General features: G+C 69.8%; 102 protein-coding genes and 1 pseudogene (2 of these 103 only partly in view). 28 read left to right on the top strand and 75 right to left on the bottom strand.

All coding sequences use genetic code 11. The features are described from left to right. The 11 genes from ACOTKD_RS30465 to ACOTKD_RS30515 all read right to left on the bottom strand — a co-directional run. Positions 1–804 carry the 5' portion of a hypothetical protein gene (locus ACOTKD_RS30465; RefSeq protein ID WP_424892220.1) on the bottom strand. The gene continues 1,014 nt to the left of window position 1, outside the view, so 804 of the gene's 1,818 nt are visible here — the first part of the coding sequence; it begins with the start codon at positions 802–804; its stop codon lies beyond the left edge, outside the window. A 3-nt stretch (positions 805–807) separates the two neighbouring features. After that, positions 808–1,227 (bottom strand): hypothetical protein, encoded by a 420-nt coding sequence (locus ACOTKD_RS30470; protein WP_424892221.1) that lies wholly within the window; start codon positions 1,225–1,227, stop codon positions 808–810. A 15-nt stretch (positions 1,228–1,242) separates the two neighbouring features. Beyond that, the gene (locus ACOTKD_RS30475) at positions 1,243–1,737 is read right to left on the bottom strand and encodes a hypothetical protein (RefSeq protein WP_424892222.1); all 495 of its coding nucleotides are present in this window, start codon (positions 1,735–1,737) and stop codon (positions 1,243–1,245) included. Positions 1,738–2,666: 929 nt separating this feature from the next. After that, a complete protein-coding gene (cas3, locus tag ACOTKD_RS30480; protein WP_424892223.1) occupies positions 2,667–5,483 on the bottom strand; it encodes a CRISPR-associated helicase Cas3' in 2,817 nt (938 codons plus the stop codon). 2,101 nt (positions 5,484–7,584) lie between these two features. Then, the gene (gene cas6e, locus ACOTKD_RS30485) at positions 7,585–8,271 is read right to left on the bottom strand and encodes a type I-E CRISPR-associated protein Cas6/Cse3/CasE (protein WP_424892224.1); all 687 of its coding nucleotides are present in this window, start codon (positions 8,269–8,271) and stop codon (positions 7,585–7,587) included. A gap of 44 nt (positions 8,272–8,315) precedes the next feature. Next, on the bottom strand, positions 8,316–9,050 hold the full coding sequence (gene cas5e / locus ACOTKD_RS30490; RefSeq protein ID WP_424892225.1) for a type I-E CRISPR-associated protein Cas5/CasD: 735 nt from the start codon (positions 9,048–9,050) through the stop codon (positions 8,316–8,318). Then, the gene (cas7e, locus tag ACOTKD_RS30495) at positions 9,047–10,249 is read right to left on the bottom strand and encodes a type I-E CRISPR-associated protein Cas7/Cse4/CasC (RefSeq protein ID WP_424892226.1); all 1,203 of its coding nucleotides are present in this window, start codon (positions 10,247–10,249) and stop codon (positions 9,047–9,049) included. The genes cas5e and cas7e overlap by 4 nt, the downstream gene beginning before the upstream one ends. Further along, positions 10,246–10,920, bottom strand: a complete 675-nt coding sequence (gene casB, locus ACOTKD_RS30500; RefSeq protein WP_424892227.1) for a type I-E CRISPR-associated protein Cse2/CasB — start codon at positions 10,918–10,920, stop codon at positions 10,246–10,248. The genes cas7e and casB overlap by 4 nt, the downstream gene beginning before the upstream one ends. Continuing rightward, positions 10,917–12,377, bottom strand: a complete 1,461-nt coding sequence (gene casA / locus ACOTKD_RS30505) for a type I-E CRISPR-associated protein Cse1/CasA (protein ID WP_424892228.1) — start codon at positions 12,375–12,377, stop codon at positions 10,917–10,919. Before casA ends, casB begins: the two co-directional genes overlap by 4 nt. A 708-nt stretch (positions 12,378–13,085) precedes the next feature. Beyond that, on the bottom strand, positions 13,086–13,448 hold the full coding sequence (locus tag ACOTKD_RS30510) for a hypothetical protein (protein WP_424892229.1): 363 nt from the start codon (positions 13,446–13,448) through the stop codon (positions 13,086–13,088). Between the two features lie 333 nt (positions 13,449–13,781). Then, entirely contained in the window at positions 13,782–14,459 is a 678-nt protein-coding gene (locus tag ACOTKD_RS30515; protein WP_424892230.1) for a hypothetical protein, read from the bottom strand. 229 nt (positions 14,460–14,688) lie between these two features. Between ACOTKD_RS30515 and ACOTKD_RS30520 the strand changes: the two genes are divergently transcribed. Both ACOTKD_RS30520 and ACOTKD_RS30525 read left to right on the top strand, forming a co-directional pair. Continuing rightward, positions 14,689–14,904, top strand: a complete 216-nt coding sequence (locus ACOTKD_RS30520; protein WP_424892407.1) for an e9imm peptide — start codon at positions 14,689–14,691, stop codon at positions 14,902–14,904. Positions 14,905–15,332: 428 nt separating this feature from the next. After that, positions 15,333–15,593, top strand: coding sequence for a hypothetical protein (locus tag ACOTKD_RS30525; RefSeq protein WP_424892231.1), 261 nt, complete (start codon positions 15,333–15,335; stop codon positions 15,591–15,593). Positions 15,594–15,907: 314 nt separating this feature from the next. On the opposite strand, the gene ACOTKD_RS30530 is transcribed toward ACOTKD_RS30525, so the two are convergent. Together ACOTKD_RS30530 and ACOTKD_RS30535 are read right to left on the bottom strand one after the other, a co-directional pair. Then, positions 15,908–17,044 carry a hypothetical protein gene (locus tag ACOTKD_RS30530; protein WP_424892232.1) on the bottom strand — a complete coding sequence of 379 codons (1,137 nt, stop codon included), beginning with the start codon at positions 17,042–17,044 and terminating at the stop codon, positions 15,908–15,910. Positions 17,045–17,136: 92 nt separating this feature from the next. Continuing rightward, positions 17,137–17,544 (bottom strand): Imm63 family immunity protein, encoded by a 408-nt coding sequence (locus ACOTKD_RS30535; protein ID WP_424892233.1) that lies wholly within the window; start codon positions 17,542–17,544, stop codon positions 17,137–17,139. Between the two features lie 98 nt (positions 17,545–17,642). Here ACOTKD_RS30535 and ACOTKD_RS30540 point away from each other — a divergent pair, with 98 nt between their 5' ends. Continuing rightward, the gene (locus ACOTKD_RS30540) at positions 17,643–17,864 is read left to right on the top strand and encodes a hypothetical protein (protein WP_424892234.1); all 222 of its coding nucleotides are present in this window, start codon (positions 17,643–17,645) and stop codon (positions 17,862–17,864) included. Positions 17,865–18,341: 477 nt separating this feature from the next. Beyond that, positions 18,342–18,881: a hypothetical protein gene (locus ACOTKD_RS30545; protein ID WP_424892235.1), complete on the top strand. Its 540-nt coding sequence runs from the start codon at positions 18,342–18,344 to the stop codon at positions 18,879–18,881. A 28-nt stretch (positions 18,882–18,909) separates the two neighbouring features. Here ACOTKD_RS30545 and ACOTKD_RS30550 read toward each other — a convergent pair whose 3' ends face one another. Beyond that, on the bottom strand, positions 18,910–19,467 hold the full coding sequence (locus tag ACOTKD_RS30550; RefSeq protein WP_424892236.1) for a hypothetical protein: 558 nt from the start codon (positions 19,465–19,467) through the stop codon (positions 18,910–18,912). A gap of 788 nt (positions 19,468–20,255) precedes the next feature. On the opposite strand from ACOTKD_RS30550, the gene ACOTKD_RS30555 reads away from it, so the two are divergent. After that, complete coding sequence (locus tag ACOTKD_RS30555; RefSeq protein ID WP_424892237.1) at positions 20,256–20,573, top strand: Imm51 family immunity protein; 318 nt, start codon at positions 20,256–20,258, stop codon at positions 20,571–20,573. 150 nt (positions 20,574–20,723) lie between these two features. Then, on the top strand, positions 20,724–21,155 hold the full coding sequence (locus ACOTKD_RS30560; protein ID WP_424892238.1) for a hypothetical protein: 432 nt from the start codon (positions 20,724–20,726) through the stop codon (positions 21,153–21,155). Positions 21,156–21,277: 122 nt separating this feature from the next. Here ACOTKD_RS30560 and ACOTKD_RS30565 read toward each other — a convergent pair whose 3' ends face one another. The 5 genes from ACOTKD_RS30565 to ACOTKD_RS30585 all read right to left on the bottom strand — a co-directional run bounded on the left by ACOTKD_RS30565 (position 21,278) and on the right by ACOTKD_RS30585 (position 27,649). Next, complete coding sequence (locus ACOTKD_RS30565; protein WP_424892239.1) at positions 21,278–21,616, bottom strand: hypothetical protein; 339 nt, start codon at positions 21,614–21,616, stop codon at positions 21,278–21,280. 130 nt (positions 21,617–21,746) lie between these two features. Further along, positions 21,747–22,094 carry a hypothetical protein gene (locus ACOTKD_RS30570; RefSeq protein WP_424892240.1) on the bottom strand — a complete coding sequence of 116 codons (348 nt, stop codon included), beginning with the start codon at positions 22,092–22,094 and terminating at the stop codon, positions 21,747–21,749. Positions 22,095–22,370: 276 nt separating this feature from the next. Continuing rightward, positions 22,371–23,696, bottom strand: coding sequence for a hypothetical protein (locus tag ACOTKD_RS30575; protein WP_424892241.1), 1,326 nt, complete (start codon positions 23,694–23,696; stop codon positions 22,371–22,373). A gap of 339 nt (positions 23,697–24,035) precedes the next feature. Beyond that, the gene (locus ACOTKD_RS30580; protein WP_424892242.1) at positions 24,036–26,141 is read right to left on the bottom strand and encodes a hypothetical protein; all 2,106 of its coding nucleotides are present in this window, start codon (positions 26,139–26,141) and stop codon (positions 24,036–24,038) included. 365 nt (positions 26,142–26,506) lie between these two features. Next, complete coding sequence (locus ACOTKD_RS30585) at positions 26,507–27,649, bottom strand: hypothetical protein (RefSeq protein WP_424892243.1); 1,143 nt, start codon at positions 27,647–27,649, stop codon at positions 26,507–26,509. A gap of 294 nt (positions 27,650–27,943) precedes the next feature. Here ACOTKD_RS30585 and ACOTKD_RS30590 point away from each other — a divergent pair, with 294 nt between their 5' ends. Then, positions 27,944–28,375: a hypothetical protein gene (locus tag ACOTKD_RS30590; RefSeq protein WP_424892244.1), complete on the top strand. Its 432-nt coding sequence runs from the start codon at positions 27,944–27,946 to the stop codon at positions 28,373–28,375. 1,019 nt (positions 28,376–29,394) lie between these two features. Here ACOTKD_RS30590 and ACOTKD_RS30595 read toward each other — a convergent pair. The 3 genes from ACOTKD_RS30595 to ACOTKD_RS30605 all read right to left on the bottom strand — a co-directional run bounded on the left by ACOTKD_RS30595 (position 29,395) and on the right by ACOTKD_RS30605 (position 32,112). After that, the gene (locus tag ACOTKD_RS30595) at positions 29,395–29,844 is read right to left on the bottom strand and encodes a hypothetical protein (protein WP_424892245.1); all 450 of its coding nucleotides are present in this window, start codon (positions 29,842–29,844) and stop codon (positions 29,395–29,397) included. Between the two features lie 397 nt (positions 29,845–30,241). Next, complete coding sequence (locus ACOTKD_RS30600) at positions 30,242–30,688, bottom strand: hypothetical protein (RefSeq protein ID WP_424892246.1); 447 nt, start codon at positions 30,686–30,688, stop codon at positions 30,242–30,244. 563 nt (positions 30,689–31,251) lie between these two features. Beyond that, the gene (locus ACOTKD_RS30605) at positions 31,252–32,112 is read right to left on the bottom strand and encodes a ParA family protein (protein ID WP_424892247.1); all 861 of its coding nucleotides are present in this window, start codon (positions 32,110–32,112) and stop codon (positions 31,252–31,254) included. A 2,081-nt stretch (positions 32,113–34,193) separates the two neighbouring features. Between ACOTKD_RS30605 and ACOTKD_RS30610 the strand changes: the two genes are divergently transcribed. Further along, positions 34,194–34,436, top strand: coding sequence for an IMP dehydrogenase (locus tag ACOTKD_RS30610; RefSeq protein WP_424892248.1), 243 nt, complete (start codon positions 34,194–34,196; stop codon positions 34,434–34,436). Positions 34,437–34,674: 238 nt separating this feature from the next. On the opposite strand, the gene ACOTKD_RS30615 is transcribed toward ACOTKD_RS30610, so the two are convergent. From ACOTKD_RS30615 to ACOTKD_RS30655, 9 genes are all read right to left on the bottom strand, one after another. Next, a complete protein-coding gene (locus ACOTKD_RS30615) occupies positions 34,675–35,520 on the bottom strand; it encodes a phytanoyl-CoA dioxygenase family protein (protein ID WP_424892249.1) in 846 nt (281 codons plus the stop codon). Next, positions 35,517–37,652 carry a phosphoketolase gene (locus ACOTKD_RS30620; RefSeq protein ID WP_424892250.1) on the bottom strand — a complete coding sequence of 712 codons (2,136 nt, stop codon included), beginning with the start codon at positions 37,650–37,652 and terminating at the stop codon, positions 35,517–35,519. The genes ACOTKD_RS30615 and ACOTKD_RS30620 overlap by 4 nt, the downstream gene beginning before the upstream one ends. Further along, a complete protein-coding gene (locus ACOTKD_RS30625) occupies positions 37,642–38,304 on the bottom strand; it encodes an L-threonylcarbamoyladenylate synthase (RefSeq protein WP_424892251.1) in 663 nt (220 codons plus the stop codon). Before ACOTKD_RS30625 ends, ACOTKD_RS30620 begins: the two co-directional genes overlap by 11 nt. Before the next feature lie 13 nt (positions 38,305–38,317). Continuing rightward, a complete protein-coding gene (locus ACOTKD_RS30630; RefSeq protein ID WP_424892252.1) occupies positions 38,318–39,106 on the bottom strand; it encodes a phytanoyl-CoA dioxygenase family protein in 789 nt (262 codons plus the stop codon). A gap of 84 nt (positions 39,107–39,190) precedes the next feature. Beyond that, positions 39,191–39,973 (bottom strand): class I SAM-dependent methyltransferase, encoded by a 783-nt coding sequence (locus ACOTKD_RS30635; protein ID WP_424892253.1) that lies wholly within the window; start codon positions 39,971–39,973, stop codon positions 39,191–39,193. After that, complete coding sequence (locus ACOTKD_RS30640) at positions 39,970–40,662, bottom strand: HAD family hydrolase (RefSeq protein ID WP_424892254.1); 693 nt, start codon at positions 40,660–40,662, stop codon at positions 39,970–39,972. Before ACOTKD_RS30640 ends, ACOTKD_RS30635 begins: the two co-directional genes overlap by 4 nt. Continuing rightward, on the bottom strand, positions 40,659–41,105 hold the full coding sequence (locus ACOTKD_RS30645) for a hypothetical protein (protein ID WP_424892255.1): 447 nt from the start codon (positions 41,103–41,105) through the stop codon (positions 40,659–40,661). Before ACOTKD_RS30645 ends, ACOTKD_RS30640 begins: the two co-directional genes overlap by 4 nt. After that, positions 41,105–42,019 (bottom strand): enolase C-terminal domain-like protein, encoded by a 915-nt coding sequence (locus ACOTKD_RS30650; RefSeq protein WP_424892256.1) that lies wholly within the window; start codon positions 42,017–42,019, stop codon positions 41,105–41,107. The genes ACOTKD_RS30645 and ACOTKD_RS30650 overlap by 1 nt, the downstream gene beginning before the upstream one ends. A 118-nt stretch (positions 42,020–42,137) precedes the next feature. After that, positions 42,138–43,262, bottom strand: coding sequence for a hypothetical protein (locus ACOTKD_RS30655; protein ID WP_424892257.1), 1,125 nt, complete (start codon positions 43,260–43,262; stop codon positions 42,138–42,140). Positions 43,263–44,491: 1,229 nt separating this feature from the next. Between ACOTKD_RS30655 and ACOTKD_RS30660 the strand changes: the two genes are divergently transcribed. The 4 genes from ACOTKD_RS30660 to ACOTKD_RS30675 all read left to right on the top strand — a co-directional run bounded on the left by ACOTKD_RS30660 (position 44,492) and on the right by ACOTKD_RS30675 (position 46,699). Further along, entirely contained in the window at positions 44,492–45,361 is an 870-nt protein-coding gene (locus ACOTKD_RS30660) for a helix-turn-helix domain-containing protein (RefSeq protein ID WP_424892258.1), read from the top strand. Beyond that, on the top strand, positions 45,358–45,576 hold the full coding sequence (locus tag ACOTKD_RS30665) for a DUF397 domain-containing protein (protein ID WP_424892259.1): 219 nt from the start codon (positions 45,358–45,360) through the stop codon (positions 45,574–45,576). Before ACOTKD_RS30660 ends, ACOTKD_RS30665 begins: the two co-directional genes overlap by 4 nt. Before the next feature lie 123 nt (positions 45,577–45,699). Then, the gene (locus tag ACOTKD_RS30670) at positions 45,700–46,164 is read left to right on the top strand and encodes a GNAT family N-acetyltransferase (protein ID WP_424892260.1); all 465 of its coding nucleotides are present in this window, start codon (positions 45,700–45,702) and stop codon (positions 46,162–46,164) included. A gap of 109 nt (positions 46,165–46,273) precedes the next feature. Continuing rightward, a complete protein-coding gene (locus ACOTKD_RS30675; RefSeq protein WP_424892408.1) occupies positions 46,274–46,699 on the top strand; it encodes a hypothetical protein in 426 nt (141 codons plus the stop codon). 112 nt (positions 46,700–46,811) lie between these two features. Here ACOTKD_RS30675 and ACOTKD_RS30680 read toward each other — a convergent pair whose 3' ends face one another. The 15 genes from ACOTKD_RS30680 to ACOTKD_RS30750 form a co-directional block, all read right to left on the bottom strand. Further along, on the bottom strand, positions 46,812–47,150 hold the full coding sequence (locus tag ACOTKD_RS30680; RefSeq protein WP_424892261.1) for an HIT family protein: 339 nt from the start codon (positions 47,148–47,150) through the stop codon (positions 46,812–46,814). A 32-nt stretch (positions 47,151–47,182) separates the two neighbouring features. Then, positions 47,183–47,719 (bottom strand): AAA family ATPase, encoded by a 537-nt coding sequence (locus ACOTKD_RS30685; protein ID WP_424892262.1) that lies wholly within the window; start codon positions 47,717–47,719, stop codon positions 47,183–47,185. 144 nt (positions 47,720–47,863) lie between these two features. Further along, positions 47,864–48,982, bottom strand: a complete 1,119-nt coding sequence (locus tag ACOTKD_RS30690) for an NUDIX hydrolase (RefSeq protein WP_424892263.1) — start codon at positions 48,980–48,982, stop codon at positions 47,864–47,866. Positions 48,983–49,034: 52 nt separating this feature from the next. Next, complete coding sequence (gene hemC / locus ACOTKD_RS30695; RefSeq protein ID WP_424892264.1) at positions 49,035–49,988, bottom strand: hydroxymethylbilane synthase; 954 nt, start codon at positions 49,986–49,988, stop codon at positions 49,035–49,037. Beyond that, a complete protein-coding gene (locus tag ACOTKD_RS30700; RefSeq protein WP_424892265.1) occupies positions 49,985–51,325 on the bottom strand; it encodes an MFS transporter in 1,341 nt (446 codons plus the stop codon). The genes hemC and ACOTKD_RS30700 overlap by 4 nt, the downstream gene beginning before the upstream one ends. Continuing rightward, complete coding sequence (locus ACOTKD_RS30705) at positions 51,322–53,265, bottom strand: ATP-binding cassette domain-containing protein (protein ID WP_424892266.1); 1,944 nt, start codon at positions 53,263–53,265, stop codon at positions 51,322–51,324. Before ACOTKD_RS30705 ends, ACOTKD_RS30700 begins: the two co-directional genes overlap by 4 nt. Before the next feature lie 101 nt (positions 53,266–53,366). Continuing rightward, entirely contained in the window at positions 53,367–54,617 is a 1,251-nt protein-coding gene (locus ACOTKD_RS30710; RefSeq protein ID WP_424892267.1) for a protein-L-isoaspartate O-methyltransferase family protein, read from the bottom strand. Positions 54,618–54,680: 63 nt separating this feature from the next. Then, positions 54,681–55,169: an NUDIX hydrolase gene (locus ACOTKD_RS30715; protein WP_424892268.1), complete on the bottom strand. Its 489-nt coding sequence runs from the start codon at positions 55,167–55,169 to the stop codon at positions 54,681–54,683. A gap of 522 nt (positions 55,170–55,691) precedes the next feature. Further along, the gene (locus ACOTKD_RS30720) at positions 55,692–55,964 is read right to left on the bottom strand and encodes a hypothetical protein (protein WP_424892269.1); all 273 of its coding nucleotides are present in this window, start codon (positions 55,962–55,964) and stop codon (positions 55,692–55,694) included. 32 nt (positions 55,965–55,996) lie between these two features. Then, positions 55,997–58,141, bottom strand: coding sequence for a tetratricopeptide repeat protein (locus tag ACOTKD_RS30725; protein ID WP_424892270.1), 2,145 nt, complete (start codon positions 58,139–58,141; stop codon positions 55,997–55,999). Further along, the gene (locus tag ACOTKD_RS30730) at positions 58,138–58,647 is read right to left on the bottom strand and encodes a hypothetical protein (RefSeq protein ID WP_424892271.1); all 510 of its coding nucleotides are present in this window, start codon (positions 58,645–58,647) and stop codon (positions 58,138–58,140) included. Before ACOTKD_RS30730 ends, ACOTKD_RS30725 begins: the two co-directional genes overlap by 4 nt. Before the next feature lie 116 nt (positions 58,648–58,763). After that, positions 58,764–59,429: a class I SAM-dependent methyltransferase gene (locus ACOTKD_RS30735; protein WP_424892272.1), complete on the bottom strand. Its 666-nt coding sequence runs from the start codon at positions 59,427–59,429 to the stop codon at positions 58,764–58,766. A gap of 94 nt (positions 59,430–59,523) precedes the next feature. Further along, on the bottom strand, positions 59,524–60,192 hold the full coding sequence (locus ACOTKD_RS30740) for an HAD family hydrolase (protein WP_424892273.1): 669 nt from the start codon (positions 60,190–60,192) through the stop codon (positions 59,524–59,526). Positions 60,193–60,230: 38 nt separating this feature from the next. Then, positions 60,231–63,488 (bottom strand): lantibiotic dehydratase, encoded by a 3,258-nt coding sequence (locus tag ACOTKD_RS30745; protein ID WP_424892274.1) that lies wholly within the window; start codon positions 63,486–63,488, stop codon positions 60,231–60,233. Continuing rightward, on the bottom strand, positions 63,485–63,895 hold the full coding sequence (locus tag ACOTKD_RS30750; RefSeq protein WP_424892275.1) for a roadblock/LC7 domain-containing protein: 411 nt from the start codon (positions 63,893–63,895) through the stop codon (positions 63,485–63,487). The genes ACOTKD_RS30745 and ACOTKD_RS30750 overlap by 4 nt, the downstream gene beginning before the upstream one ends. A gap of 710 nt (positions 63,896–64,605) precedes the next feature. On the opposite strand from ACOTKD_RS30750, the gene ACOTKD_RS30755 reads away from it, so the two are divergent. The 5 genes from ACOTKD_RS30755 to ACOTKD_RS30775 all read left to right on the top strand — a co-directional run bounded on the left by ACOTKD_RS30755 (position 64,606) and on the right by ACOTKD_RS30775 (position 69,278). Beyond that, positions 64,606–65,055 (top strand): ATP-binding protein, encoded by a 450-nt coding sequence (locus ACOTKD_RS30755; RefSeq protein ID WP_424892276.1) that lies wholly within the window; start codon positions 64,606–64,608, stop codon positions 65,053–65,055. Next, positions 65,055–66,083: an aldo/keto reductase gene (locus ACOTKD_RS30760; RefSeq protein ID WP_424892277.1), complete on the top strand. Its 1,029-nt coding sequence runs from the start codon at positions 65,055–65,057 to the stop codon at positions 66,081–66,083. Before ACOTKD_RS30755 ends, ACOTKD_RS30760 begins: the two co-directional genes overlap by 1 nt. 98 nt (positions 66,084–66,181) lie before the next feature. Further along, positions 66,182–67,522, top strand: a complete 1,341-nt coding sequence (locus tag ACOTKD_RS30765; protein WP_424892278.1) for a B12-binding domain-containing radical SAM protein — start codon at positions 66,182–66,184, stop codon at positions 67,520–67,522. A 76-nt stretch (positions 67,523–67,598) separates the two neighbouring features. Beyond that, positions 67,599–68,726 (top strand): DNA glycosylase AlkZ-like family protein, encoded by a 1,128-nt coding sequence (locus ACOTKD_RS30770; RefSeq protein ID WP_424892279.1) that lies wholly within the window; start codon positions 67,599–67,601, stop codon positions 68,724–68,726. Between the two features lie 96 nt (positions 68,727–68,822). Next, positions 68,823–69,278, top strand: coding sequence for an NUDIX hydrolase (locus ACOTKD_RS30775; protein WP_424892280.1), 456 nt, complete (start codon positions 68,823–68,825; stop codon positions 69,276–69,278). Positions 69,279–69,363: 85 nt separating this feature from the next. Here the strand turns inward: ACOTKD_RS30775 and ACOTKD_RS30780 are convergent, their stop codons facing one another. The 5 genes from ACOTKD_RS30780 to ACOTKD_RS30800 form a co-directional block, all read right to left on the bottom strand. Beyond that, positions 69,364–70,071 (bottom strand): 2'-5' RNA ligase family protein, encoded by a 708-nt coding sequence (locus ACOTKD_RS30780; RefSeq protein WP_424892281.1) that lies wholly within the window; start codon positions 70,069–70,071, stop codon positions 69,364–69,366. Between the two features lie 33 nt (positions 70,072–70,104). Then, entirely contained in the window at positions 70,105–71,478 is a 1,374-nt protein-coding gene (locus ACOTKD_RS30785; RefSeq protein WP_424892282.1) for a hypothetical protein, read from the bottom strand. 12 nt (positions 71,479–71,490) lie between these two features. Further along, positions 71,491–71,973, bottom strand: a complete 483-nt coding sequence (locus ACOTKD_RS30790) for a PPC domain-containing DNA-binding protein (RefSeq protein WP_424892283.1) — start codon at positions 71,971–71,973, stop codon at positions 71,491–71,493. Positions 71,974–71,999: 26 nt separating this feature from the next. Next, positions 72,000–73,001: an asparaginase gene (locus tag ACOTKD_RS30795; RefSeq protein WP_424892284.1), complete on the bottom strand. Its 1,002-nt coding sequence runs from the start codon at positions 72,999–73,001 to the stop codon at positions 72,000–72,002. Between the two features lie 67 nt (positions 73,002–73,068). Further along, a complete protein-coding gene (locus ACOTKD_RS30800; RefSeq protein WP_424892285.1) occupies positions 73,069–74,571 on the bottom strand; it encodes a transcriptional regulator, XRE family protein in 1,503 nt (500 codons plus the stop codon). Between the two features lie 175 nt (positions 74,572–74,746). On the opposite strand from ACOTKD_RS30800, the gene ACOTKD_RS30805 reads away from it, so the two are divergent. From ACOTKD_RS30805 to ACOTKD_RS30815, 3 genes are read left to right on the top strand one after another with little or no spacing between them, the layout of a single operon-like run. Next, positions 74,747–75,679: a helix-turn-helix domain-containing protein gene (locus tag ACOTKD_RS30805; protein ID WP_424892286.1), complete on the top strand. Its 933-nt coding sequence runs from the start codon at positions 74,747–74,749 to the stop codon at positions 75,677–75,679. Further along, on the top strand, positions 75,676–75,906 hold the full coding sequence (locus tag ACOTKD_RS30810; RefSeq protein ID WP_424892287.1) for a DUF397 domain-containing protein: 231 nt from the start codon (positions 75,676–75,678) through the stop codon (positions 75,904–75,906). Before ACOTKD_RS30805 ends, ACOTKD_RS30810 begins: the two co-directional genes overlap by 4 nt. 31 nt (positions 75,907–75,937) lie before the next feature. Beyond that, on the top strand, positions 75,938–76,243 hold the full coding sequence (locus tag ACOTKD_RS30815; RefSeq protein WP_424892288.1) for a MazG nucleotide pyrophosphohydrolase domain-containing protein: 306 nt from the start codon (positions 75,938–75,940) through the stop codon (positions 76,241–76,243). A 252-nt stretch (positions 76,244–76,495) separates the two neighbouring features. Here ACOTKD_RS30815 and ACOTKD_RS30820 read toward each other — a convergent pair whose 3' ends face one another. Further along, positions 76,496–77,218, bottom strand: coding sequence for a prepilin peptidase (locus ACOTKD_RS30820; protein WP_424892289.1), 723 nt, complete (start codon positions 77,216–77,218; stop codon positions 76,496–76,498). A 449-nt stretch (positions 77,219–77,667) separates the two neighbouring features. On the opposite strand from ACOTKD_RS30820, the gene ACOTKD_RS30825 reads away from it, so the two are divergent. Continuing rightward, the gene (locus ACOTKD_RS30825) at positions 77,668–78,348 is read left to right on the top strand and encodes a hypothetical protein (RefSeq protein WP_424892290.1); all 681 of its coding nucleotides are present in this window, start codon (positions 77,668–77,670) and stop codon (positions 78,346–78,348) included. Between the two features lie 219 nt (positions 78,349–78,567). Here ACOTKD_RS30825 and ligA read toward each other — a convergent pair whose 3' ends face one another. The 4 genes from ligA to ACOTKD_RS30845 all read right to left on the bottom strand — a co-directional run bounded on the left by ligA (position 78,568) and on the right by ACOTKD_RS30845 (position 84,898). Continuing rightward, the gene (ligA, locus tag ACOTKD_RS30830) at positions 78,568–80,631 is read right to left on the bottom strand and encodes an NAD-dependent DNA ligase LigA (protein WP_424892291.1); all 2,064 of its coding nucleotides are present in this window, start codon (positions 80,629–80,631) and stop codon (positions 78,568–78,570) included. A gap of 258 nt (positions 80,632–80,889) precedes the next feature. Further along, a complete protein-coding gene (locus tag ACOTKD_RS30835) occupies positions 80,890–82,509 on the bottom strand; it encodes a hypothetical protein (protein WP_424892292.1) in 1,620 nt (539 codons plus the stop codon). Between the two features lie 9 nt (positions 82,510–82,518). Then, positions 82,519–83,721: a hypothetical protein gene (locus ACOTKD_RS30840; RefSeq protein WP_424892293.1), complete on the bottom strand. Its 1,203-nt coding sequence runs from the start codon at positions 83,719–83,721 to the stop codon at positions 82,519–82,521. After that, entirely contained in the window at positions 83,699–84,898 is a 1,200-nt protein-coding gene (locus ACOTKD_RS30845; RefSeq protein ID WP_424892294.1) for a hypothetical protein, read from the bottom strand. The genes ACOTKD_RS30840 and ACOTKD_RS30845 overlap by 23 nt, the downstream gene beginning before the upstream one ends. 715 nt (positions 84,899–85,613) lie before the next feature. Here ACOTKD_RS30845 and ACOTKD_RS30850 point away from each other — a divergent pair. Further along, positions 85,614–86,936, top strand: a complete 1,323-nt coding sequence (locus ACOTKD_RS30850) for a hypothetical protein (RefSeq protein WP_424892295.1) — start codon at positions 85,614–85,616, stop codon at positions 86,934–86,936. A gap of 862 nt (positions 86,937–87,798) precedes the next feature. Continuing rightward, the gene (locus tag ACOTKD_RS30855; protein ID WP_424892296.1) at positions 87,799–88,755 is read left to right on the top strand and encodes an immunity 49 family protein; all 957 of its coding nucleotides are present in this window, start codon (positions 87,799–87,801) and stop codon (positions 88,753–88,755) included. A gap of 871 nt (positions 88,756–89,626) precedes the next feature. Here the strand turns inward: ACOTKD_RS30855 and ACOTKD_RS30860 are convergent. From ACOTKD_RS30860 to ACOTKD_RS30925, 14 genes are all read right to left on the bottom strand, one after another. Next, on the bottom strand, positions 89,627–91,330 hold the full coding sequence (locus tag ACOTKD_RS30860) for a DUF2637 domain-containing protein (protein ID WP_424892297.1): 1,704 nt from the start codon (positions 91,328–91,330) through the stop codon (positions 89,627–89,629). A gap of 213 nt (positions 91,331–91,543) precedes the next feature. Next, positions 91,544–95,455, bottom strand: a complete 3,912-nt coding sequence (locus tag ACOTKD_RS30865; RefSeq protein WP_424892298.1) for a LysM peptidoglycan-binding domain-containing protein — start codon at positions 95,453–95,455, stop codon at positions 91,544–91,546. 5 nt (positions 95,456–95,460) lie between these two features. Continuing rightward, positions 95,461–95,910, bottom strand: a complete 450-nt coding sequence (locus ACOTKD_RS30870; protein ID WP_424892299.1) for a pilus assembly protein TadG-related protein — start codon at positions 95,908–95,910, stop codon at positions 95,461–95,463. 13 nt (positions 95,911–95,923) lie between these two features. Then, entirely contained in the window at positions 95,924–96,379 is a 456-nt protein-coding gene (locus ACOTKD_RS30875; RefSeq protein WP_424892300.1) for a TadE/TadG family type IV pilus assembly protein, read from the bottom strand. After that, the gene (locus tag ACOTKD_RS30880; protein WP_424892301.1) at positions 96,376–96,789 is read right to left on the bottom strand and encodes a TadE family protein; all 414 of its coding nucleotides are present in this window, start codon (positions 96,787–96,789) and stop codon (positions 96,376–96,378) included. Before ACOTKD_RS30880 ends, ACOTKD_RS30875 begins: the two co-directional genes overlap by 4 nt. Next, positions 96,786–96,986, bottom strand: a complete 201-nt coding sequence (locus ACOTKD_RS30885) for a hypothetical protein (RefSeq protein WP_424892302.1) — start codon at positions 96,984–96,986, stop codon at positions 96,786–96,788. Before ACOTKD_RS30885 ends, ACOTKD_RS30880 begins: the two co-directional genes overlap by 4 nt. Before the next feature lie 29 nt (positions 96,987–97,015). Further along, the gene (locus ACOTKD_RS30890; RefSeq protein WP_424892303.1) at positions 97,016–97,915 is read right to left on the bottom strand and encodes a type II secretion system F family protein; all 900 of its coding nucleotides are present in this window, start codon (positions 97,913–97,915) and stop codon (positions 97,016–97,018) included. Then, entirely contained in the window at positions 97,912–98,841 is a 930-nt protein-coding gene (locus ACOTKD_RS30895) for a type II secretion system F family protein (protein ID WP_424892304.1), read from the bottom strand. Before ACOTKD_RS30895 ends, ACOTKD_RS30890 begins: the two co-directional genes overlap by 4 nt. Further along, a complete protein-coding gene (locus ACOTKD_RS30900) occupies positions 98,838–100,418 on the bottom strand; it encodes a CpaF family protein (RefSeq protein WP_424892305.1) in 1,581 nt (526 codons plus the stop codon). Before ACOTKD_RS30900 ends, ACOTKD_RS30895 begins: the two co-directional genes overlap by 4 nt. 11 nt (positions 100,419–100,429) lie before the next feature. Further along, positions 100,430–101,242 (bottom strand): hypothetical protein, encoded by an 813-nt coding sequence (locus ACOTKD_RS30905; RefSeq protein ID WP_424892306.1) that lies wholly within the window; start codon positions 101,240–101,242, stop codon positions 100,430–100,432. Then, positions 101,242–101,955 (bottom strand): SAF domain-containing protein, encoded by a 714-nt coding sequence (locus tag ACOTKD_RS30910; RefSeq protein WP_424892307.1) that lies wholly within the window; start codon positions 101,953–101,955, stop codon positions 101,242–101,244. The genes ACOTKD_RS30905 and ACOTKD_RS30910 overlap by 1 nt, the downstream gene beginning before the upstream one ends. A 17-nt stretch (positions 101,956–101,972) precedes the next feature. Beyond that, on the bottom strand, positions 101,973–102,512 hold the full coding sequence (locus tag ACOTKD_RS30915) for an ATP/GTP-binding protein (protein ID WP_424892308.1): 540 nt from the start codon (positions 102,510–102,512) through the stop codon (positions 101,973–101,975). A gap of 410 nt (positions 102,513–102,922) precedes the next feature. Then, positions 102,923–103,537, bottom strand: coding sequence for a hypothetical protein (locus tag ACOTKD_RS30920; protein WP_424892309.1), 615 nt, complete (start codon positions 103,535–103,537; stop codon positions 102,923–102,925). Between the two features lie 148 nt (positions 103,538–103,685). Next, on the bottom strand, positions 103,686–104,138 hold the full coding sequence (locus ACOTKD_RS30925) for a helix-turn-helix transcriptional regulator (RefSeq protein ID WP_424892310.1): 453 nt from the start codon (positions 104,136–104,138) through the stop codon (positions 103,686–103,688). 1,540 nt (positions 104,139–105,678) lie between these two features. On the opposite strand from ACOTKD_RS30925, the gene ACOTKD_RS30930 reads away from it, so the two are divergent. The 4 genes and pseudogenes from ACOTKD_RS30930 to ACOTKD_RS30945 all read left to right on the top strand — a co-directional run. Then, complete coding sequence (locus tag ACOTKD_RS30930; RefSeq protein ID WP_424892311.1) at positions 105,679–106,029, top strand: hypothetical protein; 351 nt, start codon at positions 105,679–105,681, stop codon at positions 106,027–106,029. Between the two features lie 363 nt (positions 106,030–106,392). After that, a complete protein-coding gene (locus ACOTKD_RS30935) occupies positions 106,393–107,328 on the top strand; it encodes a DUF6192 family protein (RefSeq protein ID WP_424892312.1) in 936 nt (311 codons plus the stop codon). A 2-nt stretch (positions 107,329–107,330) separates the two neighbouring features. Further along, a complete protein-coding gene (locus tag ACOTKD_RS30940) occupies positions 107,331–107,738 on the top strand; it encodes a hypothetical protein (protein ID WP_424892314.1) in 408 nt (135 codons plus the stop codon). Between the two features lie 12 nt (positions 107,739–107,750). Next, positions 107,751–107,879 (top strand): annotated as a pseudogene (locus ACOTKD_RS30945) (transposase); the annotation flags it as partial. Between the two features lie 117 nt (positions 107,880–107,996). Here ACOTKD_RS30945 and ACOTKD_RS30950 read toward each other — a convergent pair. After that, positions 107,997–109,766 (bottom strand): reverse transcriptase domain-containing protein, encoded by a 1,770-nt coding sequence (locus ACOTKD_RS30950; protein ID WP_424892315.1) that lies wholly within the window; start codon positions 109,764–109,766, stop codon positions 107,997–107,999. A gap of 494 nt (positions 109,767–110,260) precedes the next feature. Here ACOTKD_RS30950 and ACOTKD_RS30955 point away from each other — a divergent pair, with 494 nt between their 5' ends. Beyond that, positions 110,261–111,073 (top strand): IS5 family transposase, encoded by an 813-nt coding sequence (locus ACOTKD_RS30955; RefSeq protein ID WP_424892409.1) that lies wholly within the window; start codon positions 110,261–110,263, stop codon positions 111,071–111,073. 224 nt (positions 111,074–111,297) lie between these two features. Here ACOTKD_RS30955 and ACOTKD_RS30960 read toward each other — a convergent pair whose 3' ends face one another. The 4 genes from ACOTKD_RS30960 to ACOTKD_RS30975 all read right to left on the bottom strand — a co-directional run. Then, positions 111,298–112,047: a hypothetical protein gene (locus ACOTKD_RS30960; protein WP_424892316.1), complete on the bottom strand. Its 750-nt coding sequence runs from the start codon at positions 112,045–112,047 to the stop codon at positions 111,298–111,300. A gap of 1,081 nt (positions 112,048–113,128) precedes the next feature. Beyond that, on the bottom strand, positions 113,129–113,677 hold the full coding sequence (locus ACOTKD_RS30965; RefSeq protein WP_424892317.1) for a hypothetical protein: 549 nt from the start codon (positions 113,675–113,677) through the stop codon (positions 113,129–113,131). Between the two features lie 104 nt (positions 113,678–113,781). After that, positions 113,782–114,099 (bottom strand): hypothetical protein, encoded by a 318-nt coding sequence (locus ACOTKD_RS30970; protein ID WP_424892318.1) that lies wholly within the window; start codon positions 114,097–114,099, stop codon positions 113,782–113,784. Further along, positions 114,089–114,411, bottom strand: the 3' portion of a protein-coding gene (locus ACOTKD_RS30975) for a hypothetical protein (RefSeq protein WP_424892319.1). It continues 673 nt past the right edge of the window; 323 of the gene's 996 nt are visible here — the last part of the coding sequence; the start codon falls outside the window, past its right edge — the gene reads right to left on this strand; it ends in the stop codon at positions 114,089–114,091. Before ACOTKD_RS30975 ends, ACOTKD_RS30970 begins: the two co-directional genes overlap by 11 nt.

A 114,411-nucleotide genomic window follows, 5' to 3' on the forward strand; every position in this document is an offset into this window, starting at 1 on the left:
GGTGACGTCCACGACGCGCGCGCCGGCCAGCTCCTGGGAGACGGCGTCGTGCACCAGCTCGGCCGTGCGGTCGGCGGACTGCCCGCGCGAGCGGGCCGCCAGCCATACCCCGCACACCAGCTGCCACACCTCGACCTGCGGCTGCGACTCGTACCGCCGCGGGCGCCGGGCGGACTTCCTCGCGACCGCAGCCGTCACCTCGTCCAGCACGCGCCGCTCCGGGCTGCCGGCCGTGCGGCGGACCGCATCGCGGGCCCCGTTGTAGGCGTCCACCTCCGGGCAGTCGGCGGCGTAGCCGGCAAGGAACTCGGCGAAGTCGCCGGCCAGTTCCTTGCGAGCCTCGGCCAGCGCCCGGGCGTCCTTGGCGAGCTTGCGGTCGGCGCGGGCCTGCTTGAGCCAGGCGGTGAACTGCTCCTCGTCCCCCGGCTGCTCCTGTGCCGCATAGCGGGCGTAGCCGAGCCAGGTGCGCACCGCCCGGTCCGCGCGGGCGCGCTGGAGGGCCATCGCCCGCCCGCTGGCGAACGCGGCGGCCCGCCACAAGGCGTCCGGGGCGCCGGGCAGGGAGATAGAGCACTTTTTGCAGATCTCGTCGAACACCTCGAACAGGGGGTAGGTGGCCGCGTCCGTCGCGGGCCGGGCGTAGCGGCAGCCGCCGTAGGAGTAGCGGCGCAGATCGGGGTGGGGGACGTGGTACTTCCCGCCGCCTCCGCCGGTCAGCGCGATGCGGATCGCGGCGAGCGCGGGCAGCTGAACGCCGAGAGCAGCAAGGCCCTGGACGGAGATCGCCGGAAGGGGCTGGGCCATGGCTCAGTCCTCCTGTCCAGCAGCGGACGCCGAGGGCGACGCGGCCGGGGCGTCAGGATCGCAGCCCCCGGCGGCGGCCGCGATGTGGTGGGCGGCCAGCGCTTCGGCGACCTCGCGGGAGTGGTCGACCAGTTCGGGCAGGGTGAAGGACGTCTTGAGCGCCCGCAGCATCGTGGACACCAGGATCTGTGCGAGGTCGGATGCGAACCGGTGCTCACGGGCCCGGTTGAAGGCGGTCAGCGCGCGCCCCGCGTCCCCCGCCGCCACGCTGCCGCAGGCCCTGGCCCACGTCCGCAGGGTCGCGGGCAGCGTCGCCTCCGGCACCCCGGCCAGAACCGCCATGGTGGGCAAGTCCCACACGTCCCGCTGGAAGACCTCCTCGGCGGTGGTGAAACCGTCGGCGAAGTCGACCGCGCCGACCATGGCCCGCCAGTGCTGCTAGACCTGCTGCTCGAGCCGGTCCAGCGAGACCCGCCGCTCCTCGGCGCTGCGGCCCCGGTCCTGGTCGTACGCAGCGATGCATCCGGCCCCCAGGTAGAGCCAGGCTGCCACGAGGTCGTCGTGTCCTGTCTTCTCGCAGTACTCCACGAACGCGGCGCGCGCCTCGCTCTCGTCGTCCTCTTCGACCAGGTCCGCGACGAACAGCGGCGTGAACTGGCCCAGTACCGCCCGGGCGCGTTCGGCCCACGGAGCGAGCTCCGACAACGGCACGGGCGCGGCGGGCGTTTCGAGAAGGGAGGGGTCGGCCGCGAGCAGGATCTCAACGGCCTGTTCCCGGCCGGTCTTGTCCAAGACCGCGGGGAGCAAGCCCTGGCGCGCGGCCTCGGCGACTCGCCGCAATGCCTCCTGGTAGCCGCACCCGGACGCCTGATTCAACGCACGGGCGATCCGCTGCTGGTTGCTGGGGTTGGGCTTTTTCTTCGGCTGTGCCATGACGAACTCCTGCACATCCCCGCGCGATGCCGTCCCACCACAGCAGCCGCCAGGGAGCGTACGAGGCGTCAAGGGCACACCGGTACGACCAGTCACCTTCGCGTCCGAGCGGCAGCTCGATTCACCCTCGGCCGGAGGTGGGTCCGGCCGCGGCACGCACCAGCGAAGCACGCGCGCACGACGATACAGGGCTACCACCGCACTGCGTGACCCGATCGCCCCTCCAAGCGTTCCCGGAGGTGTCCCGCGACTCGGTGTTGTGCGGTGCCGCCGCGGCGGGTGCCGCCGCCTGGCAGGCTGGCTTCGGTCTCCGTTGACGTCGCCCTGGAACGGGTCTGGCTGGCCGAGCTGCGCACCGACCGTCTCCACCTGCGCCCAGTCACCGCCGAGGACACGAAGCGGCTGGCGCTCTCGACAGCTGGCTTGCGTTTTGCCAACTCGGCGACGCGCTGCAGGACGGCTGGCTAGATTGCGCGAATGGGTGAACGAGCGAAGCGCCGTCGTCTTCATGCCGGCCGTGCCTGCCGGGGCAAGAAGCGATTTTCCAGCCATGGAGCAGCTGATCGAGCCGCGAGCGAGTACATGCGCTACCAGCCATGGGCTCACCCCAAAGTCGCCTACCGCTGCCCCTTTTGTCGCACCTGGCACATAGGCCGTGAGCTGGGGATTCCTAAGTAGCCCAGGCGTTGACGCCCGCCCTCCCCTTTGTGCTCGTGGGAGGTGTTTATCCCGCCGTTCATGCTGGCCCGCCCTCCGGCTGGTCGTCCCGCGGCCGGCCCGACCCGGCGAGGCCCTCGCCCACCAGCTCGCCGCCTGATCACCTCCGGGTGCTTCCGTACCGCGGCGTCCTCCTGGTTGCCTGTGCGGACTGCTTGTGGATCACAGCGCAATGCGGTGACCACGTGGCCGTCGGCGCTCCACCAGGTAGGTCAAGGCTGTGGTCTCTCCCCTGGGGTGCTCCCGGCGGCGCGTTCACGGACCAGCCCGAGCAGGGGGTCGAGTCGCAGGGTATGACGCCCCGCGGTACAGGGCTGGACGGAGCCCTGGGAGGTGAGGGGGTGAGGCAGAAGCCGGAGGTCTCGCGCGGCAGGGGTCGTTTGCCACTGCACAGGGGCGTCGGTGCCGGGAGTGCTGGGGGGAAGGTAGTCGGCGGGGGCCTGGACGCTCAGGCGGATCAGGGCGGCGACCGTCTCACGGTCGAGTCGCTTGCGGCCCGGGGCAGGCAGAGGCAGGGGCTGGGTGCAAGCGGCATCGAGCCACGGGGTGCCGTCCGTGTCGATGTAGACGGGCAGGAAGCGTTCGGAGTCCGCGCCCAGGCGTGTGGTGACCAGGGACGGGTCGATGTCGCGGTCGGTGATCTGGTACAGGTCGGTGAGGCGGTGCGGGCTGGGTATGGCGGCGGCATCGGCTGCCGCGGCCATGGCGGTCTCGGCGGTGGCCCGGTCCCGGTCATCGGCCAGCACGGTCTCGGCGAGGTCGTTGAGCTCGGCATAGACCGTCTCGATCACCCCGGCAACATCACCCGGGACATCGACGGGCGCGCCCTTAAGGCCGGCGAGCAGTTCGTGGGTGCGGCGCAGCAGGGCTGCGTCGTAGACCTCTCCCCAGGCGCGTGGGGGGAGTTGGCCGGTGGGGGCGAGGACGGTGAGGCGGGGTTCGGTGGCCCAGGTGGGGCGGGTGCCGCGGGTGCCGAGGGTGTGACGGTGGCCGCGTCCGGCGCGTTGGAGGAGCTGGGCGAGGGGGGCGAGGTCGCTGATGACGAGGTCGAAGTCGACGTCGAGGGACTGTTCGGCGACCTGGGTGGTGACCGCGATCAGCGGCTGTGGGGAGCGGGTGGCGTTGGGTCCTACGAGCTCGAGGAGGGTGTGGGTGAGGTCTTCGCGCTGCCAGACGGGCATGCGGGCGTGGATGAGGATCACGCGGGGGCGGCGGGTGCCGTGGCGGCGGGTCAGGGCCTGGAAGGTTTTCTGGGCGTCGGGGACGGTGTTGCACACCACCAGGACGGAGCCGGGATCCTGCGCGGCGTCGTAGAGGGGGGCGAGGGTATGGGCCAGGTGATGGGCGCGGCCGGTGGGGTCCTTGGGGTCGTGGGTGTGGCGGATGTCGTGCAGGTCGATGGCGAGTGTGCGGGCGCGGCTGCTGGGGATGACGGGTGAGGCGGTGATCTCGCCTGTGCGGGCGTTGGCGAAGAGCCAGCCCGGGTAGGCGGGGGTGACGCTGCTGGCAGGGGCGTGGCCGGCGCCGGTGAGGTAGGCGTCCACCAGGCGCTGGGCGATGGCTCCAGAGAGGGTGGCGGAGAGCAGGACGACGGGGACGCCGAGGTGTCCGCACCATTCCAGCAGCCGGATCGTTAGGGCATGCCCGTACGCGTCGTAGGCGTGGGCCTCGTCGATGATCAAGGTCTTGCCGGACAGGCCCAACCAGCGCAGGACGTTAAACCGTACGGGCAGTGCGGCCATGGCGGCCTGGTCCCACGTGCCCACGGCGACGCCCGACAGCAGGCCCAGGTGCCGGCGGCGCAGGAACTCCCCCGCCGTGGTCGACGTGCAGCCGTCCTCGATGACCGCCTCGTCATCGGGGTTGGCGTATTCGGTGTTGAGCCAGGCCAGGCCGTGGAGCAGGGTCACCGGCGTATCGCAGCTGGTGCTGCTGGCCACGTAGGCGCGGACCCGGCGCCACATGGCCTCCGTGGTGGCCGTGGTGGGCAGCAGCACCGCGAGCCCCGACCCGCCGGACGCGGCTCCCAGGACCCGGGCACCGTACAGACCGGCCTCGGTCTTCCCATCGCCCGTCGGCGCGGTGACCACCAGCAGGCCCGCCCCGTCCACCACCCCGGGCAGCTGGTGCCCGAGATCGGCCTGCAGCGGATGAGGCCGGGTGATCTTGGGGAACGCCTCGGCGAAGGAGTCCGCCTTCCGCCATGCCGGCGGCGCGACCTGCGCTCTCGCCACCGCCTCGGGAGCGGCCTTCACCGCGCGGTCGAAGTGCGCGAAGTACCCGGTCTCACCGGCAGCCCGCCACTCCTCCTGCCGAACCGTCACCCAGCGCACGGACGACGCCAGCCAGTCAGCGAGCACCACCAGCCCCGTCACCATCACCGCCACACCGCCAGGCGCGGTCTTCACAGGAGCCACCGGCCGCCCGCACGCCTCATGCAGCAAATCCACCAACGCGGCCCGCTGCTCCATCCAGCCAGCCGCGACGCCGATCCGCGGCTCAGCCCGGCCCGGGTCCGCCATCGTCACCCGGTCGAGCACCGGCCCGTACACCCCGTGATGCCCGCCGAGAATCTGCGCCACCTGCTGCCCGACCGACCTCCCGGGCCGTACCGACACGTCATACCCGTACCTGGCGAGGAGAGAAGGAGTGACCAGGTGCGTTACCCGCTCATGCCGCACCGGCCCCTCATGCATCCACCCCGGCGCAGCGGCAAACCCCGCTTCCCTCAAGAACCCAGGGCGCGGACCCGATGCCTGCCCCTGGAACGACGGACAGCACTTGCCCAGATCGTGCAGCCCAGCCCAGAACGCCACCATCCCGCGTGCAGCAACAACATCCACTCCGAAACCCTCGGCTACCTGACGCCGCTGCTCAGCCGTCAGGTACCCATCCCACAACGCCAGCGCCAGCGCCGCCGTATCCAGAAGGTGACAGGCCAGCGGATACGGAAACGGAAGCTCATCCCACTTCCCCCACACATCAGAACAAACACGACGAGACATATAGATCTTTTCCTCTCCCTCCATAAAACAGACCCTCGAACAGCAACAGCACCAGCCACAACGGAACGTGCCCACCCGTGCGTGCGGGTCGGAGTGGGCGCGCAGCACAGTGCCGGTGGCCCCTTCCGTTTGACACCCGGGCAGGCGAGTCGGAGATCTCCCGGGCCATCTCCGCGTGGTCACGCCGCGTCGGACACCCGTACGTGCGGGTCGGAACGCTCTCGGCGGAGGGGACGAGCGTTGGTACCTGTCGGACACCCGTACGTGCGGGTCGGCGGACGGCGGGCCTGCCTCTTCCCTACGGCGGGCGGGGTTCCGTCGGACACCCGTGCGTGCGGGTCAGATCCGGGCTCGGCACCGAGCTGAAGGGCCTGATCGTCAGACACCCGTGCGTGCGGGTTGGCGACTTGAAGAAGCCCGAGTTTGTGAAGTCGACCGTACGACACCCGTACGTGCGGGTCGTAGCCCACGGTGTGGGTAATCAGCGCGCCCCATTCCGTCAGACACCCGTGCTTGCGGGTTGGAAACCGCGCCGTGGCCGAGGCCATTTTGCCGATCACCAGACACCCGTGCGTGCGGGTCGGAGATCGAAGAGGCCGCCCGCCTGGAACTGAAGAACGCCAGACACCCGTACGTGCGGGTCAAAGGCGAGGTTCATGATGCGGGAGTGAGGCAACGCCGTCAGACACCCGTACGTGCGGGTCGGAGTCATCGAGCGTCCAGTGCTGTTTGCCCGTCTGCGTCGGACACCCGTGCGTGCGGGTCGGAGGACAGCTCCTCGGGCACGTCGTCCCAGGTGAGCGTCGGACACCCGTGCGTGCGGGTCGGAGAGGTGAAGGTAGTCGATGACGACCAGGTCGAGCGTCAGAAACCCGTGCGTGCAGGTCGGAGCGTGGGTGGTCCGCGACGACTACCTCGCGCTGGCAGACACCGGTTGCACGCAGGTTGAAAGCGCGCATCGGCCGGTTCAAAGCCTCGCCCATCGTCATACACCCGTACGTGCGGGTCAGGGCACCTCACCGCTTGCGACAGAGAAGTCGCCGACGCCAGACACCCGTGCGTGCAGGTCGGAGGGGCGCAGCATCCTGCTCTTCGGCATTGGCGCCGCCAGACACCCGTGCGTGCGGGTCGGACCAGACGACCATAGCGTCCAGCGGTCCGATCTTCGCAAGACACCCGTGCGTGCGGGTCGATGTGCTGCAGCAGAACCTACGACGCGTTCTCGATCGTCGGACACCCGTACGTGCGGGTGAGAGCCGATCTTGATCATGTACAGCACGTCTCCGCCTGTCCGACACCCGTGCGTGCGGGTCAGAGCGCTCTCGGCGGAGAGGGCGAGCATTGGTACCCGTCAGACACCCGTGCTTGCGGGTCGGAGGTCGCCGCAGATGTCCTCATGCTGAGGATGATCGGTCGGACACCCGTGCGTGCGGGTCGGAGCGGCTGATCTCCCGGAGGTTGCCGCAGACGAACGTCAGACGCCCGTACCTGCGGGTCAAAGACGACGTTCGTGATGCGGGAGTGAGGCAACGCCGTCAGACACCCGTGCATGCGGGTCGAAGCCGATGACGCGGTAGCTGTTCGCATCCTTGTCAGACACCTGTAGGTGCGCAGGCTGGAGGAGTACGTCGACAGCGTTCCCTGCACGAGCACCGTAGGGCACCCGTACGTCCGGGTCGGAGGTCAACGGCGATGGCCACGGCAAGTCACTCCTCGCCGGACGCCGAACGTGCGGGTCAGAGTCGAGGTACCGGACGGCGGTCGGGCGGTCGCCCGCCGGACACCCGTGCCTGCGGGTCAGAGCTTAGGCGCCACTGGACGCGGTGCATGCCGGACGTCGGACACGCGTACGTGCGGGCCAAAGCCGTCGAGACCGACCTCGCCGTAAAGCACCTGCGCCGGACACCCGTACGTGCGGGTCGGAGATCAAGCCGCGTACCCGGAGCGGCATTCCTCGTGTCGGACACCCGTACGTGCGGGTCGGAGGGTGGCCGGACCGTCCGGGGCGTGAACGACCTCGTCGGACACCCGTACGTGCGAGTCGGAGGCTTCATAACCTGCTGCGTTTCGTGGGCTTTGCTGTTCTTTTATCAAGCTACTTGTGCTGGGCTGGAGCGGATAGGGGTCAGGGGTTGGTGAGTGGGGCGATAGACAGGAGGCCTGCTCCGTAAGCGCGGGCTCGGCCGAGGCCGGTGGTGATGGCGGTGCGGAGGGCGTCACGGTCGGTGATGTGGGCGGTCCCCTCGAAGCGGGTGAGGCGTTCTCCGATACGTCCGTTGTCCTTCCAGCCGACGAGGTCGGGCTGGGGGGAAGCGTGGGTGGTGGCTGGGTCGGGGCTGAGGCCGGCGCGGTTGGCGTGGTAGTGCCACCAGTTAATAGCGGCGGGGCCGTGGAGGGGTATGCGGCGGCCGCGCTTGCGGCGGCCTTTGCTGTCGCGTTCATCGGTGCTGATGGACGCGGTGGCGACGGCGTCGATGCGGTAGCGGATGGCTTTGCCGGGCTGGCACCAGGTGAGCAGGGGGGTGATGTCGCGTTCATCGGTGGCGGCGGCGTAGCCGACGGGGAGGGCTTCGAGGTGGAGGGGGGCGGTGGACTGGATGAGGAGGGTGTGGGCGTGGGGGGTGCGTTCGAGGCGGTAGAGGACGCCGGCGGCCTGGCGGGTTGCTGCTCCGAGCTGGTCGGGGACGAGGCTGAGGACGCGGCGGTGGAGGGCCTGGGCGTCCTTGAGGTCGGTCCCGGCGTCGCGGGACCAGGGGTCGATTTTGATGCGGGTGAGGTGTGCGGTTGCCGGGGGTGCGAGGGGCGTGGTCACGGGTGTGGGCTCCGGTGGGGCTCGGGCCTGGGTGGTGGGCGGGGTCAGTGAGTGGTGCGGTAGTGGGTGAGGGCGTTGAGGTAGGTGGTGCTGCGGCCGGCGCAGAGGCTGTTGGGCAGGGTGCGGCGGGATTCCCACAGGTGGCGGCTAGTCCAGGTGCGCTTGGGGAGGGGAACGTCCTGGATGCTGCGGGTGGGCGGGAGGTGGGGGTTGCCGGGTGGGGGGTGTTCGCTGATGAAGGTGATGGTGACGGTGTCCCGGTGGGGGTCGGGGTCGCGGTGCAGGGGGAACTGCTCGAGCGCGGCCTCAGGGGTGGGGGTCGTGGTGATGAGGACAGGGGTGTCGGGCGGGCAGGCGCGACGGCCGAGGTGGGGCGGGTAGACGGGGCTGCGCAGGGCGGCCTCCGCCTGGTCGATCAAGGGGGTAGGTCCGGTGACGGCGACGGTGAAGGCGGCGTCGGCGAGGTACCAGTCATCGAAGAGGAGGGCTTCGCCGCGGCGTCCGCCATTGGCGTTGATGACGGTGCGGTCTTTGGGGTAGCCGCCGCCGACGGTGTGGAAGTCGGGTATGCGCCGGCCGGGGCGGTCGATGCGGAGGGTGTAGTGCAGTTGGTCGAGGTCGGTGAGGTCGCTGCCGCGGGGGCGGCCTTGGGCGGCGGCGATCAGGCCGGTCAGGGCGCTGCGGGTGGGGTGGGGGTGGGTGTCGCGGACGCGGCCGCCTTGGGGGCCGCCCCAGGATTGCAGGGGGGCGGAGAGGTGGAGGAGGAGGCCAGTGGTCACTGGCCGGCCTCGGGCAGGGCGGCGGTGGTGATGGTCTCGACGAGGTCTTTGAGGCCGGGGATGCGGGTGCCGAGGGCGGTGAGGGTGCCCAGGTTGGGGGCGGTGCCGCTGTGGGCTGCGGTGAGCAGGGCGTCGGTGCCGTAGAAGGCGTGGGTGGCGGCGGCGTGCTGGTCGAGGGCGGTGATGCTGGGGGCGGTCCAGCCAGAGGTGTCGTCCGCGGTGACGGGGGCTTCGAAGGCGCCTTCGAGGTTGATGGGCTGGTCGGCGCGGACGGCGAAGTAGACCAGGGCGGGGGGTGTGAAGGGGGCGGTGCTGTTCTTCTTGGCGCTGGGGGCGTAGCGGGCGAACTCGGTGAGGAAGGCGCGGGTGAGTTCGGTGGCGGCTTCGCGGTCGCCGTCGAGGTTGCGCAGGAGTTCGTCGACGTTGATGGTGCTGTAGCGGTAGAAGGTGCCGGAGGTGTAGGCGGCGTTGCCCATGTGGGCGGAGCCGTTGTCGGTGCCGGTGACGTCGTCGACGGCGGTGAAGAAGTCTCGTTGTTCGTCGGCGGCATGGGTGGTGATGGCGTGGGCGACGGCGATGGCGCCGTCGACGGTGACCTCGGGGGTGTTGGCGAGCATGCGGCCGAAGGCGGCGATCGCGCCGTTGCGGCTGGCGATGATCTGAAGGACCTGCTCCTTGACGGCCTTGACCTTCTGGTCGGTCTCCTTGTCGAGCTTGGGCGCCTTCGTCTTGGGGCCGGTCTTCTTGCCCTTGGCGGCATCCGCGTCGGCCTTGGCCTTGGCCTGCTGGGCCGCGAGAGCGATGGTGTCGCGGTGGGCCTCGACCAGGTCGGCCAGCAGGCTGATGCCGGCGGCCGGGAGGTAGAGCATCACGCTGGTGACGCCGGCCTCGGTGATGGCCAGGCCCTTGACGCCGGCGGCCAGGACGACGGTCTCGCCGGCCTCGGTTGCCTCCTGTTCGTCCCAGCCGCGGCGGCGCAGCTCGGCGGCGACCTCGCCGGGGACGCGGCGGGTGCGCAGGGCCCGGTCGCCGAGGATGTCCTCGACCTTGATGCGGCAGCCGCGCTTGAGGCAGGCGGAGGAGATGCGGGAGCGCTCGACGGCGCCGTAGACGGCGGTCTTGGGGGAGCCGTATTCGTCGCGGTTGGGGTTGGACAGCGGGAGGGAGTGCAGGACGTGGGCGTCGATGATGAGGCTCATGCGGCAGGCTCCTGAAGGAGGGTCGGGGTGTGGGGGGTGCGGGTGTAGCGGCCGTCCATCCACTCGTCGGCGACCTTGGTGCGGTAGCGGGGCCAGCGTGAGAGGTCCCGCAGCAGGCGGGGCCAGGACAGGGGCGCGTGGTCGTTGCCCAGCTGGCGGATGACGGGCTGGAGGTTGCGCAGCAGGCTGGTCAGGGAGCGCTGGCGGGCCAGGTGCTGGAGCAGTTCGGTCGTCCCTGTCTCGCGGAGCACGCCCGTATCGGCCGCCCAGGCCAGGGTCCAGCCGAAGTTGCCGATGGCCGGGTCGTAGAGCACTGGGCGCTCCCGTGCCAGGGCCGGGTTGGGTGCCTGGGCCGCGTACATGCCGGCCACGGCGAGGTAGGCGAGTTTGGTGTCGGGGTGGGGGCCGGGGATGCGCGAGCGCAGGTGGGGCAGCATGCGCCACGGCTCGGCGAGGTCGCGCAGGCTCCGGCCGGAGGCGAGATCGCTGCGCCCGCCGGGGGTGGAGCAGACGTCGTCGACGTGTTCCATGAAGGCGGTCGGCCAGGCCAGCCACGGTGGCGGCCCTTGTTCTTCCGGGGCGTCCGTGCCGTCCCCGGTGGGGGGTGCTGCCGGGGGCGCGTCGGTGGTCATCGCGCGCTCCTGCTTCGTGTGTGTCGTGGTGGTGGTCATCCGGTCTTCCGGGTGTTCTTGCGGGGCGGATGGGTCAGGGAGGCGCGGGCCTTGGCGACGGCGTCCATGCCTTGCACGGTGTTCTTCAGCGAGCGCGCGGCGGTGTCGAAGCAGTCCAGGGCAATCCGGTGGAACGCGGGCCGGTCGCCGCTGCCGTCGACGGTCTGCCAGAACTCGCGCTCGGCGTGTTCGAAGAACTGGGTGCGGGCTCGCCCGACGAAGCCCTCGCGTTCCTTGGAGGGCCGACGGGGGTTGACCGCGTGCCAGGCGGCGGCCAGGGCGCGGCCGAGGTCGCCGGCGGCAGCCTCGGCCTGGCTGCGGCAGGCGGCGATGGCCGCCGCTCCGTCGGGGTCGGCCTCTTCGATGTGCGCGAGGACGGCCGGGGTGGTGGCCGTGTACCACTGGGTGTTCTTGTCCTGCTTGTCCTGGTCCCAGGCCACGGCGCGCACGCCGAGGCGTTCCAGGACCTCGGGGGGCAGTTCGGACAGGGTGTCGAAGGCGGTCGGCCGCCGCTGTGCAGTCTTCGAGCCGGGCCGTTTCTTGAGCAGGAGGGCGTCCAGGTCCCGCCACACCGACCGCTCCCGTGACGCCCGCAGCGGGCCGCCCTCGTCCCGCTCCACTACGTACGGATCGACTGCGAGCGGCAGGTCCACTGGCGTCCCCCACGTCACCCAGCACCCCGTAGTCCGGCCCATGTCGTCCCCGGTGAGCAGCATCGCGTGGGCGGTGCGGGCGGTCAGCAGCGAGATGGGCCCGCTGGCCGGTGCGGGCACCAGGGGGTCGGGCAGCAGCGGGCTCTCCCACGGGGCGAGGTCCTCCCCCGCGGCGGAGGGCCAGGCGCCCGGGGCTGGCACGGACACCAGCAGCGTGATGAACAGCGAGCCGGGGTGGTGGGGGAAGAAGGAGATCAGCGCGCGGTAGGGGCCGGCCTTGCAGAACTTGCTGCTGCGGTCGGCGTGCTGGCGCACCGCTGCCGTGCCCGAGGGGCCGAAGCCGTGCCAGGCCAGCAGCCAACCGGTCGCCTCCGCGCCGGGGAGCGGAGTCTCCTGCGGGGTGTGGTCGGTCCAGACCCCGTTGTTGCCCGAGGGCCGGTCCATCGCCAGCCGGCCCGGCGGCGCCTGCTCGGCGCACTCGCCGGCCAGCCGCGGGTCCTGCAGGAACGGCCGCACCAGGTCGTAGAGGTTCCACCGCCCGGCGTCGGCGTAGGAGTCGAAGTAGTGGTGGACGCGCCCGCGATCGAAACGGCCCGCGACGAGGAGGTCCTCACGGGCGTCGAGCCACTGCTCACCCGTGCCATCGTCCAGGCCTCCCACCCGCGCCGCGAGTGCCGCGAGCAGCCGGCGCAGCACCGCTTCCACCGGCGGATGGGCCACTTCCAGCTCGCTGAACAGGTGCGCACCTTCGAACAGCACACGCAGCCCGACCAGGGCCCGCTCCCCTGGCCGGCAGTCCGGCAAGAGAGCCTCCAGTTCCGCTGACCCGGCATCATCGAGATCAGCTCTGGCCCGTACACATATCCACGGGTCGTCAGCGACAGAGAAGACAGAAGACACGCTGCTCCTTTCCAGGCAGATGCACGGCAACAGGCAACCTTCGGCTACCTGAGACGCGATCAGGAGCAGCGAGGTGATCGTTATGCAAACAGGCCAGGTGACGGACCAACAAAATGATCTTGGGCGCGTTTCCGGAATGCAGGGCCGTCACTGTCAGTGGGCTTGGGTAAGGTCCCCGGCCTTTGCCTCGCAGAGCTGCGACGCCGGCCCGGGTGCAGCTGTCCCCCGCGTATGCATCCCTTGTAAGTCATAGGCGCAGCAGGTCAGGAATGCCCCTAACAGGTCTGGCACCACGGCGAGTTGAAATACTCGGTACCCATGGTCTCGGATTAGCCGCAAAGCCGCCGGCGCCGGCTTCCGGGGGCTCTCTCACGCCTTCCCCGCCCCATCCATCAAGATCAACAAGGCGGAGAGGGGCGGCCCATCGGTACCGATCGGTGTGACAAAGAGCACCCAGCGTTCAGTGATTTCATTTCGCCGCCGCGTCATGAATCCCCGCGTGGTTCCAGCGCGGCGTCGAATTTTCCGGACGGGCGGCGGGCAGCTGCTGATGTGGCAGAGGGCCCGTACCCTCACCCGGGCGGCCCCCCATAGCGGGCGATGGCATCTCGGTCAGACGCCGGACAGGATGCAAAACGGCGCGATCAGCAGCGCCATGTGCAGGCAGGCCAGCGCGAAGCGGAGTGCGGCGACGCGCCGGGGCATGAGCGCGGCGACCACGCCCGTGGCACCGGCGAGCCACATCACGCGCCAGGCCAGGTGGATGGCCTCCATCAGGGGCTCCGTGCACCCCTGGTAAGCGCAGTGGTCGTGGGAGACCTGTTTCGTGAGGTCGGCCAGGCCGAGGAGCACGAGGGCGGGCAGGAAGAGGATCAGCCCGAGGACGGCGAGCTTCCGGCCGAGTGGGGCGTAGGCCAGCTGCGCATCATGCTCCCGGCGCGCCGTGGGGCCGCCGGTGGTGGGGGTGGTGTCCATGGTGACCACCTCACCGTGGTTGGCCGGTCAGCCGTATCCGTCTGCGTACTCATGCTGGTCCGCCTGCCGTACTCACATGACCTTGGACAAGTGGCCTGGCCGCCTCGATCGGTGCCTCGGTGCCCGAGGCACACGCAGTCGCCGACGAGACGCGGGCCTGTTCCCCAAGGCCGGCATACGTCACGCGCGTGGGTCAGGGTCCGGGGCCTGGTCGCTCTGTCGGCCGCGGCTGAACGACAGAACCCGAACCATGTCGGCCGCTGCCCGGCGCCGAGCCGACGGCGGCGAGCGGTGCAACGACCCCGCGACGCGTGCCTGGCTGCCTGCTGTGGGCTACCGGGCCGAGGCGGTCGATGTCTCGCCGTGCTGCGCCTGTTTGATCCGCTCGACGGTCATCTTGGTGACGGCCATGAGCCGGTCGGAAGGGATCTCCGTTCCCTGCTTCCACGTGTACTTGATGCTGGCGATCACCGCCCCCTGCCGGACGGTGATGCCACGGCCCTGCCATCCCTGGCCCGGGGAGATCTCGAAGCCGTCGATCTGGTCGCCGGGCGGATTGTTCCCGACTTCGTCCTTGGTGCCCTGGCCGGTGAACAGTGCGGCGGCCTGCTCGGAGGTGCGGAAGGAGATGAGCCGGACCGCCAGTTCCTGGTCCCGGGCGTTGCTGTAGGCGGCGATGCCGAAGGCGGCCGCCTGGGCGCACCACTGGGCCGACCACTCCTCGGACTGGCAGATCGAGGCATCGTCGGCATCCCACGTCTTGCGGTTGCGGGACTGGTCCAGCTCGGCCGGGACGCTGAACTGGTCCGGCAGCGCGGGCTCGAGCCGCATGGTGTCCAGGATCATCTCGGCGAGCTGCGGTGCCGCGGTCCGTTTGGCGGGCCCTTCGGCCGGAAGCGCCCCGGAATCACCGTCCGCGCCGCAGCCGGTGGTCATGGTGACGGCCGCGAGGACCACGGTCAAGGAGGCACCCACGGCCCGGGCGCGCACCCTCTGCCTGTACGTGTACATGATCACCACGATACGGGCGCAGCGCCCGGCCCGGCTGCTCCCCTTCGCCCCCGGCGTCTCCCACCGCTGTAGACGACGGCGCCGCGCCGATGACTGCGCCGGAGGGGTCGGGCCAGGCCCGGCGCGGGACGGGCGCTCTTGTCGGGGCGGTAGCGTCGCGGATGCGATCGCCGGGGACGTGAGCGCCGGCTCGTGGCAGGGTCCATCGCGTAGGAGTGGGGCGGTGAGGATGAACCGGGAGCAGGCTGTTGCCCTGGTGCAGCGGATCATGCATGCGCAGTACGACGCGGAGGAGGAGGCGGACAGCTGGCTGGACATGCTCGAGCGGGCCCTGGGATGCCCGTCCGGCTACGTCAGCGATTTGATCTTCTGGCCTCCGGACGGCGAGCTCTCGGCCGACGAGGTGGTCGACCGGGCCCTCGCCTACCAGCCGATCATCTTGTGACGCCATGGAGCTCGGCCCGGCCGGGGCGCTCCTGAGCAGCGTGGCCGTGGGAGGCGGCCGGTCGGTGGCCGCAGCGCCGCCGACCGCGCGCTGCAGGACCCGTCCGCCTCGAGCTCTACCGGGTCGATGCAGGCGATCAGCACTCCCTGCCGGACGTTCATGCGGTGACGGACGCGAGCACCATGGTCAAGGAGGCGGCCACGGCCCGGGCGCACCCCCCCTCTGCCTGGACGTGCATGATCACCGCGTTGCGGACTGAACACCCAGGTCCCCATTTCCGGCCCCACCAGTCTCGTTCGCCGACGAGCGAGGAGCCAATCCGTGGCCTTACTCCGCAGCCGGCCGCTGTCCCTGCGGTCAACCCTTCGTCCACGGACGGGTGACAGCCGGCGCCCGCAGGGCGCCGGAACGCACTAGGGTCTCGGCGCATGGCCACCGCAGCGTCGCCCTCGTTCCCCGGGGGCCTTGCCTACCCCGAAGTCCCGGGCTGCCAAGGTCAACAACGCCTGGAGGCACAGCTCAAAAAGGAGCTGGAGAGCAGCGGCAAGAAAGAACGGCTCGCGGAGATCTCCGCGGCGTACGCCGGTACGACGTGTCTGCACCTGGCCCCCGACCCCATCTCGTTCGCGTGGATGATGGTGCTGCTCCTGTCGGCCGCGCCGGGTGCGCAGCGCTCACGCCGTTCGTGATCTCCGCAACGGACTGCGGTCCCTGCTGCTCGGCCAGGTAGGACAGGAGGACCCCACCCCACGCGGCTTCCCCCCAGCCTGCCTTCCTCCCGCGGCGACCGGCCCGCGCAGGCGCAGGCTGCTGCGAAGAGCGCAGCCGGCGCACTTTCGCTCCGGCCTTCTTGCCGGCCTCCGGCCCGGCAGTGGTCCATCGGGGCCAAGTACAGGGCAGCGGCACTGACTTCCCAGGAATGGGTGCGACTGCCCGGATGCGGCGGCGGATCGCCGGCGCATACCAGCCGGTGGCGCAGCAGAGACCGAGATGCCACCGCAGCTCAGGGGCTGGGGACGCCAGCGGAGACGACCGCGTGGTGGGGATGACTCTTCCACTGGTCGGCCTTGGCCATGAGCGCGCCGAGAAGCCGGCCGGCTTCATCCGTGTCGCCCGCTTGCACGGCGTTGGCGTAGTTCCGGCTGAGGTTCCAAAGCTCGCGCCCTACCTCCCAGTCGTACCCCTCCGGGCGTTGCTTCTCATCCTCGGTTCGGCGGTCGCGAATGAATCGGTACACCCGTTCACCCATCTGCAGATCCAGCGGCGCTCCTGCCAACGCGATCAGGTCGGTGCGCTGGTGTTCGAGGTCGGTGACGCCTTTGAGGCCCGCCGTGACCGTGTACCGGGTGTACGCCCCGTTGGGATCCGGCTCGTGGGTCAGCTGCCAGCTGTCCGCGAAGCCCCAGCTGCCCCCTGTGTAGACGCCCTTGATCCTGCCGTCCACTGTTCCGACGGCGTCGAAGGGGCCGCGCTGCCAGCAGAAAGTCCAGTGGGTGCGGTACCAGGCGTCCAGTTGCTCCGGGGCGGCCAGGAAGCGCTCGCCGCTCGGGTCTTCGGGGTCGGCGATGAGATCATCGGGCCGGTCGTCCCCGGCGGTCAGGGCGATGAGGCCCGAGGCGTCGGCCTCGGCAGCGGCCGGGTACGTCCGGCCGTGGTGGACCGCGTAGGCCTTGGGGCGGAAGTGGTCGACCTCGTCCAGACGCCGCACCAGGGCGTGCAGGGGCTGGATCAAGTCCTTACGGTGCAGCTTCAGCTCGGTGACCTCGTCACGCGGGAAGACGCCGTAGTAAGTGCCGGCCAGACGCTTGAGGTGTTCCTTGGCGAAGTCTTCGTCGGAGCCGAGGTAGTTGCCCGAGTAGGTGGAGGTCGTGGCACGGGTGCACTTGAAGAGCTCGCCGCGCCAGCGGAACGTCCAGTGCACGGCGTCCCAAGCGTCCAGGCGCTCCGGCGCGACCGGATATCCCACGGACTCGTCGGCGGCCTCGCGCGGCGTGAGTCCTTCGGGTGCGGGGCGGCCGGGCTCGGGCAGCAGCTCGGCGCACGGCCACAGCCCCGCAGCGGCACGGGCCCGGTAGAGCTCACCGCGGAAGACGGCGACCTCGCCCTTGACCGGGAAGCGGAAACCCGCAGGTGTAGTCATCTTTTTCCACAAAGCCCTTCGTGCTTGTTCAAGACACCGACGGCCTCTTCGGTGGCGCCGGCTCGCCGATAGCCCCTTGGTAACTAATGCCGTCACCCGAACGCGGGTGAGTATGCGTCGTCGTACTCCGCCTGGGCCTGCACGGCCCAGGAGCCGTCAAGGCGCCGCAGGAGTTCGACCTGCTTGGCCAGTCTGTCGGTGCCGGTGACCTCACGCTCGGGGAAGCGGCTCCGCTGCTCCCACGCCCACTCCCCAGCCATCTGGAAGGTGACCTCGACGGCGAGCCAGTGCATGAGCTCGTCGATGCTGTCAGTGGTGCGGCGCTTGACCTCCCGGCCTGCCCGCTCCGCCACGATCCAGTGGAGGTCATCACCATCGACATCTACATACGTGGAGAAGTCGCTACAGGCGCTGAAGGCGATCACGCGCCGCACCGATACCTCAAGCTTGGCGGCCATATCACGCGCGGCGAGCATCACATCCGAAACCGTTATCGTCATGTAGACGATTATTGCATGTGGTTGGTCCACCGCTCCGGAGCCTGTCTCCCGTTCGACTCGGGTCCGTGCCATCTGGTGCAGCACACGGAGGCGAGACGGTGACGGATCAGGGGACCACGGCCGAGACCACCAGCCGGGTCCGTGAGGAGACAAAGGCGCTGTTGCGGGACCGGTCGCGGCCGGAGCCTACGACCGACGCCGATGTGCTGCGGGTGATGGCGGACGACGACAGGGAGTCCGTGGCCTTGATCCCCCGGGCCGCCCGCGGCTGCCACATGGACCCATTCCAGGTCGCCGCGTCCCAGCAGCATCACGCGTGACTCGTCGTCCGGCTGCCGCACTTCGCCGACGACCCGGTCCTCGCCGCCGGCCTTGCCGCGGCGGCTGAAGGATCGGTTGCCGCATGGCTGGACGCCCGTGAGCGCGCCGCGCACCCAAGTTGAGCCGCGACGGCGTGTCCGGGCTTACGCGATTGGGTCCCTCTCCCCGGAGGCCTCCCGAGTCGAGCTCCACGACGGCCCGTAGCGGCTCCTCGTCCGCGTGTGATCTCCTTGCCCTTCCGCACCGATCAATTGCCTTACAACCAGGGGGATGCGTAACCCGTGATATCCAAGCGTGCAAGGCGGACGGCTGCAGAGCTGCTGGGCGAGCCGCCTGTAGCCGTGGGATGGTGCAAACTCGGGGGTCCCGTCCCGAAGCCGCCGAAGGATGTCCGCGAGGCGGCCGGCCGACCGCGGCTGCGGCCGGGCCGGATGCGTCCCCTCGGAATCCTGGGCTGTATCGCGGTGTCCCCCTTCATGCTGATCGCCATCGCTTACGCCGCTTTGGAGGCGACCGCCGAGGCTGTTCTGGGCCCCTTGTTGCGCACGAAGAGGGAACGGCAGGCGCTCCGGGACGAGAAGGCGCGCAAGGAACAGCGCCGGCGCGACACTGAGTTCTCCGGGAACCGGCCTGCGGAAGTCTTTGACGGTGACTGGCAGGCGGAAGCCGGCCGACTTCTCCTGCGGTGGTACGGCCGGTCCTCGCACCCGTCCCGGCTCGTCATCCTGGGCCCCGACCGCATCGTGCTGGCCGGACCGCCGCGCCGGGTAACGCTGGGACAGGACAAGAAGGCGCAGGTCCTTGAGGTTCTGAAGGCCGACCGGGCGGTCGTCGAGGACCCGAGGCGCGGCATGTCCAGCACCGACCAGCTCCGGGTCCGGTTTCACGACGGCTCATGGATCATGCTGACAGCGACTGATTCCGTGAGCGATATCCATGCACACCTGACGGCGACCCGCATGCTTCCTGTATTCGACGCCTTCAGCCGGGCCGCAACCCCAGAGGACCTTCGCTAGCGGCGCCGCGCGGCCGCGTCCTCCTCCGTCAGACCGGAATGTCGCCGGATTGTCCGTACTGGCGGACGTTCTGCTCGCCGTCATCGGTGCGCAGGGCGTGGTTGAGGGCTCTGATGCTGCGGGCGAGGCCGTGGAGGATCTCCGCGTACTGCTCGTCGGGCAGCTCCCGGAGCCGGTCCATGGACGGCCCCGTGATCAGCATCCCCCCGGCGTTCGTGGCGCCGGCCCCGCGGCGGCCCGCCCCGGGGGAGCCCTGCCGGGCCCCGCCGCCCTGTGTGCCGCTGCTGCCCGCCGGGCCGGGGGTCTGGTGTTCGGGCAGGCTGATGTAGAGGCGTTTGTCGCGGTGGACGACCAGTGCGATGACGAGCCACTCGACCAGGTAGATCCCGCGGCGTGTTTGCCCGGCAGGCCTGGTGGAGTGCGGCGGCCACTTCTTCCTGCGGCAGGGGCCCGCCGGCCAGGATCCGGGTGACCTCCCGGGCCGCCCAGTGGTCCCGGTAGAGGTCCCGCAGCAGCAGCCGTGCCCGGGCGGCAAGTCGGCGTCCCACAGCGCGGCGAACTCCCGCCCCGCGCCGGTGGCGCTCATCGCGGCCCCCCGTCCCGGCCGCGCGTGCATCCGCGCGGCGAGCGTCGCGGGCGGTTAACCCACAAGGGGGAATCGGGTGGTGGCATGGTGACCCAATCCCCCGCCGTCCAAGGCGGGTTGACAGTAGGAGGCTCACGCGGCGCCGTAAAAGTGTGCTTACACTTGCCGTTGGTGAGCCCCGAATCGGGTGTCCATCACTGGGGTGCCGCTGTGGGTCTGCAATCGACGGCGGTACCCCCTGTCTTTTCAGGGGCCGGCGCCTTCCGCGCCCGCGTCTTCGGCCCCGGCGCTCCGACCGCCGACACAGCCGGCCAGGCGCCACCAGCCGGTGGTGACGTGAACGATGCGGCCAGCCTTCTTCAGGCTGGTCAGCCTCGGGCTGACCTTCCCTGAATCCGCGTCCGGCCTGACACCCCGGACGTGCTCGACGATCTTCCGCGTGGGCGCCTCATCCTCCGTGGTGGGTATGGACGGGGAGAGCGACCCTGGACACGGGTGCCGTCAGCTCCGTGCCGCACCCGGCGCACGCGAACACGTCCAAAAATAAATCTCCTCGCTCCAATTCCCGGAGGATTGTGCCTCGTCCGCGGCGAAGGATCCATCGGATTTTGAACGATTCGCAGGGTGCTGCTATCGGGTCACCTCGCCGAGTTGGTCATCGGTGAGCCAAGCAATCCGGGGAAACGGTCTCGTGCTGTGACCGGAAAGTTCAGTGGGGGCGGGAGCGGGTATCGGACGGCAGTTTGAGGGACCGGAAGCGCATGCGCTGGGCGTGAGAGGATCGCGCCGTGACCATCAGCCTGCACGACTTCGACGGCGAGCATTCGCTGACGCTGGATGCCGGTGGCCTGGCTTCCGATGCCGCAGTCGTTGCCGCCGGGCACGAGCCGAACGGGTACTTCTGGGAAGGCCTCGTGCGGTTTGCCTGGCCGGACCTTGCCGAGCGCCTCGATTTCGACTGCGAGGCCGGCATGTTCTGCGCGGTCGGTAGTGCGGGCGACCTCGCGCGACTCAAGACGGCCGTTGAATCCGTGATCACCAGCCCCGAGACAGTCCGCGACATCATTGCCCGTGCGCAGTCTTCGGGCTTCGCATTCGACGACTAGCACCTCACCGGTCCGTGGCCGTGCCCCGGCAGAGGCGGCTTCCCAGCCCTTCCCGTACGGTGACCGGGTGGGGCGGGCGCCGCGGTCACCGGGTGGAATCCGGCGTATACCGCTGGTCCGCCGGCCGCGGCCCCTTCTACCGTGACCGTCATGACCAGCCCTCTTCCCATCCCCGTACCTGACATTTGTGTCCGTGTGAAGCTGAACGTGGGGGCCTGCGGGCCGTATGCGCATATCGTGGCGGACTTCGAGCCACCCGGCCCCGGAGGCGAACTGGAGCTGCTGAGCCTGCTGCCCGAGAGCCAGCTGCCCTCGGAATACCTCCCGCCGCTGGAGGAGGGCCTGCGGGAGGGGCTCGACGGAGTCACTGCCGCGGTGCTGATCACCGACGGCAGCTTCCACGACGTGGACTCCTGCGAGCTCGGCTACAAGATCGCCGGCCAGCAGGCGGGCCGGGCAGCCCTCATCGGCGCGGCGCTGCTGCCACCGGAAGCCGCCGCAACGCTGCGCTGGGCGACATGGCCGGGCATGCCTCGGCGTCGGCTGTCGCCTTCGAGGGGGACGCATCGACGGGTCTCGTAGTGCCGATGCCTGGGTCGGTGCTGAAGACGTTTACGAGGAGGGCTCCGGGCGCCGCGTAGTGGCCACCGCGTGTACCCGCGCGGGGCGGGGAGGAAGGGCGCAGCCTTCACCCAGCGCAGTGCTTACGACTGGTCCCATGCATCGATCGTCAGGACCTGATCCGCAGGGCATGCGGCGATGCGCTCGGAGTTCATCCATACGCCGCTGACCGTGTCCTGGGGACGGACATGGGATGGCGTTCCGCCGGCAAGCAGCGGCAGGACGTCCCCGGCGCGGGCGGTGTAGCGGCAGGGGTAGCCGGAGTTTGAGAGCTGTTCGGCTTTGCCGGCCTTGACGAGCTCGGTTATCCAGTCCAGTCCGGGCAAACCGGCTGTCCAGCGCGCCAGGTCCGTCTGGCCGGTGGTGTCCGAGTCGGCCTCTTCGGGGGTCTGGGCCGATATGTGAATGCTCCAGCCAAGCATGTTTCAGTCCTTTCCGGTCAGGAGGGGAGGTCTTTGCGTGACGATAGGAATGCGTGCCCTGTGCAGCTCGCGCCAGCAGACAGGTGCCTCGCTGCAGATGCGCCTGGTCCGCCTCAGATCGTGGTTTCTCTTAGCTCGCCAGTGTGAAGAAGGCCGCGAAGAGTCCCACCGACAGCAGGGCGAGGAGCAGGCACGCAGTCAGCATGAGCCAGCCGGCCAACAGGCCTGCCAGGGCGGCCCAGCGGCCTTCCCCGCCTCTGCGACGGGCCTTCCAGCGGCCCACGTGGCCCGCGATGACGGCACCTAGTGCACATGCGAGGGAGGCGTACACGAACAGGGGCGGGAAGAGGGGCCAACTGCCGACAGCCGCCACGCTTGCGAACCCACAGATGAGGCTGAGTGCCGCTGCCTGGTTCCGGAATCCGGCCTGCTGTCCCTCGTCACCGGAGACCGGCCGCACATCTTGATCGCTGCTCATCCTGTCCCCCGTGTGACACCCCGTTCCTGATCTTGGATGCTACCGGTCCGTCGTCTGAGCTCCGCGGCCCGTAGCCCGGACATACTCGGGTCACGGTCTCACTGGTCCTCGGCACGTCCTCCTTAATGTCGGGAGTCAGACCGAGCGTCTTGCAGTCCCATCAGCCTCAGCTTTGAGGGCGTGGCAGTGAACTCGCACGAGTTCAAGAGCGGCACGGGTGTTTGGCATCGGGCCCGCTTGTCGAGCGGGCCCGGGACTGATCGGCCTGGCCGAAGATCATCCGGCGCGGGCGGCCAGGAGCTGGGTGCGGGTGTAGGTGGAGGGCTGGTCCTTGGGGGCGGTACGGATCAGCTGGAACAGGCCGGGCGGCGGTTCCGGGCAGCTGTGGTCGGCGGCGGGGGCGGTGATGTCGTCGAGGAGGTTGTTCAGGAGCTGGGCCAGGGTGTGGGGGCCGCCGCCACCGTAGCCGTAGCCGAGGCCGGCGCCGGGGCGGTGGGGTGCGAGCCACAGTCCGCCCGCGCGGCCGGATTCGGGGTCGGCCGCGGTGCGGATCCACACGTTTCCGTCACTGAAGTGCACCTGTTCGAGTCGGCCGGTGGTGGGCAGGCGCTGGGGCACGAGGGTGTGGAAGGCGTCGGGGTCGTCTTCGTCGCCGTCGGTTCCGGTGTTCAGGGCGGCCGGCAGGAGGGTGTCGGGGTCGTGGAAGAGGGTGGTGGTGTTGACGTTGCGCAGCACGTCGTACTCGAGCACGGTGGGGGGCTCGCCGGCAGGTGCGGGGAGAAGGCGCTGGGCCCATTCGGCGGCGATCGCGCACTTGGCTGGGCGGGCGTGGACGAGTTCGCCGGCGTGCCAGTCGTCACCGCCGTCGTAGCGCCAGACCTGGGCGACGCGATAGGCGAGGGTGTCGCGGCGTGCGGTGACGGCCAGCCAACCGGCCCGGCACACGGTCTCGGGCGGCTTCGGCTCCTCGTCTTCGTCGCGCAGGTACGGGGCGGGGACGGCGCCGAGGACGAGGTGGGCGCTGTCCCCACCCTCGGCTACCGCTTCCTGGATGTCGGCGAGGGCGCGGGTGGCCTGGGCGTGGTCGCGGCGGCGGACCTCTCGGGCGAGCCACCAGCACACCGTCGCTGCGGGCGAGCCGTCGGGCTCGGCGGCGGCCAGCTCGGTCAGCGCCGCGGTGGGGTTGACGACGTGGCAGGCCGACACCTGGGCCGGCGCGGCTCCAGGCTGCCACGCGGTGATCGCGTCCACATCGCGCAGAGTGGGCGGCCAGTACGGCGGCTTCATGCCGAGCAGACGCTCGAGGTCCTCCCAGGTGGGGTGGTAGGTGGCGCCGATCCGGCCGTCGGGGCTGATGTCGCACGCGGCCAGCTCCGGGCCGCTGAAGTGCCATCGGGCCCGGCCGACGACCACTGCGCTGTACACCTTGCCCACGTGCTCGCCGTACCGGGTGGCCAGGGCGCGGGCCACCATGGAGGGCTGCCCGTTGGAGTCCCGCAGCCAGTACGCCAGCCCAATACCGCCTGCAGCGGTGTCCCACCGTAGGACGGCCCAGTCCCCCTCCCCCACGATCTCCGTCTTCACGAACTGCGCCGGCTCCATCGGCGCCACCCGGCCGATGACCGGACCCTGCTCAGCGGCCGGCTGGTCACTTCCTTTACTGAAGATCCCCACAAGTTCCTCCCCAGGCACCGTAGTTGAGCGGCTCGTCCAGTCCACCACACCCCACTGACACCCAGCCCCGGCCGGGCTGGCGGCAGGGCGGGAGCCACTGCCTAGCCCGCAGTGGGCTGACCAGCGCACTCCTACCCCACCGGGAAGCCTCAGACCGGGCTGGCCCACCACCCATCGAATGGTCGGTACCCAAAGCCGAGGCGCTTCCGCCTCACCGACGGCTACGAGAGCCGTGGTGAAGCGGCAAGGAGATGTTCCACGGTCCGTTTATTGGTGCCGCAGCGCTGAGGAGACCGCGAGGGCGATGCGGTTGGCGGCGCCTGCGGCAAGCCCTCCTTGCTTGGCGAGTTCGGAGGGCGAGTAGAGGAGTTCCTCGAAGGCCTTCAGGCGGGGCAACGTCACCGCGGTCGCGAATCCCTGATTCTGCAGGGCGTCTCGGACGGCCGCCAGGTCGTGCCGGCCGAGGTTGTAGTCCGTCTGGTTGAGGACGATAAGGGTGCTGCTGGTCGGCTCGAGTCCCGCTTCAACGGTAAGTTTTCGAGCGATGTCGGCGGCGGGGCGAGTGTGCTGGACCTTCTCGACCAAGTCTTGCCAGGGGGCAAGCAGGTCGTCACCGGCCTCACGGGCTGCCGCCCAGACGCTGTGCTGGTCTTGCCACAGAGAATCGCCCCACCGCTGGATCGCCTTGTCCTCGATGTTCCGCAGGAAGCGAGTGTGGGCGGCTTCGTCATCTTGGGACTGGCCGGGGCAAAGGCCTTGCTCGTTCCGCTGCCTGCTGCGGGCCGACCACTGTTCGCTGGCCTCAGTCCACGTCTCCAGATGGCGTCGCGCGCCCTCAAGGCGGACGAAGTCCAGGAAGTCCCGCCGCCAGGCGTCGAGCTCAGGAGCCTCGTCCTCGCTTGGCAGCTCAACGTAGTCGCCTTCCCCTACACGGTCGGCATAGTCGTAATCGCTCCACCAGTCGTTGAGGTCTTCAGGGTCATCGGCCGAGTAGACGTCGGGGTTGCCGTCTTCCGCCCGGTCCATGACGTAGAAGGCGAACTGGATGTCGAGGAAGGTCAACAGCTGCTCGACGGGCGTGGTGGCGCTGTTGATCAGGCTGTACTGCAGGTACTGGTCGTCCAGCCAAGCCAGGAATCGCACCCAGTCGGGACGCCTGTCTACGACCTCGGTCTCGAACCATTCGTGCCTCTTGTAGGGGACCACCGCCATGACGAGGTCAGCGAGTTCAGCCAGATGCGGCTGCTGGAAGCCATTGCCGACGTCGATCACGACGATGTCGTAGTTCTTCTTAGCCTCTGCCACGAACTGCTCCTGCGCGGGCCTGAAATTGGGGGCCCCGTCGAGTTCGTCGTCTTCTTGGAAGGCATCGGAAAGGTCCTCGCTAGAGGGCGGCATAGCACCCACGCGCACCAGCCCGCCGCCAGGTAGCTCAAGGAGGTCGCGCCACTCTCCAGCAGTCGGCGGCTGCTTCTCTGCCAGATAGAACGGTCCATTCGGGTTGCTCGCGCCTGCTAGGAGCGCCACGCGGCCTCCGCTGCGGGCAAGCGCCGCACATAGACTCAGTGCCACCGTCGTGCATCCCAACCCTCCGCGACCGTGGGATGGAGTGACGGCGACCACGCCTCGGAGGCTGCCAGCCGACCCGGTAGGCCCGACAGGACGGGGGCGCAGTCGGTCAGGGTCGGGGCCGGCTACCTCTGCAGCCGATGGTGCGCGCTCCGCCCAATCGGGAGAAGCCATGAGAAAAAGGCCGGCCCGGCGCAGCGCACGGCTCCAGACAGCGACTTCCTCCGCTGGCAGTGCCTCGGCAAGCGCCCTCCATGCCTGGCCCTCGCCTTCTTGAGGGGTGTCGCTGTTCCACAACGGCTCCAGCCCCGCACCGGCTGCGAGTACCCGGGCGGCCTCGAGCGCAGCCTGAGCGTCAGGGCCTCGGAGCCTGCCGGCACCTTCCGCGCCGAAGGTCACTGCCGCATCGTCTCCGATCCGCCCCAGTGTCAAGCCCGAGCGGCGGCTGAACCTTGCCCGCAGTCCTGGGACGCCCACTACAAGACCAGCGGCACGGGCTGGTAGCAGGCGGGAAAGGATCTGCGGAAGCTGATGGTCCGCGGGACGCAGCAGCAGCTCTTCAGGGTCGGGCGTCACGCCAGCCAGCCCGAAAAGCGTGCCAGGGATGACCAGGGTGGGCAGCGTTCCAGGGCGAGGCCTGGCCAGGGTGCGGAGGGTGACGGCTTCCAAGCGCTGTTGTGCCGGGTGGACAGCATCTGGCACGAGCCCGTTGAAGAGGCCGTTTGCCCGATACCAGCGTTGGGCGGCGGAGTACGGCTCGCCGGTATACATCTGACGCAGGCGAGCGGTCTTGTCCTTCGACACGGTGGGATCCGTTCTGCAGCACGACGACCCGGACCAGCGCGCTGGCAGGCAGCAGGATTCATCACACTGGCGAAGCGTCCGCTTCTTTCCGCCGACAATGCACCTGTGGGTCCGGGCCACAGCCATGCAAGCGGGGGTAGCAGTCCTACCAAGGGACACCATACCCCTTCTCGACGTGAGGCTGACCCAGATGGGATATGTCGTCGTGATGCCTCCTGGTCAACCCGCATCGACAACCCCGGAGGCCCGTCGGGCCAGCCGCGGGCCTGCGCCAGCCCCGCCGCGCCGACGGCCCCGCTCGCCACGCTGTGGGATGCACCCGTTTCAGTCGCCGTTGAGCCGCGAAGGCCCCAACGCCTTCCGCTTCACGCCGAGACCCCCGCCCGAGGACGACGCATCGCAGCTCGCACCCGCGCCGCACCCACCCGGTACGGGTCCGGCTCTCCCACCGGCGGCACCGCACGCTGCGCCTGCACCGCGGCCAGCCGCTGCTTGAGCAGATGCTCCGCTGCCCGCCACCGCGCCATGTACGCCACGTGCTCGGCGTCCTCCCGCACGAACGCCTGGCAGTCGTGCTGCCCATCGCACTCGTGCAGATGCCACCGGCGCATCCGGGCCGCGAACGCCGCCTTCGCCTCGGCCTCCGCCTCCGGCCCCGTCGCGAAGAGCTGCAATGCTTCCTGCCGGAAGAGCGACCGCTGCTGCTCTGCGGCCAGGCGCCGCAGCAGCGATGCCGTCAGCTCCGTCGCCCCCTCCGCCACCGCCTGGTCGACCTGGGCCTCGACCTGGCCACGAACCGCGCTCTCCACCCGGCGGGCGAACTCTGCCTCGGCTTCCGCTGTACCGAGGCGTTCCCGGGCGGCCAGGCCGATCTCCACTGCCTCGGCGACGGCAGCCTCGGCGGTTCGGGCGTTGCCGCAGATCTCACACAAGCCGCCCGAGCGAGCCAGCCCGCACACCGCACACGGCTGCTCCCGAAGCTGCGCCTCGAGCACTTCCTGCTCCGCCCGCTGCGCGGCTGCCACTTCCTCGAACCGTGCGCGCTCGACCGTGGCCTGCTCCAGGCGGGCGGCCCGCTTCCGCTCGGCCTCGTCGGTCACCTCCGCCAGCCGGGCCTCGTACAGCCGCCGGTACTCCCCCGACGCCACCTTCCCGCCCAGCGCGGAGGCGAGCTCGAGACCCACCGTCCGACGCCGCGCCACCAAGTCACCGACACGCTCCGCGCAGCGCTCGCAGGGGGCGCTGGTGTCCATGCGCCGCCCGTCGTCGCAGCGCACGTCCGGGCATGCCGTCCGGCGCGGGATCGCCCAGGCGATCAGCCAGCCAACCGGGTCCTTGATGGGCCGCCGGCCCTGCTCGGCAGCGCGCCGCCGCAACCGGGCCCCCAGGAGAGCCATGCCCCGACCCGGGCCGAACAGGCCGTCGAGTCTGCTGAGTTCGCGGCGCACGGCGTTGTGCACGGTAGCCCGGGCGGCCAGGCGATCGATGCGACCCCAGACCATCGCCACCGGCGCCAGGAGCTCTTCCCAGCCCCGAGGCACCGGGGCCCAGACCGGCGGCGGCCCGCCCGTCGTCTCTGCCCATGCCGCCAAACCCTCGCTGCAGGCATCCCGTGTCCCAGGGGTCTGGAAGAACGTGTGAGGGCAGGAGGAATCACGCTTTTCCCCGCGTAGCGGGCCACCGTCTCCACCAGCGCGCAGACTCGCATCCGCGATCTGCGTCGAGACCCGCGGGGTTTCCTCGCGCGTACGTGCGCGTCCCGGCCGACTAGAGCACCCCCCAGCGGCTTCGCCGGAAAACCCATGACGTCCCGCACTCTCAAGATCAGCAGTAGTCGAGTGCGGGTGGTCTGCGTGAAGGGGACGAGCACCGGGGCGCTCTGCAACCACCGTGTCCTCAGCCTGGCCAAGACCCGGCTCCCCAGGAGCCACAAGGGTCCCAGGCCTCGCCGCCTCACCGTTCTCTCCCCCTGCACCATCGGGGCGCTCGTCCAGCGGGGCCTCCCCCGCCTCCGCCCCCTCACCAGCACCTGTTCCAGCAGCGTCGTCCTCGAAGGGCGCCGGGGACTCAGAAGCCCCATCAGTGGTAGCCGGGCCAGCGCCCCCACACCGCGCGCACGCCGCACCGCCGACCACTCCCGCAGCATCTACGGCAGCACTGGCCTCGGCCTCGGACGCCGCCTGAGCAGCCACCACGGGCGGCAGTACAAGCAGCGCTTTGCCCTTCAGACCTGACCCAGTCCCCCGCCGGTCCGTCACCGCCACCCCGTAGGAACGCAGCCGGCCCAAGACCTTTGCCCCGCCCGATACCGAGCACCCCAGGAGCCGAGCCACCGTCGCGCCGGCACGGCCACGCCCCTTCGGCAACCGACCACCCACCAAAGGCACGGTCCCGTCCTCACGGGCCTCAAGCACCAGCAGCAATGCCGCAAGGCGGTCGGTCGCAGAACCCTTTCCGCCGCGGCCAGCGAGCAGCCCCGCACCCCGGCCACCCGGGCCCCAGCCCGGGGCGAACAACGCCTCCAGCACCCGCAAAAGCACCGCCAACTCCCGTCGGCTCAACGCCAACAGATGCCCGGTCTCACCAGAACGCCGCGCCCGCCATACCGGCATCACCACACAGTCCAGCCCCGTGCTCTGCCCCCACTCCCCCTCCGTCACCCGGTACCGCACCGCACCCGACTCGACCAACGGCGGCAGCACATCCTGACGGACCGCTGACTCCGACAGCCCCAGCCACCGGCCCAGCTCACGCGTCGTCACCAACGTGTGGCACGAACGGTGCTCAGACTTCGTAAACAACACCACGGCAGCCAGCCGCGAGGCATCCGAGCTCCCGGCCAGCAACGGGTTCGCCAGCAACGCCCGCACCGCAGCACGAAGTCGCGTGCGCATCCCGCGGCTGAGGATTAGTGGATGACTTGTAGCGAACGCGGGATTGGGAGAGAGGAGCGGGCCGGTTTCAGACAGCACTGAACCGACCTTCGGACCGATAGACACGTTCTACTCCGGTCGAAGGGTGTAAGAGGAAAACCCTTATCGCCGCCCGAGTGACAGGTCGTTAGTCCACTGGGCGTTGAAGGCGGGGGTCAGTTAGCTATGAGTGGGAGCGGTCGTCACCTCGCTCTCGGAACAGGAAAGCCCGGGGACGATGCCCCCGGGCGGAGTTGTCGGCAAGGAGAGCCCCTGCGCACGGATACGGGGCCGGCGGTGGGCTGGCGGATTGGACTGTCCGTCGTCGCATGCATCGGGCGTCATACGGCTTCGGGCTCAAGAGCGAGCCCACGTGGCTGGCGACGGGAAGGGAGTTCCTCGAACCACTTGCCGATAGGCGCGAAATAGAAAGGCTGGTCGGCAAGTTTGAACAGGGCTTGGCAGTAGGGGCCGGGTCCGGTCGCCAGGGTGCAGCCGGTCTGGTAGATGAACAGGCCACTCTCCGGCGTGATGTCGTCCGGGATCGCCGCGCGGGCTGTTTCCACTGTTATGGCCTCCCAGACGCGCAGCGCCTGGTCCTGGTTGGCAGGCCGTCGTTCTTCGGGCCAGACGAGCCTCTTGAGAGCCCCGTAGAGGCGGACGAGAACGATGTCGGTCTCCACGAGGTAGGTGGCGTCGATGACGCCCTCGGACGCAGCGTCGCGCGCGACCTTTGGAAGGACGCCTGCCTCGGTGGCGATCTTGCGTAGTGACCAGTTCTCGGATCGCATTGTGCTCCCTCTCCTTGAGCTCTCACTGTATCTGATCGGAGCTCACTTTATGGAACTGACAGAACCAACCTGGCGTGTCGTCGACGCGCGAGCGACCTCGCACGGGTGAGCTCAAAGTCCGCCTGATTGCAAGGAAATTTGGACATTCAGCCCGCTTGATCGAAGAGGAACCGGTGGGTGGGGTGGGCCATGAATGAAACTGACAGAGCCATTGTGTGTGCAGCGGGTCGAATGGCAGTGCGCACAGGGGGAGCACGATTGGACCAACCGCAAGCAGGGTCGCACGTGTGGGTGCATGCATGACCGCAAGAAAGAATGTGAATATGTGAACTCCTGGGCTGAAAGAGGCGGACACCCTTGCGGTGTCCGCCTCTTTCAGCCCAGGAGTTCTACGGGCTCAGCCCTCTATGGGGCCTTCTTCCTCAAGGACGTCAAGGAAGGTGTCAACTGCTGCGCAGACGACATCGATGACGATGCCGTGACGGTAGGCGCGCAGCGAACGCCGCAGTCCGTTCAGCAACTCGACCGAGGCGGGACTTACGCTGAACTGTGCGCTCCGTCCAGCGGGATGTTCCCCGTCCCAACGCTCGATCAACCACTCGTTGGCCAGTGCTACTTGCTCCTCTGCGCTCGGGGGGAGCGAGCGCAGAGCGGCGTCGAGGTAGTGGCCTGCGGACAAGCGACCGCGACCTGATGAAACGGCGTCCGCGTCAGCCCGTTCCTTGAGGCGGGCGACGGTCTCGGGAACCAGGCGCCCCGACCACATTTCCCAGTTCCGGCCAGTTCTCTGAGCAGCGAACGAAGCCAATACCGCTGCTTGGGCTGGCTTCTCCTTCTTGTTCAAGCGCTTGGGCTTCGGAGAGCGCAGTACTGGAGGCTCGGCGGATGCGGCGGAGAAGGCCGGGCCGTCATTGACACGCCCCGTCAATCGCACCGCACGCCGCGGAGGCTCAGCCTTCTGCGGGCTGGGCGCTGGCTCCGTCGCTTCGACATCAATAGGTGCTGCAGAAAGCGGCGGCGTTGTTGCCGGTGCAGACGCTGATTCCTGCGCTTGCAGCGGGTCAGCCGCATCGGCTGGGGGCACAGGGCCGAGAGGAGTTACCTCGGGTCGTGGGTCTGCCGGCTCCACTGCGGGCGAGGGGAGGACTGAGACAGGGGACTCCTGGAGTCTTTCATCCGGCACCGAGTCCGGAGCAGGTTCGACGCTCACAGCGGGGGGCGCGGAGGCAGAAGCCGGTGGAGTTGGCTCAGCAGCAGGCGACGGCAGGTGCGGTTCGTTGGCAGGAGTGGCGGACTGGCGTTCCTGCTCGGCTTCTTCGTTCCCGAGGAAACCGCCCTCGTCGGCGTCGTTGCCCACGTGCTCAACGGCGGCGAAGTTGAACTGACGCTTCTTGCCTCGACGTGCGGTCATGCGCCACCACCCTGGGCAACGGTGGCCAGACGGTCGAGGATCTCCTGGGTGAGGTCTTCGTACCAGCGGCTGGCGGCGTAAGAGGGTTCGTCGACCACGATCGGGCGACTGACACCGTAGGACGCGGAGATCTGATCACTGGTGCGGATCTCCTTGTCGAAGACCTTCAGGTCCCACTTGGCCAGGAAGGCGTCCACCGCGTCAGCCTCATCGGTCCGCTTCGACGGAGGCCTGGCTTCATTGAGGATGGTGCCGAGAAACTCCGGATGGCACTTGCCACCGGTCCGCTCGGGGACCTTCGCAGTGTTATTGCGGACCACTCGGGCTCCATCGGCAGTGGCGATCCGCGGGTTGCATACAGCGATGACGTAGTCAGCGGCCGCCAGAGCCACGGAAGCGAGAGCGTCCGCCGACGGCGGCGTGTCGATGAGGACGAAGTCGAAGTCGTCCTTGACCTCCAGCAACAGCTCGCGAAGTACGGACGTTGCTTCCCAGCCTCGCTTGGCGACCTCGGTCTTCGCTCGTTCGGTAAGTCCGTAGATCGACCCGATGACATGCATCGAACCTGCGCTGTCGAAGCCCTTCAACAGCACATTGCGGTCGATCAGACGGTCACGGAGGGACGGCATCGTCGCGAGGTCGCCGCTGTCCTGGGCGTCGATGTAGTCGAGCAGAGCACTGCCGATGTCCGCCGGCTTCTTGGCGAACGCGCCGAGCGAAACGCCAAGCTGCCCCTGGAGCTCAAGGTCAATCAGAAGAACGCGGGCTCCGCCACTGGCGAGGGACGCGCCGATGTTCACGGTGGTCGTGGTCTTGCCCACCCCACCCTTCTGGCTGGCGACAACAAGAACCTGCATGGGAGCCCTTCATGTGCGTTACTCACAGGCACAACGCCTGGTTGGTCTCGCGAAGACTGCCTCGCCCCCGAACTGAGACTGACAGCATCACCGAACGTCGGACAGATTAACAGTCAGCTTGGCTCTATCCACGCGTTAGCGGGCAACGTGAGCGTGTCCCGCGCCGATTGCAGGGCGAACAGCGGTACTGACAGCACCGACAAATCGGGTGATCTATGTCGATCTACGCCGACAGGACTCGTAATAGCACTGGCATTCGCCTCGTTCGCGAAGGTCGAACCAGCCTTGCTGTCGACAGCGTCGCTCACCGACCGAGGGGAGCGGCCACCACGTAGCGGCCTGCGGTAGGGAGCCAAAAGCAGAGGGCTCGTCGGAACGCGCGAGCCGTCGGTGGAGGGACCGCCGAGACCGAGGGATGCGAGAGCGGCTGTCTCGCAGGAAGTCGGCGTCAGCGTCAGCCTGGCGGAATGAACGCGGATGCGTCGGAGCGCAGGCCCGGCCGGAAGACAGCAGATCAGCTGAGCTGCACGAACGACTGTGGATCCGGATGCCCGGGAGCACCGGTGCCGGTCCGCCCGTCCGTTGAAAGGGACGTGGCGCTGCAAGCGTGACGGAGCAGGCACATGCAGATGTGCAGGCCAGTCCGCCGTAGTAAAAGCTGGCTCGCGAGGGTGGATGCGGGCCCGTCAACGTGTCTGAGATTGCGGGTGTGCGGTTGATGCCCCGCTAGACGTGAGGCAAGTAAGGGGGGTTGCAAGGCGGTCAGCGCGAGGGCAATGGAGGAAGCCCGAATGGCCGTCCAGTAGGGCGACGGCGTATCAGCCCGCAGGAAGGGCCGTAGGACTGTGCAATTAGGCGCACGGTCGCTGTTGTGGCAGCAAGTTCGTAGGGGATTGCGCCTGCGTGAGAGCCGTATGGGATGTCCGCACGCACGACTGTTTAGGTGGGCGTTCTATAGACGAGAGGACAGGCTGCACGGTTGCACGTAGAGATGCGAAATCGTTTGAAGGGTGCTGCGTCTGAAGCTATGCAGGCATCTATGCAAGGACAGGCGGAGGCATGAACGTACCAACGTGTCAATCAGTGGGAGAACGTGGGCCAGTAGGCATGACAGCACATGTGGTTGTGTGCGGCTAGGAGAGACTGGCAAGAGGAACGAGAGAATGTCTGGAGATGCGTACGCAAGGCCAAGAGAGCGAAGAACTGCGATGTAGTACGAAAGAGCGCAGACGAGAAGGAGTGTAGGGATGAAAACGTGCATGAGAAAACGAGAGAAACACTGCATGAGCGAGAGAATCAAGGACTAAAAGAGTGCAAGGGGGCATGGGTGGCTGGGTGTCAAAACGAAAGGACGAGGGCAAGAGAGGAAGTGGCGACGCAAGGTATAAAGAAGGCGAGATGGATAGCAATAGGGCAAGAGTGGGAGGACGTGAACGTGATCGACGTAACGAAAGGGGGGATGGGGGCAATGAGGATGGAGGCAGTGAAGTGACCAGCGATGGACAGGACGGAAGGCGAATGGAGCGCCTCACTCAGGGTGCGCACAGGTGCAAGAGTGAGTGCATGTAGTGGTGCACCACCGAACGCAAGACAGTTTGAGAGTTTGTGAATCGATGTAGAACTCCACGTTCACGGACGGGTCGCCGGTGGCCAGGAGCGCGGAGGTCAGTGCGGGGTTTTGGTGGGTGTAGGTGTTGTGCCAGCCGAGGCTGGTCAGCAGGTAGACAATGCTCGGCAGGGGCGGTAGTCCGGCGGGCCGCCCGGTGCTGAGCTGCTGGGTGATCAGGATGGTGGCGAGGGGGGGGCGAATGCCTCGTAGGTGGCGATGAGGGAGCGCCGTCCGGTCTCCGTGTAGCCCTGGGCCCGGGTCATCGACCACCCAGGGGGGTGTGCGGCCGGTGGCGTCGCGCACGTCGATGCGGTTGGAGGCGGGCTCGTCGGGACTGAAGAGGCGGAACGCGCCGTGGCGGGCGTGGACGGAGAGCACCGGCGTGATGGCAGAGGGGAAGGAACGCGGCCCGGTGGTGGGACGGTGGAGGAGGCCGCGATACAGCCGCGCGGCGGTTCCGGGCCGGCCGGGAGTGCGCGCTCGGCTTCGGCGAGCATGCCCGTGCGTCGACGGCTACGTCCCCTACGTCGGCAGCCTCCACACCACGGTCGCGCAGACCCGCGCGAAGCTCGCTGCGACGATGAGCAGTTGCGGTGCGAGTACGCTGCGCTCGTTCCACGACGAGGCGGTGCTGGTGCAGGTCTCCGAGCGCAGCTATGAGCAGAACACGGCGGAGGTGCGGCTGCGGGAGCGGACGGTCGACTCCGGCGAATAGCCGCCGTCCGCTACCGCCTTGAGCCCTGTCCTGTCCTTCACGCGTGGGACAGGGCTTGGTCGTGTGGTGGGGAGAGCAGGCGTTCGGAGTAGGCGGCGGCGGGCTGCGGCATGTGCAGGGCGGTGGTCAGGTCCCGCCAGAGCCGGGGAAGTCGCTCGCCGCTGGTGGCGGCACGGACGCCGGCGTGAGGTCAGGGTCTAGTTGGTGAGGGGAAGGGGACCCGGCGGCCGCAGCGATGTCACTGCCTTGTCCCTGGGGGAGTGGCGGACCAGGTACGCAGCGGCTCGGCCCCCTTTCCCTTGGCGAGAGACCCGTCGGGGTTACGGTCACGGTCTCCGAGGAGCTGACGCTGGACGTCGGACAGCGATCGGTCGCCTCGCAGTTCGGTGTACGGGTCGTCGACGGGATGGAGCCACCGGTATCCGTACTGCATCATCACGGCGATGCGCGGCGCGCCGGAGAGGTTGATGCCGCTGGCGTGCCAGGTCCGGTTCTCGAACAGGATGGCGTCCGTGCCCCTGATGGCCGGGGTGATGGCGCCTGCCGGGTCGATGGCGCCGTCGGTGATGGCGGGGGATTGGGTGAGCAGGTGGCTCGCGGGCAGGAACATCGTCATGCCGCAGTCGGGCGTGATGGGTGTGAGGTAGTGGGCGACCTTGATGGCCATGCGTGGGGTGTTGGCGGGGCCGAGGTCGGCGGTCACGCCGTACATGTCGCGGTGCCAGCCGGGCCGGTCCGGGGTGCGGATCGTCTTCGGGGGCCCGGAGGGCAGGGCGATCAGGTGGGCGGACAGCAGGTGGATGTTGAAGCTGAGGAGTTCCACGACCGTCGGCAGCGTGGCGGGGTTGGCGAGCAGGGGCAGGAAGCCGTGGTCCAGGGCGAGGCAGCCGCGGAAGCCGTCTTTGCCGTCGCCGCCACGGTCGCGGCCGGCTGTGATGTCGGAGGCGAGGAGGCGTTGCGCTGTGCGAAGGAGCTGTTGGCGGAGGTCGTCGCTGATGGCGTCGCGGATGATCGCGAAGCCGTTGCGGTTGAAGTCGGCGACCACGGAGGCGTCGGGGCGGCGCGGCGCGGGTGTGGTGGTCACGAGACGTTCCTCCTCGGGGTGTGTGGGATGAGGGCGGTGGCGCGGTCCCAGAGGGATGTGGCGTCCAGGTGGCAGTGGTGGAGTAGGCGTTCGCTGGTGCAGGGCCGGCCGGGGTCGCGGTAGCCGAGGACGGTGAGGCGGGTGCCGGGGTGGCGTCGGCCGAGGAGGGCGTGGAGATCGGCTGCGTGGCCGGTGGTGGCCGTGAGGATCGGGGCGCGGGTGCCGAAATGGCGGGTGAACGCTTCGTCGGTGAGGGCGAGGGGGTGGGTGCCGGGTTCTGCGAGCGCGGTCAGGTCGTGGATGTGGAGGTAGCGCAGCCGTAGTTCGGGGCGGCGGGCGCGCAGTCGCCGGGCGAGTGCGGTGAGCTGGTGCGCGGGGAGGTCCCCGGCGGAGGCGAGGACGAGGTCGGGTTCGGTGGTGCCGGGGTGGGTCAGGTGTGGCCAGGGGGCGATGCCATGGCGGATTTCCTCCTCGATGGTGTCTTGGGGGTGGTGGGTGAGGGGGTGCTTGCCAGCGATGACGAGGGTGCAGCGGTCGAGTTTGCGGAGCGCGAAGGTCAGGGCGGCGGCGGTGCGGGCCGGGTCGGCAGGGGTCAGGACGTGGACGGACGGGTCGCCGGTGGCCAGGAGCGCGGAGGTCAGCGCCGGGTTCTGGTGGGTGTAGGTGTTGTGCCAGCCGAGGCTGGTGAGCAGGTAGACGATGCTCGGCAGGGGTGGTAGTCCGGCGTGCCGGCGGGCCGCCCGGTGCTTGAGCTGCTGGGTGATCAGGCTGGTGGCGATGGGGGCGAATGCCTCGTAGGTGGCGATGAGGGCGCGCCGTCCGGTCTCCGTGTATCCCTGGGCCCAGGCGTGGCACAGCTCTTCGTTGAGGACCTCGACCACCCAGGGCGGTGTGTGGCCGGTGGCGTCGCGCACGTCGATGCGGTTGGAGGCGAGTTCGTCGGGACTGAAGAGGCGGAACGCGCCGTCGCGGGCGCGGTCGGAGAGCACCGGCGCGATGGCCGCGGGGAAGGAACGCGGCCCGGTGGTAGCGGCGACGGCGGAGGAGGCTGCGATGCAGCCGCGCGGCGGCTCAGGGCCGGCCGGGACGGGGCGGGGCGAGGGGAGAGCAGATATCAGACGGGTGTGAGGCTGGCCGTCGGGGGTGAGGAGCCGCTGCGGCTGGTAGGAGGCGAGCCAGGTCGCGAGAGCGGTGAACTCGTCCTGGTTGCCAGCGGGATTGACCAGTGGGGCCTTGTGAACGGCAGGGGTGCCGGCGAGGGGGCGTTGCGCGACTGCCTTCGGGGCGCCGTGGCCCTTGGGCAGGGTTAGCACGAGCACGCCACGGGGACCGGTCTCACCCAGGGGCGGGCACACTGCGAGGGCCTGGGTCAGCGCGGTGCGCAGCTGGTGGATGCTGGTGCCGTCGCTGAAGACGGGTCGGTGCCCTAGGCCGGTGAAGTAGGCGGTCAGCTCCTCACGGGTGAGGCCGGACAGGAGGCTCGGGCCGCCCATGCGTTGGCCGTTGAGGAGGACGACGGGCAGCACTGTGCCGTGACGGCCGGTGCCGGTGAGGGCTCGGGTGCCGAGCCAGGAGGCCGCGGTGGCGCCGGTTTCGCATTCGCCGTCGCCGATGAGGACCACGGTCAGGCGGTGCGGGGCGTCGAGGACGGTGCCTTGGGCGACGGCGAGGGCCGGGCCGAGCTGGCCTCCGCTGTAGAGGTGGCCGGGGAGCAGCGGGGTGATCTCCGAGCCGATCGCCGGGTGCGGGAAGCCCGTGACCAGGGCGCGCAGCCCTTCGGCCGAACGCGTCAGCCAGGGGTAGCTGTCGCCGAGTTGGCCGGTGAGGTAGGCGTGGGCCAGCGCGGAGGGTGCGGCATGCCCGCCGCCGTGCACGACACGGAGGTCCGTCCCGGGCGGCAGGGCGCGCTGGAGCGGTCCGAGGGCGGCGAGCATCCGGTTGACCGGTGGGCACACGCCCCAGTGCCCGGCCGGTTTCCGCTTCACGTGGGCGGGCCGGAGGGGCTGTTCGAGGAGCGGGTTGTCGGCCAGGTAGAGCTGGGCGAGGCAGAGGTAGTCCAGCGCGTCGGCGAGCGCGGTCACCGCCTCGTCGGGGACCGTTTCCTGAGCTTGCTGGTGGAGGTCATGCCACATGCCGGTCTCCCTTGGTGGGTCCGGTGGTGAGCGCGGCGTCGATGGCGCGCGGGTGCACGGTCCCGTGCCGGTGGACGCGGGCGGATCCGTTGGCGGTGCAGTCGACGATGGTCATGTGCTGGGCGAGAGGGCAGATCCCGCCGTCGATGACGGCGGCGATGCCGGCACCGGTGCGGGTGTTGAACGCGGCGACGTCGCCCGTGGTCAAGGCGGGGTGGTCGTCGGGGCTGGCGTGGGGCGGTGAGATGCTGACCGCGGAGGCGGCCAGCGGTGCTCCGGTGGTGTCCGCGAGGTGGCCGAGGACACCGTCGGGGCAGCCGACCAGGGCAGGGGCGCCGATCCCTGCGGGGACGGCGTGGCCGGGCTGCCAGGGCAGGCGCAGTGCGAGGTCTCCGGGCCACAGGCCGGCCATCAGGGCACGGGCGTCGTCCGTGATCTGGAAGAGCTGCTGGGCGCGGGCGGGTGTGTCGAGGACCAGGAGGAGGGGCTTGTCGGCGGGGCGCTGCTTGGCGCGGAAGATCTCGCCGACGGCGGCCGGCTGGTCGGCCCGGGCACAGAGCATGTACCAGCGGGCGGTGGGAACCGCGACCAGGTGCCCGTCCGACAGCAGCGCCGCGGCGCGGCCGACGTGCCGCGGAGTCAGGATGTCCATGACCGTCCTCCGCTCACAGGGTTCCGGAATCGGCCGGGCCTTGGCGCTCGGCGAGGGGGCGCAGGCTGGGGTATTCGGCCCAGGGGTCGCGCAGCGCCGCGAGGGCGAGCCGGTGGTGGTCGTGATGGTGGACGCGGAAGTAGACCATGGTCCGCGGGGTGCTGCTGGTGTTGGTGCCGACCCGGTGGGGGACGAGGTGGTGCATCACGATGGCGTCACCGGGCTCGGCCAGGAACGGGGTACCGGTCTGCTCGGCGACGTCGTGCGGGGTCTGCGCGTGGTCGCCCAGGGACCATTCGTGCGAGAACCAGGCGGCCATGCGGTGGTGTCCGCCGGGCAGGTAGTGCAGGGCCCCGGCGTCTGCGTCGGGGATGCCGGAGAGCATCACCCCGGCGATGAGGGTGAAGGTGCGCAGCTCGGCCGGATCGTGGTGCGGGCAGGCCACGCCGTCCACGTGCATCGCCTTGGCCGGCTGGGGCGCCGCGTCGGGCAGGCGGATCTGGACTTGGGCGGTGGCCACGGGAATCGTCGGTGCCGGGGACAGCAGCTGATCGACGATGCGGGCGAGACCGCTGTCGTGGTACAGGGCCAACAGGGCGGGGTGTTCGGTGAGTTCCGGAGCGAAGGTGCGGTTGGTGTAGTCGCTGAGGTCCGTGGCGCGGTACCGGTCGCGGTACCAGGTGTCCACGAGGTCGGCGGCCGGCTGCACGAGGGAGCTGGGGGCGAAGTGCCGGCGGATGAGGACGCCATCGCGGACGAAGTCCTGCCGATCACACCCGCTCAGGGGTATGGACGAGGTCATGGCTGGCTCCCAGTAGACGAAGTGAAGGCCCCGCGCCGGCGCAGGGGAAGGGGGCACATGCCCGCCCGGCGCAGGGCGAGTGGTTCAGCGGCGGCCGAGCACCACGGTGAACTCCGCGTTCTCGACCAGTCCGTCCCCCTGGTCGTGCTGTCGCAACAGCTCCAGGGCCTGGGTCTCGAACTCGGACCAGCGGTCACCGAACAGGGGGCGGGCGGCGAACGAGGTGGACGAGAGGTAGCCCACGACGTGTTCCGGGCTCCACTGCCGGCGCACCTCGAAGCGGTGCTCCTCGACGTCGGAGAACGCGGACTCGGCCATGATCTCCGCGTACGGCCGGTCGTGGGCGTTGTAGGTGCTGTTCTGGCCGGCGCGCCGCTCGGCGCCCAGGTAGCTCTGGATCAGCTCCCGCAGGGCGTCGGTCCAGGCGGACCGGGCGGTCCACAAGCTGCCGTCGCCCATGACCGCCACGGCCCCCGTAGACGTGGTGCACCTGTCGAGCATTGTCAGGACCTTCTGCTGATCCATCCAGTGGAACGCCCGGCAGATCGTCACCAGATCCGCTTTCCATGTCGCGGCGGGCGGGGCGAAGTCCTCCGCCCGGCTGTGGTGCAGCCGCACGATGGTGCCGGGCAGGGCCGCGAGTGCGCGCTCGGCTTCGGCGAGCATGCCCGCGTCAGCCTCCACCACGTCGATCTCGGCGAACGCCGTGTGCAGGGCGAGAGGGACCTGGCCGGTCCCGGAGCCCAGGTCGAGCAGAACCGGTGCGTCGACGTGGCGCACCGTGCCCGCAAGGAGGCGGGCGGCTTCGTCGGGGATGCCCGGGCGGAACGTGCGGTAGTAGCTGGCGGTGCCGTCGAACGTGCTCACGCTGTACTCCTGGTGTGGGGCGGGACTGCTGTAGCGGAGAGGGAAGTCAGGCGGGCGACGGCCGCGTGCAAATCAGGCACGACCATCACCTTCGGGCGCTGGACAGCCGGCAGCTCGGACAGCGCCGTCGGGTCGGAGGTGATCCACACGGCTCGGGCATCGGCCGCGAGGGCGCCCCGCACGTCGTAGTCGAAGCTGTCGCCCACGTGCACGAGCCGTTCGACGCGGACGCCGTGCCGTTCGGCGACAGCGCGCAGCGCTCGGGGATCGGGTTTGGAGAAGCCCAGCCGCCACGAGGGATAGTGCGCGGCCAGGTGCGGAGCGAGATGGCCAGCGACGTCGCCTGGCCGCTCGTCCCAGCTGCTGACGTTGGACACCGTGACCACCGGCAAGACCCGGGCGAGCGCGGCCACGCATGCGACCGCACCGGGCCACCAGGTGAACTCCGGTGCCTGGTGCTCGTGAGGAAAGAGGTCAAGATCGATGCGCAGGGCCGAGCAGACGCGGGCGATGGCGGCCTGGTCGCCGGGACGAGCGGTATGCAGGTGCTGCTGCGCCAGGCGTTTCGCGGTGGCAGCGGGCAGCGGCGAGAGAGCAACGAGCCGTGCGGTGATGGTCGGCCCGGCCGGCGCACCAAGGGTGTACCCGACGTCCAGGGACACCATCTCCACCGAGCCCGCCGCGTTCACGACGCGCCCTTGGAAGCGGCGACGATCAGCCGGATCCGCTCGGCGCGCACGTGCGGATCCCGGGCCTCGGACAGGTAGGTCAGGGCATGGCGCGTATGGGCGGCATCCCACTGCGCCGGGTCGACGCCGGCTTCCGCGGCGGCGCGGGCCAGGTCCTCGGGAAGAGCGGGCGGGCGCCAGCCGTGCGGGAGCCGCAGGGTGCCGCTCCACCGGTCGCCCAAGTCGTCCGGCAGGGTGGCCAGGTCGGTGGGGGCGAGGACGGTGATGTCGTCGAAGGTGAGGATGCGCACCTGTACCTCTCCCGCGTCCGGTACGTCCAGCAGCAAGGTGCCGGTCAGGAACGTATCGTGCCCGCGCAGCGGCTCCTCGAGCACAAGATGAGGGCCCTGGGGGCCCGCCTCGTGGCGGCCGGCAACGGTGATCGCGGTGCGTGCCTGCGGCATCAGGACCACCTCGGGGTCAGGCCCAGCCCCGGACGGTCCGGCAGGGCCAGGAGCCCGCCCTGGGGCTGTAAGGGGTGGGCAAGGGTGCGCTGGCGGCGAGGCTCCCAGACCAGCTGGTACTCCACCGCACCCGCCACCTCCGGGAACGCGGCTCCCAGATGTACGGCGGGGACTAAGGCACGTCCGTGGAGATGCGCCGGGACTGCGGCGGCGCGCGCCAGGGCGAGCAGGCGGGTGGCCTCGGTGATGCCGCCGCACCAGGCCACGTCGAAGGTGAATGCCGCGGGAGGGCAGACGGTCAGCAGCCGCTCAGCGTGCGCGGTGCTCGTGATCCGCTCCCCGAAGGCCACCGGAAGGGGTGAACCGGCATCCTGGAGCGCCAGGTACTCCTGGCAGTCGGTCTCCGGCAGCGGATCTTCCACCCAGCGCACCACGCCGGCGGGCAGACGGCGGGCGACGGCGCGGCCTAGTGACGTGTCCCAGGTGCCGAGCGCGTCGATCGCCACCGGGGCCCCGGCCCACCGCGCAGCCCGTTCGGCCAGGACGGCGGTCTCCTCGGGGTCTTCGTGGGCCCGGATGGACCACTTGGTGAACGCGAAACCCGTGCCTGCGGTGCGGCGCACTGCCTCTTCGGCACCGTCGTCGTTCAGGTCCAGCGACAGCCACGATGCATACGTCGGGACCTCAGTGGTGGGGGCTTGGGCGAGCAGGGCCGCGACGGGGCGGTCTTCGAGGATGCCGTGCAGGTCCCACACGGCACAGTCCACGACGCCCGCTGCCCATGCGCCGAGCCCGGCTCGGTGCGGGCCGAGCTCGGCGAACAGCCGCTGCACGAGCCCGTCGTGGTCGGCCACCGGACATCCGAGCACCGCCTGCCCGAGCCGGACGGCCACCGCGGCTGGCAGCTCGGGCACCGGCCCGAAGCAGCCCGCCCGGCCCCTGGCACGGACAACCAGGGCGTCCCGGGAGTCTCCGGCCTCGTACGGGCCGCCAGCAGTCAGGCGTACGACCTCGACACGGTCCAAAAGCGCGTCACCGGTCCGCATCACTGAGCGCCTCCCCGGCGAAGGTGAAGTACCACAGGGGCCGGTAGCACTCCCAGCCCACCGGCAAAAGCCCCGTCGGCCGCATCACCTTCTCGATCGCCACCCTCGCCGCCAGATAGAAACCGAGCACCTCGGCACCCGGAACCCGCAGCCCCGCCATCAGCACGTTGTGCGCCTGGAACACCTGGAAGTTCGGGAAGGCCGACACGTGCTCCGCCAGCGCAGCCACCCCCTCGACCATGTCCGCAACCGGGTCGAGGCCCACGATGTAGGTGTACGAGGTCTCCAGCCCCGCTCGACGGGCCCTCGCCAGAAGGCCAGGCATCTGACGGGGGAGGAGGTCGGCCTTGGTCGACTTCAGCATGACCGGCCGCCGGGTGAAGCACTCAGCCGTCAACCGGAGCACGAACGGAGCCGCCTCCTGCGCCAGCAGCGCGAACGCCTCGTCGCTGCGCAGCACCGACGTCAGCAGCCCGATCCGCACGGAGGAAACCCCCGCCTGGCCCAGAGCGGACCGCAAGGCGATCAGGTGGTCGACGGCGGACTGCTCCCTCTCGAAGCACCCGGTGGACACCGTCACCTCGGTCAGCTCCCCCAGGTTCTTGCGCGGATGCGCTTCGGCCAAGGCCACCAGGAGCTCGTTGAGCGCCCGTTCCTCGCCCATGCGCGGATCAGCGGCGGCCTCCAGCGTGTTGGGGCAGAACGCGCAGCCGACACACCGGCTCCGCGCATTGGGGTTGAGCGTCACCGCGCGGCCGCCGTTACGGAAGTACCCGCCGACGGCCTCGTCGGCATCGATCCGCTCGACCTGCGCGACAGCCGTCCCACCGACGGACAGCTCCTCGCCGCGCAGCACAAACGGAGATGCCGGCCGGTTCAGCGGGACGATCACCTGCCACGGCCGGGCCGGATCGCGCATCAGTCGCAGGTTGACCCGGGCCCGGTGCCGCTCCCTGTGTTGCGAGCTGATGCCGAAGAGGTTGACCGCGATGAGCAGCACGTCCTCCACCGGAACGTTGTAGGCCAGGGCGGAGTGTTCCAGGTCGGCCAGGGACCGAACGCCGGTACGGGGCGGATCGGGCAGCTCGAGAGCAGCGATGAGCGAGTTCATGGCGAAGTTCCTCCGGTTGTCGGTGTGGCCGGAAGGCGAAACGCATGACGTCGAGTACAGCTCACATGCTGAACGACGTCAGGACGTGCGTTCGAGACCTCAAGGCAAATCAGTCGGCACTGCGGGAGTTCGTGTCACGGCCGGGTATCCAGGGCTGACCTCAGCCCCCATCGGCGAGCAACTGGTCGGGAACCGTGACCGACGTCGGCTGGAAAGGCGCGGACTGCGCGTCGTGCCTGTCAAGGAGGATCACGGTGGGAGGGATGAGCGCCCCGATGAGCAGGGCCACGGTGGCACGGAAGGGGTGCGTCACATCGATCTTGCTGTCCCGGCATTCGCGGGCATGTAACCCGCTCACCTCACCGCACCCCCTGGTGCCCGCGCTCCGGCTTCACGCCGGTGCCCGCCAGGCCGAGGAACCGCTCGGCGGAGCGCGGGGACCCCTCGCTCCAGTGACAGGCACACCGCGTGGACCTGCGTGTTTCCGCGAGGCCGCACGGCGGGCGCCTGCCGACGGAGCTGACGAGTTCGGGATGCGTTCTGGTGACGGTCGGCATCAACGGTGCGAGGTGGGGCTGCGGACCGCGATTGACCGTGATCCATGCCGTCAGCGGGCGACCGAGGCGCCTCGCCACGGTCGCCCGGATCGTCGCATCCAGCGGGATGAGGGCGGCGGCGTGGCCGGCGCCGGTGATTACCGAGGCGGCCGTCATCGCCTGGGGCCGGTGCCATCGGTCGCGAACAGATCGAGGCACCTCTCGGCCGTGTCACGGTCTCCCGTGAACACCTCACCGTGCGTCGGGGCGGACGAGGCGAGGGGGTGCTTCTTCCCCAGCTGCTGCTCAAGGGCCGACCGCGACGGATGCGGTCTCTCGTGGTCGACCGGGGAGAGCGGGACAATGGCGGTTCCGGGGAAAGCGGGCATGGGTCAGCTCCGTCACAGGAGGGTTTGGGGTTGACGGCGGGCTGCCGCTGCTCAACGTCGGGGGGACGACAGCCCGCCGCGCACTGATCACTGGATGAGCACAAAAGGTGATGCGCATCACCATGGCTCATGCAGCATGCCGCCCGGCCTCTCAGGTGCGCAAGTGCGTCACCTCAATTGGCATGTGCCGAACCGTAGCCCTATCGACCTGCGACACCAGGTGGGGGCACAATGCAACCTGCACCGCCCAACACATCACCTTTCCAAGGAAGTTCGTCACCCCGAAAGGGAGAGCGCGAGGCCCATGCCCAACCAACGAGCCCGTCCCACACTCCGCAGGAGACGCCTCGGAGACCTCCTGCGCGAGACCCGGGAAAGCGCCCGACTGCCCTCCGATGAAGCCGCACGCCTCATGGGCTGGGACCCGACCAAGCTATCGAAGATCGAAAACGCCAAGGCTCGCATCTCCGGCACGGAGATCTCCGCACTGATGAAGGTCTACGGAGTCGAGGACGAGTCGCTGATAGGGGCACTCGCCGCCCTGGCCAAGGACGCCGGCAAACGAGGCTGGTGGCAGACCTACGGCGATGTCGTGGCCGCCGAGTACAGCGACTACATCAGCCTCGAATCCGACGCCGAGAGCATGAACATCTACGCCCCGAGTCTCATCCCGGGCCTGCTCCAGACCGGCGCCTACGCCCGCGAGGTCATCACCGCCACCTCGATGATCCGCACACCGCAGGAAGTCGCGGCCCTGGCCGAGGTCCGCAAAACCCGACAGGCGGTCCTCACACGCACCGAGAACCCCCTGAAACTGTGGGCCGTGATCGACGAGCGCGCGCTACTCCACCGGTTCGCAGGCCACCCGTCCCTGATGCGCGAACAGCTCCGGCATTTGCTCGACATGGCCGACCTCCCCAACATCACGATTCAGGTCATGGCCGTCGACGCCACCCCGCACCCGGGGATGCTCGGGCTATTCCACGTCGTCCACTTCCGGCGACCGTGGCCGACCGTCGTCCACCTGGAGAACATCATGGGCAGCACGTTCGTCGAGGGGTCATCCGTCGCGAAGGTCTACGAGGACGCCTTTGGCCTCGTCGTCGCAGCAGCACTTCCCGTGGACTTCTCCCGGGAAAGAATCAAGTCGATCATGGAAGGGAATGGTAAGTGACCCATAGCGACAGCACCATCGACCTCTCCGCAGCTTGCTGGCGCAAATCAACACACAGCGACGGTGGTAACGGCTGCGTAGAGGTCGCTGACGGATATGAGGGCCTCGTGCCCGTGCGTGACAGCAAGAACCCCAACGGCCCGAAGTTGACCTTCCAGAACGGATCCTGGGCGTCATTCGTCGGCAGCAGCCTGGCCCGCACGTTCCCCAACTAGCACCAGCACGCACGGACGTGGATCGCCCCAAGGACGGTGGGACGATCCGCGTCTGTGTACCTAGGCCGGGCAGTCTAGACATTCCCCCCTCTGCAACGGCAGTACGCCGCTACGATCCCGCGCATGCCGATCGTCCGCCGCGCAATACCCGACGACGCCCCTGAGCTCGTCCGCCTTCGCCGCATCATGCTGGACGCCACCTCGGACCGCCCCACCCCGGACGGCCCATGGACGGCCGCGTGCGAAAAGACCGTCGCCACGATGCTGATGACCGACACGCGATTCGCCATGTTCGTCATCGACGCCGCCGACGGCCGGCTAGCCGCCTGCTCCGCCGCCTCGTACACCCCACGATTCCCCACGCACTACTCGAACGCCCCCTGGCACGGAGAAATCCACCAGGTCGTCACCGACCCTGAGTACCGGCGCCTCGGGTACGCACGACGCACCACGCACGCGGCCCGGGATTGGCTCGCCGCCCAGGGCTGTGCGTCCGTCTGGCTCATCGCCACCGCGGACGGCCGGGGCCTCTACGAGGAGCTGGGGTTTCGGACCATCCCGTGGCCCCGCATGGTGTGGCGGCCGTGAACAAGAGATGGCTCATTCCTGGGCGGGCGTCAGGTGCGGGTCATCGAGCTGGGAAGATCCTGCGGATAGGCCGAACCTCCGCGGCAACCGCTGGGACCCGTCTACCGTGATGACCCATGACGGGTCGCACCACCGGGAGGAACCAGTGTCATCCTCGCAGGAGATCACCCCCGCGGAGAAGCTCGCCGAGGCGAAGAAGCAGCTGGGTTTCCCCCGTATCGTCGCGATCTGCGGCTCCACTCGTTTCATGGCCGAGATGGCCGAGGCCGATCTGCGGGAGACCGAAGCCGGAAGGATTGTCGTCAAGCCGGGGTGCGATCTGAAATCGCCGCACGCACTGTGGTCCGACCCTGTCGAGGCTCAGACGCTGAAGGCTCGACTCGACGAGCTGCACCGATCGAAGATCTTGCTCGCTGATGAGGTGCTCGTAGTCGGCGACTACATCGGAGACAGCACCCGAGCCGAAATCGCCTACGCTCGGTCGCTGGGTAAGCCTGTTCGATTCATGCACCCCGAAGTCGACCCCGACGCCTGAGGGCCCATTCCCGCGCCGCCCATTGAGGCCGCCACCTTGCTCCTGCAGCGCCCTCACAAGCCGGAGCACTGGCCTCGCCGCTGGTTCGCCGGCCGAACGCCGGCGAATGCGGTCACAGCCGGCCCGCGCCCGGGTCTCCTCGGTACAGCACGTGGACGTGCAGGTGCTTCGATTCCTGGTAGTCGCCCATGTTCGTCACCACCGAGGCCGCGCCGTGCTCCTCACACACCCGGGCCGCCACCTCGCGTACCACGCCCATCACTTCGGCGAGAACCTTCTCGCCGTGCTCCCCGAGGTCGATCAGCGACGGCACGTGCCGCTTGGGCACCACCACAATGTGCACGGGATACGAGGGCCGGGTGTGCTCAAATGCGAGCACCGTGGCCGACTCGGCCACCACCGTCACGGGCGTCCGCCCACTGAGTGCCTCGTCGCAGTAGAAGTCGCTCACCACGCCTCCTGCCATCTTGCTGGGTCTGCGGTTCACCGCGCGGGCTGCGGCTCCAGCCCGGCCTCGGTCATGACGGTCCGGACGGTCTCCTCCAACGTGCTGCCCTGCTTGATCAGCGTCTCGTCCATTCCGTCGAGCAGATCAGCCGGCCGGTACCACTCCCGCATCTTGTTCTCGCCGAACTCCGAGGCCTCCGGCCGCGTGGCGTGCCGGCGCAGCGTCTCGGCGAAGGCGAGGTCGAAGTAGAAGAACCGGCTCGTCCCACGGTGGTCGGCGGCCAGCTGGCGCAGGAGTTCGTGCCACCGGCCGGCGGTGAAGATCCCTTCGAGGATCACGTGGAAGCCCTCGTCCAGGCACTGGCGGGTGATGACGTCGATCAGCCCGGGCGTTGCCCGCACCGGTCCGTGTGCCTCACAGAGGATCTCCCGGCGCACTGTGTCCTGGCTCACGATTGCCAGACCGCTGCCGTAGCGTTCGCGGACGGCACGGGCGGTGGTGGTCTTGCCCGAGCCGGAGTTGCCGCGCAGGACCATCAGCCGGGTGTCCGCTGTGCCCGTATGGGCCTTCATGGTCGGATCTCCTTGACTATCAGTTCGAGGGCGTCGGTGGGGGCGCCGGTTGGCGGTGACCGTCCGGCGTGGCGACGGTCCGTCCCCGGCAGGAGAGGGGTATGGGAGAACGGACGCGGCAGTGTTCATTCCCGCCCTGCGCTGCTACCGAACCGCAGGGCCCTGGGTGGGCCGGTGCGACGGGAGTTCGGTGAGCGGTTGTCGGGCGGGAGCCGGAAGACCGAGCTTGTCCCTGGCGGCGTGGACGGCGGCCAGCTGGAGTGCGGCCTGGCTGTCCCAGTCGAAGAGTTGCGCCGCTTGCTCGGGCGTGGCCAGGAGGCGGGCGTAGGTCTGGCCGGTGGCCTCGTCGAGGCTCGGCGGTTCCCAGTCGGTGATCACGGCCGCGTACCGTGCCCGGGTGCAGTGCCGGCCGGTGGTGTCGTCGTGGAGGTAGCCGAGGTAGAGCGGATCGCTGATGCGCAGCCGGGCCTCCTCCCACGCCTCCCGCCGGAGCGTTCGTGCCGGATCGCCGTGATCGGCCGGCTCGACCGTGCCGCCGGGCAGGCACGCGGATCCGGTGTCCTGGCCGATGAGGACGAGGACCCGGCCGTCCTGAGAGAACAGCCAGCCCCAGGCCTGCCGAATCGGGAGCTCGGCCGGCACGGGGCCGGCATGCCAGGGCCACAGCTGGGGTTTGCGTGGAGTGCGCAGCACCTCAAGGTCGTCCAGGCACGTCGGGGCGAGGGGCCGGCCGTCTTCGAGGATCGCGGCGCCGGTGCCGTTGATCCGCGCGCGGAGCGCGGCCAGGGCGCGCCGGGCGTTGCCGGGCGGCATATGGTGGGGGAGGAGCGCGGGTTCGACGCAGCGGATGCCGGTGACTTCCCGTTCCGGCAGGCGGATCCGGGCGATGTCGTCCTCGGCTAAGGTCCCGCCGTCGAACACGTAGATGATCTCGCCGGGGAACCCTTGCGGGTAGCCAGGGGTGCCGGGCGGCACCCAGTCGACGGCCAGGGTGCGGGAGAAGCGGCGGATGAGGCCGAGCTCCTCGCGGACCTCGCGCGCGACGGCCAGGGAGGGGGCTTCGCGGGCGTCGATGGCGCCGCCGGGAAGCAGGCACGCTCGGCGGTAGGCGACGTCCTCGAGGAGCACGCGGCCACGGCCGTCGGTGAACAGAGCCGATACGCCGCTCCACAGCACGCTGCGGCTGGCCACGTACTGTGCATCGGTCATTCTGGGCCGCCCGGGGCTGGTGTTCTCGTCGGAGTCCCGGTTGGGCGGGGCCATGAGCGACGTCCCTTCGGTCTGGTGAGCGTCATGTCCAGCAGGGTGATGGCTGTCAGGGGCGGTGGGGGAGGGCGTGAAGGAGCGCGGCCGCGCCGTCGTGGAGGAGCTGCTCGGCGGCGCGGCGGCCCACGGTGTCGGCCTGGTGCACCGCCCCGGTGGCCTGGGTGCGGATGGCGGTATGACCGTCCGGGGCGAACACCACGGCGTGGACGGTCACCGTGTCGCCGGTGAGGGTGGCGTGGACGGACGCCGCGGTCATGCAGTTGCCGCGCAGCGCCGCCAGGGTGGCCCGTTCGGCGGTGAGCGCGGTGGCGGTGGCCGGGTGGCTGATCGGTGCGAGGAGATCCCGCGTCGTGGTATCGCCGGTGCGGTATTCGGCGACGACCATGCCGGCACCGGAGGCCGGGAGCCACAGTGTCGGGTCGAGGATCTGTGTCGCTCGGTGGGTCTGGCTGAGGCGGTGCAGCCCGGCGTAGGCGACGAGCAGCGCGTCGAGTTTGCTGCTGCCGTCGTCCAGGCGGGCGATGCGGGTGTCGGCGTTGCCGCGGACGAGTACCGGCTCCAGGCGCGGGTGGTGCTGGCGCAGCTGGGCGATGCGGCGCGGGGCGCTGGTTCCGACCCGGGCGCCGCGCGGCAGCTCGGCGAGAGCACAAGGTGGTCGGCTGGCGGGCAGGACGAGGGCGTCGCGGGCGTCGCCGCGCTCCAGGGCGGCGCCGATGCTCACGCCCGGCGGCCGGTCGTGCGGGCTGGGCAGGTCCTTCACGCACGAGACCGTGACGTCCAGCTCTCCGTCCAGCAAGGCCCGGTCCAGGGCTTTGACGAAGGCGCCCTTCCCGCCGATGCGGGACAGGGGCCCGTGGTAGCGGTCGCCCTGCGAGGCCATCGTGGTGATCTCAAAGCAGATGTCGGGGTGGGCCTTGGACAGCAGCTCGACGCACCAGTCGGTCTGCCAGCGGGCCATGGGGCTGTTGCGGCTGCCCACCCGCACGACGGCTGTGGTCTTCACGCTTCCTCCCCGGGGACCGGCGTCGGTGTCGTGGTGCCGAGGGGCAGCGGAGGATGTGGCACAGCAATCTCCTTGGGTTGTGATGGGACGGGGGCGAGGGTGAGCGCGCGGAAGTCGGCGCGGCACGGAGGTAGGGCGGCGCACAGCAGCAGGACCGTCGCGATCACGGTGAACGTGGTGGTCAGCCCGTACCGGGTCGCTGCCTGGCCGGCCAGGAGGTAGGCGGGTGGCAGGAAGACCAGCTGGACGGCCGTGTTCAGGGACAGGACCCGGCCGAGGCGGTGCTCGGCGATGACGCGGGGGAGCAGGGTGTTGAACGAGACGGCGGAGATGTTCAGGGCGGCGCCGGCGATGACGATCACGGCGAGCAGGACGGGCAGGGGCGCGGTTGTGGCCATGGCGGCCATCGGCAGGGCCATGGCCGCTGAGACGGCCGCGGCGACCGGGCACAGCCGGCGCGGGGACCACACCATGCAGGCGAGGGCACCGAGCACGAGGCCGGCGGTCCACCCGGCGGCCATCAGCCCGTACCCGGCCGCCCTGCCGAGGCGGGCCTTGGCGTAGGCGGGTCCGAGGAGGACGTAGCCGACCAGCCACAGCGGCACGGTGATGCAGCCCTGCAGCGACCACAGCATCAGCCACCCGTGCGCGCGAAACGCCCTCCACCCGTCCCGGAACTCCGCCCATGCCGTGGCCGGTCCGGCTGTGGCCGGCGTCGAGGGATCGGGCAGCCGGGCTAGGAGCACGGCGGCGGCGAGGAACGTCGCCGCGTCGAACGCCACCGCGTAGCCCGGCCCGGTGAGTGCGATGAGCGGACCGCCGATGACGGGGACGAGGATCTTGATGCCGTTGAACGCCGTCTGGGCGAGCGCGTTCGCCTGCTGCAGCCGGTCGGGCGCCACCAGGGAAGGCAGGGTCTTCTTCGTGGCGGGGTCGAGGAACGCGGTGACCGTCCCGCTCGCTGCCGACAGCCCGGCCAGGGCCGGGACGCCGGCGTGACCGCTCAGGAGCAGCACGGTGGCGACGGTTTGCAAGGCCGCGAGGGCGAGGTTCCCGGCCGGCAGGATCCGGGCGCGCGGGTAGCGGTCGGTGGCGACGCCGCCGATCAGCGCGACCAGGAGCTGCGGCAGGCACCCGGCCGCCAGGACCCCGCCCAGCGCGGCCGCCGTGCCGCCGACGTCCAGGGCGGCGAACGACAGGGCGAGCGGCGCGATGGCGGACCCGGACGCCGAGAGCACCCGCGCGGTCAGGAAGACACGATAGTCGCGGTCGCGCCAGGGAGCCGCAGCAGCGCTCGCGCGGGCCCGCCACCCGCACACGGCCGGGACAGCTGTCACCCATCCCCCTCTCCCGGCGCGGCCGCTGCCTGGTAGGCCGATGCCTGAAGGGTGAACATCTCGCGGTACTCGCCGGGCTGCCCGTCAGCGGTGGTGTAGTTCATCAGGTCCTGGTGGGTGCCGGATTCGATGATGCGCCCGTCGCGGAAGACGTAGATCATGTCGCAGCTGGTCACACTGCTCAGGCGGTGGGAGATCAGGATGGTGATGCGGTCCCTGCGGCGCGCGCCGTGACCGCCGTGCAGGACGGCCTCATAGACGGCATGCTCGGCACGGGCGTCCATGCTGGACGTCGGTTCGTCCAGCAGAAGCACGGCGGCGTCCTGGTACAGGCCCCGGGCCACAGCGACTTTGGCCCAGTTCCCGCCGGACAGCTCCTGCCCGTTTTTGAAGCGCTTGGACAGCGGGGTGGCCCACTGCTGGGGCAGGCCGACGATGACTTTGTCTGCGCCCGATTCGGTCACGGCGGCGAGGGCCCGCTGCGGGTCGGCCTCGGTGATGCTCCCCGCGCCGATCGTGACGTTGGCCAGCGCCGACAGGGGCCAGGCGACCGGGTCCTGGAGCACCATGGCGACCTGCGCCTGGATGCTCTCGGCGTCGACATCCCGCACCTCCACGCCGTCCCAGCAGATGCTGCCCTTCGTGGGGGCGTACAGCCCGGCCAGGAGTTTGGCCATGGTCGACTTGCCCGAGCCGTTCGCTCCGACGAACGCCACCGTGGAACCGGCCGTCAGTGTCATCGACACCCCGCGCAGCGCGTCCCGGCCGGCCTCGGGGTAGGTGTAGTGGACGTCGGTGACAGTGATGGTCTTCACCCCGTCCGCGAGGCGCCGGCCCGTGCGGTGCGGCTGCAGAGCGCGGCAGCGCTCCAGGTGCCGCTCGAGGTCGTCGATCCATAGGGCGTGCTCGTAGATCTGGTGCATGGCCAGCACGACGCTCACCAGGGTGCCCCGGCTGGAGCGGATCGCCAGGAACGCCCCGCCGCCCGCCGCCAGCGGCATCCACCCCGTCGCCGTCATCCACCCCAACGCCGCATACGTGGCACCGACCGTGAGTCCACCCACGGCGCGACCCCACAACGCGACGTTCGCCTCCTGCCGCCCCAGCCGGGCATCCTCCGTCTCGATCCGCCGCGCGAAACGCTCGTGCTCCTCCAGCAACGCCTGCTGCGCCGTGGACGCACGCACCTCCGGCGCGGAGTCGCGGTCGAGAAGGAGCCAGGTGAACAGGCGGATACGGCGCTGGAGGGTGCTGTATCGGCTGTGGGAGAGGAACTGGGCCCGTGCCGAGCGCACGGCGGCGTACCCCTGGGGAATCACCGAGAGCACCAGGAGAGGGAGGAGCAGCGGGTGCAGGACGGCCAAGACGCCGGCGGCCCCGGTCAGGCCGAGGACGGCGTGCGCGAGCTGGACCATCTGCGGCACGGACTGGCGCATGTAGTACAGGCCGCGGTCGTTGGCCTTGTTCGCCTCATCCGCGAACGCGGCATCGTCGACCGCTTCCAGCCGTACATGGCAGCTCAGCCGCAAGAACTCCTGCTCCACAGCGCGCCGGACCTTCGGCGTGAGCGCCGCCTGCCCGCGGGCGACGCCGAAGTCGAGCAGGCCCTGCGCCGCCATCAGGCCAGCGACCAATGCGAGGGAGGGAAGCGCGTGGTGGATGCGCTCGGAGGTCGCGCCCTGGGCGAAGAGGGCGGAGAGCGCGCTCACCGAGGCCAGCAGCCCGAAGGCACTCATCAGCGAGGAGGCGATCTGGAACACCACAACCATGACCGTGGCTCGCGCGTCGGCCTGGTAGGCCAGGCCGAGCACCCTGCGGCTGATGGATGGCAGCCGTCCGAGAATCCGCCACACACTGGTCCGGGCGGCTTCCCCCTCCCACTGCATCCAGTACGCGCTTTTCAGCTCGTCGCCGACCTCCTCGCCCTCCGGCGCCGCCACAGCCCGTTGCGGAGGCAGCGGCAACAACGGACCCCGGTTCTGACGAGGACCGGGGACGTCCGCCCCATGATGGTTCTGCGACCTGTCGCTGTCCGTGTCACTCACCCGCGCTCTCCCTCACCCTCGTCGATAAATCCAACCGGCGTGGGCAGCTCCCACGCGAGCATGCCCGTGCCTGCGCCGGCGGTGATGTACTGCCGGCCATCGAAGGCGAACTCCAGCCGGTAGGTCTCCGGTCGCCCGGCGCGCTCCCAGCGCGCGTACACCTCGCACACCTCGTCCCACACCGGCCGCGAGCCGACTTCCTCGACGTCCCCGTCCGGACCGACGACGGCCCAGGAGTTCTCGCGTGGTGCGATCAGGGTCAGGTGATCAGCGGAGAAATCCCGGACCAGCCCCGGCACCAGGTGAGCCAGCGCCAGCCAGAATCCGCGTGTCTCCTCCGGCGGCGGGGCGAGGGGCCCGGTTCGGTGACGGCCGGGCTCGGTGCCCACGCGCGCCTTGTGCCGGTGCAGCGACACCCAGCTGTGGCCGTGCACCGGCGCATGCCCGAGCCGCGAGCCGCACACGGACGCCTCCAGACGGCCACGGTCCTTGCATACGGTCACCAGGCCGGGCCAGCTGGGGGAGTCGGCCGTCAGATGCGCAAGCATCAGCCCGCCCTCGGCCAGCTGCTCCACCACCCTCACCGGCAGATACGGCACCGAGAAGGCGAAGGCGATCCGCTCGTACGGGGCCCGCTCCGGGTAGCCGTCGAGCCCGTCGCCGGCCACGACGTCCACCTCCAGGCCGAGCGCGGCGAGCCGGCGCGCGGCTGCGGACGCCATCTCGGCGTCACGCTCAACGGCCGTGACCCGCCCAGCACCCAGAACGCGGGCGGCCAGGGCCGCGGAGTATCCCGGCCCCGCCCCCAGCTCCAGATAGGACAGACCGGGCCGCAGCTGCAGGTCATGCAGCATCTGGACCGTCATCGACACCACGCTCGTCTGCGACGTGATGCGTCCGCCCTTCACCCGGCCGCGCACCTGCCCGTCGAGCGCCTCGCCGTTGCGCTGCGCCAGCACCGAGGCACCGCTGTAGATGAGCTCCAGCCACTCCTGCCGGTCCTCGGGGTGTGCGCCGTCCAGCAGCTCCAGCACCACCGGCTCGGGATACCCGGCGTCCCGCCGGACGTAGGCGCGCGGCAGCAGCACCTCCCGCGGCACCTCCAGCAGCGCCTCCCGCAGCAGCGCGTCGGATAAGACCCCCTGTTCCTCCAGGCGGTGCACCATGGCCCGCCGCGCCTGCGCGACCTCGGCCTCCTGGGACACGGTGCGGGCGGGCGAAGAGGGGGACGAGGAATGTCGGGACACAGCAACCTCCAGCAAGGGGTTCTCGTGGGTGGTCGAGCCAAGTGGCCGGTCAACGCCGGGGCATCACCCGCCCAGGCCCGGCTTGCCGTCGGCGGCGCCGGGGCGGTGCCCCCCGGGGCGCAAGCCCATGTCCGTGTACGGCCAGCCGTCCGCTATGCCCTCCAGCGCCGCGACCGTGTACTCCACCGTGGGGTCGGGCAGCGCGTGCAACGGCCACCACCGCCACTGAACGCACCGGTCCGGCTCCATCAGCCGTGGCTCGCCGCACCACCGGTGGACGCGAAAGAACAACTGCAACCGCGGCACGGCCTCGGGGTCGTCGGTATCGAGCAGGTGCACGGTGTGCACGAGCTCCAGGTCGGGCTCCTCGACGATGACGCCGAGCTCCTCACCGGCTTCCCGCACCGCACAGGCCCGCGCGCTCTCCCGCTCCACATGCCCCGCCGGAACATGCCAGACATTCGCAGCGAACAACGCATCCGGCGGCCGCAGCCCCAACAGGACGCTGCCCCTGTCCTCGAACAGCAGGTGCGCACCGACAATGTTCGGCACGAATGACACCGGATCTCCTCTCCTCTGAAACGGCTGCCGCCCGCCGACCGCGCGCTCGCTGCGACGTGACATGGGCCGTTTGCGGGCCGCTCCTGACGTCCGCGGCTATGAGCGCCGTAGTCTGCCGACGACCTCATCCATCGCTCCGAGGTCCGCCATGACATGTCGAATCCATGGGCGAAGAAACCGTCAACCACGCCCGCCTCTCCGGCGGCCGGTAGAGCGGTGGAAATCGAACGCGGCACGACCCTGGTGGTGACCGGTATCGGATTCACAAGGCCTCCACGCCTGAGTGGTTGAGGCGGACGTCCGGAACAACGCTGCTGATCAGAGGTCCGTCACGGACACGGACGGGCGAAAGGTGGAACAAAGGTGCGGCGATCGCCTGCGCCTCAAGGCCCGCCTGGACTTCTGCGGTGCCGCGGCATTTTCGAACCACCCGCGCGGGGCGGCTCACTCTTGCGGGGTATTGCCAGATTCGCGCACACGATCGCATCCCGGCCCTCTCCCGGGTCAGGCTCATCACCGCCGATTGACACCCGCCTTCGCGAGGCAACAGCCGCGCTCACGCTCCAGGCCGTGCTGGCGCAGCCACAGCCGCAACGCCGGGTACACCCGCCGGTCGGCGTCGGTGACGCTGCGCGAGAACGTGGTGCGCGCACGGCAGGTGCCGCAGCGCAGCAGGACGAAGTTCCGTCGGGTCGTGCCCAGTTCGAAGCCGGCGCGCCTGGCCTTGCGCGCGAGGTCGGCGAGGCGTTTGCTTCGTGCTCCGCGTAAGGGGTCGGTGGTGCCCATGTCGTCGCTGCCTTCCGTTCGGCGGGTGCGCGCTAGGGCAGGTCGCGCAGGCGGCTGCGCAGACGGTCGGAGTCGCGGCCGCTGAAGGACTTGTAGACGGACAGGGCCCGGGTGAACAGTTCGCGGGCGGCTTCCTCGTGGCCTGCCTCGTGGGTGGTCTGGCCGAGCATCTCCAGGCTGCGGCCGATCCAGCGCCGGGACCCGATCTGTCCGAACTCCTCGACGGCGGTACGGCCGAGCTCGAGCGCGACCTTGCCATCGCCGCTGCGGGCGTGGGCGCGCCCGAGCCAGGCCAGGGCCCGGGCGGCGTTGTGCGGGTCGGTCACCTCCAGCAGGAGAGAGCGGGCGGTGGTGAAGCGGGCGATGGCCTCGTCCGGGCGGTCGTCGTCGAGGGCGATCTCGCCCAGCACGATGTCGGTCAGGGCCTGGCCACGCGGGTCTCCCAGCTCGGCGCGCTGCGCGCGGGCCTGAAGGAGCAGCTCGGCTGCGTCGCCGCGACGGCCGGCAGCGTGGTGGGCGACGCCGAGCTCGTGCAGGGCCTGGGCCTGACCCGTGGCGTCGGCGGCGGCGGTGGCCATGTCCCGGACGCGGGTGAAGGCGCCGATGGCGGCGTCGTGCTGGCCGGCGCTGCGCAGGCCGACGCCCCAGGTGTTGAGGAGTTCGCGCTCGGCGAGGGGCGCGCCGTCGCGGCGGGCGGCGTCGAGGCCGAGTTTGTGGGCCTCGAACCAGAGGCTGTAGATCTGCCCGTGGTGCCACAGGGGCCACAGGGCCCAAACCAGGGTCCATATGCAGGTGTACAGGCCGGCGGTGTGACCGGCGCGGATCGCGGCCATCAGCTGGTCTTGCTGACCCTCCAGCCAGGCCAGGGCCTCGGCGTGCTGAGTGAAGGTGATGGGTTGGGCCGGGGGGTAGGCCAGGGGGCGGTCGAGTCGGCGGTGGGAGGGCGTCAGCAGCCGTTCTGCTGCCGTGGCGCCGCTTTGGTACCAGTCCAGGGCCCGGTGCAGCGTCTCCTCGGCGGTGCCGTCGGTCTCTTCGCGCGCCGCTTGGGCGCGGGCGTGCGCGCGGGCTTCGTCGTGGAGCCGCCAGATGCGGCCGCGGACGGGGTGGTCGGCGATGTCCTCCAGGAGCCGGGCCGAAGACAGGGCGCGCAGGGCCCGGTCGGCTTCGCCGGCTGGCAGGTTGCAGGCGGCCGCGGTCAGTGCCGTGTCGGTCTCGGGCAGGGGTAACAGGCCGAGCCGCCGGTAGACGCGGGCGACGTCGCGCGGCAGATTCCAGTAGGTGCGGTCCAGGCCGGTAGTCATAGCTCCCTCAAGACTGTTGGGCCGCCGTTGGCGGGGCGCAGGCCCGGAGCCCGAGCGAGCGCTGGGGGCGAGGAGGTCGGCGAGCGGCCGGCCGGGGTGCGCGGCCAGTTCGGTGACCGCCAGTCCCAGGGCCAACGGCAGACCATGGGCAGCTGCGGCGATGTGGCGGGCGGCGTCCGGCTCGCGGGCGATGCGGCCCGAGCCGAGGCAGCGGGCGAGGTACTCGGTCGCCGCTTCGGGATCCAGCGGGCGCAGTTGGTGCAGCGCGGCGCCGTCGCGGGCCAGGCCGGTCAGCAGCTCGCGGCTGGTGACCACCACTAGGTGCCCGTGGCCGCCGGGCAGCAGGGGCCGGATCTGGTCGGCCGAGGTCGCGTTGTCCAGCAACAGGCACACCCGCGCTCCCTCGCGGGCGGCGGTGACCGAGCGCCACCACGCGGACAGCTCCTCAACGGTGGGCGGCAGCGGTCCGGCACGGTAGGCGCGCAGCAAGCGGACGAGGACCTCGTGGGTCGGGGCCGGGCCGCCGGGTAGGTGGCCGCGCAGGTCGGCATACAGCTGGCCGCCGGGGAACTGGGTCCGCAGCCGGTGGAGCCACCACGTGGCCAGGGCTGTCTTGCCGACACCGCCCATGCCGCACAGAGCCGCCAGCCGCACACCGTGGTCCGGCTGCGTCTCCAGCCACTGCGAGAGGACTTCGACCTCCCTGGCGCGCCCAGTGAACGCCGCGGGAACAGGGGGAAGCTGATACGGGATCGGCGGCCCGTGGTCGGCGGCCGCGGCAGCGTGGATGGTGAGGGTGTGGATGTCGCGGGCCTGCACGCCCGTGGTGACCGACGAGTTGCCGTCGATGTGGTTGGCGACGCCGTCGTGGCTCATGGGCGGCGTCCCCGGCGCTGCCGCGTACGGACTGGTGGCGGGGGCGCGGGCGCGCGCCGGCTGTCGGCCAGGGCGCTGCGCAGGTCCTGGGGCTCGGTCGTGTGCCGGCTGGGCAGGACCACCCAGTGAAGGTCCTTGCCGCTGTTCGTGCAGGCGGGGGGTATCTCGACGCGTGCGCCGCGGGGCAGCAGACGAGAACCGGGGACCTTCCAGGAGCCGACGACGATCGAGTCCGGCTCCAGGAGGAAGGTCATGTGGAGCGTGTAGCGGGAGGCGATCACGGGCCCGACGTCGCGGCCGAGGCGGCGCAGTGCGTGCTCGCCGTAGGGGAGCAGGACCCGCACCGCCTCGAAGAAGTCCCCGGCGGCGCGGGTCTCGACACTGCTCCGCGGGACCCAGTCCGGCACCGGGGCGGTGGGCAGCGTGGAGTCCGGGGACCAGGAGGGGACGTACCAGTCGTCGTTGTGGGAGTGGAACGGGGAATGGGCGGGTACCCGCTTCGTCATTGCTTGCCTCGTGTGTCCGGGGTGTTCGCTGAGATGTGGCGGCCCGGCCGGTGACGGCGGGGCCGCACGGAGGGCGGGGGTTGGCGGCACGGGCGTCGGGCAGGTGGAGGGCAGGGCTATCGGCGTACGGCGCGGATGAGCCAGCTGGCCACCGGCCGCTGCGGGTGGTCCGGGTTGGCCAGGCGCTGCACGTGCTGGACGGTGAAGTCCCTGGCGAGCATCCGCTCCCACAGGCCGCGGTTGAGCACCCAGCGCGGCACCGTCACGGCGCTGCCGTCGTCCTGTGCCAGGACGGCGGGGGTGAAGGACGGGAAGGCGCTGGCCGCGGTGCCGTCCAGGTATTCGGCCATGGTTGCGATGACGAGCACGCCGCCCGGTCGCAGCGCGGCCGCCAGGACGGGCAGGAGAAGGAACGGGTCGGTGAAGCAGACGGCGCCGAACCGGGAGAGGACCACGTCGTAGCCGAGCGGGTGCTGCGCCAGGTGGTGAACCGCGTCGGCGGTCACGTAGCGCAGGCGCGGGACGCCGCCGAAGCGCGCCGTGGAGCGCTGGTTCATGGCTGGGGAACTGTCGAGCCCGACCCCGAGGGCGCCGTGCTGGTGTACGAGGTGGGCGATCGTCCGCCCGGTGCCGCAGCCGAGGTCGATGACCCTCCGGCCGGCGACCGGGCCGAGGATCTCGCACCGGGGCCCGTAGCTGTCATATAAGTCCCAAAAGAAGGGGCTTTCGACGGGACGAGCGGCCTCGCTGCGCAGGCACTGGATCGCGCTGGCGTGCCACACGTCGGGAGGCTGGCTAATGGGAGACATAAGAAGGGCGCGTCCGAACGTCGTGGTGAGCCGGTGCCGCAGGGGCTCCGGCGAGGGCAGGGGGGCTCTAGTCCGGGAGGGGCACCAACCACTCGGTCGTGCGGAGGAGGCGGCTGACCTCGGTGACGGTCTGGACCACGTGATCCGGCTGCGGATCGCCGTCGTGCAGTTGACGGCCGTTGGCGATCCAGACGGTGCGCAGGCCAGCGGCCGCACCGCCGGCGATGTCCTCGCGGAGGGAGTCGCCCACCATGACTGCCGTGGACACCTCCAGCGCGTCGAGCGCGATGTTGAACAAGGCGGGGTCCGGCTTGCGTGGGCCCCACTCGCCCGAGATCACAACTCGGTGCGAGGGGAAGTAGCTGTGGAGACCGCTGTGCCGCAGCTTGGTCCACTGGACGTCCGGGGAACCGTTGGACAGCACCGCCAGCCGCCATCCCGCATCCGACAGTTCCCGCACCATCTGGCACACCTCCGGGCGGAACGGGCTCAGCCGGGGCGCGCGCTGACGGTACTGCCCGTACAGCTGTGTGATCGGGTCCTTGATCCCGAAGTTCTCCTTGAGGTCGGTGAAGAAGGCGTGGCGCTGGCCGGCGTGCCGCCGGTCGGCTTCCGTCACCGCTTCCACCGGCACGCCGTAGGCGTCGGCGAACCAGTGGGCGTACGCGGTGAGCGCGTGGGAGGTGTCGATCAGGCAGTCGTCGAGGTCGAACACGGCAGCGAGGGAGGAGGGCATGGGTGTACGGCTCCGGAAGCAGTGAGAGGAATCGGTGGTCACCGGGGGCGGCGGGAGGGCCGCATGGTGCCCTGGCGGGCGATGTGTGCATGGGCAGCCGCCCGGGCGAGATGGAGACACGCGCCTTCGTCCTCGGCATTGCCCAGAGCCCTGCGGTGATGCTCCGTCAGCAGAGCGCGGAGGGCCACGTCGGAGTCCAGGTGGTGCCCCTCGAAGGTGTCCAAGGCCGTGCGGTAGTCCGCGAGGGCCCGCCGCCGCGCGGCCCGCGCGGCGGCGTCGGCATCGGGGAGGCAGTGCGCCACCGGCTCCAGGTCACCGAGGACCCGGCCGGCTTCCTCACGCAGCGCCCGGGGCAGCCGCACGGACAAGACGGGCTTGGGCTGCGCCGCCAGCCACCGCACTGCCGCCTCGCGGCCGCCGTGGAAGCCGGCAGCGAAGTCGAGCAGGTGCGCCGCGATCAGCACACGGCGGTCGACCCGCGGTGCGCGGGCGAGCTGCTCGGCCACCACGGTGGAGTCGGCCGCGAAGCACCGCTCGGCCGCAAGCAGCACAGGGCCCGAGCCCCACAGCCCGGTGTGCGGCCGATACGGCACGAGCGCGAAGTCCGCCACCACCGCGCCCTCGGCCAGGCGCTGCGCCCACTCGCCCAGCCGCTGCATGACCAGCCCCGGGGACGCCCCGGTCCCGTCGCCCTGGAGGAAGAGCTCCAGGTACGGCACGGGGGCCTCGCGGGGCCGGTACCACCACCGGACGGAACCGAGCTCGGTGAGCAGACGCGGCAGGTGGCGGGTGATCAGCTCGCCGCGCGCCTGGGCGGGCCCGTAGAGCCGGGCGCACAGGGAGGGCGAGGCGCCGGGAAGGTGACCGTGGCCGGGCGAGGACATCGCGACCGTCGGGCGCAGCCGGGGAGCAGCCTGTGGCGGCGCGGCGGAGCGCAGCAGCACCACGAGCTCGGTCGGCCGGCCGCACCATCCGTACGCGTCCGGGGCCGGGGCTTCGGTGAAGCGGAGCGGGCCGTCCTGCGGGCGCTCGAGCTCGCGGCGCAGCAGCTCCAGGTGGCCGCCGTGCTCGAGGTCGAGGGGCAGGCGCATGTCGTACCGGGTGAGGAGGACCTTGTCCGGGATCCCACGGCGCTCGCGCAGCGCCGCGAATTCCTCCTGCCACTGGCCGGCGCTCGCCGCGCGGCCGGGCAGGTCCGCGGCGTCCAGGCGCCAGGTCGCGGGTGAGAGGACGGTGCGCCCGTGGCACAGGCGGGGCAGGGCCGGAAGGTGGCGGGCCGCGCCCCAGTCGAAGGGGAGGAGTTCGCCGACCGGGCCGGTGAGGCGGGCCGTCTGGCCCCGGACGAGCTCGGCGAGAAACCGGGCGATCCCCGGCGTCTGGAACTCGGCCTGCAACGGATGCGGGAAGTCGGCCTCCAGGACCCGCTGGCGCGCACGGGAGACCAGGAGCAGGCGGTGACCGTCGCACATCACCGCCAGATCGGACATCGGCAGGGTGGCGGCTCCCGGTTCCGGCTCCCGGTACTCGGACAGGCTGATCTGGTGCGGCAACAGCTCGGGGCAGCGGATCAGGTTGCTCGCCGAGGGCCGCAGCGCCGGGAACGTGAGCTGGGCCGGCACGGCGCCTTCGACCAGGGTCGGCCGGTTGGCGAGCGCAGCGGCCAGGCGGCCGGGGCGCTCGGAGGCGAGCATGGCCGGGAAGCGACCGCCGGAGAAGTACCCGAAGCCCCGCGACAATCCCCGGGTCGCGATACGGAAGTCGCCGGTCTCGAGGGCCTGCCTCGACGGGCTGTGGACCTCGACCAGCATCTCCGTGTGCGGCGGGACATCCATCCGCGCAGGATCGCCGACCGCCAGTGCCGCGATCGTCACCTCATCGAGCTCGAGATCCCGGCCGTCGGCCAGAGCTTGCTGGACGAGCGCGAGCAGCCGCGCGTCCCGACGAGAGACAGATGGCCGCACGGGGGGAGCACTGCCGTGGAAGCCGGCGGGCAGACCGAGCCCCGTCGCGTGATCGACTAAATCGGTCAGCGGGACGAGCACATGGGGGCCGTAGCGGTCGAGGAACCGGTCCCGGTAGGCACGCCACGCCGCCGTCCCGTAGGGCTCCGGGCTGACCCGGGCCAAGGCCGCCACCGCGGATTCCACGTCCCGTGCCACCGCCCGCGGCACCACCACCTCGGCGTCCAGGAGGACACCCACCTGAAGCGGATCCGCGTCGGCCACCCTCGTCATCCGCCGCACCAACGCCGCCCGGCGCGCACCGCCCCTACCCGCCGGGAGCCGGTTGTGCGCGCGCATCAGGCGGTGGACTACCCGCAGCTCCATGACCAGGTCCGCGGACTCCGCAACGCTCTCCAGTCCGCACCGGTCTGCCTGGGCGATCACGTAGCCCAGCGGATCGCTGTGCGTCGACGACGGGCAGAGATTGCTGATGAGCAGGTGCCCGGCCATCAGCTCATCCAGAAGGACGCGCACCGTGTCTTCACTGTCGCCCTGGGCCATGAGCTTGCCCAGCACGTCCCGGTACGGCACCGCGGCCGCGGCCATCTCCATCACCGCGCGCACCTGCGCCGTGTAGCGCACGGACACCTCACGGATCTCCGACGTGGTCACCCCAGGCCGGCGGGGCTGCCACGGCACCACCAGGCGCTCACCGCGCACGATGGCGACGTTGTTGGCCACGATCAGCAGACGCTCGCGCACCGAGGCCAGCGCCTCCAGTCGGGCGATGACCTGAGCCATCCACTCGCCGCCGGCCTGCGCGACGACCCGATGCTCCCCACCCCACCGGACTGCGGCGTGGTCACCGAAGGACCCTTCGGCAACGCCGGCGAACAGCCCCAAGGGCGTGGGGCGCAGCATCCGAAGGCTGTACGCAGCGAGCGAGAGCGCCGCCTTGCGGGCGACTCCCTCCTCGGGGCGGGGGCCGCGGAGCAACGCGTCGAGCTCCGAGGCAAACGCGGGAGCGGCCAGCCGGACCGCGTCGACCAGCTCATGCTCCTGCCACGCGGCGCTCATCCACGCCCACCAGCCGGAACCATCCCCGGAAGCCGAACCCCTGGTGTCAGGCAGCGCCGACACGCGCACCGCAGGGTGCTGCACCGCACGGACCAGCACACAAGGATCGCTGCCGAACCGGAAGGCTTTGCCGTTCCGATGAGCGGGTGGCGGCGCGACGGTCTGCGGAGCGGTTGCGTCTGCATCACCGAAGAGCACGGCGAAGGCGTTGGCAGTGCCCGGGACCACGGTGTCCTGGAGGTCCAGGGCCTGGCCGCTCTGCTGTGCCGCTGTCATGACGCCCCGCTGAACATGAAGCGTCGCGTGTCGCTGGCCAGCAGCTCGGGGAGGTCCGTCAGGAGGACGCCGAGCTCGCGGCCGACATCACCTTCGGCGCCGCCGTCGGCGTAGAGACCGATCACCAGACCTTGCTCGATCAGACCGAACAGGCACATTCCGCGCTCGCCCTCAACCGCATGGTGCACGACCGGTCCGATGCCCTCGAGCTTCGCCATCTCGGAGATGACGATCGCCAGCGAGCTGGCCATGGCCGCACGCTTCTCCGTCTCGCCGTCGTTGAGGGGGACGGCGGGGCTGTGGAACAGCAGCAGGCCATCGGCGCTGACCACGAGCGCGCATCGCAGCTGGGGCACCCTCTGAACGCTGTCGTCCAGAAGTTTCTGGACCGTGCTGGTGTCGTTCATAGCCGTGTGTGTCCTTGGCGTTGGGGGTTGACCGGGGGAACGTTGAAGCAGGGCGGGTGTCCGAGAGGCGATCACCGCGTGCCGCGGCCAAGCGGTGGGGCAGTGCGCACATCGGCGATGAGGTGGACCGGCTGCCGCAGGTTGATCCCGCGGCAGCCGGGACACGCAACGCGCGCTCGCCTCGACGCGTTGCCGTCAATCCGAGATCCCGAACCGCCGGTGCGCTGGCCGGCCCACCCGACGGCTCTCGGGGGAGAGAGGGAATCCGGATCCCACAGCGGACGCCCAGCGGCTGGGTGGGGAGGAATCCCACGCGCTGGTGTCCGGTCTGAAAGGACGAGATCGCCGCAACTGTCGTCGGCGAGGGAGCTCTAGCTGGGGTGCGGCGGCGGTCTGCGCCGTCGCGCGAACGGAGAGGTCTGGCCGGGCGAGGACGTCATCGCGAACTCCGAGAGGAGGGGAGACGGGTGATCCGGCTGACAGCCTGGCGGAAGACGCTGCTCATCGATACGCCATGGCGTCCTCATTTCTTCCTCATTTCGCGGCCCGGCCCCGCAGGCCAGAAGCCAATGAAGTGCTCATATCGGGCAGGGATTTGGCGTTGGCGCGTACCGAAATGAGGAAGAAATGAGGAACGCATGGCGTATCGATGAGCAGCCGGAGTGGGACAGGCTGGGGCCGTGCCGCAGTCGGATTGCAAGGAGAAGCCCATGCCTCCGGCAGACATCGCCCACGTGCCCTTCGGAGACCTCATGGCCCGCCACGCCGTCAACCTCGAGGGCGTGATCGCCCCTCAGCAGGTGGCCAGGGCGAAGGTGCGGGCCACGTGCACCGAGGGCGACCCGGACGACGCCGTCCTGGTCGCCAATGAGCTCGTGGGCAACGCCGTAGAGCACACCGATGACGGCCCCCTTGAACTCCTCCTCGACGTCTACCAGCGCGGCATGACGGTGGCTGTGGCCGACGGCGACCCGGATGTCACCGCCGTCCCCGCACGCCCCGCCCGGCCCCCGGCGTCTCCCACCGCCGATACCGAGGACATCCCCGAGGGCGGCCGCGGGCTCTTCCTGATCGACCAGCACTCCATGACCCGGACCGTGGAACAGCACGGCGACGGCAAGATCATTACGGCTTTCATCCCCCTGGCCGGTACAAACTGATGGCAGGACACGCCCTCGCGCTCCGCCCCTTATGCCGGCGGCTGGCCGTGCACCCGCTCGGCGTGCACTGCGCGGCAGTCGGCGACCACCCCGGCCCCCACGACCAGCCCCTCCGGGACGGCCTGTGGCGCGCGGCCGAATGCGGCGCGACCTTCCTGGACACCTCCGACTCCTACGGCCTGGGCCACTCCGAGCGGATCATCGGCCAGTTCCTGCGCGACTGGCCCGGCCATCGCCTCCAGGTCAGCAGCAAGGTCGGCCTGGTCCGCGGCTCAGCCCCCCACCCTTACGCCGACCGCCGCATCCACCAGCAACTCGAGCAGACCATCGACAACCTCTACATCGAGCCGCCCCTCGCCCTGTACACCCTGGCCTCGCTGGACTTCGGCCCCGCCGACCGCTACCTGGGCAGCGCCATCGACCAAATGCGCATCCTGCGCAGGAACGGGGACATCACCGCCATCGGCATGCGCGGCCCCCACACGGCCCTCGGCGCCCCCCTGGAGGAATGGCGCCGGCAGGCCGCTCGCTTCGTCCACCTGTTCCACTTGATCCAGCCGGACGTCGTGTGGACCCACTACCACGGCCTCACCCCGGCCGTGGCCCTGACCGACGAGGGCGACGACCTCTTCACCTTCACCCGGCGCCACGGCACCGGCCTCGTGCTCGCCGCGCCCCTGGCCCACGGCATCCTCGCCGGCAAGCCCCTCCACCGCCCCACCGCCCAGCACGGACTTGGCGCCCGGGACGCCGGCCCCATCGCCGCCGGGATCCGGGAACTGCGCCACCACTTCGGCCACGCGCCGGGAACGCTCAGTCGCCTGGCGCTGCGCGTGTGCCTCCAGAAGTCCGACCACGCCGCCGTGATCTTCGGATTCCGCAACGAAGCACAGGTCGAAGAGAACTACACCTGCCTCGGCGAACCGCTCACCCCTGAGGAACTCGCGCTCGCCGAGGATGTCTACGCCCGCGTGCGCGTCGGCCTGCAAGACGTCGGCACACCGCCGGCCCACGAGGCGGCCGTATGACCCCGCCCCGGCCGCGACCGGATCATGCGGCTCGGCGAAGCACCACGCAATGGGCACCACGTCCACCCGCCTGATCGGCAACCCTCCGGAGGCTCGCAATGCGCGTCGCACTGGTGTACCCGGAAGTACTCGATTTGGCCCGATTCAAGGAAAAGCGCCGAGAGTTCCCGCCGTTCGGCGTGCTCTACCTCGCCGCGGTCGCCGAACAGGCCGGCCACGACGTGGCCATCGTCAAGGTCACCCACGGCGACCACGTCCGGGACTTCACCGGCGCCGACGCCGTGGCGTTCACCATCCCCTCGTCCGCCACCTACGGCCTCATCCGGGACTGCCGCCGCGACAGCCACTACACCAACGACCCCCTGATCCTGGCCGGAGGAGTTCACCCGAACTTCTACCCGGAGCAGACCCTCGCGGACATCGAACCGGACGTGGTCGGAGTCGGCGAAGGCGAAGAGACCTTCCTCCAGCTCCTGGAGCACGCTCGCAGCCGGCGCTTCGAGGACGTCGACGGCATCTGCTTCCGCGACGGCGGCAAAGCCGTCCGCACCCGCCCGCGCACGCTGCTGCGCAGCATCGACACCCTGCCCTTACCGGCCCGGCATCTCCTGCCGGCCGACGACCTGGTGATGAGCGACCGCCTGTCGAACACCGACCTGCGCATGGCGCACGTGATGTTCAGCCGCGGCTGCCCCTTCCCCTGCCGCTTCTGCGCCGCGGCCCAGACCCGCATCCAGTACCGCTCCGGCGCCAGCGCCCGCAGCGAGCTCACCGACATGATCGAGCGGTACGGAATCCAGGGATTCGCCATAGTTGATGACAATTTCATCGTCAACAAGAACAAGGTCCGGGACATCTGCGCGAACATCACAGACCTGGGCCTGCGCTGGTCGGCACTCTCCCGCGTGGACACCGTCGACGAGGCGCTGCTGGCGGACATGGCCCGCTCCGGCTGCCTGGAGATCAAGTACGGCATGGAGTCCGGCAGCCCGACGATCCTCAAGGCCATGCGAAAGAACATCACCGCCGACCACATCCGCCGCGCCGTGCGATGGAGCCGCGAGGCCGGCATCAGCGTCAAGCTCTTCCTCATCCACGGCTACCCCGGCGAGGACCGGCAGACCACCGGCGAGACCATCGACCTGCTCACCGAGCTCGCCCCCCACATCGACCGCGCCTCCCTCTTCCGCTTCGTCCCCCTGCCCGGGACGTACGTGTACGACCACCCCGAGGAGTTCGACCTCCACGGCACCAGCAGCCAGCCCGGGTGGACGGGCGACTGGAGCCAGTACCACATCCACCACAACCACAAGCACTGGTGGGGGACCGACAAGCAGTTCGCCGCCGTCCAGGCCGGCTACGAGGAGCTCGCCTCGCTCGTGAGCACCCTGTGGCCCGACCGCCACGAATCCGCCCCTTCCGCCCCCGCACCCCGGTAGATCCCACTACGCTCAGGTGCCGCCCTGGCACCTGAGCACCGGCCGACCCCCTGCCCCAGCACAAGGAGCCCCGACCGTGGCCGCGAGCGTGACCCTGCCCGCCCAAGCCGAACGCGCGGCCCTCGCCGCCCGCCACGGCTGGGGACCCGACTCCACCCCCGCCCCCCTCGCCACCCTGGCGGCCGCCCAGGCCGGCCTCCACGCCGCGCGCCTGCTCACCCCCTACGTCACCGCCCACACCCGCAACCCCGCCTTCACCCCGGACGAGCTGCGCACCGCCCTCGCCCCCGGCGGGACCCTGGTGAAGATCCGCTGCATGCGCCGCACCCTCCACCTATGGCCCGCCCACCAGGCCGCCGACGCCCACACCGCCACGCTGCGCCTGCGCCTGGGCGCCACCCTCGCCACGGCCCGCCGGCACGGCCTGACCAAAGCCGGGCTCCAGCAGTGGGGGCAGCGGGCCGTCGACGCACTCGCGGGCGGTCCCCTGCCCTACCGTGACCTGCAAGACCATCTCGCCAAGCAGCACCCCGACTGCGCCGACATCGCGGCCGTACGGCTGGGCATCAAGTGGGCCTGGGAATCCGGACACATCACCTACCGCAACACCGCGGCCTCCCTCCACCGGGAAGAACGCCAGTTCGCCCTCCTCGACCACGCCCACCCCGGCCTCACCCTCACCGGCCCCGATCCTCGGGCAGCCACCGTCGCCCTGCTGACGCGCTACCTGCACGCTTACGGGCCGGCCGCCGAAGGCGACCTGCTGTGGTGGACCGGCCTGACCCGCGCCGAGATCACCCCCGCCCTCGCCGCGCTCCACGGACAGCTCGTCCACGTCCGCGTCGACGGCCTGCCCGACGAGCTCCTCGCGCTGGAGGAGGACGTGGCCAGCATCCGCTCAGCGTCCCCGCTGCCAGCCGACCACCTACGCCTGCTGGCTTTTGAAGACCCCACCTTCAAGGGCTACTTCACCACCCGCAGCCGCTACCACGACCCCGCCCACACCGCACGCGCGTTCAACACCATCGGCGAAGTCCGTGCCACCATCACCGTCGCCGGCCGGATCGCCGGAACCTGGGCCTGGGACAAACGCACCCGCACCGTGCAGTCCACCCTCTTCACCGCCCAGCCCGCATCCGTCCGCCGCCGGATCAAGAAGCACCTCCAGTGCGCCGAGACGTTCCTGCGTACCGAGCCCTGCTGACCCGGCGATACCAATGACGCAAAACCGCCCCACCCGGGCGCAGCGCGGCGCCATAATCGGTGACTCCACCGGCCCCGCGAGAAAACGAATGCCACTGTGACCGCACAGCGCCACCGCCGCATCTGCGACGTCCACATCCTTCTCCTCCGCGACGACCAGGTCCTCCTCAGCCTCCGCAAAGGCGGCTACGCCGCCGGCCTGTGGCAGGTGCCCAGCGGCCACCTCGAGGCGACCGAGCCCACCGACGACGGCGCCGCCCGCGAGGGTCTGGAGGAGATCGGCGTCCGCGTGCCCCCGGGCGAGCTGGAATTCGTGCACTTCATCGACCACCGAGCCCCGGGCGAGGAACCACGGCTCGGCGTCTTCTACCGCGCCCGCTCCTGGGAGGGCGAGCCGCACAACGCCGAGCCCGACAAGTGCGGCGGCCTGGGCTGGTTCCGCCTGGACGAGATCCCCGACAACACCGTCCCGTACCACGCCGCCGCCCTGGCCCACATCGCCCAGGGCACGATGCGCTCGCGGTTCGGCTGGGAGCCCATGCTCGCCTCCTGAGCACAGGACACGCAGCACGAGCTCCCGCCGTAGGCGGCCGTTGAGCAGCCCGCATCGAAGCCGTCGGCTTCTCGCCGGGCGGGGATCAGGGGCGGGAGGGAGCGAGCTGGACCGTGTGAAGGGTCTTCCATCGGTACGCTCCGCTCTCGCGGCGCAGCTCCACCAGGTCCACGGTGTCCACGTACAGCGGCACGGGCGGCAGGGCCCGCAGGGCTGAGACGGCTTCTATGACCGGTCGGGCCTCGCGCTCCGCGTTGCCGTACAAGATCCCCAGATGTGGTCGAAAGCCGTTGGTCGGCCGCCCGCCGGGCAGACCGGTCCGCCGGGCCGATGTGCTCAGCGCCGCGTGCAGCTGGACGAGCGGCGTCCACGGTGCGAGGGAGAAGCGGACGGCTCCGCGTGAGCCGGCAAGCGGGTAGGCGTCCAGGCGAAACGCTGGGAGAGCGCACTCGCGGACCGTTGCGACAAGGCGGTCCAGGTCGCGGGGCTCGACCTGGTCGACGGCGCCGACGCGGGTGAGGGTCACGTGGAGACCGTCGTCCGGGACGGGATCCATCCCCAAGTGCTCCAGCGCGTCCTGGCAATGCCGGGCCCGGCTGAGCAACGAGGTGCTGCGTGGGAAGGTGAGCAGCCAGTAGTAGGCGCGCCGTCCGTTCTCCCAGCCGGGGCGGTCCCAGTGATTGGTCAGGCGGTCCAGGGCCGCGAACGCCTCCCAGTCGTGCCGTGTGATCGTGCCCGGGTCGTCGAGTATCGGCGGTGGCGCGGCGGGGAAAGCATGGTGATCGGTGGTCAAGGCCGGGTCGTACGCCACAGGCAGGATCCTCCTCTACGCCGGGGCCATGACCGCCGCGGCGTCGACGGCAACGGGTGCGGCCTGCGGCTGGGCACGCCACGTCCGCAGTTTCTCGGCATAGTCGCCCACATCAGGCTCGCCCCGCCACCGCTCGGCCGCACGGACGTACAGCTCGTTCGCCCGCTGCCACACCGAGCGGATCGGTGCGGTGGCGCCGGCGTGCAGAGCGCGCCCGCCCAGCAGCATGGCGCGTTCGAGCTCCGGGGAGTCCTGCTGGAGCAGCGCAGTGGCCACATCGAGACGTACGAGGGCGCGGCTCCAGTCGGAGTCGGAGTTCTCGATCAGCTCGTCGATCTCCTCGGCGTGGGCGTGGACGCGGTCGTAGTCGGTGAGGGACAGGCGGGCGGTGATGGCATTGGCCAGGGTCCGAGCCGGGGAATAGGGCACGAAGTCGATGCACGCGGTGATGCCGGTGGGCAGGTGCGGTTGCCGATCGGAGAGCTCGATGGCGCGGCCGATGGCGGCTTCGGCCCGGCGGCGGTCGTTCACACGGGCCAGGGCGCGGGCGCTGCCGTTGATGAGCAGGCGAATGGCCTGGGGATTCTCCCGGCCCAGCTCGACGCCGGCCTCGGCGGCGGCGTGGGCCTCGTCGTAGCGCTGGTTGTAATAGAGGGCCAGGGAGCGCGTGCCGGCTACCCACATCTTCAGGTCCAGCACCCGGGGGTCGACCGGCTCGTCGGGGCCTGTGGCCGCTTGGGCCAGTTCCTCGGCCTCGGTGCAGTAGGCATCCGCGAACTGGAAGGGCTTGTTGGCGTTCACGGCCATGTAGGCCAGGAGCCCGGAGGTCTGTGCGGCCAGGAGGAACAGCCGCATCCGCACTCCCGAGGGCTGCTGACCGGCGATCAGGGTGTGCAGCGTGGTGCGCAGCATTCGGGCCTCGCCGGCGAGCTGTTGCGGGCCGGACGCTTCGTAGCGGTCGATGATGCTGCGGATCGATGTGTCCGCCATCGTCAGCAATGCGGGGTCGGTGTTCGAGCTCGTCAGGGCGCGGGCCTGGGCCATGACCTGGAGCGGGTCATCGAATTCGACTCCGGGCAGGGTACGAAGGGCGGCGCCCTGAGCCGGGAGACCGCTGCTCTCCTGGCTGACCGTCTGGAAGAGCCGCTCGACCGACATCTCGAACATATAGCGCAGGACGGTAGCTGCCGCGGTGTACGGGATGCGCTGGATCTGCCCGGTCATCCACCGGTCGAACGTCGCACGGGAGACGAGCGTGTCGGCAAGGGCCGGGTCGCCCTCCTTCTGAGCCGCGCGCTGCGCCGCCTTACGGAATTCGGCGCTGAACCGCACGTAGGACGCCAGATCACGGGCTTGGACTTCAAGGTAGAACCGGGTGATCCTTGCCATCGGCGCCATCGCTCAGCACCCGCCCGTCCCGGTTCCGTCGCCGAAGTCCAGCAGCGGAACGCCATACAGTCCCGGATCCGCGCGGCGGATGAGACCGGGGGAGGCGATCTCCTGGACGACGAGCTCGTTGATGAACTGGACCTTGGCGCCGAGCAGGTGGCTGGTGCGCCCGTCGGCGGAGGCGGCCTTCAGCCCCGTCGTGACGTGGATGTGGGGGGACAGGCGGCCGGCGTCCGGGTCCCAGGCCAGCGTGCCGCCGCCGAGGACCTCCAGGCTCTCGACCGTGACCTCCTCCCACAGCGGGGCCTCGGGGTCGGCCAGCGGCTGGCAGCTGCCGACGAGCCGGGCCGTGTGGAACCCTCCGATGAAGGTGGGGATGTGGGCCGAGCGGATCTCGTACTCCCGGCAGAAGCGGTCCAGGGCGGCGAAGAAGTCCTCGCCGTGGTCCAGCGCCACGGCGAAGGACCGGCCCCAGGTGATCGGGCGGGCGCGCATGACGGTCTCCTTGGCTTCAGGGGTGGTCACGACCGGGCGGCGAAGGCGGCTTCGATGGCCGGTCGGTCGGATCCGGCGGCGAGGTGGGCCCAGAGCAGCAGCCGGGCCTTGTAGGAGTCGAGAGCACCGCCGCTGATCAGGCCGCGACCGAGCAAGTCGCTCTCGGACCCGGTGAAGCCGTAGGTCGAGGTCAGCACGCTGCCGGAGCCCGTACGGGACGTGAGGACGACGGGCATACGCGACGCGAGCTGCTTCAGGCGGTCGACCCAGCCGGCGGGAACGTGTCCGGCCCCGAACGCGGCGATCACCAGCCCGTCCACGCGGTCCTCCAGCACATCCAGCAGGACCCCGTCGCTGCCCAGTGCCGCAGGCACGATCTCGACCCGGACCGGGCGGACCGCCGTCGCGCTGAAGCCGGCCGGGCGCAGCGGCGCGGCGTGCAGCCGCACCCGGCCTTCCACGACGTGACCGACGGGCCCGGCGCCGGGGGAGGTGAAGGCGGCGATGCTGGTGCTGTGGGCCTTGCGGACGTGTCGGGCCGCGTGGATCTCGTCGGCGAAGACCACCACCACGCCCACGTCCCCTACCGAGCGGCAGGCAGCGGTGCGCACGGCGGCCAGCAGGTTCGCCGGGCCGTCCGCGCCGGGTGCCCGAGGGGGACGCATGGCACCGGTCAGCACGACCGGCACCGGCCCGCGGTAGAGCAGGTCCAGCAGGAACGCGGTCTCCTCCAGGGTGTCCGTGCCCTGAGTGACCACGACGCCGTCGACGCCCTCGGCCACGGCCTGGTGAAGGCGTTCGGCTACCGCAGCGACATCCTCGAGCCTCAGCGACGCGCCGGGAACCTGCCGGAGGTCCTCCACCGAGATCTCGACCTCGTCATCCAGCCCGGGCACCGCTGCGACAAGGTCGGCGCCCGTCAGCCGCGGGGTGACGCCCGCTGCTCCGGGCGCGGCCGGGGTCATCGCGATAGTGCCGCCCAGAGTGAGAACCAGGACGCGGCCTCGGATGGCAGTTTCAGTGGTCACGAGAAGCCCTTTCCAGTGGCAGGGAACAGCAGGTACAGACGTTCGGGGAAGCCCTCGGGCATGCGGTTCACAGGAGGTGGGCGAGTCGGCCGACGAAGCGCAGGACCTCGTTGAGGGCATCCACGCTGAGCAGACGGCTGCGAGGCCGGACGAGCCGGGCGACACCGAGCGCGCCCAGCTCGCGGCAACGGACAGTGAGCCAGCCCCAGTCGAGCGCGAGATAGTCCGCCAGCACTCGCAGGCGACCGCAAGGATCTGGGCCGGCGGCGACGCTGTCGCTACCCGCGTCGTTGAAGAGGTCCGCGAAATGGCGAAGATCCGCAGCAGTGGCCACGGCGTCGGTCTTCCACAGCGCATCCGTACGGACCCAGGTGGCCACCACGGCGCGTTGCCCGGGGATCAAGGCGAAGCCGTCAACGGCCCCGAACTCGGGACGCGGCGTCACCCGCACCTGCACCCCGTGGTGCTCCATCAGCGCGACAGCGAGGAACAGCAAGATCCTCTCGTAGCGTGCGGAGCGGCGCACCACGCCCTCAGGGATGCAAAAGGCCCGGGACAAGGGCGTGCCGCCGACGAAGCGGTGCGTCTGCGACCGCAGGTAGTCCACCTTGTGCCGGTAGAGCAACCACGTCGCGGCTTCCTCTCCCGTCTGCTCACGGGTGAAGAACACCGGCGGGCGGGCGGCGTCGCTCAGATGCCGCTCCAGGTGCCGGGCGCAGAACATGCTCCCGAGCCAGCTGGCGCCCACCGAGGAGAGCCCGGGGACGGACATGCGGCTGGGCGCCGACCGGTCCAGCGACAAGTAGATCGCCAACGCCTCCTGCTCGGCATCGAGTACCTGGTCATCAGCGAGGAGCCCATCGTCGAGCTGCACCAGAGCCCACAGGATCCCGTAGGACAGGTCGTCCAGCAGATGGGCTGCCGACAGAACCATGGCATCGTCCCGTCCGGGTAACGCGGAGCGGACACGACGGGCGTTCCAGGAGTCCACCACATACAGCCGTACATCCTCCTCTCGCTCGTCCACTCCGACGAGCAGCCCTCGACGAGCCGGCCGCAGAAAGCCGTCCAGCGACGCGAGGTCGCCCGTCTGAAGGGTGGCCGCCCCCTCTCGCACCGAGGCCGGGTGGAACTGGACCGCGGTCGTCGTGCCGTCCAGTAACCGGCGCCCTTGCAGCTCCCAGGCGTCCGCGACCTCGTGAGCGGCGGACAGGAACAGACGCGAGGTGGGCCAGCGCCGACTGATCGCCAAGGACGCCTGGAGGCCACCGCGGTCATGCGTCTGCGTCAGCCGGGACTGCATCGTCTCCGGGGCAGGACTGAACAGCTCATCGGCCGAGAAGCCGAGCAGCGCCTCGAGCACCCGCGCGGTATCGCGGCGTGGGCGGCCATACCACTCGCCGCAGCACCAGCGGTCGAAGGTGGCCCGGCTGACCGTAACGCTGGCCAGGCGAGGACAGTTGGTCTCGGCGGCGAGCCGTCTCGCCATCGGCTCGAACTGCTCGCAGAAGACCACCCACGTGTCCCACCGGCGCTCCTGGAGCAGCAGGCGGAACAACGTGGGGCGCATGGCGCACCTTCCTCCGGCGGGGAGACGGGGACGAGCGTCGGCCGGTACGCCAACGGCATATGCAGCACTGGGCAATTGAGCGCACACGCCTCGTGACGTCTGGCTAGGATGCTCCCCGTACCGCGCCTTTAGCAACTGGGGTCAACAAATTGTCGGAAGGATTGGTTGTCGAGTGATGACGGCAGCCACCACACTGGCGCACATGACGGACGGGACCCGCGCTCCGGGCTCGCTGGCTCTCGGCGAAGTCGGCCAGCGCCTCGCAGAGCTCCGCAACCGCGCTGACCTCACGCTCGCGCAGGTCGCGGACCAGCTGCGCCTCCGCGGCATCAAGATCGACACGAGCGGGCTCAGCCGGCTCGAGCGTGGCCGGCGCGCCCGGGTGAGCGAAGACCTGGCCAACGCGATCTTGGACTGCCTCCTGGTCAGCCCAGCGGAACGGGAGGAGATCACCGCTCTGCTCAGCGCCGACACGGCGCCCGCCGGCCGCCCCCGGCCCAAGCTGTGGCTCCGCCACGCCGACCTGCTCGCCCCCATGCAGTTCGAGGGATACCTCAAACAAGAACGGCAAGCCACGGCTATCTGGAACTGGGAACCCTTCGTGGTCCCGGGCCTGCTGCAGACGTCGGACTATGCCCGCGCAGTCATCGAAGGCCTCCGCCCCGAACTCAAGCCGAACGCCGTCCGCGGCCTGGTCGACATCCGCGTCGACCGCCAGAACAAGGTCTACAACGGAGCAGCCCTCACCGACTTCCGCGCCCTGATCGGCGAAGAGGCTCTTCTCAGCACCATCCAGGACCCCGCGGTGATGCACGGCCAACTGCAACGTCTGCTTGATGAGTCCGCCCGCCCCACCGTTGATGTCCGCATCCTGCCGAGGAACACCGGATGCCACCCGGGCATGGCCGGCCCCTTCGTACACATGCGCTTCCCACAGGCCACCAGCAGCGCCGTGTGGGTCGAGACGATGGCCACCTCCATCTACCTCGACCACCCCGACGAGACCACCCGCTACGCCTCGGCCTTCGAAGACCTGTGGCAGCGGGCCCTCAGTCCGGCTGAATCCCGGACGTTCATCACTAACAGACGCAAGGAGCATCACGCGTGACAGCGGACAAGCCGAACCCCGCCGAGCTCGACCTGACCGACGTCGACTGGATCACCGCCAGTGGCGGCGGCGGCAACTGCGTGCTGCTCGGCAGGAAGGGGGAATTCATCCTCGTGGGTGACTCGAAGAACCCTGAGCGCCTGCCGCACGTCTACACGCTCGACGAGGCCCGTGCCTGGGTGGAAGGTGCCAAGGCCGGAATCTTCGACGGGCTCCTTTGCCCGTAGCCACGGGCGTGAGCCTCATACTGGAGACGCCGTGGAGATTCGCGAAGCTCAAAGGCTGGCCTGGGAGAACAAGCTCAACAAGGGGTTCAACACCAGCAATGTCGAGCTCGAGTTTGGCCTGATGACGGCGGAGGTCGGCGAGGCGTTCACCGCATGGCGCAAGAGGAAGAGCGACTTCGGAGAGGAACTCGCCGATGTCCTCCTCTACCTCACGGCGATCGCCTCAATGAACGGCAGTGACCTCGATGACGAGGTCGCCAAGAAGATCAGGAAGAACCAGCACCGGACCTACGAGCGCGACCAGAACGGGACACTCCTTCGAGTATCGGGTGACTAGGGTCATCGAGACCTAAATGGCCATCACGCGTGTCGCTGGATGGTCTGAGCCAGCGCTGCAGCGCGGGCCCGAGGTCGTACGCGTCCAGCAGACATCGCCCGCGGGCGGCACGCCCCTGTCCCAGGGCTGCCATGCAATGTCTGCGGCGGATACCCGGTGTCCTCCTGGCCCCGGGCCCGGGCTCGCCGTGAGGGAAGAGGGGGATGGCAACGGCTGCCCTGACCGACTGCGTGCAGTAGCCCGCCTTGTGGTTCAGCCGGCCGCGGCGGATACGGCGAGCGCGCCAATGATCATGAAGGGGCCGAAGGCGACCTGGGCGCGGCGGTGGCGGCCGATGGCCAGCAGCGCCACTCCGCATACGCCGCCGATGAGGAAGCCGGCGATGGTGCCCCACCACAGGCTGGTCCAGCTGTGCCAGCCGAGGAGAGCGCCGATGGCCGGGGCGAGCTTGACGTCGCCCAAGCCCATCCCCGCGATCAGCGCCAGGAGGAGGAAGACGGCGGTGACGGCCCCGGCCCCGGCCGCTGCCCGGCCGAGGCTGCCGGGCTCGCCGGCCAGCGCGGCGCCGGCGAGCAGCAGGATCGTTCCGGCACAGGCCGGGGCGGTGAGCACGTTGGGCAGGCGCTGAACGGCGAGGTCGATCAGCGCGAGAGCGATGCCGCACGCGGCGAGCCAGTACTGCGCGGCGGCGAACCAGCTCGTGGCACTGCCGGCCGTGAGTGCGGCGAAGGCCGCGGCTGCCGACAGCTCCGCCGAGAGCGCAGGGGGCCCGATGCGCTGTGCGCATGCTGGGCAGCGTCCCGAGAGCGGCAGCGGGCGGAGCCGGCGCGCGTCGAGGAGGGCGGAACCGCAGTGTGGGCAGCTGCTGCGGGAGGTCGCGGGAGCGGGGACCGAGCGGGCGAAGACCACGGGGCGTGCTGCAGCTCCTGCCAGGGCTCCGGCGGCAGCGGATACGGCAACGCTGAGGACGGACATGGTGGAGGGCTCCTTGGACGCGGCCCGGCCTCCGCCATTTCGTGGCCGGTGAGCTTCGACCTTAACGAACCTCTTGAGAGGGGATGCCGGAAGTAGCCCAGCCTCGGACCTTGCCGATGGCATGGCTGCCGGTCCCGTCCGTGAGCGCACTGCTCTCCACGGCGCTGCTCGTCCGCCGGTGAGGGCGACTCCTCCGTTCTCCCGTCGTGGCTTCGTCGCCCGGCGCCGCTGCCGACGGCCGCTGTGCGTGTTCGTCGGCGAGCCGACTGCCATCTCGGTCACCTCGGGCTCGTCGCCGTGGCCCTGGGCGAGGAGGATGTGCAGACACGCCTCTGCTACGAACAGCGCGGTGAGTGGAACGAAGGAAGGATGGCTGCCTCGCTTCATGCCCTGGTGGGCGGCGGTGCGGCTCGCGAACCAGGGATATCGATGAATGAGGAGGCCCTAAATTGGCCAGCAAGCGCGTCTTTTTGCAGAAACGAGCGGCCGGCCGGTTATTGCGGGACCTGCGTGCTGCCGGATTCACCGGTCTCGAAGTCGGGGACGTGGTTGAGCAGTTCGATCGCGTCGTTGCCTGGAAACGACGGGGCCTGACTCGGGACGAGCTCAGCCTCCTTACGGGCTGGGGAGAGCGCGGGAATCGCACTCTGGCTGCTGCAAAGGCGCTGCATGAGGCCAAGCGTCAATTGGGGGTTGCGATGGCCAAGGACTATCGCATGGGCAGCACCGAGGAAGAGATCCTCGCGGGGGCCGCCTTCGCTATTCCGATGGCCGAGGGCCGCAAGCTGCTGCACGACTCCCGGCTGCTGCATGACGCCCTGGAGGCGCTGAAGCCGTGGATGAGCGAGCCGGACGGCCCCGTGGCCCTGCAGCCGCACGGGGTGATGGCGACACGACAGGGCATAGCGCCCACGACCATCTACACGCACTGGAAGGGCGAGAACGAAGCCGCCAGACGGCAGGCCCTCAAGGGCCTGGACGATGCGCTGCGCGCCGTCGGCATCGGATACAGGGACTGTGCGACGAAGGCGCCGCTCAGCGAGGAGAACCTGGTTCAAGGGACGTCGCGGTCGTTGCGGGAGCTCTACTGGCTGGACGCCCCGCACGTGATGGAAGCCGGCACGGAGTGAACGGTGGCCGATCCCAGGGAGCCGCAGGTGTGAGCTGTGGGAGCTGCCGACGCCAGCGGTCGCTGAACCGGTGCCGCGATGCGCACGGCCCAGGACATGGCCGGCCAGCCCACCGGTGTGCTCCGGCTGCTGGCCGCCCCCATGCCCAACGGCCGGGCGCCGTTGTGCGACCGGGCCCGGCTCTGCGGGCCCGACACGCCGGTCTCCGGCGGTGCAGGGTCAGGTGAGGTAGGCGTCCGTCAGTTCGGCGAAGGCTTCCGGGGTGAGGACTTCGACGCCAAGTTCAGCCGCCTTGGCCGCCTTCGAGCTCAGCTTTCCGTTGGTGGATGGGGCGGCGACCAGGATGGACGTCTTGGAGTTGACGCTGCTGCCAGCTCGCCCGCCGGCCTTCTCGATCAAGGCGTTCATCTCGCTCCGGCCGTAGGCCTCGAGCGGCCCGCTCATCTTGCCGGTGACCACGACGACCTTGCCCGTGAGCGGGCCCGCGCTCTGCGCCGCCAGCGACTCCTCGGGCTCGCTCATGTTGACGCCCGCGCCGATCAGCTTGTCAATGACCGGGGCCAGGGCCGCGACCTGCTCGACGATGACCGGGGCCTTCTCCGGGCCGATCCCCTCGACCTCCTGCATCGCGGCGGCGTCGGCCTGGCGGATGGCGTCCATCGTGCCAAAGTGCCGGGCGATGCGGCGGGACATGCTGCGGCCGGTGCCGAGCACGCCCAGCGCGCAGAAGATGCGGCTGAGCGGGTGGGACTTGGCGGCCGTGACCTGGTCGGCGAGCTTGGCCGCGCGCTTGGCGCTGCCGGACGCAGCCATGAGCTGCTCGGTGGTCAGGGTGAACAGGTCAGCGACGTCGGTGACGTCTCCGGACTCGACCAGGGCCGCTACGTAGGTCTTGCCGAGGCCGTCGATGTCGAGCATCTCTCGCCCGGCGGCGTACTCGATCAGCGCCGGCAGGGCGCAGGCGGTGCCCTTGGCGCAGCGCCACCGCTCCTGGGACTTGTTGATCTCCCCGCCGCAGTTGGGGCAGGCCTCGGGCAGCGGAACCTCCCGTGCTCCGGCCGGCCGGAGGCTGGGCACGGCGGCCTGGACACGGGGGATGATGTCGCCAGCCTTGTAGACCGTCACGGTGTCTCCGAGGTGGAGATCGCGGCGGCGGATATCGGCGGGGTTGTGCAGGGTGGCCCGGGTGACGGTGGAGCCGTCGATCTCCACGGCGGCCAGGATCGCGGTCGGGGCGAGGACCCCGGTGCGGCCGACCTCCCACACCACATCCTCCAGAACCGTCTGCCTCTCGACGGCCGGAAGCTTCACCGCGATGGCCCAGTGCGGGAACCGCGTGCCGGTACCGGCCGACTGCTGTTCGGCCGTGTCGTTCAGCTTGACGACTACACCGTCGATCCCGACGGGCAGCTCCGCCCGCATGGCGGCGATGGCGTCGATCCGCGCTTGCGCTTCCACGAGGTCGGAGACGACATGCAGCCCGGCGGGGGAGGCAGCGGTCGTCTGGATCCCGGCCGCGGCCACGGCAGCCAGAACCTGGGCGTGGGTTCCCCCGGCAGGCAGGAACGATTCGCCATCCAGCTCGACCGCGCCGTAGGCCCAGAACGTTAGGCGAAGGCGGTACGGGCGGTCCTTGGCCCGCAGCGTGCCCGCCGCCCCGTTGCGGGGGTTGGCGAAGACCTGCGCGCCATGGGCAGTGCGGACTTCGTTCGCCGTCTCGAACTGCTCCTGGGTGAAGGCCACCTCTCCGCGCACCTCGACGGTGGCCGGTACGGCCAGCTGCTCGGGTAGTCCGTCGACCTGGCCGACGATGTGGCTGACGTCCTCGCCGTGGGTGCCGTCGCCGCGGGTGATGACCTGGACGAGGTGGCCGTCGCGGTAGCGGGCGGCGATGGCCGCACCGTCGATCTTCGGTTCGACGGTGTACCCGCCCTCCGGCGCACGGCCCAGCCGCCGCTGGACGGAGGCGCCCCAGGACAGCAGACCCTCGGCGTCGAAGACGTTGTCCAGGCTCAGCAAGCGCGTGGTGTGCGGGACGTCGCCTGCCGGGGCGGCACCGTCGGCGACCAGGCCCGTGGGGGAGTCGGGCACCGCCTCGGCGGGGCGCTCCTTCTCCCAGGCCAGCACTTGCTGTCGGAGCCGGTCGTAGGTGGCATCGTCGATCGGGCTGTCGCCGTCGCCGTAGTACGCCAGCGAAGCCTCACGCAGCCGGTCGAGCGCAGCCTCATACTCGGCGCGGCTGGATAGGCTGGACAGCGCCACATCGGCGGTAAGAGTCGTCATGAGGGAGATCCTGGCGTACGGCACTGACAATGGCTGACGACTGCGACCCGAGGCGTGCTGCCACCTGGCAGCTGTCCCTCCTGCGTACAGGCTGGGAAGGGGGCTCTGGCAGTCCAGACGCCAGCCAGCTGAGAAGTACTGCCCTGTGGTGGCGGCATGCCCTTCTCGGTACCGCTTGTCCGCCGTTAAAAAGGCGGGAAGACACTTACGAAATCGGCCTTCCGATTGTCCGCTGGGAGCGCTCCGTAGGGAGGCCGTTCACCTCTCTGTGGCGTGGGCCGTCGTTCGTTCGGGGGCGACAGTTCGGCTGGGCGTGTGGGCCTCGACAACTACCTCACGCAACGCGGCCACCGCCTCGCGGACGTCGACCGCGAGGCGGGCAGCGGACGCGGCAGCGTTGCCTATTGCATGAGCCTGGGCGTGCTTGAGAGAACTGGCGCGGTCGACGGAGCCAGCATGCACTCGCAGCCCGTGGCCAGCCTCCGCCAGTGCCTCACTCAGTTGCTTGAACGCCTTCTGATCGCGCTCCAGCCGGAAGGTCGAACTAGCACGGCAGCCACTGGCCCCGATCCTCGCCAGCCGCGCGGCCAAAACGGTGGCGAGCCGCTCAGCGTGTCGCAACGCCTCCCTGAGCAGGGGAGTAAGCCGCACTACCTCGGACGTGGTGCAGGCTAGCGAGAGGAGGGAGGCCAGTCGCAGGCTCTCCTCCAGTGAACGGTGGAGCTCGGAGATGACGGGTAGCGCGGAAACTGGCAGCGACTGAATCAGTGCCTCAACTGGGGCCGCGATCGGGCTGGCCCGCTCCGCTGGGCCGCCGCTGGCCACGAGCGCCACGGCGTGTGAGGGTTGCTTGCCGAGGATAGGCGCGCCCTGCGGCACGTCTGGGGACTCGCCCCAGAACGTGGTCAGGACTGTGTCAGGCCGGGCGCAAACCGCGTACGGGAGCACTGCGAGTGGTGCAGCCTCTTCCTCCTGGCCGCCGATCAGGTCGAGGCTGTCGTTGAGTAGCTGCAGCCCCCGAGTGATCGCAGGGAGCCCGCGCGCAAGTGCGGCATCCAGTCGCTCGGCGATCTCCCTCCCGTGTTCCCCGCGACGCCGGAGCAGCGCGTGCGCCGCGATGATGTGGGTGTCGGCGCACCAGTCGTAGCCTTCGGTGAGCTGGGCGGCCCAGTCCTCAAGCAGGTCGTGGTCAGCGTCCAGGAGGTAGTAACCGAGTGCGAGATCGAGCAGTATGCGGGACGACGGCTCGATGGAGTTCCGGATGCTTAGCGCGTGGGCCGCCACTGGCCGGGCTGCTGGCAAGTCAGCCCGGCGCAGGCAGTCGAGCAGCGTCGCGGCCGGCCCGGGCTCGGGTTCGACGCGGTCCCCAACGATCCAGAGTGGTGTCTCGGACGGCTGCAGGACGAAGCAGGCTGGGCCTCCCGACGGGCTGACCTGGGCCAGATTGGTGGACTTCGGCAGGCCGCTGGTCAAGACGGTGCTGGTGGCCTGGCTACGCAGAGTGAGCCAGTGGCTGGACACGAAGCGGCGAGCCTGGAGGTCCCAGGTCCATCCGGCGGCCCACGGGGTATCGGGGAATCGCCTCGCAGGCATGGTGACGGGCGGGCCGTTTATCACGGTGAGCGGTAGCGGTACCCATGCCTCGCGGCCGTCCACCGCGGCGTAGCCGGAGAGCCGATCCCCGTTGGTCAGCCTGCCCTGGACGCTGTAGCTGAGGGTGGCCGGCATCGATACCCGTACTGGTACCCCGCTCATCACCACAGCGGTCGTCCGCGTCTCGGGCCGGTCGGCGATCACCTCAACCGTGCCGACGACCGTGCCAGGTGCAACGTCTGATAGCTCAAATCGCAGCTCGGCCCCGATCGTTTCGGTCGTCACCTGCTCATCTCACCTGTCCTTCGGCTGCGGGGTAAGGCGTTTGATCTCGAGGCTTTCCTCGTATTTCGCCGGGATGATGTTCTTTCCCGGTTGGATCAGTGTCTCGTGGACTCCGTCTTCAAATTTCACTGTGAGGTCGTACGAGGAAGCCTTGGCCTCGGACTCCCACTTGTCGGTCCGCCCCGGTCCACGCAAGTGCGTCGCCTGCGTCAGCCGGCACTGCAGTTTCCAGTCTGCACTGGCTCGGGCTGATTCGGAGGTGCAGTCGAGACGGAACGGAACGAGTGGAGCTTCCGGGAGTCGGCGCAGAACCGTAAGGCGCCCGCTGTCGGCAGGTTCAACGTATAGATCGTCCCCAGCGGAAAGGGCGGGCCAGTCCCAGCGAAGCACATCGGAGAACTTGCCGGGCAGGTTGGCGCTGAGAACCTCCCAAGAAGCGCCCTCAGCGGTGGCCCCGAGCCCGTTAAGTGTCTTCACCAGGGCAGCGGCGAACGGTGTGACCTCGCCCGGGTTAACAGTGCTTGCAAAACCAGGGGGAGTCGGCGTGAAGACCGGGTTGTGCACCCGTGTTTCCCTGTTTGCCAGGGATAGCCTTTCTGCATCCGGGTTGTCGACGATCAGATCTGGCCCGTAGATCTCCCATTTACCCAGAGCGGCGGGCTGATCCGAACAGGTATCGAGGAAGAAGCACTGGGTCAGCGCCTTACAGGCTCGCATCGACTTCCGGGTCTTGGTGAAGTCGATCAGGCGATCCTTCCAGTGGTCGATGTCCTCCGCGAAGTCCTCGGGCAGGAGGTACTTCCGCGCGCTGCCCCAGCCGTGCCCACAGAAGTACAACAGCCCGATGTTGTCCTTGGCCTGGTTACAGCTTGCTACCCAACGAATCCAGGCGGCTCTCACGTTGTCGTAGATAGCCCGCTCCGGCCTTGGCAATGCCGGGTCCGTTGGCCAGTGCACGGCAGACTCCGAGGACAGAAGGACGTCGACCGTGCCGAGTTTCACGTTGCTCTTCGACCAGTCGGCATCGATCAGCCAACGAGCCACATGTACCGCGGAGAGCGGCGCACAGGTCAACTCATCCAAGGATCGGAGCAATGACTGTGGCGGCGCTTCCCAGGGCACTTTCCTGCCGCAGTATGGATATACCCCAATGCCGATCACCAGGGCGTGAATGCGGGAGCCCTGGCCGTTATCGATCGTGTACACGGTCATGGCATGCCACCTGGACGCGCTTCGCGATTCGGAAGTAGAAGTTCGGCTGCTTGAAGTAGGCGGCGTGCGCCCAGAGTGCTCTGGATTCGTACTGGTAGTCCTTGACTCCTTCGAAGACCGGCTCCGCGGAATAGCAGAGGATGTCGCTGCGGTCGACCACGTTGATCCAGGTCCGGATATTGGCACGTGCCGGAACCTTCCGATGGTGGGCGGTCGGCAGGTTGGCCGGCACTCCGTCGAAGGCGGAGAACTCGGCGAAGAGGCCGACCTGCGAGCCCACAGTCACCAGTACGTCGATCACCAGCTCCGGATCGAAGTGGCTCGCGATGTCGTAGACGATGTCACCACCCATGCTGTGGGCCACTACAACCAGTGACTCCCCGTCCGGGGCGCCAGCGACCGCCGTCCGGAGGTCGTCCAACACAGTCTTAATGATCCTCCCCGGGTGCTGGGGGGTGCCTCTCGTGGCGAGGTACTTGAAGACGTCCCCCAGCAACGCCTGCACCCGATCGTCTGTGAGTCGTCGCAGGCCGCCAGCAGACAGCCGGGTCGGGGTCCCTACCAGGGCGTCCTGAAGCGTCCGGGCAGTATTGCCGAGCCACTCGCCGGCCCGGCTAACCGCCTCGCCAGGGCCGAGCGTCTCCCGGCGGAGCTGCTGCTCCCGGCCAGCGTTCACGAAGGCTTCGATCAGACTGGAGTCGTCACCCACGTCGTCCCAGAAGCGATCGGTCCGGTCAAACCGGTGGTGAAGCTCGCAGTAAGCGGCTAGCGGGACAGCCAGCGCGGCCAGCTCGTTCAGTTCATCGTCAGAGCAAAGTTCGATGTCGAGAGCGCTGTAGAGCAGGTCTGCAGCGTCCGCAAGGCTGTCCCGTGCAGTGTCCAGGATGACCTCGTTGGTGCGACCGCTCTGGGGCGGTTCGGCAGCCGCCAGTAGCTGAGTCACGGAAGCGTCATCCCCCGCGCCCAGCGACTCCGTGATGCCTGGGCGGCAGGCGTGCCCCCACCGCGGCAGGGCACCCTCTTTGCCCCACCACGGAAGGAGCACTGCGTTGTCGCGGGGAAGGGCATCGATCGCGGGCAACAGGAATTGGCTGAACAGTTTGTGCCGAAACTTTTGAGCCTTCTTGGCCTTCACCTCGTCGTGGTTGCCCACCCCATGCACGAAGACCACCGGCATCGGAACCACCACCCGGTACTGCCCTCTCCTTTCCCTCTATCGTCCCCCTGCCTGATTTCCCGTGCATGGCAGGCGCGGGAGTCGCACCACAATGGCCACCCGATGGGTGGTGTGGCCCGCTGCTCGCCGGAAGCGTCGCCAGCATCGCAGGGGGCGGCTCTGGTGCGGGGAGTGGGCCGGCGGGATCAACTGATCGCTGGGGCCTTGGCGCGGGCCGCCTCAACATCGTTCCAGCACAGGATGCAGAGGGTTCTGGCCCCCGGCCCGTACCGGTGGCAGTCGTTGCGGCACCTCGCGCACGGCCCTACCTGGGCCGGGGGACAGGTGGGTATGGGGGGCTTCTTCGGCACGGGTGCAGTCACGGCTTCCTCTCAGCTCTCGCCTTAAGGACAAACCGTATGCCGTGCGCATTCCCGGCGGACGGAACCCGGGGCGCTCCCTGATGTCGATCGGTTCGGAGCCGGTCCCACGACCGCTTCGCCGCGGAGCAGCTCTGCGGCTGTGCGGCGAGCCGGGCGGCGAACTCGCACCCGACGCGCACGTCGGCTGGGGGCTGGCCGCAGCCGTCCGTCAAACTCTGCGGTCTCACCGGCCGCCGACCTGGGACAAACCGGTGGCCGGCGGACGGCTGATCCGCGTGCGGTTTCGCGGTAGCCGGTAGCGCAGCGAGTCGGTGAAGATGATGGTCCAGATGATCAGCCGGGGAGGGGCGGTTGTGGGGAAGCCAGCGCGCCGTGGTGTTCGCATCCCGTTCGTCAGGGACGCCAACGATGACCGGTACGACCGGTTCGCGATCGATGTCAAACCCCAGCCGCCCTTCGTGCCGCCCTTGCGGTGCGACGGGTGCGGGATACGGGTCGGGGTTCGGCACGGGAACGCCGATGATCCCGACTCCCGCTCCTCCCACTATTTCCGGCTGGAAGACCACAAGCCGGACTGCCGCTTCGATCTCCAGCAACGCGGCGCGGCTCTCGTCGCGGGCTCCCAGGGGACCGTGGTCCGGCGCGAGGGGCAGTGGCGGCTGAAGTGCCCGCCCTTGGGCCGCAGCGGCCCCGGCGGCAGCGCCAAACGCCCCGCGGCGCCCGCCCGGCCGTCGACGAACACCCGCGGCACGGGCCCGCGGCCGACAAGTAAGCGTTCCGGCCCGGCCATCGCCTCCGCCCGCCGTATCGTGCAGCTCCTGCAGGACTTCGGCGACGACCCCGGCGCCGTCGCCCAGTTCGCCGCCGTCGCCCCCAACGGCCAGCGGGACATCCCCTGGGACTCCTTCTGCTACTCGCGCACCAGTGTCCACACCCTCGCCCAGGCGCTCATCGACGGCACTGCTCCGGCGATCCCGTTTGCCGTCTGGGGACCGGCGAGCATGGCCGACGCCGTCGCCGGGAAAAGCGGCGAGAGCTACGTCGTCCAGTACGCCGCCCGCCACCCCGTCACCGTTGACGGCAAACGCCTCCAGCTGCGAGTCGCCCTGCGCTCCACCGACCGCGACTGGATCGCCGCCGGGACACGCTCCGGAAACTTCCTCGGCTACGGCTACTGGCGCACCTTCCCCGCCGACCTGGCCAGGGCGCGCAACCGTGGCTGGATCGAACTCCAGCTGTGGGCGGACGAGCCCTGGCAGGTCGAACGCTGGGACATCGACCCCGCTGTCCCCGGCGCCCCCGCCCGCCCATCGACGCCACGGCGCACCCCGGCGGCCCCCGTCATCACCCCGCCCACCACGCCTACGGCTCCGAGGCTTCAGCCGGACCCCCTTCCTGGGCCTGAGGAACTGCGCCACCAGGACGACGTCCGGCCCGTGCCACCGCCCGCGCCGCTGCCGACGCCGACGGACAACAGCGCCCCCGGCCCTGGGCCGGAGCAGATCCCCGCGGACCGGCCAGCCGGAGAAGAACCGGCGAAGCCGGCGCCGGAACCAGACGCCCAGCCTGTGCTTCCACCCCCACCGCCCCCTGCCCATCCGCCGGCCATCCCGGCGCCGAGCACAAAACCGCCTTCGGCCTGGCACCGATGGCTCCGCCGCTTGCGCCGCTCATGACGCCCGCAGACGTTCTGTGGCGTGCTGGCTCGCCAGGCTCCGCCGGTCGAATCGAACCGGCAGGCGGTCGGGTGCGGCGGAGGTGGTCCACCCACGCCCCCGCGACCGCCGGGTGCACCGGCCACATAAGCTCCCTTGATCATGGGAGCGGACATCACGGCCCTCATCGTCGAGTGGGCCCACCTGGAGAACATCCCCGTCCTCGAACGCGAGCACGCGCTCATCGAGGCCGCGGACCCCGACATCGATGACGGATCGGTCGAGGACGGCTGGGCCTGGCTGCCACCCGTCGCCGAGGGATTTCCTACCTGGTGCGCCCGGTACGAGTTCGGCGGCACCCTGGGGTCGTTCAAGCCCCACTTCTGGGCGGGCGAGCGATGGGAGGCCGTACGCGAGCACGCCCCGGCCGACCTGCGGGCGGCGCTCGATGTATTCCTCGCCGGGCTGATCTGGACCCCGCCCGGCACCGACGACGGCCTGGACGAGGATGACGCCGAGCCGTGGTACAGCTCCATGTGGGCCTACTGCCCGCCCCCGGACGTCCCCGCCCTGACACGGGCATGGGATGCAGCCGGCCCGCGGCTTGAGGAACTGCGTGAGCCCTTCACCGCTCATGCTGCCGCCCCCGGGAGATGGATCGGCCACACCACCGTGGATGGGGGCTGGTCGGCCTGCCGATCTGATCCCGCCCGGCGCGAACCGCCGCGCGCCCTGCTCCGGGCAGGACTGTGCATGAGCGCTGCCCCTGGACTCCGAGGGCGAGCCGGCGACCTCCCGGCACTGTCGGCAACGCGCAGCGGCACTGTCAGTGGTGACTGCCATCATCGACGCCGACCGGAAAGATCAACGAAGGACGGCATCCGTGCAGGACGTGACACGCCATACGGTCAGCGAGCAGAAGATCGCCCAAGCGCTGGAGGACATCCACCGGCGGACGTTCTACCGCTATCACGGGCTCCGCTACGACCATCTGTCCCTGAAGGGACTCCAGGAGATGCACGACGAACTCCTCGACCACGTCGCCGCCCGCACCGCCACGGACCCTGCACTCGACGAGCCGTCGCGCACAGCGCTGCTGACCGCGGCGGAGTGCTCCCTGGGGATACTGAACGTCGGCTGCTTCCCCGATGGCGACCAAAAGATTCCCCTCCCGTTCATCGACGAGACGCTCAGCAGCGAAGAGGTCGTCTTCGGCGACGACGTCATCGATGAGGCCCCCACGGCCCGCACGTGGTGGGACACGTTTGCGATCTGCCTGGTCAGCGGCCTGACGTGGCAATGGCAGCGGGTGGTTGGACTGCTCCTGCGCGGCGACCTCGCACCCGCGATCCGCGACGGGATCCCGTACTCGAAGCTGACCTCGGTGTCGGATCCGGCGGACCTCGCCGCGATGGACGCACTGTGCAGCTACCTCACCCCGTCGCGCGGTCACCTGCCGATGGACTGGCCCACCATCCCCTTGCGCCGACCCGAAGCCGACGAACGCGCGGAGGCGGCCCGTCACTTGGACATGGCCGGCTCCCTGACGCCGGACCAGCGCCTTCTCCGCGTGCTCCTGGACGACGACCAGCACGCCTTCGAGCAGGCCCTCGCCGCCCGGCTCACCGAGCACCGGGACAGCCAGGACCCCGACCCCGCCCCCAGGACGCTGCTGCCGCTCGGCCCTCTGGCCCTGGCCGCCCTCGCGGTCCAAGCACACGGGTGGGACCTGGACGTCCGGTCCAGCTACCTGCCGCACGGCATCTTCAGTTCCCTGCAGGCGCTGCACGAAGCAGCGGGAGCCGACGAGAACAACCTGGGCGGCTGGACCGCCAAATAGCAAACCGCCAGAACGGCGGCGACCGTGCAGCGCTCACCGGGCGCCCGCACTCTAGGCGGGTGTCCAGCGGGCCCCGGCCAGTTGCACTCATCGAAGCCCTCCGGCACCTTGCCGTACGGGGCGTAGGTGCTCACGGCGAAGGTGCCCGTGAGGCGGTACCAGTTGACGTCCACCTTGCCGCCAGTCTCCGCTGGGGCCCAAGTGCTTCGCCGCGTCATCGTCCATCACCGGACAGTGGTCAACTTCGTCATCGAAAGGAGCGCTCATGGACCAGCCACCAACGTCATGGGCCGATGACCTGGCCGAGGAGATACAGGCCAGCTACCCGAGCGTGCGGCTCGAACTCGGCCACTGACATCGCGGTCCGTATCTCATCCTGTTCTGGATCGTCCTCCCGGAGAGCGAGCGAGGGAACGGGCTCGGCACCCTCGTCATGGAGCACATCACTTCTGCGGCCGACCTACGAGGTGTACCGATGGCACTCAGCCCAAGCGACACTTTCGGCGCGGACCTGGACCGGCTGCACGAGTTCTACCGGCGCCTCGGCTTCATCGCCAACACCAGGCGTGGTGAAATCGGCGCCTCTAGAGAGAGCATGGTCCGCGCACCACGGGACTCCGTCGCGACGGACCGTGCCCAGAGCGTGAACACCGGTTTCGGCGGAGGTCTCGGGGAGCAGCGGGACCGCGATTGGCGCCGAGAAGGTTCTTGAGCAGCAGCGCGCCCCGGCGATCGCATGAGTCGCCGCCGATGCTCAGCCGCTGTCTCCTCTATGTCCCGTCATCTCGTGTCGGCCGGCCGAGACTACCCATCCCCTGTGACACCGAGGCCCTCCTTCCCGGCGCGTGTGGGAAGGAGGGCCACTCGGTGGTCAGGCCGCCTGCTGAGCGGCGATGGTGTCGGCGTGCTGTTCGAGGCTGGACCAGTCCAGGTCGACGTACCCGGCGCCGTCCTTCTCCAGGATCGGGCCGTACAGTCGCTCCAGCCGCCGGTACTCGTTGCCGCCCGAGTGTGGGTTCTTGTAGCCCGCCCACTTGGCCAGGTCGCCCTTGTCCAGGGGCAGCCCGGCGACGTAGTGGGCGACGTAGATCCGCTCGGCGAGCTGGCGTGGGCCCTCGTTCGCGGGGAGGGAGGAGAGATCGATCTGCATGCGCGGGCGCTCGCGCACCTCGTCGCCACCGGCCCCGGGTGCGGGACGGTCGTGCCGGACGTCGTCCTGCCTCTCCTCGGCCGCATCCCCGCTCGTCACAGCGCCCTTCGCGGCCGGCGGGCTCGTCACCGGTTCCTCCCCGGCAGCCGCTCCGGTCTGCGGGTCGGGCTCCGGAGCACCGGCGGGATCCTCGGTCTCGTCAGCTTCTTGTACCTCTTCGACCATGTCAGCCGCGTCCGCTGCGTCAGCCGAGGGCGCTTCGCCCTCGGCCTCGGTGGCCGTCTCGGGCAGGTCCCCCACGATGGGCGTGTCCTCCTGCCGGGCCTTGCCGTTGGGCCGCTCGGTGGCCTCGGCAGGGTCGGGCGCCGGCTCAGGTTCCGGAGCCGGTTCCGGAACCTGAGCGGGTTCCGGAGCGGGGTCGGGAGTGTTCAGTGCGGCCGGCGGCGGACCAGCGGGCGCTGGGGCTGTCGCCGCATCCGCCGGCTGGGGCACGTGCGCAGCCACCTCCGGCGCCGGTTCGGGGGCCGGGGGAGGGAGCTGTGCCGCGGCGGGTTTGTCCAGCAGCACCTTGGCACCGGCCGGTTCAGCGGGCGCCGGCACGGCCGGCTCGGGAACGACCGGCTCCGAGGCGACGGTTTCAGGGCTGGCTGCTTCCGGCACGACCGGCTCCGGAGTGACAGGCGCGTTCGGCACGGGTTCCATGGGCGGGGCGAGGGGGCTCTGGGAGCCCGGTGCCCGGACGTTTTCGATCGTGGCGAGCAGCTCGCTCCGCCACTTCTTCCACATCTGCACGGGCGCGCCGATGGGCCAGGGGAGCCAGAGCAGCCGGCTGTAGCCACGTTCCTGGTCGGGCTTGTTCTGCTTGTTCCGGCCTGTGATCACCTGCTCGATCTTGACCAGCAGCATCTCGAGCAGGACGGCGTAGACCAGCGGAGGAACCACCGAGAGGAATGCCCCGCCCGCCCCCGACTCCGGGGCGTGGAGCAGGTTCATCTGCGCGCTGGAGGCGACGAATACGAACAGCAGCAGACGGGTCAGTCCGGAGGAGCGCAGGGTCAGCGCCTCGAAGAATCTGATCAAGCTGAGGCTGAGTGCACCGGCGTCCAGCAACAAAGCGAACCCCGTGGCCGCGTCCCAATCGCCCCCGTTGTGGGCGTGGGCGTACTCGCGCTGTGCCCCGAACGACAGCCAGGCGGCGATGCCCGCGAGGACGAACATCATCACGCAGCCGATCGCGAGGGCGATCACAGCCAGGCGGCGCCGCCATGCCTGGCGGCGCTGGAGGTCGAGCTCGGCCCGTTCCTTGGCGTCGGCGCTGCTCTTGATGCCGCGGCGCCAGTGGGCGAGCAGCATGGCGACGGCGACGACGGCGCCGATACCCGCCACGGCCATGCCTGCGGGCAGAGCCCACTGGGACAGGTTCATCAGCGGCCTCCTTCCCGGGCGTGGTCTGCCGGGCCGGCCGGTGCCGTAGCGGCAGACCCGACGTGCAGGGCAGCGCTGCGCTGCCGGCGGGTGGTCATGGGCGCGGTCTCTCCTTCGTAGGGTGGTCGGCCGTGGAGGGGCCCTCGCTCTCTACAGGTGTGGTGGAGCGGTGCGGTGTGACAGCGGACCGATGGGAATGTGAAACGGGATAGGTCATGAAGCGGCGGATTTGAGGGTGGGATGGGCGCGTTCGCCCTTCAGAAGGGTCCGGAGGAGGCCCACCGTCTCGGGGGAGGAGTCGCACCCCTCCTCGGCGTTGATCTTGGCCAACTGGTGGGCGGCGCGCTCCAGGCCCTCGCGGTCGCCCATCTCGTGGCAGATGGTGAACAGGTCGCGGTAGAGCAGCTCGGACTGGTTGTCCACGATCATGCCCTTGGTGACGGCCTGCGCGGCGGCGCGGTAGTCGCGTACGTGGCGGCGGCGTTCGGCGAGCTCGTGCGCGACGTCGACGATCGCGCTGATCATCTCTTGGATGTCGGCCTCGGCCCAGGTGTACTTGGAGGGGTCGACGTCGGCGAAGGGCCGGCCGCGGACCAGGGCCAGGGCCTGGGCGAGGGCGACGTCGGCGTCCGGCCCGTCGTGGTGCATGCCCTTTTGGTACAGCTCCTGGAACTGGTGCCAGTCGGAGGTGACCTGGCTGTTGAACGCGTACACGCCGCCCTTGACGGGGGGCAGGTAGGCGGCTTGCGGGTCGCTGGGCGCAAGGAGCGGGTCGCGGCCGACCCAGGCGCGCAGCTTGCTGATGGCCGAGTTGCGGGAGTCGGCGAGCGTGCGGATGCCGGGCCAGATCGCCTCGTCGAGGTCCTGGCGGCTCAGGCCCGGGTGGAGGACCAGCCAGGCCGCGATTTCCTTGAGGGAGTTGCGACGGTTGCTCTCCACGCGGCCGAGCGTGCCCACGACGTCGACCGGGCCGAGGACCAGCACCTGGGGTGCGGCCGGCGGCTCGGGCGGGGTGGAGAGCGCGGCCAGCACCGTGGAGGTGGCGGCGCTCGGCCGGGGCACGATCCGCCGCTCCACCGGGGCCGCCTGCTGCGTCTCGCTGTGACCGAGTGCCGCGCTGGACAGGCCCGAGTCGGCTTCCTCGTCCTCGGCGGCGTCCGGCTTGTGCCCGGCGGCCTGCTCGGCGAGGACCTCGCCGAGCGCTTCGTTGAATGCGTCGGCGGACTCGGGCCGTCCCCAGACCTCGGCTCCCAGCGCGGAGGCGGCCTCGTCGTCGGCTTCTGCGCCGTGCCGGTCCTGACCGGGGCGCTCGGCGGAGGGCGCTGCTGTATTCGTGCTGGCGGCCGTGAGCGGGGAGGCCGGGGCCTCGGCGGCGACGGCGGGCGACAGGGCGCTGGCGGACTCCTCTTCTTCCTCCGCGCCCGCGTCCTTCGCCGGGGTGATGCCGCCCCCATCCTCGTCCTCCGGATCGCCGACCGCGGCGGTAACCTCCGCTCCTTCCGGGAGGGGGGACGGCTGCGCCCCGGCAGCGACGGCCGGAGACAGCGCGCTGGCGGACTCCTCCCTATCGGCGGCGCCCGGGTCCGTGTCCGTTGCCGGGGCGGCGGGTGCGGGGGCGGGTGCCAGAGAGGTGAGGTTGGGAAGAGCGGTTGCCAGGTCTCCGGCCGGAGCCGTGGCCTGGACTGTGGTGGCCGAGGGGACGGTGGTGGTCTCGGGAGCGAGTGCGGAGGCCTCTTCAGCAGGGGCGGCGACTGTGCCGTGGGGGCCGTTGCGGTCCGCCGGGCCGGTGTGCTGGGTCCAGGGCGGGGGCGGCACGTCGTCGGTGCGGCTGGAGGTGGCGAGGAGCTGCACGAGCCGCTCGTAGGCAGCGTCGTCGAGGTGCTGCAGCTTCACCGCCAGCCCCAGGCCGGGCAGTTCGACCGGGGTGCCCGGCTGGGCGGGCAGGGTCCAGGAGCTGGGCAGGTCGAGTTCGCCGCCGGCTGCGGAGACGACTGCGACGGAGGTGCGCGGGCGCGAGGTCAGCAGGTCCTCGAGCACGCCGGCGGCCGGGCCGGTCGGTGCCGTGGTGGAGATGAGGATGCGGGGGATCCAGGAGTCCGCGGCGGTCTCGTCGCTCAGCCGTGCGGCCCGCAGATGGTCGTGGCTGCCCTCGTCGAGGGCATCGCGCTGGAACGCGTCATGGGCCTGCAGTTCGGCGGTGGCGCTGCCCAGGTCCGTGTGGTGGTCGATCTGGTCGGGGTAGAGGGTCTGCAGGTCGCTTCCGGATCCAGTGAGAACGACCTGGGTGGCGGGTGCCAGCTGGGAGGAGGCGAGCTCGACGGCGAGCGCGAGCATGACGGCGCGGACCTCGGCCGGGCTGCCGTCCAGGCGGAGCAGGCCGATCGTCTCCAGGTCGACCAGCACCGCGTCGCCGTCCTCGGTCTCACCGAGGCTGACCAGCGCCGGGTAGGGCGGAGCGATGTCGGCGGCCTGGTCCTCATCGAGCAGGTCGGCGCCGCGCGCCGGGCACCACCACAGGGCCGGGTTGTCCTCGCGTTCGGTGAACGGCGCGACCGGCGGTGTCGCGGCGGCCAGGTGCAGTTCCACACCGCGTGCGGTGATGCGCATCGCCTCCACCTCGGGCAGCGGCCGGCCCGCCTCCCGGCAGCGGAAGGCCAAGGTGCGCAGGGCACGGTCGGCGAGCACGGTGCCGGTGACGTCGGAGGCGACGCGCAGCTGCTTCTCGAAGTCCGCGGTCGCGCCGGACGGCATGGGGATGCGCCGCTTGGCCCTGCGCCGGCGCTGCTGGCGCGCCCGCCGCGTGGCGATGACGGCGAGCACGGCGGCGGCCAGGATGCTCCCGGCGGCCGCGACCGTCTTCACGCTCTGCTCGCTGCCCTCGGACGTCTCCTGCTGGACGGGCGCCTGCTCGGCGGGCGCGCCGGTGGACGGCGACTCGGCCGGTGCCTGGGGCGCTGGCGTCTGCGCGGACGGCTGCTCGGCGGGCGTCTGCGGGCGAGCCGTGTGCCCCCCGCTGCCGTCCCGGCCGTCTTCCTTGCCCTGGTCGTGCTGCTTGTCCGTCCCCGGGGCCGGGGCCTGGTGCTGCTTGTCCTGCTGCTGGGCGTGATCCGGCTTCGGCGCAGGCTTCGTATCCCGCGACGGGGTGCCGGCGTCGCTGCGGTCACTGCCACCGTGCGCGGCCGGGAGTTTGAGCTCCCAGCCGGGGTAGATCTCGTCCGGGTCGGTCAGCGTGCGGCCGTCGCTCTGCCGCTTGTCCTTGTTGAGCTGGGCGATCTCCTGGTACGCGCCCGCGTCGCCGAGTTCGGCCTGGGCGATGGAGGACAGGGATTCGCCGTCCTTGACGGTGTGGAAGGCGTGGGGCGCCGCAGGTGCGTCGGCCGGCGCGGCCGCGAGCTGGGTATGCGCGCCGTTGGACTCAGCGGCCGTAGCCGGGGTGGGGACGGGCTTGGCGTCGGCGGGCAGGCGGAGCTTCCAGCCGGGCTGGAGGAACGCGGTGTCCGCGCTGATGACTGTGCCGTCGGCTTGGGGGACGCCTTCGTTGGCCTTGACGATGTCGTGCCAGCGCGTACCCGAGCCCAGGCGCTGCTCGGCGATCTCCCACAGCGAATCGCCCTGCTTCACCTCATGGACCGGCCCCGTGTACGCGGCAGCTGCCTTCGCCGTGGGCGCGGACTGCGCGGTGGTGGACGCGGCCGGGGTGCCGGTGGTCTGCGGAGCTGTCACGGAGACGCTGGCGGCGGTGGCCGGGGTGGTGGCGGCGAACGCGGCGGAAGTGGGCAGGAGCAGGACGATGCCGCCGACCAGGGTGCCGGCCAGGCGCTGGGTGCCGCCCAGGACCTTGATGCGCGGCGCGCTGCGGTGGCGCAGGGCGGAGAAGAGCTCCAGGATCACCGACGCGGCGAAGCTCAAGTAGCCGTACCAGCCGATGAGGGTGATCGCCCCCAGGAACAGCTGCCCGTCGTCCGGACTGGTCAGCGCGGTGGTGACCTCGTCGAGCGACGGCACATGGTGAGGCAGGACGCCGACCTGGAGCAACAGGTACGGCACGAGAACCAGCAGGGCGACGAGCACTGCTAGGCATATCAGGCCGCGCAGGATGGCGGCGGCGGTGGAGCGTGACTTCATATCGGCTATCCCCGGTAGACCAGATCGGCGCTGGCCCGGCCGGTGACGGACCAGCCTCCGCCGGGCAGGAATTTGGGACTGTACGTCTCGGCGACGGTGACCTTCAGGGCCGCTCCGTCGTCGCTGACCGTCACTGTGCCGCTGGCCCCGGCGGCGGTGAGGTAGGAACGGGCCGCAGCCACGGCCGCGTTGCGGTCCACCGTGATGCCCTGGCCGGAGATGGCCTTGCCGGCATCGATGGCCTGACCGCCAGCCCGGGCAGCTTCCTGGGCCACGCCCTCGGCGTGGGTGAGGGCGCGCAGCTTGCCGCCGCCGTCGATGACGAGCGCGGCGATCGCGAACAGGCCGACGATGGTGACCAGGACGAACAACGACATCGCGCCGTCATCGTTGCGCCGGGCGGCGGCGAAGACGCCCCGCAGACGGGACGGCACGGAAGAGCGGGCGGCGGTCATAGGTCCCTGACCTCTAGTTTCGCTGACGGTAGGTATCGATCGGGCTGGTGAAGTTCGCGGTGAGCGTCTTGCTCCCAGGCAGCCCCGGCATACCGATATCGGACAGTCGCACGGTGCAGCTGACGGTCGCGGTGGTGACGGACGGCTCGCCCAGACGCGCGGAGAACCCACCGGTGGAGATGCTGGTGGAGAACGAGGTGCACGGCAGTCCCTGCTGGCTCAGCACATCCTGCGCAACCCGCTCCCCGGCCGCGCGCCCCGCCCCACCGCTGCGCTCCAGGGAGGCGGCGCGGGCGGCGTTGCGGGCAGCGGCGTCGACCGTGTTCCCGGCGGCCTGGATCCGCCCGAAGGCGATGATCAGGCACACGACCAGGATCAACAAGGGCAGCAGAATCATGGCCTCGAGCGAGAGGGCCCCCTCGTCGCGGCCGGCGCGGTGGCGCCAGCGGGTCAGGAGTTGGGTGTTCACGGCGTGGTGATCCGTTCGGTCGCGGCCTCGGCGTGCTGGCGGATGGGCAGCGTCAGCCCGGGCACGACGGTGGCGACGTGCCCGGTGACCTCGATCCTCACCGTCTGGCCGCGGCTGCCGCCGACATGGGCGTCGGAGATGCTGCCGCCGGCCCGGTTGAGGAAGTCGCGGGCTTCGGCCGTGCCGGTGCTGATGCTGGCCCCGCGGACACGCGCGCGCTCCACCCCCTGCTGGGCGGCAGCCAGCGCGACGTTGCGCGCGTGCCACCACAGGCCCACGTGGACAGCGAAGAGGATCAGCAGCAGCACGGCCGGGAAGACGACCATGAGCTCGAGGCTGAGCGCACCGCGGTCCCGCTCCCGGGCCGCGCGGGCCAGGGAGCGGGACCAGCGGCGCAGCGCCGAGGTCACTTGATGGCGTCCTTCTTCTCGTTGACCTTGGCCAGGAGAACGGCGGCCGCGACACCGGCGATGACCACCAGGGCGCCGACGAGGATCATCGCCTCGATGCTCATCCCTCCGCGGTCCTCCTCGCGGGCCTGCTTCAGACGGGCCATCACGTCCTGGGCGCGCACCGAAAGCGCCGTCCAGATCGGGTCGTTGAACATGGAGTTACCTCACTTCAGGTGGGTTTGGGCTAGCTGGCCATGATGCGCGTGAGCGCGGGGTAGCCGATGTAGGCGGTCATGATCACGACCAGGACGGAAACGGGCATGATCATGCGCTCGCTGGCGTCGTTGGCCTTGGCCTTGGCTGCGGTGAGCAGGGCCCCGGACAGCGAGCGGGCCTGTGCGCCGAGGGTCTCGCCGACCGCCGCGCCTTCTTCGCCGGCGATCGAGATGATGTCGGCCGGTGCGCCGAGTTCGGGGACGTCGAGCTCGATCGAGAGCCGCTTGAGGCCCTCCCAGGGGCTGATGCCCTCGAGTTCGGCGCGGGTGATCGCGTCGCGGATCTTGGTGAAGACCCAGCCCTCGCCGACCTCGGCCGCGCGCTTGAGGGCCTGGGTGGGGGCGGCGTCCGCGGCCCGCTCCAGCTGGACCAGGCGCAGGTAGGCCTTGATGGCGTGCCGGAAGTCGGCCCGTACCTCGGTGGCGCGCTGCTTGGCGTGCACGTCCGGCACGAACCAGAAAAGGAGGGCAAGGACCAGGCCAGCGGCGGCAGGCACGGGCAGCGGCAGCGGGTAGCCGGCCAGGGCGGCCATGGAGACCACGATCGTGGGCAGCAGCAGACCGTACAGCGCGAGGGCGACCTTCATGCCCACGTGTTTGGTGGGGGTGCGGCCGATCAGCTCGAGCTCCTGGCGCGGCAGCCGCAGGGTGCCCTCGCCGGCCGCGCGCAGCAGCGCGGCGCCCACGCGCTCCAGCCCCGTGGCCGGGGTCCCGTCGATGCGCACCGGCTGGAGGTTCTCCAGGCGGGATGCGTCCATGCGGGTCAGGACGTCGCCGACGTCCGGCCGGCCGGGCCGCAGGCCCCGGTAGAAGACGACCAGGCCGAGCCCGACTGCGACGCCCGCGATGACGGCGTAAGGGGAGATCACCGGGCGGCCTCCTTCTCGGTGGGGGTACGGTCCGCCGAGGACAGGAACCGCGGCGACGGCTCGATGACCGCCATCCGACGCATCCAGATCTTCACCAGCACGAACCCGATCCCCAGGCCGACCAGCACCAGCTGGCCGACCGGGCTGGTGTAGGGCTCCACATACGCCCCGGACAGCATCGACACCGCGAAGATCACCAGGCAGAAGATCGTCACCCAGCGGTCGTTCGTGCGCGGCTTCTGCCGGTCGGCCTCCACCTCGCGCCGGGAGAGGACCTCTTGGGAGAGCGCCGAGGCCAGGTCGTTCAGGGCCCGGCCGAGACCGGCGCCGCGGTCCTCGACGTGCAGGATCAGCAGGGCGGCGACCTCGTCGCAGATCGCGTCGTCCATCTCGTCGGCGAAGGCCCGGTAGGCGTCCTGCGGCAGCCAGCCGGCTTGCAGCCGCGAGACCAGGCGGGTGACTTCACCGGTGATCGGCTTGGGCACGGTCTGCAGGCTGCGCTGGATGCTCTGCTCCAGGCTCACACCGACGGTGTGGATGTCCGACAGCCGGCGCACCCACTCCTCGACCGCCTCCAGGCGCGCGATCTGCTCCTTGGAGCCGGAGCCGGGGTTGAGCAGCCAGGGCAGCCCCATCACGATGACCGCGGTCACCACACCGCCCATCGGCCACGAGCTGAACAGCCACACTCCGAGTCCCAGGACCAGGGCGCCGGCCAGGCGGGTACCGCGCTTGGCCCACCAGGCCGACGACTGGGAGGAGTTGGGACCCAGGCCGAGGGAGGCGCGAAGGCGCTGCTCGAGGCGGCTGCGGCGCCGGGCAGGGCCGGGTGCCCAGCCGATGCCGCCGGCGACGGCCATGAACAGTCCGGCGACCACCATGACGGCGGCCAGGGCGGCGATCAGGGACGAGAGCGTGAGCGTCATACCGGCATCACGGTGCTCAGCCGGTCCTCCCAGGCCCCCCAGGGCTGCATCAGCAGGCTCCGGTCGAAGCCCACGCGCTCGATGTCGGCGAGGTAGGTGCCGGAGGGCATCATCTGCGGGACGGCCCGCGGTTCACGGCGGCCGTCCTGCTCGCGCGGCGCGAAGATCATCTGGTGGGACGGGCGCCCGTTCTCGCCGATCCCGGTGATCTCCATGACGTGGGAGACGAACCGGTGCTTGCGGCCCGGGCGACCATTGGCGTCCACGAGCTCGGTCTCGTCGACCAGCCGGATGTAGATGACCAGGTCCACGGCCTGCGCGATCAGACGCAGCGCCAGCTGCTCGGACATGCCGATGCCCGCCTCCAGGCACAGCGTGGTCAGTCGCTCGATGCTCAGCAGCGCGCTGCGGGCGTGCAAGGTGCACATACTGCCGCCCTCGCCCTCGTTCATCGCGTGGAGCATCGGGACGACTTCCTTGCTGCGGACCTCGCCGACGATGATGCGACGCAGCGACATACGCAGCAGCTGCGGGAAGAGATCCGACAGGGTCAGCTCACCCATGAGCCGGCCGTCCGGGCCGCGCTCGCCGTTGGACTCGCGTCCCTCGTAGGCGACGACCTCGGGGCCGTCGGGGTCCTCGTGGAGGTAGAGCTCGTACTCGCTCTCCAGGGTGCCGACCCGCTCGGTCCGCGGGATCTCGCGGGCGGCCGCGCGCAGCAGGGACGTCTTTCCTACGCCCTGGGAGCCGACGATCACCACGTTCTTGCGGGCCTGGACGGAGGCCTTAATGAAGGCGGCGAGGGTGGAGTCGATCGACCCCAGCTTCACGAGATCGTTCAGGCCCTGGCCGCGGGTGCGGTGGCGGCGGATGACGACCTGCGGCCGCGGCGTGATCCCGTACGAGGCGGCGAGACGGGAACCGTCCGCCAGCCTCATGTTCAGGTTCGGGGTCGCCGGGGTCAGCGCGCGCTCGCCCTGGCCGCCCATCCTCGCGATGTGGTTGATCAGCCGCACGAGCTCGGCGTCGCTGGGGGCGATCGGCTCCCACATCTGCGAGGGCCGGTCCGAGTAGTCCACACGGACGCGGTCGCCGTTGATCAGGATGTTCTCGACGTTCGGGTCGTCGAGCAGCGGCTGCAGGCGGCCGGCGCGGAAGAGCTCGTCGAAGACGGCCTTGCGCAGCTGGTTCTCCTGCTCCACGGTCAGCGGAGGCTGGCCCGTCGCGGCGTACTTGATCGCCCACTCGCTGACGGTCTCACTGATGATCTTGATGCCGTGCTGGCGCCGGTCCTCGTCGCTCATCGTGCCGTCGGCGGCCGCGGCCTGGCTGACCTTCAGGCTCGCCTGGTGCCGCAGCTCCGCGATGACCTCGTACGCCACCGGCAGCGTGCTGAAATACCCGCCGGGCGCCGGGGACTTCGCGGTCTCCGCGGCTGCGGGGGCCACGGGGGCCGGCATCGCGGCCGGGGAGGCCGATCCGGGCGCGGCTGTGCGGCTGATGAGTGCCTGCGCGAATGCGGCGTCCAGGGACGACGCGGGGTCGGGCAGGCCAGGGCCCGCCGGGTTCACAGTCATGGTTCCTTCCTTCAGCCCTGGACCGGTGCGGGCCGCGCGAGCTGGATGCGCCGCCGGGTGACGATCTCGTGGATCCGGTCGTGCGCCGTCCGGGCCGAGCGCAAAAGGCCCCGTCCGGACTTCTTGAACGCGCCGTGGGTGAGGACGTCCGCGGTGTCGGGGTCCCACTCCAGCGCCGCGTAGGCCGGGGTCTGGAGCCACTGCTGGATGTTGCTCGAGGACAGCGAGCCCTCCTCCACGATCAGCAGCCCCAGCGCGTCCGCACCGGTGCCGTGTTGCGCGAGCTCCTCGCGCAGCACCCGCACGGCCGGCCTCGTGGCGAGCACCGAGGCCTGCGTCGAACGCACCGTCAGCAGGACCACGTCCGCAGCCCGCAGCAGCGGCGCCGGGTAGACCGTGGTGCTCAGCCGCGTCTCGGACTGGGCCACGATGCGTCCGGCGTCGATGATGACGTCATAGCCGTGCCCATCCATGACAGCGATCAGCTCGGCGATGGCATCCCAGGTCCGGGCCATCGACGGGGCCTGCGCCGGATCGGTCAGCCCGGGCAGGAGCATGCGCTTGCCGCTGTGCTCCTGGTCTAGGGCGACCCAGTGCCGGCGGAACTCCGTGGCGAGGGCGTGCGGACCTTGCCGCTCGGCGGCGGCCAGGCGGTGCAGCCCGACCTGGGCCGAGCCTTCCCCTTGCAGGTAGCCGACCCTGATCGTGCCCCCGGCCGGGTCAGCCTCGACCAACAGCGACGGGCGGGGCGACGACAGCGCAAGCGCCAGGGCCGAGACGGTGACCCCGCAGGACTTACCGGAAGCCAGAGCGATAACGGACATCAGTGCTTCGCCTTCAGCACGATCGAGGCACTGCCGCTGGCCGCCCACGCGGCCAGGGTCGCGCTGCTGTTCCCAGTCGTGGCGACGTCCACGACGCGCGCGCCGTTGGCGTCCGCGTCGCCGACCCGGGTGACGACGGCCGGCTGGCTGTCGGGCCCGGCGTTCTTGCCGTCTGCCTTGCCGTTGGCGCCGGCGCCCTGGGCGTTGCCGTTGCCGCCCTGGGGGGTGTAGACGACGGTCACCTCATCTCCGGGCTCGAGCTGCCGCGACGGCAGCTGGCCAGGCTTGGCGAGAATGCCCACGACGTCCTTGCCCTGGGTGAGGCTCCCGGTCTCCCGCACGGAGTCCTTCGTCACCAGGATCCCGGCCGGGATGTCCGCGGCCGCCGCCTTGCCGATGATCGCCTTCTTCTCGGACACCGGCACCGGGTGCAGCGCTGCGTCGCGTGAGACGTGCGCGATGACCAGGTCCGAGGGCTTGATCACGGCACCGGCGGGTATGGGCTTCGCCGTGGCGATCACGCTGACGCGGTCACCGGCATCATTCACCAGCCACACCGCGATCAGCGCCCCCACCGCCGCCAGGGCCAGGCCGGCCCCCATCACGACGGGACGGCGCCGTCGGCGCGGTGCGTCCTGGGTGATCGGCAGCGGCCCCGCAGGAGCCTCGGAGGCGGCCCCGCCCTTGTCTCGCTTCGCGAACTTCGTCGCCATCTCTCTTGTTCCTCGTACTAGTTGACGACCTGCAGCTCGCCGACGCGTGCCGCAGTCTGTGCCGAGCGGGTCTGGTTGGGTAGCGTCCCGGTCTGGCCGTTCGTGGCCGTCCAGGTCACCACCCACGTTGTGGTGGCCGTGATCTGGTATTCGCCGACCTTTGTGTAGCGGTAGCCGCAGTCCGGCGAGTCCTTCTTGCCGAGGCTCGGGTCGTACGGCGTGCCCGGGCTGGCGCAGTGGACGCTCTTCCCGTCGCCCATGTTCCAGTCGATGCCCGTCACCTTCGCCGTCGCGGTGACGGACAGCCCGCCGGCCGACGCCGTGGTCGACTGTGGACCCCAGGTCGTTTCCGACTTCTCCACCCACATCCACACCGGCATGCCGATCAGGCCCTTGCTCCCGGGCGGCGGAGCACTGCCGACCTTCGGTGCCTCGAGCTTCATCTTGCTGAACGCCTGCTGCGCCAGTTCGGCGGCCGAGGGCGGGCGGACCACGGCGCCCGGGGGCGCTGCCGGGAAGTACGAGCTGCCGATGTTCGCGCGCCCGTTGCTATCCATGCAGTTGTGCGACCAGATCGCGCCGCCATCGCTAGGGCTGTGCCCGTCCCACACGGGGTCATCGGCGGGCGGCGGTGGTTCTCTCAGCTGCCAGTAGCAGCCAGCGCCGTCGTAGTCGCCCACGCCGTCGATGTGACAGGCCGGCGTGTCGCGAGAGGGCTCTCCATTGGTGCAATTGGCTGCTCCGCCACCACTGTCTGAGCCACCCCCTCCGCTTCCTCGGGAGCCGCTCTCGCTGCTGCCTCCGCCTCCGCCGCCCGTGGAGCCCTTGGTGTGGACGCCCGTGCAGATCCAGGTGCTCTGGCAGCCGCGCACGTCGGTCTCGCCGCCGTCAGCCCATGCGGGGACGGGCACGAGGAGGCTGGCGCACAGCACGACAGCAGCCCAGGCAGCCGCTGCCCAGATCCCCTTTACCCGCACGGCTTGTCCAGCTGCTGGACGTCGACGACCTTCCACGCGTCTCCCACCGTCCGGAGAGAGACCGTCGTCTGGAAGCGCGTCAGACGCTCCTTCGGAAGCGGCACCGCCTGCCCGCTCTTCTTGTTCTGCAGGACCCACCGGGAGACGTCGGTGCAGTCCGCGATCGTCGCCTTCTTCGGCTTCTCGTCAAGGCTGAGCGCCGACACCTTCGGGTCGACCTTGACCTCGCCCTTGATGACGTTGCCGTTGTTGTACAGGGTCGCCAGCTCGCCCAATGCCTTGCTCAGCGCTTTGTCGAAGGCGTACTTCTCAAGGTCGGTGCCGACCGGGCTAGCCTTTGCGTAGGCCTGTATCTGAGCATCCCAGTATTTCCGGTAAGCCGTGGTCACCTCGCCCTTGACCGCTTCCTGCGGGTCGGCACTGGCCGACGCGCTCGATGCGGCAGAGGCCGGCGTGCTGGCGACGGGGTCGTCCCCCAGCGACTCGTCCTTCGCCTTGCCGCCACAGCCACTGAGCAGGGAGACACCGGTCAGCGCGGCAGCGCCCAGCGTGACTGCGCGCAGGCCGCGACGGGTCCGGCCACGATCGGCCGTCGATATTGCCATGAGCGATATCTCCTCAATGAATGCTGTTCGGAGAGCGTGTCTATTACATGAATCTGGCGAGGGTTCAGAGCGCCGGGTGCCCTGTGAATACCGTCGGCCGAAAGGCCCCGGTCCGGTCAGGGCCCGTGACGCAGGGCGGAACCCGCATTCAGGAGCGTGGTGCCGGGCGACGGGCGGCGGCCATTGCGGAGCGGAGCTGTCCCTCGCTGACCTCGAGGAGCTTCGCGGCGAGCGGCACATGGTGTTCGTGGAGCGTGGACTGGCCCCGTTCGATCCGGGACCAACGGGCCTGAGCGATGCCGAGCGCTGCGGCCAGGCCGCGCTGGCTCATGCCCTTGCGCGCGCGCAGCCAGTACAGACTGCGGGTGGAGTCGTCCTCCAGGAGCGCCGAGAGCGGGACATCCAAGGCCGAAGCGAGGGCTGTGAGCGTGCGGAGCTCCGGGGTGCGTTTCCCCCGCTCGTACAGACATATGTGCGGGCCGGCTACCTGCGCGCCGTGCTCGCGGGCGTGGCCGGCGAGCTTGCGCTGCGAGATTCCGGCGGCGGTGCGCAGGGCACGCAGCGCCTCGGCATCGAAGCCGGCGACACCGCGACTGCTCACTGCGCCTCACCCTCCCCTGGGCAGCCCCTGCGTGACGCACCACCAGGCGGCGGCGCACAGCCGCGACCAGCGCCGCCGCGCACGCGGGCTGGGCTGCGATGATCACATTGCTGACGAGCGGGAGGATAGCCGCAGATCGGACGGCCCACTGCATCCGGGGAAGCGGTCCCGGGGTGGAGAATGCCTGGAAATGATCTTGATTCGTACCGCGGACACCCTCGGCTGTATTGGCCGGTGACGGGTCGATACGCATACAGTCCTCTCCCCCCTGCGTCCCCATGCCGTACTGAATCCGACCGACTCGGACTGATTCTGATCGGTAACTTACCCGACCTTGACACGGCCGTTTGTGCACGTCAAGGAAGATTAGGCTTGCCGCTTTACCCATCTGGGCGGTATGCCTGATCTGGCTTATTGGGGCCAAAAGTCCTGCTTATTGATGACCGCTCACCAACCGTTGCGTCAGCGAACCTGGAGCTGCTGTCCCGTCAGCTTCGGTGCGGAATTGCGTCGTTACGGGAAGGTTGGGTCAACCAACTGTCGACAGCCGAGAATGGGCCGCCCAACGACCGCGGTCGCCAACGCGCCACTCAACGGTAAAGGCGCTGCACGCAGGGTTGTGGTGCACGTCACCGCGCGTGACTCCGGCTGTGGCTCGACCCCGGTCCTGCGGTTCGCCACCCGGCGCAGCCCATAGAGAAGCCCCGACCCAAGTTTGCGTCTCGGGGCCGGGGCCTGTGCAGCGTACGAACCGCGCGTCCCTAACGCAAAGCGTGCAGTGCGTGAGCCTGCGCCGACTGCCACGGGGATCCCCGCCAGCGGGCCGGCGCAGCGCCAGGTCACGCCCCATGGGGGAGGCCTTCGGCTTCAGTGCCGAACGGCAGCGCCTCCGGCGCTCCGACCTTCCGGTCGCCGGCTGCCTCCGCCCCGTCTCCTACGCAGGCCGCGGTGACGATTGCCCCGGCGTTCGTCGTCCCTGCTGGCCGATGCAGCATTTTCTAGATGCTCATTGGGGCCAGGGCGTTTGGCGGACCAGCCGGTCCCATTCCTGATCAGCCCGGCCGGGTACGACTCGCTCGGCGGCAGCCCAGCAAGCGACGAGCTCCTCGAAGATGGGGGTATCGCTGGAGCACGGCGACGTGGCCTCGCACTCCGGAGCGACGACCGGCATCGGCCGTACAGCGATCGTCGTCATACAGGCTCAACGCTTCCAGCGGCGGTCAGGTCACCGGCGCCGCGCTGGAAGGCGCCAGCCCCCGGTGAAGCCCCGAGCGCGCACTTGGCAGGACGCGTATCGCTCCCGATCTCTGCGTCGGACGCGGACCCGGCCTCGAGGCCTGCGGTCGTCATCTACCGGAGGCCGAAGGGCGCTCCGGACCTGCTGCTCCGCCCTCCAGAAAAACTCGTGCACTCCCACTGTCACACCATGCGCCTTCCGCACACCTGTAGCAGGTGAGAACGGAGATCACCCCGAGAGCACTGGGGTGCCCATGACACGTGGAGGAGCCTTGCGCGCCCTCCACCTTGAAGGAGAAGACAGATGAACATACGCCGGAAGGTCGCCACGACCCTGGCCACGACCGTCTTGGCACTCGGTGGAGCCGCGGCGATGGCGCCTACGGCCTCGGCGGCCGGCGGCCCCGGCCGTGAGGCATGCAGCAGGTCGTTTGACCACGTCGAGTACGTCCGTACCGAGAGCGGGGTCAACCTCCGTACCGGTCCGGGGACGGGTTACTCCTCCCGCGGCCTGCTGTACGACTGGACGCAGATCTACGTCGGCTGCTTGTCCTCCTCGGGGTACGCCTACGTGCAGGTGTACTCCGGTTCCCACTCGGGCGAGTACGGCTGGGTCGCGAACGACTACATCACCGGGCTCCTCAATCTTGACTGAGCTCGGTAACGCACGGAGCCCCCACCACGTGCCTTAGCAAGGGTTCCGTATCAGAAGCGGTGGAGCCGGCGGACACGCCTGGCTCCACCCCGTGTTTGCTTGGACCACAAAGACCCCTAAGAAGCCGTCTCGCTTCTACGGTGAGTGACGGGGGCTGATGCGGTGCCAGCTTCGGTCGCTGGGTGGTCAGGGGCTGTCTTCGGCCGCTGTCGAATAGGCGGATCATGTGTCCAGTCGGGTGTTTTTCGCTCTTTGCTGGTGATCTGTTCTGGGGGTGGCGGACGGTGCTGGTAGTGGCGGGACGGTGTCCGTGTCGCTGGCGTTGGGCCGCGCCCTCGTCCTGTTGGTGGGTGGTGATCCGCCGTGGCCGTGATCGGGAATGTCGCCGCGAGCCGCTATCACGAGCTGGTGGCCTCTTCGCTTCATGAGGTCGAGGTGCACTCGCGTGCTCAGTGGGCGTTGGGGGATGCCGCGCTGGAGATCGAGCCGATGCGTGAGTGGGGCGGTCACGGGCGGGTTCCCGAGGACGGGCAGAGCGTGGAGGAGGCGCTGACGTTCTTCGCGGAAGACGTGGGGTTATCGGCGTCGACGGTTCGTACGTACCGGTGGGTGGCGGCGAAGTGGCCGGCCGAGCGGCGGGTAGCGGGGGTGTCGTGGGAGGTCCACAGGATCCTGGCCTCGGCCGAGGACCCGTTCGAGGTGATCGCGCATCCGCCGCTCAATGAGCGTACGGGGCGGCGGTCGTGGGATGGGGAGGCCGCGAAGCGGGTGGTGGGCTGGAAGACGTCCACGCCGGTCACGGTGGAGGAGAAGGTCGACGCTGTTGCCGAGCTGGTGCGGGATGAGACGGTGGCCTGCCGGGTGGCGGTCGATCTCCTCAAGCGCCGGGAGGTGGCGTTCGTGGCCATGCGGGACTCCGGCGCTCGTTACATGGTCAACGAGATCCAGTTCGAGCAGGCTGATGAGGACGACGGACTCGACGAGGAGTTCCAGGACGTCCTGGCCCGCGAAGGCGACGACGGCGAGGACGAGCGTTTCGACGACCCGGCCACCGTCGTACGCCGCTGGCACCGGCAGATGGAGTTCGCCGATTTGATGGCGGTCTGCCAGGGCTTCATCGCGGGAGCCACCCGCCTGGTGCCGAAACTGCGGGGGCACGAGTTCACCGACCGGCAGCACGAGCAGGTCGGAACCGTCCTGGAGAAACTGCGCGCTACCGCCGACTGGATTGAAACGGCCGTGGCCACCGGCCGCACCGATCTGGACGAGGCCCTCGCCCAGCTGCTGCGGGGGCAGTAGCCATGCGGGGCCTGCCCGCCCACGTTCATGGCGAAGCCGTACGCAAGGCGCTGGTCGAGGCGCGGCCGGCCGGAGCCAGCCTGGCCCAGCTGTGCCGCTCGACCCGCCGTACCCCCTCCCAGGTATGGACCGGTATCAAGTTCCTGCGCAGGGTTGCCGTGAAAGAGGGCCTGCCGCCGGTGACGCACTCGCGCTCGGAGGGATTCCAGCTGTCGGAGGACCCGGAGATCTGGGTCGCTTACGAGCGGGCGATCTTCATGACGGAACTGCACCGGATCACCAACGTCATCACCGGGATCATCGCCCCGCACGCTCGGCGCCAGCCCTCGGACGAGTGGGTCCGCCTGGTCCTGGAACAGCTCGGCGGGGTCAAGGCCACCCTCGAAGTCCTCACCCGCATGGAACGATAGGACGCCGCTGACGTGCGCAAACGCTGCTATCCCTCCGACATGAGCGACGCGGAGTGGTCGTTGATTGAACCCCTGCTCCCGCCGCCGGCCAGCACCCTGCCCACCGGCGGCCATCCGGAGGTCTACGACCGGCGTGACGTCGGTACTGGTGGGCCGTCGGCGAGGTGTCCGCAGGTGCGAGTCCTTCTCCGACGGCCCCCAGCCCAAACGACGCATGCGACTTTCATCGCACGTCGCTTTCCAGTGACTACCCCGTGATCACTGAGTCCGGCTGTGGATTTCCTCGTGACATGGCTTGCAGGTCACGAGGGTCTTGCGGCGCCGTTTCGCCATCAGTCCGACCCATTCAGGACGATCAGGTCCCGGCTTACCGAGGTCGGCGAGCTTGGCGACGTGATGAACTTCCATCGCGCCTGTTCGCCCGCACCACTCGCACCGCCCGGCGAGGAGCCGGTGGACCAGCTGCCTCCGTCGGATGGACACCGGTGGTGCTTGACGGTCGGTCAGAACCGCTTTCTCCTGCCGTCTCAGTGGAATGCCGCCGAACCGCGCGACCAGCGGTTTCCTCCCGCTGCGTTCGACGCGGGCCTCGAAGCACGTGCGGAGCCCGTACGGAGTGACGGTCTTGGCCTTGTACTTCCGGGCCATCTTCGCCACCGACGAGCGGTGCTTGGCTGCCAACGTCATCAACATCGAGGTCTCCATCACCCACTGCAACCGGTAGAGCCGAAAGACGTCTCCAGCCAGCAGGTAGTACTGGACGATGCCCCTGTACTCGGCCCCGTAGGTGCTGACGATGACGCGGTCGTCCTCGTTCACCAGTTTGGACCGATACGCGGGTTTGCCGCGTTGCATGTACGGAGCGGCCTTCGCCGATACCACCGAACGGGGTACATGCAGACCGATCGTCCCATTGACAGCTCGCCGTCCACGGGTGATCTTACGGTCGTTGTACCGTGCGGTGATCTCGTAGCCGAGAAACTTCGCCGCCTTGGTTCTGGCATGCGTGACGAGCGTTTTCTCCCGCGAGAGTTCCAGTTTCAGGGTCGCCTGAAGGAACTCGGCGAGACGCTCTTTGATCTCCTCGGCCTCGGCCTTCGGCCCGACAAACCCGAGCAAAGTGTCATCGGCATAGCGGACATACCGCAGTCGCCGATACTCAGGATCTTGAGGATTCTGAGAAGGCATGCTCCAGAGCTGCTTACGTAGCTCGCGAGCCGACACCCGGTCACCTCGCATGCGAGCCCGGCGAAGCCGCTCCCACGTGCGGGGATAGGCCGGGTTTCGGGCCTTCACCCTTCCTCGGGTGTATTCCGGAATCAGAACCTTCTCGACGAACTCATCCAACTTGTGCAGGTAGATGTTGGACAGGATCGGGGATACGACTCCGCCTTGCGGACTGCCGCTCAACGTGGCATTCCAGACCCAGTCCTCCATGTATCCGGCTTGGAGCATGTTCCGCATCAGCCGCAGGAACCGGTTGTCTTGGATCTTCTCGCCCAGAATCCCAAGCATGACCGAGTGGTCAAGCCGGTCGAAGCACTGGGCAATGTCTCCTTCGACGAACCAGACCGTCCCTTTCCAGGTGTTCACCACATCTCGCAGAGCGGTGTGGCACCCCCGTCGGGGACGGAAACCGTGTGAGGAGTCGGAGAACGTCGGCTCGTAGTACGCCTCAAGGAGCAATCGCACCACTTCACCGACGAGCTTGTCCGACCACGGCGGCAGGCCAAGCGGACGCAGCTTCGCGCTGCCCCGCTTCTTCGGGATGTAGACCCTCCTGGCTGGGCTCCACCGGTACCGCTCGTGGCGGAGAGCATCGATGATGCGCTCGATCTTGCCCAGCGACATGCCGTCCACGGTCTCCCCGGTGGCCCCAGGCGTCATCGCCCCCTTGTTGGAGTACAGACGTCCGTAGGCCATCAGATACAGCTGCGGGTTGAACAACTGTCGATACAGCTCATCGCACGGCAGACCACGTCTGCCGCGCTCACGGAGGACACTCAGCACCGTTTCGGCGTTCTGCATTACGCATACCTCCCGGTTTCCGCGTGTCCGATCACCTGGCCCCCTTCGCCCTGCGGATGGTCTTCCCATCCTCCTTGGCCGGTCGTGACGCCGGCGACTACTACGGGGCCTCCGTCGCCCTAGGGTTCTCACCCCTTAGGCGATCCCGTGTTCGTCCCTGTCATACGTGATAGCGCGACTTAGGCGCCCCACTCATCTCCTTGAATGCCCTCACTGGGCATCGCTCCACACTCTGAAGGTTGCATCGAGTCATCCACTACCTCGACGCAGAGTGCGGCACCGGTTTCAGGCGCTTTTCCGGTGGACTCAATTTTTAGTCTCCTGGAGATTGGGGTTCAGGCAGTTCAGCTTTCGCCATATCGCACGGGTCCCGCGATGCACCGTCCCGAACGCCTGGACCCGGCCATCGCTTTCCTGGCATGCTGCGGTCCCCTTCACCTTTCGGATCCAGGTAAGCCATTGGACCCAAGAACCTCCCTTCAAGTTCCTCCCGGCTGGACCGGGGATATGACAGGGCGCCTCACGGCGCACTGGACGGGATCCGGTATGTCAACCGGACGGGCTGCCAGTGGCGCGCGGTCCCATGCGACTTGCCTCCCTGGCGCACGTGCTACCGGTGGTTTCGCAAATGGCACGCCGCCGGGGTGACCGCCCGGATCTGCGCCGAGCTCCACGAGCGCGTGAGGGTACGGGAGGGGAAGAACCCACGGTCGGTGACCGTGATCGTGGACTCCCAGACGGTCAAAGCGGACGCTACCGTCCCCCGGGCGACGTCCGGCTACGACGCGGGGAAGAAGGCGACGGGTCGCAAGCGGCACCTGGCCGTGGACACCCGCGGCCTGCCCGTGATGACGATGGTCACCCCGGCCAGCCTCCACGACGCGCACGCCGCCCGCGACTTCCTCTTCCGGCTTCGCTTGGCTCACCCCGAGGTGACCCTGGTCTGGGCGGACTCCGCCTACGGCGGGGAACTGGTCACCTGGGCCAAAGACCGCCTCCGCCTCACCCTCAAGACCGTCAACCGGCCCAAGGCCAAGGGGTTCGTGCTCCTGCCCAAGAGGTGGGTGGTAGAGCGGTCAATTTCATGGATTATGAGGGCTCGCCGGAATTGCCGCGACTATGAGCGTTTACCCCAACATGCCGAAGCCCACCTGGCCTGGACCACTATGGCGTTGATGACACGCCGCCTGACCAAACCCGTGGCTTCCTGGCGCGAGCCCAAGCCCCCACCACCCGCACTGGCTTCGCCGCTGCCGAGGATCCGTCTGCGCCCTTGGAGTGTCCGCCTCGCTCCCGCACCCCGGTGACCGGGCGGCCCGCGCGACAACGACTGTGGGCGGTGCACAGCGTTTTCCCTGCCCACCCGCTTGCCGCGCGTACTCGCCGGAGCGGCTGGGCCCGTGGACAGGCGGCAGGACCAGCCGGCCATAAACGGAGAAGGGCTCGGCCTTGAGGTAGTGGGCGATACGGAGCCGGCGCGCTGGGTCGCCCGGCTCCATGCCGATGCCCTACCCCGGCTTCATGAGCAGCATCACCTTGATGTGGTGTAGGTCAGGGCCACGCAGCCATTCCCCCCGGCCCGGCCGGCCGAGGAAGAACTTTGCTGTCCGTCTCCTGCGTAATTGTTGCCTGCCCCATTGCCACCTTCACCGCCCTGCCCGGCCAAGTAGGAGCAGTAGTGCACCGGCACCGAACCTCCCGTACCGCCCCGTCCCGGTTTGTTGCGGTAGCCGTGCTGACCGCGCCTGCCGTCCTGGCCAGATGTGAGGACACGATCGGTGCCGTGGCACACGCTTCTCGGCCCGCTGCCGCCTGCCCCGGGGTGCCCTCCGTTCCCGCTTTGCCAGTGTCCCGACGCTTCGCCGCCCTGCCCATGCCCGCCATGCCGGGCAATCGCCACAAGCTCCGGCCAGCTCTGGTCCACGGCGACACCGGAGTCGGTCCCATTGTTGCCGGGTCCGCCGTTGTCGTACTTGCCCTCTCCGCCCGGGCCTCCCCAGCCGCCCTGGCCGACGACGATCTTGAGCTTGTCTCCGCCCTTGACGGTGGCCACGCACGACGCCCCCGCCCCGCCGCCGCCGCCCCCGCCGCCGGCACCGCTGAGGACACCACCGTTGTTGCCGCCCCCGCCCCCGCCGCCGCCCCCGCCGCCCACCGCCACTACATGGATGCGGCTGACGCCGTCCGGCACCGTGAAGGAGTGGTTACCAGGTGAGTCGAACGTCGTGACGACGGGGGCCAGGGCCGCCGATGCGGAACCCGGTACCGTCAGCAGGGACACAGCCGCCACCGCGGAGACCAGTGCCGCGCACCGTGACCGCCTTGTGGGAAGCAGCCTCACAAAGAACCTCCTCGAGTATGGTCAAAACGCCTCTCTCCCCGATGCGTCGGCTCAATGGCCTGTGACATCGCTCCATCCGGGGGCGCTCGGAACGCGTCCGGGCTGTTGTGCTTCGCGCTTGCGGAATGCCTCCGCCGAGGCGGTGGTGGTCCCGCCAGGCCACACCGGCTGAAAGCCGTCAGGGGCCTGGCCTCTTGCGGTGACGATTCCGGCTGGGGAGCTGTCACCCGCCCGCTGACGGAGTGCACGTAGCGGGAACGATGTCGGGGAGGGCGGCCGCCGTGATATCGCACAGAGTGCTCTTGACATCGGCCTGCGCGGGCGTGGCGCTGGCCACGCTTCCCAGAGCGAGCACAACGCCCGCGGCGACGGCGGCGGCAGTGCGACGGACAGTGTTGATGGTGACCTCCTGAATGGTGTGGCGGCGGTAGCCGCGCGTAAGCACTGGGGAATCTCTCCCGGCTTTTGATCCACGACACGTCCAACCAGGGGTGTGCGGCAGTATCACCGGGGCGCACCAGGAAGTTCACGCTCCACTCGCCGCGCGAGCGAGCCTGCACTGTACTGATCAAACCCGGCAGTTCTGACAGCATCGACTGGCTCGGCGAGCACCTGCGCGAAAACGGCCTCGAAACCCCGGGACCATGCCCTCCACCGCCTGGACCTCGCCCTCGATGTCCCTGGGAAAGGGCCTGATCGACGTCGCCCCGGGTCTCTACGGCACGTTTCCGCCGCGTCCCGGTTAGCCTCCTTGAGGACCGCCGACAGACCGCAGGCAGCGAGAGCTGCTGATGCGTATCGAGGTGGGTGAGCTCACCGCCCAGGGCATCCCTCGGGCCTCCCGACCCGGCCGAACTACTCAGAGCGAGGATGCGTCACAGCTTCTAACCCCAGAGCCGAACGGCGGGGCCGCTCCCGGAGACCGTCATAGGGCAGTAGTGAGCCCTGCGGATCCGCGACGGTCCACCCTTCCGGCGCCAAATTCGTACCCTCTGCCCAGGACCGTTCCAGTGGATGCTGCCTATGAGGGCGCTTCCGAGATCAGCGGGCGGCCGACATCGGCGATCGCGTTCGCCGGGAACCCGTCGCGCAGCAGTGGCAAGGTCTTCCCGAAGTCCGCGAACAGCCCGCCTCCGTCGACGGGCCACAGCGTTGGGTCAGCGACGGGAACGCCTATGTAGGCCCGACCAGGACTGTCGTCCCAGGTCGGGTCGAGGACGCTCCCATCGGGGCGGACGACCCATGCGTGTGGGAGGTGGAACTCGGCCCCGCCCGCGTTGATCAGAGCGAAGCCCTCGGCGTACACCATGCCGTCTTCCTGATGGGCGGTGGCATAGCGGGCGGAATTGCCATAGCAGAGCCGGTCAGGCATACCGACCAGGTCCTCTGGGGGCGGCGCAGGGGCGAATCTGCGCCCAAGGGCGAGCAGCAGGTGAGCCGAGCTCTGATAGGCCCATTCCGGGCGGACGGCGTAGCCACGGTCGTGGAGTTCCACATGCTTGCGGATGAGATCGAGCAGGTCGTCCTCGGCAGCGACGACGGACGTGGATTGGGAGGCGCTGTTGGGCATGCTGCGGTACTCCTCCGGCGACTTTGTGCGATGCGGGTCTGAATCCTCTCGCATCCGCGAGTTTCGCCGGTGCAGAACCCAGCTTGCGCCCGTGCTCCCCATCGTTACGAAAGCTGCGGCGACGGACGACGCGTACGAACGACCGCCCGGACCGCCCGCCACAACCCCCGGATCAGCCGCCACAAGGCAACCGCGGCGCAGCCGACCGCGGCCACGCTCGCGGCCAGGCGCACCGCCGGCTCCAGCCACCCCGGCAGATGCAAGTAGCCGATGGTCAGTGCCGTTCCGATCAGGCTCAGGCTCAGCACCATCAGCACGCTGCTGTGTCCGATCACTCCGTAGGTGCGCTTGAGCTCCTCGAAGGCTTCCGGGTGGGCCTCCCGCCACCGCGTCGGCCGCTGTCGTGTCTGTTCACCGTGCATGTCCGTCTCCCGTCGCGTTGCGGTTGGTCCCGTTGTCGTCTCCGCCGCCCAGGACAGTGCGGGCGTGGCGCAGACCCTGGCGTAGTTCCTGCAGCTCCCGCCCGGCCTCGTCGAGCGAAGCGAGGGGCAGCAGACCGTCCGGCAGCGCAGGCGTCTCGGCGACCGTCACGGGCACGGGGTGCTCGTGACGGATCGCCGTCTCCAGCGCGGCCTCTTCGCGGTCGACCTCGACTGCTTGGTCGACGAGGATGGCCAGCGACTCCTCGTAGCCGAGTAGGAGCTCCCGGGCCTGGTCGTCGTCCTCAGCGAGAG

This window comes from Streptomyces sp. XH2, from assembly GCF_049725035.1.
Lineage (GTDB): Bacteria > Actinomycetota > Actinomycetes > Streptomycetales > Streptomycetaceae > Streptomyces > Streptomyces roseoverticillatus.

Bases quoted from the DNA above. Each gene is read 5' to 3' on its own strand.
- ACOTKD_RS30470 (WP_424892221.1), bottom strand. From the start codon at position 1,227: ATGGTCGGCGCGGTCGACTTCGCCGACGGTTTCACCACCGCCGAGGAG.
- ACOTKD_RS30475 (WP_424892222.1), bottom strand. From the start codon at position 1,737: ATGGCACAGCCGAAGAAAAAGCCCAACCCCAGCAACCAGCAGCGGATC.
- cas3 (WP_424892223.1), bottom strand. From the start codon at position 5,483: ATGGAGGGAGAGGAAAAGATCTATATGTCTCGTCGTGTTTGTTCTGAT.
- cas7e (WP_424892226.1), bottom strand. From the start codon at position 10,249: ATGAGCCTCATCATCGACGCCCACGTCCTGCACTCCCTCCCGCTGTCC.
- casB (WP_424892227.1), bottom strand. From the start codon at position 10,920: ATGACCACCACCACGACACACACGAAGCAGGAGCGCGCGATGACCACC.
- ACOTKD_RS30510 (WP_424892229.1), bottom strand. From the start codon at position 13,448: ATGGACACCACCCCCACCACCGGCGGCCCCACGGCGCGCCGGGAGCAT.
- ACOTKD_RS30515 (WP_424892230.1), bottom strand. From the start codon at position 14,459: ATGTACACGTACAGGCAGAGGGTGCGCGCCCGGGCCGTGGGTGCCTCC.
- ACOTKD_RS30520 (WP_424892407.1), top strand. From the start codon at position 14,689: ATGAACCGGGAGCAGGCTGTTGCCCTGGTGCAGCGGATCATGCATGCG.
- ACOTKD_RS30525 (WP_424892231.1), top strand. From the start codon at position 15,333: ATGGCCACCGCAGCGTCGCCCTCGTTCCCCGGGGGCCTTGCCTACCCC.
- ACOTKD_RS30530 (WP_424892232.1), bottom strand. From the start codon at position 17,044: ATGACTACACCTGCGGGTTTCCGCTTCCCGGTCAAGGGCGAGGTCGCC.
- ACOTKD_RS30535 (WP_424892233.1), bottom strand. From the start codon at position 17,544: ATGACGATAACGGTTTCGGATGTGATGCTCGCCGCGCGTGATATGGCC.
- ACOTKD_RS30545 (WP_424892235.1), top strand. From the start codon at position 18,342: ATGCTGATCGCCATCGCTTACGCCGCTTTGGAGGCGACCGCCGAGGCT.
- ACOTKD_RS30550 (WP_424892236.1), bottom strand. From the start codon at position 19,467: ATGAGCGCCACCGGCGCGGGGCGGGAGTTCGCCGCGCTGTGGGACGCC.
- ACOTKD_RS30560 (WP_424892238.1), top strand. From the start codon at position 20,724: ATGACCAGCCCTCTTCCCATCCCCGTACCTGACATTTGTGTCCGTGTG.
- ACOTKD_RS30565 (WP_424892239.1), bottom strand. From the start codon at position 21,616: ATGCTTGGCTGGAGCATTCACATATCGGCCCAGACCCCCGAAGAGGCC.
- ACOTKD_RS30570 (WP_424892240.1), bottom strand. From the start codon at position 22,094: ATGAGCAGCGATCAAGATGTGCGGCCGGTCTCCGGTGACGAGGGACAG.
- ACOTKD_RS30575 (WP_424892241.1), bottom strand. From the start codon at position 23,696: ATGGAGCCGGCGCAGTTCGTGAAGACGGAGATCGTGGGGGAGGGGGAC.
- ACOTKD_RS30590 (WP_424892244.1), top strand. From the start codon at position 27,944: ATGACGTCCCGCACTCTCAAGATCAGCAGTAGTCGAGTGCGGGTGGTC.
- ACOTKD_RS30595 (WP_424892245.1), bottom strand. From the start codon at position 29,844: ATGCGATCCGAGAACTGGTCACTACGCAAGATCGCCACCGAGGCAGGC.
- ACOTKD_RS30605 (WP_424892247.1), bottom strand. From the start codon at position 32,112: ATGCAGGTTCTTGTTGTCGCCAGCCAGAAGGGTGGGGTGGGCAAGACC.
- ACOTKD_RS30620 (WP_424892250.1), bottom strand. From the start codon at position 37,652: ATGTGGCATGACCTCCACCAGCAAGCTCAGGAAACGGTCCCCGACGAG.
- ACOTKD_RS30625 (WP_424892251.1), bottom strand. From the start codon at position 38,304: ATGGACATCCTGACTCCGCGGCACGTCGGCCGCGCCGCGGCGCTGCTG.
- ACOTKD_RS30630 (WP_424892252.1), bottom strand. From the start codon at position 39,106: ATGACCTCGTCCATACCCCTGAGCGGGTGTGATCGGCAGGACTTCGTC.
- ACOTKD_RS30645 (WP_424892255.1), bottom strand. From the start codon at position 41,105: ATGCCGCAGGCACGCACCGCGATCACCGTTGCCGGCCGCCACGAGGCG.
- ACOTKD_RS30655 (WP_424892257.1), bottom strand. From the start codon at position 43,262: ATGAACTCGCTCATCGCTGCTCTCGAGCTGCCCGATCCGCCCCGTACC.
- ACOTKD_RS30660 (WP_424892258.1), top strand. From the start codon at position 44,492: ATGCCCAACCAACGAGCCCGTCCCACACTCCGCAGGAGACGCCTCGGA.
- ACOTKD_RS30670 (WP_424892260.1), top strand. From the start codon at position 45,700: ATGCCGATCGTCCGCCGCGCAATACCCGACGACGCCCCTGAGCTCGTC.
- ACOTKD_RS30675 (WP_424892408.1), top strand. From the start codon at position 46,274: ATGACCCATGACGGGTCGCACCACCGGGAGGAACCAGTGTCATCCTCG.
- ACOTKD_RS30685 (WP_424892262.1), bottom strand. From the start codon at position 47,719: ATGAAGGCCCATACGGGCACAGCGGACACCCGGCTGATGGTCCTGCGC.
- ACOTKD_RS30690 (WP_424892263.1), bottom strand. From the start codon at position 48,982: ATGGCCCCGCCCAACCGGGACTCCGACGAGAACACCAGCCCCGGGCGG.
- ACOTKD_RS30720 (WP_424892269.1), bottom strand. From the start codon at position 55,964: ATGGGCACCACCGACCCCTTACGCGGAGCACGAAGCAAACGCCTCGCC.
- ACOTKD_RS30725 (WP_424892270.1), bottom strand. From the start codon at position 58,141: ATGAGCCACGACGGCGTCGCCAACCACATCGACGGCAACTCGTCGGTC.
- ACOTKD_RS30730 (WP_424892271.1), bottom strand. From the start codon at position 58,647: ATGACGAAGCGGGTACCCGCCCATTCCCCGTTCCACTCCCACAACGAC.
- ACOTKD_RS30740 (WP_424892273.1), bottom strand. From the start codon at position 60,192: ATGCCCTCCTCCCTCGCTGCCGTGTTCGACCTCGACGACTGCCTGATC.
- ACOTKD_RS30745 (WP_424892274.1), bottom strand. From the start codon at position 63,488: ATGACAGCGGCACAGCAGAGCGGCCAGGCCCTGGACCTCCAGGACACC.
- ACOTKD_RS30750 (WP_424892275.1), bottom strand. From the start codon at position 63,895: ATGAACGACACCAGCACGGTCCAGAAACTTCTGGACGACAGCGTTCAG.
- ACOTKD_RS30755 (WP_424892276.1), top strand. From the start codon at position 64,606: ATGCCTCCGGCAGACATCGCCCACGTGCCCTTCGGAGACCTCATGGCC.
- ACOTKD_RS30760 (WP_424892277.1), top strand. From the start codon at position 65,055: ATGGCAGGACACGCCCTCGCGCTCCGCCCCTTATGCCGGCGGCTGGCC.
- ACOTKD_RS30765 (WP_424892278.1), top strand. From the start codon at position 66,182: ATGCGCGTCGCACTGGTGTACCCGGAAGTACTCGATTTGGCCCGATTC.
- ACOTKD_RS30785 (WP_424892282.1), bottom strand. From the start codon at position 71,478: ATGGCAAGGATCACCCGGTTCTACCTTGAAGTCCAAGCCCGTGATCTG.
- ACOTKD_RS30790 (WP_424892283.1), bottom strand. From the start codon at position 71,973: ATGCGCGCCCGCCCGATCACCTGGGGCCGGTCCTTCGCCGTGGCGCTG.
- ACOTKD_RS30800 (WP_424892285.1), bottom strand. From the start codon at position 74,571: ATGCGCCCCACGTTGTTCCGCCTGCTGCTCCAGGAGCGCCGGTGGGAC.
- ACOTKD_RS30805 (WP_424892286.1), top strand. From the start codon at position 74,747: ATGACGGCAGCCACCACACTGGCGCACATGACGGACGGGACCCGCGCT.
- ACOTKD_RS30820 (WP_424892289.1), bottom strand. From the start codon at position 77,218: ATGTCCGTCCTCAGCGTTGCCGTATCCGCTGCCGCCGGAGCCCTGGCA.
- ligA (WP_424892291.1), bottom strand. From the start codon at position 80,631: ATGACGACTCTTACCGCCGATGTGGCGCTGTCCAGCCTATCCAGCCGC.
- ACOTKD_RS30840 (WP_424892293.1), bottom strand. From the start codon at position 83,721: ATGACCGTGTACACGATCGATAACGGCCAGGGCTCCCGCATTCACGCC.
- ACOTKD_RS30845 (WP_424892294.1), bottom strand. From the start codon at position 84,898: ATGCCGGTGGTCTTCGTGCATGGGGTGGGCAACCACGACGAGGTGAAG.
- ACOTKD_RS30860 (WP_424892297.1), bottom strand. From the start codon at position 91,330: ATGAACCTGTCCCAGTGGGCTCTGCCCGCAGGCATGGCCGTGGCGGGT.
- ACOTKD_RS30865 (WP_424892298.1), bottom strand. From the start codon at position 95,455: ATGAAGTCACGCTCCACCGCCGCCGCCATCCTGCGCGGCCTGATATGC.
- ACOTKD_RS30870 (WP_424892299.1), bottom strand. From the start codon at position 95,910: ATGACCGCCGCCCGCTCTTCCGTGCCGTCCCGTCTGCGGGGCGTCTTC.
- ACOTKD_RS30885 (WP_424892302.1), bottom strand. From the start codon at position 96,986: ATGTTCAACGACCCGATCTGGACGGCGCTTTCGGTGCGCGCCCAGGAC.
- ACOTKD_RS30895 (WP_424892304.1), bottom strand. From the start codon at position 98,841: ATGACGCTCACGCTCTCGTCCCTGATCGCCGCCCTGGCCGCCGTCATG.
- ACOTKD_RS30900 (WP_424892305.1), bottom strand. From the start codon at position 100,418: ATGACTGTGAACCCGGCGGGCCCTGGCCTGCCCGACCCCGCGTCGTCC.
- ACOTKD_RS30905 (WP_424892306.1), bottom strand. From the start codon at position 101,242: ATGTCCGTTATCGCTCTGGCTTCCGGTAAGTCCTGCGGGGTCACCGTC.
- ACOTKD_RS30910 (WP_424892307.1), bottom strand. From the start codon at position 101,955: ATGGCGACGAAGTTCGCGAAGCGAGACAAGGGCGGGGCCGCCTCCGAG.
- ACOTKD_RS30915 (WP_424892308.1), bottom strand. From the start codon at position 102,512: ATGGATAGCAACGGGCGCGCGAACATCGGCAGCTCGTACTTCCCGGCA.
- ACOTKD_RS30920 (WP_424892309.1), bottom strand. From the start codon at position 103,537: ATGGCAATATCGACGGCCGATCGTGGCCGGACCCGTCGCGGCCTGCGC.
- ACOTKD_RS30930 (WP_424892311.1), top strand. From the start codon at position 105,679: ATGAACATACGCCGGAAGGTCGCCACGACCCTGGCCACGACCGTCTTG.
- ACOTKD_RS30940 (WP_424892314.1), top strand. From the start codon at position 107,331: ATGCGGGGCCTGCCCGCCCACGTTCATGGCGAAGCCGTACGCAAGGCG.
- ACOTKD_RS30950 (WP_424892315.1), bottom strand. From the start codon at position 109,766: ATGCAGAACGCCGAAACGGTGCTGAGTGTCCTCCGTGAGCGCGGCAGA.
- ACOTKD_RS30965 (WP_424892317.1), bottom strand. From the start codon at position 113,677: ATGCCCAACAGCGCCTCCCAATCCACGTCCGTCGTCGCTGCCGAGGAC.
- ACOTKD_RS30970 (WP_424892318.1), bottom strand. From the start codon at position 114,099: ATGCACGGTGAACAGACACGACAGCGGCCGACGCGGTGGCGGGAGGCC.